Genomic DNA, 115,343 nt, shown 5'->3' with positions numbered 1-115,343 from the left:
TTGAGCAGGTCATAACAATGATTTGTCATCATTTTGCATAAATACGCCTTAGGCTCCTGCAGCCGCTCCGGCTCCACCCGCTGAAGCTTAATAAATACGTCCTGCACAGCGTCCTCGGCGTCAGATACCGAACCGGTGAGCTGGTACGCCAGCCGGAATAGAAGATTTTTGTACCGTTCATATAGCTCAGTCACTTCGCATGCCCCCATCTATGCTTACTGGCATTTCTTGTTACGATCGATCATATCAAGCTTCCTATTAGGCGTCCATATGCTTTATTAAGCAGGCACTTTGTCTCCTTTTGATCCCTTTGACCATAGAACGAGCAGAGGCTGTTTTTTGTGACATTTCGTGTTGATTTGAATTTTTTCAGTAAATCACTTATACTTAGCAATACGTTTAAACAATTAAACCATATAGCGGAGTGAAGCCATGAGCGAATTTATCGGCAATCAGAAGGCGATTCACATTTTTGAAAGTTTAAGCCCTTATTTTCAAGGCCTGGGGGACCCCGTTCGCCAGCAAATTATATCGCTGCTTATCGACAAAGACAGCATGAATGTAACGCAAATTGCCGAGCATATTCCGATGTCGCGGCCTACCGTTTCCCATCATCTGAAAATATTGCGCCAGGCAGGGCTGCTTACCGTTCAGAAAAAAGGAACTGAAATGTACTACCGGCTTGAATTCAATGACGCTATTGCGCTGATGAAACAGCTTGTCCAATTCGTGGAAGAGGAATGCCAATGCTAGTGCCAATATCCAGGCTAGCATGCTGACATTCCTTTTTCAAACGGCTATAGGTCGAAAAACTTAAACGTATAAACATTTAATCGGAGGTCTATTTTATGTATAAAAACAAGGTTCTTATTGTTGGAGGATATGGCGAAGTTGGCAGACAGATCGCCCACATTTTACTTGATCGGCATGCGGATTTGGAAATTGTTTTGGGAGGAAGGTCGCCGGGGAAAGCCGCCGCCTTTGAGTCTGAACGGGTACATACTGCGGTTGTAGATACGAATGTGGAAGATCCGCTGCAGCATGCGGGCGAGCATATCTCGCTCATCATCAGCGCTGTCAACGATTTGCAAGATAAGCTGCTTTTAGCTGCCATGAGAAGAAAAATCCCATTCATCGATGTGACGCGCTGGACGGAGCTATTCGAGCAGTCCTCTGCTAAATTGAGAAAGGTGGAGCTCCATGCTCCTGTCGTGCTGTCTTCAGGCTGGATGGCGGGAACGGCTTCCTTATTCGCTATGCTGCATGCCGATTCGCTCGAGAACGTAGCTGTCGATATCCATGCTCTATACTCCCTAAAGGATAAAGCGGGCCCAGATTCTACCGCCTACATGGATCGGATGACGATCCCGTTTCATATTACGGAAGCGGGAAAAAGCCGCCTAGTACATCCGATGACCGATCCGGTAAAGGTCCAATTTCCCAATGGCTATGAGGCAAAATGCTATCGACTCGACACTCCCGATCATGTGACACTGCTTAAGGCCGGCCATATTGACACTGCCAGCTTCCGCATTACCTTCGATAGCAAGGCAACCACCTCTTTGCTCGTGGGACTCGTTAACAGCGGGATATGGAAAATGATCAGCGGAAAAAGGTTCCGATCGTTCAGGCAGCGCCTGCTCTACAATCCAGGTACCGGCAGCGCCCATCATGTGCTTATTCACCTTAAGGGAAATGACCATAATGGCCGCTCGGTAGAGCGGCGAATCGCCATTTCGGACCCGCTCGGCCAGACTCACCTTACCGCCCTCGGAGCAGCTGTCCAAGCCGAGAAATTGCTGCTAAGGCCTGACAACGAACCGCTCGCTCCCGGCGTTTATTATCCAGAAGAGCTGCCGGATTCGCGGATGGACGCAGCTGCGATTATCGGCTTTTTCAAACAATATGGCGTGCTTGTCTCCTACTAAATTAGAGCGTCATGAAGCCGCTGTACCCGCTAAACCGAACCTATCCCCGTGTTCGCATTCTCAAAATTTCGCTTATTAATCAACAATGCTACCACGCTGCATCCCTGCCACTGGGAAGCTAACGATCGTTAGCTTCCCAGTGGCAAAAAAAAGGCCCTGCCTTAGCGACAGGATGTCAACCTTGGACATAGCCTCGTTGTAATTGAACTAAACATTAAATCGGTTAAGCATCGTTTTTAGCTCATCCGCTGTGCGTGTCAGTTGTTCCACAGAGCTGTTTATTTCCATAATGGAGGCAAGCTGCTCTTCCGACATGGCGGCAATCGTCTCAAAGCTTTGGGATGAGTTTTTGCCGATTTGCACACTTTCTTTAATCTCGGATTCCACACGCTCTGTATTTGCATTTAACCGGTCGGCGGCGGCGGCAATCCTCTCCATATGAATGGATACGTCCGTCGTTGTCGTCACTAGCGTCTGGAATAAAACGCCAACCTTCCCCACTTGCTCCAAACCAAGCGCAACTTCACCTGTGCCTTTGTCCATTGTCCCCACTGCATGGGTAGTGTCAGCTTGTACCTGATGAATGAGATTCGCAATCTGATTGGAGGATTCTGTAGATTTCTCCGCAAGCTTGCGAATTTCTTCCGCCACTACCGCAAACCCTTTTCCATGAACTCCCGCTCTGACAGCCTCGATTGAAGCGTTGAGCGCCAGAATGTTTGTTTGGGAAGCAATTGATGTAATGACGGACGTAATGTCGCCAATCTCCTCCGAACGCTCGCCCAATTGCTTAATGACTGCTGCGGCTTCTTTAACCGTCTGTTGGATGGAGTCCATCTGATTGGCCAAGCCACCAACGGCTTCATTGCCTGTTTTTGCTCCTTGGGAAGCCTCTGCGGCTATGCCGGAGGTTTGATTGGATGTATTCAAAATGCCATATACCCCTTCACCAATTTCACCAATTAACCCCAAATTCCTTTCATATCCCATCATTTGGCCCTGCAATCCGACATTTGCTTGCTGAATATTTGTAGTGGTTTGCTGAACGGTAGATGATATTTGATCCAGATTGCCCAATAGATGCGACGATGAGCTGGCAACAATCTGTCCCTTATCCAAAATAGAAATGATCAGCCCTTGCAGATTTTCAAGCATCCCGTTAAAACTTCTGGAAAGCTCGCCGATTTCATCCTTCGTTTCAAATGTCAGCCTGGAGGACAAGTCGCCTTCGCTGGCGGAGAGCCCTTGCAGCTTTTCGTTCATGACGGAAAGCGGCTTTAACGTTTTGCGCATGACCGTATAGATGATTGCTGCGGAAACCAGAAGGCACACGATTGTTACAAAAATCGAAAACCGCAACAAGGCGTTGGCTTCAGCATAGGCTTCACTTTTGGGAACCAAAATCGCTATGCCCCAATCCATCATGCCAGATTTCCCATAAACGATCATATGCTCCGAGCCGTTAATGACGGCTTCAGCCAAACCCGCGTCGCCATTCGTGCTGTCCGTTACAATTTTATTTAGCGTCTCATTCTCGTAATCGGCCATATTTTTCTGTAGGGTCTCTTCGGGTTTTTCACTGGCCACAACCGTGCCATCCTTTGTATAAACAATCGCATGACCGCTTTGTCCCAATTTCACTTTGGAGATGAGATCAATCAAGTCCTGAATAGGCTGACCTCCATTGCCGACTCCAACAATATTACCTTGGTCGTCCCTTACAGGAGTAGCCGTAAGCACAATTGGAGTTCCCTCCACCCCGGGAGACTTTGAGCCTACCGGATCAATGGTGACGTTCTCACCGTTGATCGCCCTTTGAAAATGCGGGTAATCCTTGACACTAACCGTTGCTCCCGGCAAATAAAGCGTGCCATCAGGTGCAATAAATGCAAATTCGTCCGGGTTATCAGTAATCTCCGTCATTCGGTTGCTGTATGCGAGAATTTCAGGAATATCTCTGTTTCTCACGTCATCGGACTGACTTAATGCCTCGTATTTGGCCTGTGTGCCCTGAATCCAAATATCGATGTAGTTCTGAACAACAGTCAGCTGCTGCTCCGCCTGCTTCTTAAAGTTTGCCTCCAATGTCGTTTTGGCCTTATCATAGCCAAGGAAAGACACACAGCTTAGCGATACTGTCATTAATAGAGTGGTAATCAGGCTGCTTTTGATGGTTAGTTTCATGGTAATCACTCATTTTCCTTCATAAATTTTTGAATACGAAAAAAATCCGGGCCGAATAGACTGGATTTGCGTACACATACCCCTTCCTTATTCGGCGACCCGGCTAGCATCGCGCTTAGCTCATTAGATCCGAAGCTCTGCGTCCCCACCTTTCAGCGAGTTCGCCTTTACAGAAAAGAATATCGGTAAAATGACACTGAACTTTTATAGTTACACATTAATTATTTATTAGAACTCTTTAAAACTTACATATTTATCCAAAAAATACAGTGCTGATGAGCCAATGAAGGTTTTTTTGCAATCAACGGGGAAATTGAAGGATATAGAGGAGCTTGCAAAAGTAAGATTAGAGGGGTAACGATGAAACCAGGTCGGGGGCTGGGGCTGGGGCTGGGGCTGGGGCACCCCAGGCACTTCGGACTCGACAACCATTAGGACGTTCTCTTTGACTGCCCAGCGTTAGAGCGTCATGAAGCCGCCATATCTGGCCAAATACTGTTCTTTTTCTTTATAATCCGGCATAAGACTGCCTACGCGCCGCCAAAAGGATCGGTCATGATTCATATGAAACAGATGGCAAAGCTCATGGATAATGACGTAATCAATCACATCAATTGGAGCCATCGCCAAACGATAGTTAAAGGTTAAATGCTTGCTGGAGCTGCAGCTTCCCCACTTCGTCGAGGACTCTACGATCTCAACCGTTTTGGGCTTTATTTTCAGCTGCGCCTGATAAATAGGTAGACGTTCCCCTATTAATTTTTTGCAGCTTGAAAAATAAAACTTCTTGAGGTTTTTCCGAAGCTCCTCCTCAGTTAATCCATCTGTCTTGATTAATTCATGCAGCAAATGCTCTTTGCCAAGGTAGAGGAATTTCTCTGTATCTTGGTATTGCTTCGTTTGCGGCGCTTTAGTAGCCTCCGCAAGATGCTGCGTTTGCTGCAAAATCCATTTCCCATGCCGCTCGACAGCTCGTTTAATGACCTCTTCACTTGCCGCTTTCGGCGCTTTTACCGTAATGAAGCCTGATGGCTCGATTTGAATCGATATTTTCTTTTCACGATTGCCATATTGAACATGAAACGATATCGTTTGATTTTCAAATTCAATGTTCATCGGCTAGTTATAGGTCATCCAGGCTGTTGTGCCGAGCACTTCAAAGTCTTGCTTAAACCAGAAGTTGCGCGTTTTATCCAGTGTGTACACATACATTCTCTTTTTCGGATATTTCGCTTTAAGCCAGTTGATAAAGGATGCCGCTTGCCCTTTGCCTTCATATTCCTTCAGCACATCCAGCACTTCTATAAAAACAAAATCCTTTTTATTTTTAATGTCGATATAAAAGTCCTTTTCCAAATATTTTTCGTCATCGCTAAAATAATCCTTTTCCGCTTTTTCGATGAGCTGCTTGCCGCTTGCATATTCCCAAATGACGCCATAGCCAACCATCGTCTCTTTGTCTTCAATCACATAAATGTTTTCCGGCAGCTCCGATGGGTCCTTCTTGCTCAATTCGCTTGCATGGTAGGTCGTCGTAATCTCGCCGAGTGTGTTCTGCATTTCTTTATCAAATGGTTTGGCTGTAATGCTAGACATGATTTTAATCTCCTTTTTGTCTGGAAGCTTATCTTCTAGTCGCTCTGACTCGTGACCGTTATCATACCATAATCGATGAATTAAAAAATAATAAAAACGATTTGACAACCGAAATCCATCACGATATATTTAATTAGACATCTAACAATTAGATTTCTAATTCATTTTAACAGAAGGTGATAAGCATGCAGCAAGACCGCAACCTGCAGCATAAATTTCGTATGATCGGACTAATGATGAAGCTCAACGTCAATAAGAAGTTGGAAGCGTACGGGCTAACGGTAGAGCAAGGGCATGCCATTCGGTATATTAATGAACATGAAGAAGGGGGACTTTCCCAGAAGGATCTAGAAATCACCTTTAACCGTAAAGGCTCCTCTATCAGCAGTCTGGTCAACAATTTGGAGAAGAAAGGCCTTATTGTTCGCAGGTCTGATCCGAAGGATGAGCGCCGCAACCTATTGCGTGTAACCCCAGCTGCGAAAGAGCTTCTTGGCTCATTCAATCAATATTTTGAAGATTTTGAACTTACGCTGCTGGAAGGCTTCACCGACGATGAAACCAACTTACTGTTCAGGTTCCTTGCACGCATCGAAGCCAATATCGATGAAGATACAGCGAACTCTTTTGAGCGCAGATAGTAATTTTCACAACTCTCGTAACCCCCTCCTACGCATGAAGGGAAGGGGTTATGATCCTTATATAGTTAGAACTCTAAGTAATTAACTGCAAACCATACATGAGAAAGTGGTGACCCACATGGATGCTGAAAACCTCCATTATTTTGAAAAAGCACCGATTTATAAAGCTATCGCTCATTTCGCCGTTCCTATGATGCTCGGCATGTCGATGAGTGTTATTTACTCCATTCTTAACGCATATTTCCTTGGCACCCTGCACAATACCGAAATGCTAACGGCGCTAGCGCTTACCCTACCATTGTTCGCAGCTTTTATGGCGCTGGGTAATCTGATTGGCATAGGCGCAGGTACATTCATCTCCAGATTATTAGGTGAAAAAAGCTATGATGTGGTGAAGCATGTATCCTCCTTCTCCTTCTACACAAGTTTTGTCCTCGGTTTATTGTTGATGATTGTGGGACTACCACTTATTGACCAAATTGTTCATGGGCTCGGGGCAACGACTAGCTCCTTCGCATTCACAAAAGACTATGTCACCATGATGCTCATTGGTTCGCCGTTTGTCGTCTTATTTTTCTCCTTGGAGAACATTGTCCGCTCCGAAGGGGCCGCAATGACCTCCATGATTGGGATGATTCTAAGCGTTATCGTTAATATTATTCTTGATGCAATCGTTATTTTTGTATTACACGGGGATGTGATGGGAGTTGCAGCAGCAACGGTCATTTCCAACGCAGCAGCAAGTATCTTTTTCGCTATCTATATAGGGAGAAAAAGCAAGTTCCTCAGCATATCGTTGAAATGGTTCAAAGCATCTAAAGAAATTACGAGTAACATTTTCAAAATTGGCACACCCGTATTTATTATGAGCATGTTCCTAGGTGCAATGGGACTGATTTTCAACCACTACCTTATTGAATATGGGAATCAAGCCGTTGCTGGATTTGGCATTTCATCACGACTGCTGCAATTTCCTGAAGTTATCCTGATGGGGCTATGTGAAGGGGTTGTACCACTCATCGCCTTTTCCTTCACGACCAATAAGTTGCGGATGAAAAAAACGATCAGCTTTACGATTAAGATGGTTGCTGCTTTGGCTACGATCTTCGGTGTTATCGTGTATTTAACTTCGGATCATTTGATTGGCTTCTTCACGAACGATTCGCAATTAATTGAGTTAGGCAGCTATATTCTGCATGTCACATTTTTATCCTTGTTCATTTCGGGGACGACAACGCTCTTCACGGGCATTTTCCAAGCGACGGGTCAAGTAAAAGCGGCTTTCGTAATGGCCATCGTGCAAGGTGTGACGCTCATCCCTGTCTTGTATCTCGCTAATCGCATGAATGGCTTCCATGGTGTTGTCTGGTCGCTCGTTATAGCGGATGGTGTTGCCTTCCTCGTCGGGGCGCTCATGCTTTATGTGCTGCGGAATAAACTGCAGCCGGATTTGGAGCAATTGGCGCAATAAATATATTTTCTATACTGAACGGGTTTTCATACACGCCCTAATCAAAAAAAGACACGGAAGTCCCCCTTCCGTATCTTTCTGCATCAAATAAAATAAGCTTCCTTACAAAGTCCCCATCCGCTTCGCCAGCTCCGCCAAATCCTGCCCCTTCAGTGCGCCTTCCACTAGGGTAGGGAGCAACGCAGGCGTGCAGGCAAAACACGGCGTGCCATCGCGGGACAGCTGTTTCGCAAGTCCTTCGTCATAGAACGGCTGGCCTTTGTCCGACAAAGCCAGCAGGCACATCGTGCGCACACCCGATTCCCGCATTTCCCGCATTCGGCGTATAAGCCCGGACTGATTGCCGCCTTCATACAGATCCGAGATGATAATGAACAGCGTTTTCTTCGGCTCTTCAATAAATTGCTCACAATATTTGACCGACTTATGAATATCCGTACCGCCGCCAAGCTGAATGCCGAACAGCATATCAACGGGATCGTTAGCACATTGCTCAGTCAAATCCACAACCTCGGTATCAAACACCACTACTCTAGTATTTAGAGCCGGAATGCTTGCAAAAATCGAGCCTATAACCGAAGCCCAAATAATCGAATCGGCCATCGAGCCGCTCTGATCAATATCGATAATGACCGTCCATTCTCGGCTGCGCTGCGCCCTGTCAAAATAATAAAATTTCTCAGGAATGATTACCCGCCGCTCCGTATCATAATGCTTCAAATTCCGCTGAATGGTCCGCTTCCAGTCCAGCCCGCTAAGGGATGGCAGCGGCGAATGCTGTCTCTTGTTGAGCGCCCCCGTCACCGCGCGGCGAATATCTGTTTCCAGCAGCTTCACCAGCTCATCTACTACAGCTTTCACAAGCAGTCGCGCCGTATCTTTGGTTTTCTCAGGGATTTTCCCCTTAAGCGAAAGCAGCGTGCCTACGAGCTGAATATCCGGCTTGACGGAGGCGAGCAGTTCCGGCTCGAACAGCAGCTGCTTCCAGCCTTTGCGTTCCATCGCATCATTTTGAATGATAGACACGACATCCTCTGGAAAAAACGACCTCACATCGCCGAGCCACTTGGACAGGTTAAGCGACCCGTGGCCCGCGCTTGACCCTCTTCCGGCTCCAGTGCCGGAGCCGCCCTTCGTACTGCCGGCCGCGCCGCTTTCATCATAAATGGCTGCCAGCGCCGCATCCATAATAAGCTCTTCTTCCGTAAGGGCAAGCCGCCCGTCCTCATTGCAGCTAGCCAATTGGCCTTCCGCTTCTTGCCCTAAAATCAGCCGCCAGCGCGATACTGTATTTTCTTTCCGATTGTCCTCCATACGCTAAAGGTCCTCAAAATCAAAATCATTCAGATCGTCCAGCATTTTTATCTCTTCCTCCATTAGCTCACCTGTTATAATTTCCGCAGCCTGCTCGCCGCTGACTCCCCACAGCTCGCCCAGCAGCTCGCCAATCATCGTCTTCTCCCTTGAAGAGAAGGAGCTGAAGGCTCTCCGCAAAAAGACAAGCGCCCGTTTAAACTCATCATCCTGCAGCGAATTAATGTAATGGTTCAGCTGTTCCCACAAGCTTGTCCGTGAGAGCAGGCTGTAGCGATTCCGCATCGACAGCCCTTCAAACCAGCCTGCACCAAGATCAGCCGTAATGCCTGGGGACAAGCGCCGTGAAACTTCCGCAGCACACTGCTCAGCGGTAATCGCACCCCGTTCCATCAAGATAGCACAGGCGAAACCGGACAATTTAGGATTGCGGTCGTCCCGCTCCGATAAATGCAGCAGCTCCTGCACCCACAGCTGGTCATCAATAATTTCACTATGATCCTGCGATATGCGGTTTAGCTCATTTATCGCCGTAATCATGCCGCCAGCTGCTTCATCATTGCAGCCCGAGCCATCCAGCAAATATAAGGAGCCGCGGTGGAACAGCTGCACAAGCAGCGGAATGAGCGGCTCCGTATCTACCTTGCGAATGTCGCCATAACCAATAATCGTCGCTAATTCCCGCGCTGCTGCTGCTATTTTCATGACATCGCGGCTGTTGGCGGCCAGCATCTGCAGCACCCTGCTGCCTTCCTCCATCTGCGAGGTCATGCCACAGCAGCCGGCAATATGAATGAGCGCCGAGGCTTCATCAATAGAGCGGCAGGCAAGAAGCTTCTCACGAAGCATATAAGCACAAGCCACTTCAATGGTTTCCCCAAGCAGCGTCGCTTCTACGACTTGAATTTCAGCTTCCGGCGACCACTGGATAAGCCAATTTTCCGCCCAGGTAGCTCCTTCCTGACCGCTTGGCTGGCTCTTTACAAACGATATGCCCAGCAGGAGCAGCCGGTGAAATAAAATGGAACGGTTTAAGTCCAAAAAAGCAGCTTCCACAGAAGCGACCCTGCGATTTTCTCTGAGATCAAGCGTTAGGGTGCTGGCGACCGTCGTCTTGTACTTTTCCAGCTTTAATCTTTTTAGCTGCCGATTCAAATCATCCTGAATAGGGGTTTGGCTTACGCCTTCTGCCAAGCTGCCTATAGCCGTTCCCACATCAACTCTAGCGAGCGCTTCTGCAACAGCTGACAGCTCCCCATGACCGAGCAGCGTTTGAGCCGCATCATGGAGATCGCGCAAAGTCGGCGCGCTGCCATCATGCAGCGCAGCCAGAGACTCCGCCATCCGTACAGCTTCAATCACCTCAGCGGTAGAGCGGTGAGTGCCGCCGCTCCTTACCAATCTGGCAACCGAGGCGAGATAACGGTGAGGAAGATCGTCCAGCACTCCGCGCTCCATCGCCTCCCACATCATTTGATAATAGTGGGGCGCATCATTTCCGGCACCATACCCCGACATCGTCGACAGCTTATAATAGGAGTAGGGCATTAGCGTATGCTTGGTGCTGCGGGAAGGCAGTCCCGCTGCCGCCTCATCGCTCATCGCCTCGGTCAAATTCGCTAAAGCAGCCGCATGATAGGCGCCGCAGACGACCACGATACGCTGTGGATGATGGCCGGCATCAATCGTTTCCTTGATCTGCCGCCGCATATAGGACTCGCGTAAAGCATTATAGGCATGCTCGGCCGGGCGCTCGCGCTGCTCCTTCTCCTCGCCAAGGGCTCTCATCTCCGCTGAAAATGCGAGAATGGCTTCCCGGTACGCGCCGGGATTGGCATTATGCTCAAAGCTGCGCTCCCAATACATATCATAATCGCTTTCACCGGCAAGCTCGGCAATTCGGTTGTAAATGGAACGTTTCTCTTCCCCTTCAGGTACAGCAGAAGGCTCCTTTTCCTTTGAACTGAGCGCGTCCTGCAGCGCCAGCGTCACCGACGAAGGAAGGTCGATAAATGCCGCAGCCGCGCCATGCTCCTTAGCCCATTTCATCGCCTGGAACTCCGGCGAATAGACAGCAAAGGGCCATAACACCGTACGCACGGGCAGCTCTTCGGTAAAGGCTAATAGGGCTGCGGGCAATTCAGTAGCAGCATGTGTCAAGTGCTTGATCTCGCCAGTAGCATCGGAGGGCCCTTCAATAAGTACCGCCGTCGGCTGAACCTCATTCAGGTACTCCAGTAAATGCTTCGCCCCGCCAGGGGACAAATGACGCACTCCGAAAATAAACACCTGATCCTCAGCATTTACATTCACTCGTTCATCTCCTTGCAGGCTTGATACAAATTCCGCCACTCTGCTCCCCGCTTCTTCATGACGTTGTCCAAATATTCCTTCCAGACGAGCTTGTCCTTATCATCATCCTTGACGATCGCGCCCTGCAGCCCGGCCGCCAAGTCGCTATCGGTCAGCTCCCCGCTGCCGAAGCTCGCGGCCAGCGCCATGCTGTTAGTCAGCAGAGAGATCGCTTCCGCGGTCGAGATGACACCTGCTGGCGATTTCAGCTTCTCTTTCTTGTCGAGCGTCATGCCGCTGCGCAGCTCACGGAAAATCGTAACGACCTTGAGCAGCGCCTCATCTGCTGGAAGAGAAGCCTCAAGCTCATAGGATGCCGCAATTTCACCGACCCGTTTTTTCACTATTTCAAGCTCTGTTTCCAGATCCGATGGTGCCGGCAGCACAATAATGTTAAACCGCCGTTTGAGCGCCGCCGACATTTCGTTGACTCCGCGGTCCCGGGTATTGGCTGTCGCAATAATCGAGAAGCCTTTGCGGGCACTCGTTTCTTTTCCAAGCTCGGGTACCGATATCGTCTTCTCGGAAAGGATCGAAATGAGCGCATCCTGAACCTCCGACGCACAGCGGGAAATTTCTTCAAAGCGGGCAATGCCGCCATCCTCCATCGCCCGCATAATCGGGCTTTTCACAAGTGCCTCCGGCGTAGGCCCATTAGCCAGCAGCATGGCATAGTTCCAAGAATAGCGAACCTGCTCCTCACTCGTTCCGGCGGTTCCCTGCACGACGAGCCCGGAATTGCCATAGATGGCGGCCGCCAAATTTTCCGACAGCCATGATTTAGCGGTGCCCGGCTCGCCAATTAGCAGCAATGCGCGGTCCGTAACAAGCGTTGCAATCGCCATTTCAATTAAACGGGTATTGCCAATGTATTTGGGCGTAATGACCGTCTTTCCGGCTTTGCCGCCAATGATGAAGGTCAGCACCGAGCGGGGCGACATTTGCCAGCCTGCCGGAATTTTCCCTTTGTCTGCTTTGCGCAGCGCCTCCAGCTCGTGGCTGTATAAAACCTCCGCTGGAAGCCGCATCATATCCTGAAGCTGTTCTTGATCTGTACTCATTTGTCCATCTCCTTTAAGTTTCAATAGGCTGTTGAACCTTCAACGTTAAGGCAGCCCTTATTTTCGCAATAAGCCGATTATTTCTTCCAGCTGCCGCGCACAGTCGTATCTATAGCTCGGAAGAATGGCTTCCAAGCGGTCTGCATAGCTCTTAGGGAAATGAAACATCAGATGGAACAGATAAACAGAGAAGCTGTATTGGCTCCTGTCCTTTGAATCCTCCAAAATCTCCATCAACAGCTCGAGGCGCCTAGCTTCTTCCACTCCGGCATGCTCCAAGCCTTTAAAAAGATGCACGCCTATTGTATTTAAGCTGCTTTTCTTCTTCTCCCTCCACTCTTGCAGGCTCTGCAGCAGAAATTCTTCTACCCTCTTGTGCCCAGGCCGTGCAAAAACAGCAATCAGCTCCCAATGCTTACGATCGATGAGCCAATCCAGCCAGCGGTCATCCCAAGCTTCGACCAGCGGCGCTGACGTATTAATCTCCCCATTGTAATAGTCATAGTTGGCTACCATGTACTCCATCGTATCCAGAATCTGACGATCGCGAGCGCTCGATGCTTTGGTGACGGCCGATTTCAGCTCGCTCCCAGTAGAGCCCACATAATGCATGTATAATTCCTCAGCAGGCAATAGACGCTTCGCCATGCGGAATGCATAAGGCAAATAACGATGATTTTTGTTATCCAGCTCCTGCAGCAGCCTTAATACTTCTGTGGAATTCGTTTGTTCCAAATATTGAGCAGCTTTGTCCAGCAGCGGAATCCAGCTTAAAGAGGTGAAGCGGTCCGCAACACGTACGATCTGATAAAAAAGCTCCTCAAGCTGCGGCATGCGCACATATTCGAACGCTCTCAAAAACGGCTCGATCTTTCCCCATGCTTTTTCGCTAGCCTTCTCATCCTTATTGTTCACAGGAGCCTGATCCAGCTCTGCCTTGAGCAGAGGAATAAGCCTTTCCGTCAACGGCTCAGATGGAAAGCGGTTGAGCGCCTCCGCCGCGAGCTCCTTGTCCTTTCCAGAAAATGCCGCAAATATACGCTCAATGCCCTGCGCAGAAGCTCCTGCGGCCAATGCGGCATAAGCCGCTTCCCGAATGGACTTCTTTTTGTCCAGCGTCCAGCCTATTAAGGCATCGGTATATCCCTCATGAATGGCAAGACATTCGATGGCAGCGACCCTAATTTCATCTGTCCCATGCTCGGCCGCCTCATAGATAAGACCGAGCTCCGCTGCACCAGCCGCCTTATAAATAACACGCAGCTTGCGCACATCGCTTTTGCCGCCTGAACGATTAAAGCTCTGGATTAAATACGGAACTACAGCCGCGCCATAGGAGGGCAAAATTTTATCCATAGCAAATTCGGCCATTTCAGAATAGGGATCCTCCAATGCGCGAATCGCAAATGGAAAAAGTCGCAAATCGTTGAACAGCCCTTCAGCAAAAGCAGCGGTCACGATTTCGTATCGGCCGCTGCCTGTCGTCGAAAGCGCCTTTTGCACCTCGGCCAGCTTGCGATAGGAGTAGCTTGTGGATAACGGAACGCCTCCGCCTGCGATATCCAAAACCTCGCCATCCACTGCCGTTTGGCCTTGCGTGTAGAGCACGGAGCCAAGCAGCGTGGCAAGCTCTTGCAGCTTCACGGATGTTTCCGTTCCTTCGCCGGATTCAAGAAGCGCTGTAAGGCCTTCTCCCAATCTTTTAAAAATCGCTGCCCGTTCGCCTAGCTGCTGGAATTGCGGCTGAAGGCGCTTCAGGCGAAAATCTCCCGGAGCCAGATCGCTCCCGGCAATATAAAGCCTTCTTACCTCCTGATGAAGCTCTTGCAATAATGCTGTACTCATGGGCTGTCCCCCTAAAATTATGATAGAAGCTAGTATAAAAGCCGAGTTATGGCTTCACCCTTTATAATAGTCAGCGGCTGAGCAGCAAGCCGCCCTTGGTCCATCCGGTGCTCAAACATGACCAGAACACAGCAGTCAATAAGCTGAGCGTCATTCAGGTAAGGCAGCAGGGATACGGTGCCTTGCGGCAGCGCTGAAATATCCTCGAGCACAAGCTGTCCTCCGGCTTCATCTATTAGCGCAAACTGCCCGCTTTCTGTTGTTCCGACTTTGGCGGCGTGCAGCAGCATAACGGGCGACTTGTCACTGAGCGGGTTTTTCAGCTGGTTCTTAACGCTCTTGACAGCTTCCGGATAAGAAGTGATCGCCTTCGAAGAAACGTTCGCTAAATCAGCTGCTGCTACTGCTCTCGGCAGCATTTCCTCAAAACGCACCCGTACATTCATATCTCCTGGATACTTGTATAAGAAAGGCACCTGGGCGACTTCAAAAAAGCTGTCATCCTCGCGCATATGCTTTGCCGCTTTGTGAGGACGATATTGCACGGTGCGGTGAATTTCGCCGCTGTCCGCTTCAAGCCAATAGCCAATATCCACAAATTCTTGGCGGGCATCATCGTCATAGCTGTAGAAGGCCAGCTGCAGCAGCTCTGCTTTTTCCGAAACAAGGCCAAATTCCTTCAGTTCGGTCAACTGCCAGGCATGGCCCAGCCATTCCTCAATCGTTGACGTATGATCCAGCGCGAGCTCTGGGTCCTCCAGCTTGGAGAGCAAATAAGCTCGGCCTTTCTTAATAAAAGCATGCAGCGTAGTCAGTTGTTCCGCCGCATAGGTATAACTCGCTTCACGGTCACGTTCATCCGCAAGCAGCAGCGCAAACCGCCGCAGCTCAATCTGGGCGCCGGACAAATAATAGTTGCCTAATTGCTTGACGTGTTCCTGGATCGCTTTAAGCATTTTGCTGTCGATGGTGCCAAGACCGCTGCGAATAAGCGAAAGAATCAGCTTTTCCAGCACATCAAGCCCCTCCAGCTGGGCAGCTATTTTTTTCTTCAGCGCCGTCTTGTTCACCTTCTTCGGTTTAGGCGGCTCATCGCTATTTTCCTTTTGCGCTTTATTTTCAACGCGTTTTTCTGCTTTTTCGCGTTTGCTTAAAATATCTTCAGGAATCGGCGCCACTTCGAAGGACAACCCGTCCGTGTAGGCATACAACAAGCCTAAGCCATGCTTGCAGGGAAATTGGCGGCTGGGGCATGTACAGCGAAAGGTCGGCTTCTCTGGGACGATAAAGTCAACCGAGCACTCATAGTTGGACTTGCCGCTGCCTGAGCATTGCCCAAATAATAGCTCCCCTGACTCGGAACGGTATAATTGCACAAAGCTTTTTTTCTTAACAAGTCCTTGTCCATTCTTGATAGCGGCAGCATTCGGAGCAAGTGAATCGACATAGGATGCTGAAATTTCAAGCAAAAAAGATTCCTCCCTACTCATTTCCTATAATTTACTTCACATTCTATTATAAGACATTTGCTATTATTTTTGATAGAGCACTAGAATCTGAATAAATCATCTATTTTAAAATATTTCGTTATAAAAATAGGTCTTTCTACACAGAAAATATTGTAATTAATCTATTTTTACTATTGTTCACGCTTTTCACGTCGGATTAGGCACGCCGCCAGCAAGCCGATGCCGAGCACAAGCGCCAGTAGGAAGAAAGTAATGCGATAACTGCTTATTTTCATGAAAAATAACGAAAGCATCGGTCCAAAGCTGGTTCCCGCGAACAAAATAAACGTATAGACGGATACGGCGATCCCCCGCGATTTCCCGCCTAACTGCCCAATCAGCGACACAAGTGACGGGACAGCGAGTGCTATTCCAGCAACAAATATGACGCTCATTACGATTAATAAGGGCAGGCTGCGCGCGAACCCCAAGGATGCCAGTCCGGCAACCGCGAGCATGAGCCCGCCTTGCAGCACCAAACGGACGCCAAGCCGTTTCGCAAGCGCTCCTGCGAAAGGGGAAACGAGCATGCCGACTACTCCTATGGCACGTACGTAAAGCAGGTCCTGTTTGCCTAGTCCAAAAGCCGGTCCGCTTAAATAGCTACCCAGCACCGTATACATGCTCACGAAGGACATAAGCAGCACAAAAGCGACGATGTAGCTTAGCACCAAATAAGGCTGCTTCCACACGATTCCCATTTCCCGCAGCGGTGCCCAAACACTCGCATGCGCTGGCTGCGCATTCCCCTTCGGCAACAGCGACTGTACGAGCAGTGCTGTCACGGTATAGACAACCGCAAGCAGCATAAAGACGGCATTCCAGCCATAATGATCACTTATTAGACTGCTCATGACTTGACCAGCGATTCCCGCGACCAGAAAGCCGGTGCTAATAAAACCAATCGTCGTTACCCGTTTCTCTATCGGAAACATTTCCACAGCATATGCAAGTGCCACAGGCGAGAAGGTTGCAGCCGCAGCTCCCTGCAAACCTCTAAGCACAAGGAGCCATGGAAATTGGTCAACTAAACCAATCGCCAATGATAGCACCGTTAAAGCGGCCAGCCCGATAACAATAATCTTTTTGCGGCCATACTTTTCAGATATTGCCCCATATAGCAGACAGCCTATCGCAAAGCCGAGCGAAAAAATGCTGCCTGCGGCGGCAGCTTGGGTCAGCGTTACGCTAAAATGCTCCGCGAATAGAGACAACAGCGGCAAGGTAACATAGAGACTAGACATAACTGCCATACCGGACCAGCACAAAATCAAGGTCATTACGGAATAGTTCGCAGATCGAGCGGGTAGAGTGACAGATGAAGCATCTTTTTGTAACATACAGCACCTCTTTCAAAAAAATGATTTGATCCTTTATATGGGTTCGCTAATTTAATTAGATTATCTAACTATTATCATAAAAAAATTATCTTCCCACCCCCAGTCTCTTTTCGATGCTCGCATTCAGCTTTACCATTACCTTGTCAAAAACCTGCTGTTCTTCCGGCTCAAGCTCGATTAGCAAAGATGAACAGGTCGACCAAAACACCGGCAATATTCGGCTCACTAATGCGCGGCCCTCCGATGTAATGCTCACATGAATCATGCGGCGATCAATAGCGCTTTGTTCGCGGGCAATCCAGCTGCGCTTCTCCAGCCAATCCAGCAGAGCCGTTACCGAGGCTCTGCGAATGCCAAGCCGCTCAGCAAGCGCGGATGGCGTCACAAGCTCCCGGCCTTCATGCAGCGTTAGCAGCAGCAGCAGATCGAATTTGCTTTCGGTAATGCCAAATTCGGCTAAGTGGTTATCCATGACGTCCAAAATATGATCGCCCAGCCACAGCATAAGCAGTCCAATTGAAGCCGATTTCCGGTCCGTTTCCTGTGCAGCCGTAGCCTGCATGAGCTCCAGGTAGGGACTTGCTCCGAGCTTTGGCAGTTGCTCAGCCGTAAGATCCTTATTATTTTTTCTGGCCATTGCGTACCTCCGCCTTTGCGGCTGCCCTGGTATCTAGTTTTTGCAAGGCAACGATTATAGTTAGATAATCTAATTAAATTTAATTTACGCTATTTTTTGCAAAAAGGCAAGTCGTCTATAAAAAAATAAGCCTTGCCCCGCGGCAAGACTTACAAATCCAATTTATTACAGAAAAATATTAGATTCCCTTGCTACCTGAAGCGCTTGGACGCGATTGCTCACACCGAGCTTTCTGTATATGCTCTTAATGTGCCACTTTATCGTTTCGTTCGCATTGCCGAGCCTCGCGGCAATTTCCTTATTGGCTAAGCCGTCAGCAATGAGTCGCAGCACCCGTATTTCCTGCTCCGTCAAACTTACTTTCGACTGCTGCTCTTCTGGTTCTACATTCAAAGCAAGGAGCAGCATCTGTACATATTCCATCGTTACAACGGGCACCCGCTGCTCTATAGTCTCCTTAGCTGTATGCCTAGTCTGCGTATAAGCGGTGAGCAGTGCAGCCATCCTTTCGCCTTCATCGATGAAGCTGCGAACATAGCCTTGCGGCTCGGCAAGCCTCAGCGCATCCTCCAGATGGGCAAGCGCGGCATCCATTTTGCCTGTTTGCTCAACGATCAAGCTTTGCAAAATGATGCTTTTTATGCGGTCGCGCAGCCGATCCTCCTTGCTTAATAGATGGCTAAGCCGCTTCAGCAAATGCAGCGCATCCTCCGGCCTGCCGCAGGCGGCAAGCACTCTGGCCAATATGAGGTGCTCAGGCACACGGCTTAGCGACACCTCGTCTGTATGCAGCATGCCGCAATGATCGAGCCAGTTTTGCGCTTCTTGGATGAAGCCTTGCCGCAGAGCGAGACGAGCTTGCTCCGCCTCAATTCGCAAATGGAACAATACCGCATCGGGAGAATCGATATGCGACTTCAGCTGCACAAGCAGCCCCGTCGCCCTCTCGTTATTTCCCTTGGCCTGCTCGATTTGCGAAGCGCCCACCGCTAAATGAATCATAATTCGGGCAAAAGGCTTAATATCGGCGCGTGCAAGTGCCTGATTCGCATAAAACGAAGCTTCCTCCAGCCGATTCCATTCATAAAGCAGTTTGCTGTACGACACATTGAGGAAGCCGATGAACGGATATTGTTTTTTATGCTGCCACGCTGTAATCCATCTCCGCAAAAAGGCATCCGCCGCATGGAGGTCGTTAATAAACGCCAAATGGTCGTCAAAAGCATCATAGCCTTGATAGCGATTGCGTCCCATCGTTTGAAAAAAGCTGCCCTCGGGCATGTACTGCTCCACTCGCTCCAAATAATCCGACGTCAAATTTAAATCTTTATGTAAATAGGAAACGATCGAGCAAAAGAAATAAATATTGCCCATCGCCCGCTTCCAATCCGCTTCGTTTAATTGCTCTTTCAGCGCTGCAAATCGAATTAGGGCTTGCTCTATTTTGCGAAAAGCAGCTTGCCATTCACCTACCCCAAGCAGGACTGAAATGTAAAACATTTCGACCATCGGCTTGTCTGCAAATGCGCTCTCCGGCATGACGGACAGCCATCTATTTAATACAACGCTTTTGGTTTGCATAAAGGCTATCAGATTTTTTTCTATTAAACGTACGGCATCGTTATACTGCTGCCCTTGCAGAAAATGCTCAACCGCCTCCTGCTCAAGCCCCCGGCTCTCCAGCCACTGGGCGGCACGAATATGTGATTGCCGTTTTTTAACCGGAGCGTTCCTCAACAGCTGCTGCTGCAAAAAATCCGAAAGCAAATGATGATACCGATACCAGCCGCGCTGATCGTCCAGCGGAATTATAAATAAATTCAAACGTTCGATTTTTTCCAATTGCTCCTGGCTGTTGGCAAAGCCGGTTACCGCCTCGCATATCGAAGCATTTAATCGTTGTAAAATAGACGTTTCAAGCAAAAAATCACGCAGCTGAATCGGCAGTTGACTAAATACTTCCTCCAGCAAATAGTCGGAAATATGGTGATGCCCCTTAAACTGCTCAATCGATTCCGATATGTTGCGGCTCTGCTTCAAGGAAATGGCAGCCAGCTGCAATCCGCTGATCCAGCCCTCTGTCTGAAGATACAGCAATGCCACCTGTTCTTTCGTTAAATGCAGCTCAGTCATATCCCGAAAAAAAACAAACCCTTCCTCCAGCTCGAACCGCAAATCATGCATCTTGATTTGATGATATTCGCCTTTCGCCCGCAGCCTTGCTGTAGGAATGGACAGCTCATTTCGGCTAGCGATATATATATGAATGTGAGCAGGAAGATGCTCCAGCAAATAAATGAAAGAATGCTGAATGGCAGGCAGTTCAATAGAATGGAAATCATCAAGAACGATGACTAGCTCGCCTTCCAGTGCAGCCAGCTCATCCAGCAGCATGCCCATCGCAGGCTCTGCAGACACCGCTGGCCCTTTGTCGATTAAGGATCGAAGCAAAGGAGCAAAGCCAGCCATACGGGCCTGAATGGAAGCTGCCACATAGCTCCAAAATGTAATCCAGTCATTGTCATGCACATCCAATGAAACCCATGCCACTGGCGAGCTGCATCCTTTTGCCCAACCGCTTAAGGCTGTCGTTTTCCCATAGCCAGCTTGGGCTGAAACGACGGTCAGCTTCGCTTTCATTCCCTCGTCAAGCTTGCTCATCAGCCTCGGCCGAAAGACCAAAGAGCTGCGAATGGGAGGAACATGAAGTTTAATGCTTGCCATTACTGATGGACACCTCCGAAAATGCCTATGTATCTATACTCATTATTTCAGACCACCCCCTAGTATAGCAGAAAATCGGGCAATAAAAATACGGCCCATACTGTTTGACCAGTATCCACCGTATTTGAATGGTTAACCTATGAAATAACAAGTGTTGAGGTTTCCCACAGATGGGCAGCGCCTCCCAGCGGAAGCGTTGCCAACATCTGTAGTATAGGCTGGCACCATTGGAGCTTGGCAGCTCGGCTGATGCCTTGAGAGGCAAATTGCGTCTTTTTGTGTCACTGAAAAAAACAGTGCTGTATGCTTGTTTAGCATAATATGAAGCAAGCAATAAGAAAATCCCCCATTTGGGGGGGTCAGCTTTTTTCTTGAAACAGCTGCTTCGCTACTTGTATTGCAGCTGCGGCACGCGGCCAGCCCGCGTAAAAGGCAAGATGGGTTAATGCCTCCACGATCTGCTCCTCCGTCAAGCCATGCTGCTGCCCTAGACGAATATGGAAGGGCAGCTGCTCCGTCGATCCGCCCGCCACTAATGCGGATATCGTGAGCAGGCTGCGATCCCGAAGCGACAGCTGCTCTCTTTTCCAAACCTCTCCGAAGAGCACTTCCTCCGAATACTGGACAAATGCGGGCGCGATATCTCCGAACGTCTGCCGAACATTTGAAGCGATCGCTCCTTGAGGCGCAATCATTTGTGCAATTCCACTGCCGAATGTCCAATCCTCAAGCTCCGTCCCGACGAGCACTATGAATACGTCTTCCTCTCGAATGGCTAGCTCGCTTGCCAAACGCTGCGCTACCCTTTTATAAAAATGCTGCTTCTGCTCCGTGCTTCTTCCCGATTTCAAAGTAATTTGGATATAAAGCAATCCATCGGTTCGCCTTATATTTAAATAATGGGGACTATAATAAAACTCGCCCGCTCGATGCCCATGGAATACTTGAAAAAAATCGTCCTCCGGCACATGGAAATGCTCCATCAGTGCGTGCATAATGACTTGGCTAATAGCCGACAATTGCGGCTCATCATATTTATTTTCCAAATAACTGACTCTGACGAATGGCATGCTGGCTTCCTCCTTTAATCGAATGTCCTCATTGTACTCCTCCCTAATTTATTTGTATAATTGAATATAATCATGTTCTTGTTCAATTTTATCGAACGATATGATGAGCGATAAACAAGGAGCTGTTCAGCATGGATTTGAAGGAATTAACGACGTTTCAAACGATTGTTCAAGAAGGCAACTTTTCCAAAGCCGCCCTCAAGCTGCATTATGCCCAGTCTACTGTCACGAGTCAGGTGCAGCGGCTGGAGAAGGAGCTTGGCATTCAGCTGTTCAATCGGGGCTGGGATGCCGAGCTTACGGCCGCAGGGCAGCTGTTCGCCGCCGAGGTAGACAAGCTGATTGGACATTGGCATTATGTAGCGGAGCAGGCGAAGGCTTTGCAGCAGGAGGAGATTGGGACGGTCAGCATAGGAGCGTTAGAATCGCTTGCAAAGCAGGTACTGCCTGCTTCACTCCGGCGGTTTCAGGTGCTTAAGCCCCGTGTTTCCTACCATTTTGTTATAGGCAATACCGATACTTTGTCTCGCGCAGTGCTGCAAGGCAGGCTCGACTTTGCCATTTGCGGGGAACCTGCTGATTCGGCTGCCTTTCGCTTTGAGCCCTTATTTGAAGAGAGAATCGCTTTTGTGGCAGCTAACGACCATCCGCTTGCGAGCAGGAAAGGCATAGATTTTGCCGAGCTGCTTGCTTATCCTCTCCTTATTGGAGGAGCTACATGCCTATATTATTTGCGATTATCCAAGCAGTTTTCACGCTATGACAATGCTCCCCTCCTGCATACGATCAGCCAAATTTCTGCCATTCCGGCATTTCTCCAGCAGACAGCCGCTATAGGCGTTGTTCTTGCTTCGACACAGCTGGCACCGAATCTTGTTGCCCTTGATGTACAGCTCAAGGATGCTTCCATTACCATTGGCCTGCTGCAGCTGCGCAATGAGGCCTATGCGTCTACATCGAAGCATCAATTGATGCAGTTTATTAAAGAGGAGCTGTTACTTGCTTAAAGTAAGCTTATAGGTTTATGATAGTCGTATTAATGGCTTAATCACCTATAATTATTAGGAAAAAAATTTATAATACTTATAAATTAATTGCTTACATTAGTTGAAACTTTTAATTTAAAGGAGGCATTTTTCATGGATCATGTGGACAAACAAATTTTATTCCATTTGCAAAATCAAGCGAGAATTTCCATGACGGAGCTTGGCAAAAGTGTGGGCCTGTCTCAACCCGCTGTAACGGAAAGAGTCAGACGGCTGGAGGAAAAAGGCATTATCGAGGAATATCGTACGATCATTTCTCCGGAAAAAATCGGCAAGCAATCCATCGCCTATATGCTGTTTCAGACGCGGGATTGCCATGCCTTTCTTGATTTTGTCCATTCCTCTTCCGATGTTATGGAGTGCCACCGCATCAGCGGCCAGCACAATTACTTATTGAAAGTGCTGACCGACTCCACCCACTCCCTTGAAGAGTTCGGCAATCAATGTGATAAATATGGTACGTATACGATTTTAATTGTGATGTCGTCACCCATTGACCATAGGCAGCTTATCCCCTCCCTTGCGGAAGCACCTTACCTCACTGATTTAGGCTGATGCTCATACAGCTTTAGCTTCTGTTCGCACGAAAACCATGCTCCTTGGCAAGCCACGCGATGAGCAGAGCAGCGATTACCAACAGGAACAGTACCCATGGAAAGGAAATTACACCAAGCGTTTCGAGCAAAATCGCACCGATTAATCCACCCCCTCCAATCGCCAAATTCCAGGCCGTCACCAGCATCGATTGCGCCACATCTGCATGATCGCCAGCGGCTTCGGCCACCGCTGTCTGCAGCAGCGTCGCCGCCCCGCCAAAGGTCAACCCCCACAAAGCAATGGCTGCATAGACGAGCATAGGCTGGCTGCTGCCTATGCCCAGCAGGACGGAGGCGATGGCGAAACCCGCGAGGCTTATGATGACCAAAGCCCGCTGCATGCGGTCAATTAACAGGCCAATGAATAGGATGCCCGCAACCGATGTCACTCCAAAAACCAGCAAAACGACATCTACGCGTTCCACAAGCCCGATCACAGCCAAAAAAGGCGCTATATACGTATAAAGAATGTTGTGTGCAAGCACCCAGGCCAGGACAACGGCTAAGACGGGCCTTACTCCTGGGATAATAAATACGTTGTAGAGGGAGCGTCTCTTGGCTGAAGCTTGTCCTGCAAAATCCGGCATCTTCCACATGATCCATAAGATGAGCAGCACAGCAAGCAGCGACATTATTCCAAAAACAAATCGCCAGCCCGCAAACACACCAAGGAAAGTACCCGCAGGAACACCAAGTGCAAGCGCGATCGGTGCCCCAAGCATCGCTATAGCCATTGCGCGGCCCTTCAGCGCATCAGGCACCATGCGGCGAGCATAGCCAGCTGACATGCCCCATAATATGCCGGAGCTTACTCCCGCCATAAAACGGGCAATTATCGTCAGCCCATAACTGGAGGAAAACGCCGTTACGCTGTTGAACAACAGAAAGCCGACCATACATAGCAGCAGCAGAGGACGCCTGCGCCAGCTGCTCGTAGCCGCAGTCAAAGGAATGGCTGTCAATAATGTCCCCAGTGCATACGCAGTGACCAGTTGACCCGCTAGCGCCTCTGAAATGTGCAGCCCCTCCCCAATTTGCGGCAGCAGGCCCGCCGGAATCGTCTCCGTCAAAATACATATAAACCCTGCCATAGCGAGCGCTAATAATGCGGCCCAAGGCAGACGATCAGATGCTCGGGCAATGGCTTCTGCACTGCGAGCAGAAGCATGATGATGCTTATTCAATGTAAAACCACTCCCTAAATAAAATGTGAACTTGTCGGCAAAGCCATCCATCGTTTTGCTGCTTTAAGTTTACATAAATACGAACGCGGTTTACATGAGTTGAACAAGGCAGATAAGTCGTTTTTCAATGGAATTGCATGTAGATGTTCATTTCTACCGTTAATTTAAAAGTTCAATGCTTCCACAGTGGTAGACGAGCTAAGAGTTAAGCGGATCCACGACTTTCGTCGGGCTCCGCCACCTGCTGCAGTCTGTTCCAAATCACGGCAACCTCCTGTACAATATAGCCAAATCTGTTGTAGGAGCGAATGACAATGAATTACGAACATAACGTGCACAAAGAAATCGCCGCTTGGGAGCGCCATTTTTTCAAACCGCCCGGATGGCTGGAGAAAACATCAAAGACGATCGGAAAGCGAATTAACGACTTAATTCCACCCAAGGTGCACAATGTCATTACAGCCACTATAAAGTCGATCGTGCGAACAGCGCTGTTCGGCGCGGAATATACTCCTAAGAGATCGGTGCAGCAAGGCCTTTCTCTAGAGCTCGCTGATCAAGAAGCGAAACAATTGTTTTCCTTATATCAAAAAATTGCGACCGCCGAAGGAGCAGGCACCGGAGCGGGTGGTATTGCGCTTAGCATTGTGGACTTCCCTGCGTTAATTGCAATCAAGATGAAATTTTTGTTTGAACTGGCACATGTCTATGGGTATGATACGAAGCAGTTTTCCGAGCGAGTTTTCATTCTTAAAGTATTCCAAATGGCATTCTCCGGAGCCGAGCAACGTGCCAAGCTGTTACACTCGATTAAATGCTGGGATACTGAAAAAGAATTGTTCTTCTGGGAAACCGAGTACTCCAAAAACATGGACTGGGAGACGTTCCAGAAGGAATACCGCGACTCCATCGACTTTCGGAAAATGCTGCAAATGGTGCCGGGGATTGGAGCAGTGGCGGGCGCTTGGGCGAATTACACCATTCTCGAGGAGCTAGGAGAAGCCGCAATGAATGCTTATCGGTTGCGAAGATTGAACGAGGGCTCTTGAAGCTTCGGGCTAATCGCCACCGTCGCAGCCGATCATATTGATCGGCTGCAATCCTGCTTTTTACATAAAAATTAATTTAGGCTCCTCTCTTTTTGCTCATAAATTTCCTTCAGTCGCTTTATATCCGCCTTAGGGGGAAGACCAAACATACGAGAATATTCACGACTAAACTGGGATGCACTTTCATAACCAACCCTATAAGCAACCTCAGTGGCATCTGCTGACTCCATTAGCAATAGGTTCCGAGCCTCTTGCAGCCGAAGCTGTTTTTGAAATTGAAGAGGGCTCATGGCTGTGATTTCTTTAAAGAGTCTGTGGAACGAAGAAATGCTCATGCAAGCGACATCAGCCAGTTTCTCAATTGTTAAAGGTTGATCATAATGTCGGATGATTTGGTCGATTGCCCCCTTGATGCGGTAGGTGTTGCTTCCTTCCAATGCAATTTGTGCCAGTGTTGCTCCATATTGCCCTTGAAGGAGTCTATAAATGATCTCTTTCTTATGAATAGGGGCAAGAAACGGAATATCTTGAGGGGAATCGAGCAATTGAACCAATCGCAGCACAGCATCCAATATAGAAGATTCGATCTGAGCGACAAACATAGCTCGTGAAGCATTATCCTTTAAATTTGCATGAATCTTGGCGTCTTTCAAAACCTCTAGAATTTCATTCTGGCTAAAATCAAGTTTTAAGCTCAAATATGGAGCATCAGGTGATGCCTTAACAACCTGTCCGATCACTGGAAGGTTCATGGATGTTATGAGGTAATTGGATGGGCCATATTCTAGACGTTCTTCAGCTAGGTAGACTTCCTTAAGCCCATGAGTAACGAAACAAAAGGAAGGATTAAATACTTTGTATGCTGGCTCATCGACCTTGTCTGAACGAATAAGAAATAGAGAAGGAATCGTTGTCTGCCATACACCTGATTGTTTGCAATGACGCTTTATGAGTCCTGTGAGGTTATCCTGTTGGGTCATTATTTCTTCAACCATAGGCCACTCCTTGATGTTTTAATTTGTTTTATTATACGTTATTCGTTTGCAAATATCGATTGGCAGTGAGAGGAATAGGCAACCATTTAAGACTATTTCGATATCAGCTATATGTTCAGAAATGCATAATAAAGTTATGCCGAAGAGTACTACGGTTAAATCTCCACTTATTTTTTCGGGAAAGATACAGCTGTATGAAATAGATGTCTAATTATAAAAAACTGGAGGGTTTTAAATGCAAAAGGTCATTTTGAACAATGGTGTTGAGATGCCTATATTGGGCTTTGGTGTATTTCAAATTGCAGATCAAACGGAGTGTGAACAAAGCGTTTATGATGCTATTACGGCAGGCTATCGACTGATTGATACAGCTGCCTCTTATTTAAATGAAGAAGCTGTTGGCAGAGCGATTAAACGGAGTGGCGTAGCAAGAGAGGAATTGTTTATTACTACAAAGCTTTGGGTTCAGGATGCTGGTTATGATCGTACAAAACGAGCTTTCGAAAAATCACTGGAAAGATTGCAATTGGATTATTTGGACTTGTATTTAATTCATCAGCCATTTGGCGATGTGCATGGCTCATGGCGTGCGATGGAGGAATTAAATCGTGAAGGTAAAATTAGGGCGATTGGCGTAAGCAATTTCCACCCGGACCGTCTGATCGATCTCATTATTCATAATGAAGTAGCTCCTGCCGTCAACCAGGTTGAAACGCACCCGTTCAACCAGCAAATCGAAAGTGCAGCATTCATGAAAGAGAACCATGTACAGATTCAATCCTGGGCCCCATTTGCTGAAGGAAAAAATAATCTGTTCCAAAATGAGGTATTGGTATCTATAGCTGAAAAATATAATAAATCCGTTGCTCAGGTGGTTTTACGTTGGTTGACACAAAGAGACGTTGTTGTGATTCCAAAGTCTGTTCGCAAAGAAAGATTGATCGAAAACTTCAACTGCTTTGATTTCGAATTAACACAAGAGGATATGGAAGCGATAAGTAGGTTGGATACGAAACAGAGCCTGTTCTTTTCACATCGCGATCCTGAGATGGTGAAATGGCTCGGCACCCGTAACCTTGATATTTAATGGATACGAACATGGGGGCTGCAGCAGCGAACTAGCTGCAGCCTTTTTGCCATTCAATTAGCTTATAATCACAGTTGCTTTAATCTCAGCCATTACAATATTTCGATATACCCTTCTGTTCCATGCACGCGAATTCGCTGCCCGTCCTTTATCAGTTTGGTAGCATTCTCCACGCCTACAACTGCTGGCAAGCCATATTCACGTGCGATAACTGCCCCATGAGTCATCAGTCCACCAACCTCGGTAACTAGTCCTTTAATGGATACAAACAATGGTGTCCAGCCAGGGTCGGTAAAGGCGGTGACTAAAATATCTCCCTCTTCTAGATCAGCATCTTCCATTCGTAAGATGACACGCGCTCTCCCTTCAATCACACCGGAGGAAACCGGCAGGCCTACCATGGCTTCGGCTGGAAGATTTTCTCGTTCGTACTTGCCCGAAATGATTTCACCATTAGACGTAATCACACGTGGAGGAGTCAGTTTTCCATATAAGCGGTACTCGTCTTTTCGTTTGCTGATGATCGGGTAATACAGTTTATTGGTGCGTACGACATTGCGAAGCTCTTCAAAAGTGAGATAGTATACATCTTCTTTTTCTTGAATAACGCCCGCTTGTACGAGCTGTTCGGCTTCTTTCAGTAAAGCTTGCTTATATACGAAGTAGCGATTAATCATGCCGTATTTTGGATATTCACGATAGCCGATAAAATTCCGGATGAGACTGATCATTCGTTTTGTCTCTGTGGCTTTTCGTTCACCATCCGGCAATGGCTTCAATCGGTCTAATAACTCTTGTTCTTTTTCTAAAGCCTCCTGCCGCCCTTGCTCAAATTTCCGCTTGCCAGCATCAGGCTCAAAGTTTTTGATGTTACCCAAAATCATCGGGACAAGTGTAATTGGTTTTTCACTCCAACGCGTTGTAGTCATATCGATTTCTCCAGCACATCTCATTCCGTATTTATGGAGATAAGCGTAGATAGCATCTCGCGTTTCCCGTCCACCATTTAACTTAACGAGTTCATCCAAAAAGTTATCCTCTTTTACATGCTGTAAATAATCAATTACTTCTGGGTAAGGACGAATGATATCTGCGACATTCATTAGCTCCAGACCCATTTCCGAAGTAATATTGCCGGTCACAGATTGCGAAAGCGTGTCTGCTGCGTTTATTTCACCTAACCACTCGTTCATTTTTTCATTGATCCATGATGAAGCTTCCATAGCAGCCATAAACACACTCGAGCTTTTGGGATCAAATAAAATCTTCTTTAATTGCTGGAAATCTTCCAGAATAAAATCCATTAAATTCGATCCCGATTTTGTTTGGATATTTTGTTTTAACTCTTCTACCGATGTCTGATTACTCTTAATCAAATCAGAAACGATTGTAGGGTCATTCTCGAATGGTGCCAGCATATCTGTATGACTTCTGCCCAGAATCGGTGCTGTTTGATCATTTGGCAACAATTTTACAAAATCGCGCTCTATTAGGGTCATGAGTGCGCCTTTTATTAGCGGATCGGATCCCAAGGCATTTAATAAAGCTTCCCGGCCGACAGATGTAGCCATCCTAGGTGCAATATCAACAAACAACCTTCCTCCAGCTGTACGCATGGGTGCAGGAGTCGTTAACAGATAAAAAGACAAGCCCAATGGTCTTATCGGATCAGTCATCATTTGTTGATGACCGACCGATACATAGACGTGATTTTCTTGATCATTCGCTTCAGGGATCGGGTATAAAGTAGTGATTGGTCGGCTCTGGACAATATAGAAGGTATCCTGGTCCAAGCACCATTCGATGTCCTGAGGACAGCCGAAATGTTGTTCAATCTTTCTTCCTATGCGTGCGAGTTGTAGAATTTGTTGTTCAGTAAGGGTTTGAGTCGTTTGCTGATCAGGATCAATCTGCCGTGTCTCTGTTCCGCCTTCTTTAAGTCCATAGATAGCTATTTTTTTGGTTGCTATCCTCTTATCGACGATTTCATCTTCCTGTACTTGATAACAATCGGCGGATACCAAGCCAGAGACCAATGCTTCTCCAAGTCCAAAACCGGCATCAATGGATAGAAGCTTTCGATTGGAAGTAATCGGATCAGCGGTGAATAAAATGCCTGAAGCCTGTGGGAAAACCATCCTTTGAACGATAACGGATAAATACACTTGGCTGTGGTCAAATTTGTTTTGCATGCGGTAGATTACCGCACGATCTGTAAATAAGGATGCCCAGCATTTGCTGATATGCTGCAAAATGGCTTCTTTGCCGATGATATTTAAATAGGTGTCATGCTGACCAGCAAAGGAGGCATGTGGCAAATCTTCTGCAGTCGCGCTAGAACGCACTGCATAAGCATGCCCATCACCAAACTGGGAGAGATAGTGAGTAACTGCTTGCACAACATCGGAAGGAATTTCTATTTCAATAATGATTTTCCGAATTTCCCTGCTGATTTCACCAATTTGATCTCGATCTTCTACCTGTAGCATGGCTAGTCGACTGAGCAAAGCATGATATGTTTCGTGTTGTTCGATGGCTTTTTGATACCCCACTGTTGTAACACAAAATCCTTCGGGTACTTGTATGCCTTCCATTTTTGATAATTCCCCTAAATTCAACCCTTTTCCGCCAACGACCAACAGCTGCGTTTTTTCCATTTCCTGAAAACCCAGAACGAAAGAACTCATACTCTATCTCTCCTAACCCTTATATGGAGTAAAAAATGTGACAAGCGTTTCAAGCTTTCTCGTACAAATTCGCAGGCAATGCTTGAACGAACGGCGACCAATCGCCCGTCGTGTAAAGATGAAGCCGGTGCATGGCCCGCGTACAAGCCGTATAAAGAAGCTTGCGTTCGTTGTCCCGGCCGTAAGCTTCAGGCGAAGCATCGTAGACCAAGACTGCATCGAACTCGACACCCTTGGCGAGATACACAGGAATGACCATCACCGTTTTTTCAAAGCCCAACGTCTCCTTTGTAATGAGCTGCAGAGCCTCGCCTCCTTGAATCCGCAACGCTTCATGGGCCAACCGGCATTCGGCTGCGGTCTTCGTAATGACGGCAATGGAATCGAAGCCTTCCGCCTTGAGCGCCGCAATGTCCGCCACAATTTGCGCAGCACGCTTCTCCCTGCTGCCGAGTGTCGTCAGGAGAGGCTTTTGACCTCCCCTTTCAAAAGGAGCAATCTCTTCTCCGCCCGGAAGCATCAATTTCGTGAATTCAACAATCTCCCTCGTTGAACGATAACTGCGTACAAGACAGACAAGGCTTGTTTCGGCTTCGCCGAAAAGGCGGACCAGCGGCGAGTCGGATGCAGCCAAGCTTGTAGCCTGCATGAAGATCGCTTGCCCGTAATCGCCTAGCACCGTCATCCGGGCACGGGGAAACAGCTTTTTTAAATATTCATATTGAAACATCGAATAATCCTGACCTTCATCAACGAAGACATAGCGGATTTCTGTGTTCGTCCGGACGCCTTCGATCAGTTCTTTTACATACAAATATGGAGTCGAATCCTCATGAAACAACTCGCTTCGAAGCAGCCTTTCCTTGGTTTGGCTGCATATTTCAGACCATAGCGGGGGTATATCCGTCCCATTGGTTTGCTCCCGATAAGCCGCTTCATCAACAAACAATTGGGCGTATATGCCTTTGACATCTACAAACGAGAATTTTTTCACACTTTTTCTTAGCGGCTTAAAGCTTTCTTTCACGATCCTTCGGCGAAGCAGCTCTTCCTCCCTATGCGCGAAGTCAAATTCTCCTTCATCTTCCTGGAGCTTGTTATTTATTTTCTCGGGAACTGCCGCGAATTGTCCCGTAATATCTAATACTTCCTCCTCTTTATGCAGCATTCTGTAAACTTCCGCATAATCCTCGTTGTCCAGATAATTCAACTCTTCCTGTACCCAATCAGCTTGCCATTCCATGCGTTCCAACGAAGCCAGTTCGTTTAGCAGCCAATCCTGCAAGAGAATGATACGATTGGGCAACGGCAGGGAACGGTCATACCCATAAAATTTCACGCTCATCTGCTCCGCGGTAATCAAATTGCGGTCCCGCATCCGAATATCGTTGAATTGCATGCCTTCCCGTCCCAACCACTTTCCATAGTTATTCAGGGCTTTCAGGAAAGCCTCGGAAGTTTTATATTCGATCCCCTGAAGACGAGCCTTATACCCCGGCGCTCCTTGCGAGGTCAGTACAAATTCGATCTGATCAAAGGCATCCTCCGGCCGTAACGAGGAACCTAGCCAATAGTCGAGATATTCTTGAAAAGTCGTCTGCTGCATATTCTCTTCACCTAGCTCCGGAAGGACGGTGGAGATATAACTGGTAAACATCGGATTTGGTGAGAAAAGCACGATTTGATCAGCCCTGATCGTCTGGCGGTGTTTGTACAGCAAGTACGCCACTCGCTGCAATGCCGCGGAAGTCTTACCGCTGCCGGCCGCCCCCTGTACGATAAGCATCCGGCTTTTGTCATTGCGGATAATGGTGTTTTGCTCCTTCTGGATGGTTGCCACGATACTCTTCATTTGCGAGTCAGCAGCTTTACCGAGCACTTGCTGCAGCAATTCGTCTCCAATCGTTTCGCTTGTGTCAAACATGCTCTGAATTTGCCCATTTTGAATCTGAAACTGCCGTTTAAGCTCCATCGTCCCTTCGACTCGTCCGATTGGCGTGACATAAGATGCTCGTCCGGGGGAGTGGTCGTAGTATAAGCTTGCGATTGGCGTACGCCAGTCATAAACCAGGAAGGTTAATCCGTCATTGTCGACGAAGGAAGTTACGCCGATATAGATTTGCTCGCTGAGGCTCAGGCCGTCCTCTTGAAAGTCGATGCGTCCAAAATAAGGAGACGGAAGCAGACGGTTCATGCTGTTCCATTGCTTCGTCAACAGCTTGTATCCTCGCTCCCGTTCGGCCAATAGCGCCGACTGCTGATTAATCGTGTAGAAGGTCTCTTCGAAATCTTCATACGTGCTTGTATTGATCGTAACCTCCTCCCAAAATCGCTTTCGGATGTCCACAGCCTGATCGTGCAGCCCGGCAACCTCTGGCTCCAATTCATCAATTCTCGCCTGCAGCTTATTCCTGACCTGTTCTATCCGCTCCTGTTCCTGCTGCCAATCCTTCGTATCCATCATTGGTGAACACACTCCTTTTTCCTTTTTTCGGGAATAAAAAGAGCATTGACAAATCAAATTTTCAGATGTACAATTAAAGTAGGAATAAAAATGAATACATACATTAATTGAATTTGTCAATAACGCTATAGAGTATATCATAGTGTTGTTTTGTGTTCAATTATTTTTTTGTTGCCCTCGGGCAATGTTGGACACAAACTGTTGTTTCAACGCAAAGCAGCCGATCATTTCGACCGGCTGCTTTCTTGTTCCCTTATGGTTCAATTTCCCTCTAAACTTTTAGCTTCAGTCGCTTTTATATTCTAAAATATCTCCAGGCTGACATTCTAAAGCCTTACAAATCCCCTCTAAAGTGGATAATCTTATCGCTTTTGCCTTTCCATTCTTCAATATAGAAAGGTTAGCCATCGTTATTCCAACCCTCTCCGAAAGCTCTGTTACGCTCATTTTCCTCTTAGCCAACATTACATCAATATTAATGATTATCGCCATCTCATTCACCTCAGACTGTCAAATCATTTTCTGATTTTAAATCAATAGCCTCTTGTAAAAGCCTCTGGAGAACTGCAGCAAACACAGCAATCACCAACGAGGCAAAAATCATGATCAATCCGATTACCATGATGCCTGGGGCATCGACTTTCTGCGCTATCAGATAGAAGAGCGGCATTCCTACCACATACAGGCTGCTGATTATGATTGCACAAAATTTTATGTTCTTTAAAACACGTACAGATAATTCCGAGAAAGCTTTATTGTGGTCGATATAGCTTAAAAGTTTTAAAGCCTGATACAGGGCAAAGTAAAAAGGGATCGCTGCTGCATATAAATCGATGAAAACGAGATATTTCAAATAAGCATGATCTGGATATGACTCTACTATAAAATTCGCAACTTCCGGCACCAAAAATATACACAAAGCAAGAACTGGGATGCCCATAACAATAACCGCTGCCTTTAAAAAGAGTGTTGTTCCTCGTTCCATAAAAAGCCCCTCACTTAGGATTAAATTTAATTCGACTTTAACACAATATTTATCGTTTTACAATAAAAATTTAATTCTAATTAATATATTATTGTTGTTTTACAAGTTCACATTTTCAAACAAAAAAAGAGCATTCCTCTTTGCAGAGAACTGCTCTCTCAAAAATACCGTTGGAGACTAAGCCGCCTCGGACACTTCCTGCCGCTCACGCCTGCCGCCAAATTTCAATACAAAAATACCACCGATAATGACCAGCACGCCAAGCAGCTTGTTGATTGTAAACGGTACCTGGGCAAGCCCCATCCAGCCAAGTGAATCCCATAATAGAGCAAATAAAACCTCAGAAGTCATAACAATGGCAATCGTTATTGTCGGGCTAAGCCGCTTCATTGCCTGCATCAGGCTCATGACAACCCCAACCCCGATTAAACCGCTAAACCAAAACCAAGTCTGCATATCCTGCCATGCAAACAGCTGTCTCCCTTCCGAAATAAAACCAATGGTCAAAGAGGCCAGAAACCCGAGTCCCAATACGAGCGTCGTGGTTGCCCACGTTCCAGCCCGTTCGTTTACCTTGCTGTTAAAAATCGCTTGTATGCTGACGAGCGCGCCCGCCATAAGCGAAAACAATATGCCTGTCATCATTGGCCCTGCTCTCCCTTCTGATCCGTTAATGTATAATTATGATGATTGGCCCGTTTGCTTAAGGCATCCTTATTTTTAATGACAATCCATTGCTTCGTACGCTCGACAAGGCCTTCCTCACAAAATTGCCGAATGACTCGGTTCAGGTGCCGATAGCTTGTGCCAATCAAATTAGCGACATCCTTCAAATTGTCCGTGCTGAGCTCCCCTTTAAATTGTTCATCGGATTCGTCGTAGGAAATCGACAGCAAATAGCTTGCCAGACGTACATCCACTGGCTGCATGACATTCAAGCTCATGGAATTGGATTTAAAATAAAACTTCCGCGTAATTTTCTCCAATAAAAATCGCAGCAGCGGCGCATAATTCCTTCCATGCTTATCTAGCCAGCGATGCTGAACCCCTATCATAATAACGGGAGAAACGGCCTCCACTGTATTTAGAAATTCAGTGCCGCGAATATATTCCACATCGCCAATGACCTCAAGCGGCGTCTTAAAGGAAATAAGGAGCGTCTTTCCCTCCGGCGAGTTCGTGTATACTTTAATTTTCCCCTTCACCAGCACATACATATGCTGAGGCGTTTCCCCTTGGCCGCATATGAGCTCCTCCTGTTCAAAGCTGTACAAGGTCAAATAAGAACGCAGCGGCTCATTAAATACAGACTCCAGCTGGTGCAGCTGCAAATAATGACCGAGCAGCTCGCGGTCTTTGATTTCAATCATTTTCCCACTTCTTTCATAGCGTAGCTCGCTTTCGGCATCAGCCTTTTAATAAAAACACACCGCTTATCATCATGCCAATGCCGATCAATTGCGCCCCATTTATTTTTTGCTTCTTCAAGCCAAAAAAGCCATTCGTCTCAATTATAAAGGTCATGCCGAGCTGGGCGATCAGCAGCATCGATACCATCAGCGTTACGCCAATCTGTTGAATGGCCGTTACATTACTGAAAATAATAATAGCTGCAAAAGAGCCTCCTGCCAAATATAAAGGCTTTACCTGTCGTAATTCACGCCATTTTCCAGCACCTACGCACATTAAAATAATAAAAGCCACGATAAAGCCTGTAAATTGGGTAAGTGTAGCGGCTTGCCACGTTCCGATGCTTCCGCTAATTCTGGTATTTGCTATACCCTGCAGCGTAATACATGCCCCTCCTAATATCGCAAACAAAATCCCTTTCATGATCGCTCTCCCCGTCCTCTTTGTTTCCTTAATTAAACGGCAGAACGCTGCATATTGGAAAGGACATATGTCCCGAATAAGATAATAGCCTTTTTATTACTTAATGGAGCTAGCTATATTCCAAGTAAATTGTTTAATTCGGTACGCCATTTTCCCAGTAATCATCATATCCATTCCCCATTTGTGTACCCATGTTAATCCCCTTTCTGGTCCTAGTCCGATGCTGAAGCTATCCATATAGCCTGTATGCCTAGGAGCAGTCTTCCCTTCAAGATCAGCTGCTATTACCTTGCCAAGTCTAGCCGCTTGCGGAATGGCCTCCTTGCAGGTCAGGCCGTCTGAACGGCCCGTCTCCGGATCGATCACTTTTGCGCAATCCCCAATACTGTATATACCGCTGGCAGCCTTAACCCGATAGCTTGCATCTATTTTTACAAACCCGTCTTCTGTTGTCGGCAAGCCCAGCTGTCTTAAAGCCGGGTTTGGCATAAGTCCTAATGTCCAAATGAGCAAGCCAGCGGGCAGCTCTTCACCACTGGACAAATGTAGGCGCCCGGCTGCTTCCAACAGCACTCGGCTTCCATGAACGACTGTTACTCCGTTATCCGTTAGCAGCTGCTCTAATTTCGAGGCCACTTTGCCTGGCCCATCCAAAAATAATCTTTCATGCGCATTAAACAAGCGAATGTGTACTTGATTCGGCTCCAATCCCAGCTGCTTTGCATCTGCCCTAACATAATGGGCTAATTCGGCCGCTGTTTCAATGCCGCTTATGCCAGCTCCCGCTACAGCAATCGTCATTAGGCGCTCTCGCTCGGCCGGATTGGCTTCGATAGCAGCCTTCTGTAAATTAGCTCGCCATGCTGTCCGAATGTTCTTCGCATGTTCCAGAGTAGCAAGCGGCAATCCGCCTTTTTCCTCGTCAAGCTGCCGAATGATGCTGCCAATAGCCACTACCAGCACATCGTAATATATCGTCTGCTCTTCCCCATTCCCATTGCGCAGCAGCAGCTTTTTTTCTGCTTTTTTAATCTCTGTGACGGTTGCCTCAATATGCTCCACACCTTCTGGGAACATTTCGGCAAGAGGTATGCAAATATTTTCATCTGTTACTGCTGGCTTAAATAGGATGACCTTGCGCAAGTGATAGCTATTTTTGTCAATTAATACAAATCGGATAGACTGGCTTCTTTTACCGTTAATTAAATTTTTGCGTAATTCCTTCATCGCATGAATACCAGCATATCCCGCTCCAATTACAATACAGGTCAATGTTTCCATTACAACCACTCCCTTAAGTTCATTTGGTTATTTGTCTGTATAACGATAAGAGAGCGTTTTTTGTGACAATGCCTTACTTTCCTGCGATTAAAGTCCGCTGATGGTATTGCTTATTGCTGAAGGCCAAGTAAAAGAAGGGATTCACTTTTGTAGAGCTGGGCCTTTTTGTTATATTATTATTTCCAACCATCTTGCGCGGAGTGACTGTTCTATGTATAATAATAAAAGTGTCACTCGGGGCCTTAGCTCAGCTGGGAGAGCGCATCGCTGGCAGCGATGAGGTCAGGGGTTCGATCCCCCTAGGCTCCATATAAAAGAAGCGCCATCACATTTTTCATGTGGTGGCGCTTCTTTTATATGGAGAGCCAGGGGGCGAACCCCGGGGTTCAGTCCGCGCGCACGGAGCGAATGCGGAGGAGCACGGCGTCTGAATCTACCTCTAAAAGTCCTCACCGAATACGCTTCGTCAGCCCTTTAATCAAAGATTCGGACATCCCATGATGGATTGGCGAGGTAAACGAGGCAATTCCCAATAGGCTCCATATAAAAGAAGCGCCATCACATTTTTCATGTGGTGGCGTTTCTTTTATATGGAGAGCCAGGGGGCGAACCCAGGGGTTCAGTCCGCGCGCACGGAGCGAATGCGGAGGAGCACGGCGTCTGAATCCACCTCTGAAAGCTCTATCCGGATACGTTCCGTCGGCCTCCAAATCAAGATTCATGCATCCCCCTCAATTCCACGATAATAAAACATCGCAACCGTAAAGTCTGCTTTTTTATTTAATAGATGTTGGGTATTTCTGATCTATTGTCAATTCTCCAGCGCACGGTGTTAATTACTTTGGACCCAGACTTACTGGTAGTTTGGCACAATTCCAGCAACTGAAGGAGTCAATGCGAGTTTTTCTTTTTATCGGAACACATTCTTTTTTCTAATCGATTTGCGTCAGAAATTAGTTATCCAATCTGAAATAACCAAATGCTTTCGTATCGGCATCCCTTCTGCTTGGCATTAGTCAACTACCCGTGCAGCTTCGAGAGAAGGAATGAGAAGTCTATGATCGATCGGTGAAGACATCACAATCAGGATCGTGTAGGTTCCATACTTATCGCACTTATTGCCAAACTCTTCGAGAGTGCGTGTGGATTCGGTCACTACTTTTAATAAATAACTGTGTTCTCCGCTTATGCGGTGGCACTCGGCAACATGTGGAGATGCATGGACAAAATCAAGAAATGCCAGGCAGTCTCTAGTACGAAATAACATATAGGCTGTCGCCTGTTTCCCAATTTTTTCAGGAGAAATGACAGTACGATATTCCTCGATAACTCCATTTTCTTCCATTTTTCTAACTCGTTCCGTTACAGCAGGTTGAGATAACCTCACGCTTTTCCCCAACTCTGTCATTGAAATCCTTGCCTGATTCTGAAGATAGAAGAGAATTTGTTTGTCTACATGATCCATTTTGAATACCCTCCTTTAAATTTAAGGTGATTCAGATAAAATTCATTAAATTAATTTGCACGATCATCATAATTGATTAATTTTAATATGTAAAATGAATGATTTAATTTATATAATAATTTCACACCATTAATATGATCCATATATGAAAAGTTAGAGAGGATGGCTACCATTGAGCAAATACAAATTAAATAAGGTAGGTACAGAAAACTTTCAGGCACGAATTGATGAGGTCATTAATTTTACTATTGACGAAGGAAGGATGGTTGATGCTGTTGTCCGAGTTACGCTTAATGGAACGCAATGTTATAGTCGCGCTGCCGGATATGCAAACCGCAGACGACGCAATAGCACGGCTCGCTGGCCGCTATGGTGCGGACCAATTACCAAATCTAAGTCTGGAGGGAACTCTCAATGAGCCTCTCCCACTCCAGCAAAAATATAATCGCATTGGCCGCTATCTGTTTGTCCGCGCTAATGTTCGGCCTCGAAATTTCCAGTGTGCCAGTGATACTCCCAACCCTGGAAAAGATATTGCATGGCAATCTCAAGGATATGCAATGGATTATGAACGCCTACACCATTGCTAGTACGACAGTTCTGATGGCTGTTGGAACTCTGGCTGACCGATATGGAAGGAAGCGTATTTTTATTATCAGCCTCGTCTTGTTCGGCATTACATCTTTGATTTGTGGATTGGCACAAAGCACGTCCATTCTGATCGTCAGCCGGTTTCTTCAAGGTGTGGGTGCTGGCGCGATGTTGATTTGCCAGATAGCCATTCTTTCGCAACAGTTTCAAGAAGGAAAAGAACGCAGTAAAGCCTTTGGCGCATGGGGGATAGTGTTCGGTATCGGCCTCGGTTTTGGACCCATCATAGGCGGCATGATCGTGGCCGTTTCGAACTGGCATTGGGTTTTCCTAGTCCACGTCCCGCTGACAATCCTCACTTTGATCTTTGTCTTAGGTAGCGTGGAGGAGTCCAGCGATCCGCAGGCGAAAAAGCTGGACATTATCGGCATCGTCACGCTTTCGTTGACGGTTTTTGGGTTGGCATACTTTATCACGCAAGGGCCGGAACTCGGCTTTACCAGCATAGCCGCCATCAGTACCCTTGTTGCAACTGCAGCATGTTTCATTATTTTTCTGTTTGCGGAAAAGCTCAACACCCATCCGATGTTCGACTTTTCCGTATTCAGGATACGTAAATTTTCCGGAGCTTTATTTGGCTCCGTCGGCATGAATTTCAGCTTCTGGCCGTTCATGATCTATCTGCCAATCTATTTCCAGAGCGGCCTTGGTTACGGCATCGTGGCAGCTGGGCTATCTCTCTTGGCTTATACGCTGCCCACCTTGGTAATCCCACCTCTGGCAGAGCGCCTTTCGCTCCGCTATCAGCCGCGCATAGTCATCCCATCGGGTCTGTTCATCATCGGCATAGGCTTCATTTTGATGAAATTTGGCATCGGTGGCAATCATGCCAGCTGGTTGACCATGCTCCCCGGTTCTCTGTTGGCTGGTATTGGGCTTGGCTTAACCAACACGCCTGTGACCAACACCACCACCGGATCGGTTCCGAGTACTCGTGCAGGCATGGCTTCCGGCATAGATACGAGTGCCAGATTAATCAGTCTAGCCATCAACATCGCCGTAATGGGCTTCATCTTGCAGCAAGGCATCCTTTCTTATTTAAAGAGTACCCTTTCTGGGACTCTCGATGCATTACAATTGCAATCTTTGGCCGAAAAAATAGCAGTCGGAAACACTTCATCTCTCAAGCAGGATTTTCCAGAACTATCCTCTCTGGATGCATCTGGAGCCGTTGTCCATGCAGCGCTTGTGCACGGCTTTGGCTTGGTGATGCTCTATGGCGGTATAGGCGTCTGGGCTTTGGCCGCGATCAGCTTTATGATATTTGGACCCAAGAAAGCATTGTTGCATAAGTAGAGCGTGAATTAAAAGGATGCCGGTCACTTTCATTAATTAGCCTGCAGCGATTAGGTCAGGGGCTCAGTCCACGCACACAGAGCCCCTCTTCCCTATTGCCTCGACAATTTTTGAACCATCTGATTCAAAAATAAATCCATCTCCGAACTATTTTCTAAGTTAATGAATTCCAATTTCATGATTTGGTGTCTCATGACTTCGTAATAATCGGACAATGCTTGCTTCAGCGACAAGTGATGGAGCATCAGCAGCTTGGGATCAATCATTTTCCTGAGCATCGTGTCCATTTGAATGAGGAGGATCACCGGATTCAAACGCTGAAACACATCATTTTTCATCCCCCTGTCAAAAAACTCCCTCACCTGCTCATTGCGTACCTCAACCTCACTTGAAAGCGTCTCATACAAGTCTGGATAGATGCTGCCTAACTCCTGCAAGAAAATATCGGACAAGTACACCGCCATCAGCAAAGACTGCTGAAACACTTTATCAAAGGATTTGACATAGGACCTATTATCGGTCAGGGGCCAAGCCTGAACCATTTCCGAAATATATTCCACGTATCGACCTACAACCGCTTCAATGATCTCATCCTTGGAAGCAAAATACTTGTACATGGTCGCCTTGCTGATATCCATATATTTAGCCGCATCATCCATTTTCAGCGTAGAAAATCCGTTTTTTTGAATCACGGGTATAATCTTTATAATAAGCTTTTGGATAGTTTTATTTCTCTTCTCCAATGCCTGGGATTTCGTAATCATCGGGTAAAGCCTCCTAATTCTTCATACCTAAAATTATAACTCAATCGTTCAAAAAAATGAACACTTTATACTTTTTAAACTTTTTTAGACTTTTTAGTTTACTTTTTAGCAATGTGCGTGATATTGTTATTTTCATGAAATGCAAAATAAAAAGGAGGCTTGAACACCATGGAAAAGTTGGCATTGGGTAATCAAGGACTGCAAGTATCCCGTTTAGGATTAGGATGTATGGGCATGTCCGAATTTTATGGGGAAACGGATGAGTCTGAGTCTTTAATCACGTTGAATCATGCTCTGGAGTTAGGCATTACGTTTTTTGATACGGCGGATATTTACGGTTATGACGAGGACGGCATAGGGGTAAATGAAAAGCTGGTTGGTAAAGGATTAAGACCGCACCGTCATTCCGTGCAGATCGCAACAAAATTTGGATTACTACGCAATAAAACACAGAATCTCGGATACAATGGGAAGCCGCAATATGTGAAGCAAGCCTGTGAAGCTAGCTTGCAGCGTTTGGGCACAGACTATATCGATCTGTATTACTTGCATAGGGCCGATCCTGATGTGCCAATTACAGAGACGGTTGGAGCCATGGCTGAGCTCGTGAAAGAAGGAAAAGTCCGCTATTTGGGCCTTTCAGAAGTGACTCCTCAACAATTGGCCGATGCTCATGCTGTCTTTCCCATTTCAGCCGTTCAAACCGAATATTCCTTATGGTCCAGAGATCCTGAGCTTGGTCTATTGCATGCTTGCAGAGAATTAGGGGTCGGTTTTGTACCCTATAGTCCACTTGGAAGAGGATTTTTGACAGGCACTCTCTCAAGTCGAAGCCAGCTGGCGCAGGATGACTGGCGCATGTATAATCCCCGCTTTTCGGAAGAGGCCTTCGAACAAAATAGCAATATCGTCCATGGAATACAACTGCTCGCCCAGCAAAAAGAAGTGACACCAGCCCAAATCGCGCTGGCATGGGTAACTGCACAAGGAAACGATATCGTTCCGATTCCGGGTACAAAGAGAGTGAAGTATTTGCAACAAAATGCAGAGGCTTTATCCATCCACTTAACACCGGAAGAGCTATCCCGATTGAATGAAATTGCCCCTGCTGGCAGCACCTTCGGAAGCCGTTATTAAGAATTAATAAATAAAGGAGAAAAAAACATTGCAGCAACCATTTCAGGAAACCGCAAAAGCACATGCTGCTCGCGCTATTGCTCATCGCTGGTATGCGTTTTATGAAAACAATCATCAAAAAGCAGAGGATTTAAAAGAAATTTTAACCGAAGATATTAGCTTAGTAAACAAGGGACGCAACAAAACGATAGCGGGATGGCAAGAGGCTTTGCTCCGACTTAACGCTCTCCCCATGGATGAAGGAAATTCACATCGCATAGAAAATTTCTTTATTGAAGCTACTGGAAACAGCACCGCCCAAGCGAAGCTGGATATTATTTATCAGAATCAAAAATCGGATGGAACGTTAGCCAGCTATCATCTGCATTACGATGCCGCCCTTATTTTTGAAAACACTACGACCGCCAAATTCAGTGAAATTGTTATTACACCGATGTCTGTCATAGAGGAGCCCACATTTATAAATGTTTACCGAGAAAATCGTGTGAGTGCATTATTTTATCGGTGGCTCTCTTTGTTTGAAACCTTCCAAGCGGACGGTTTTGAGGAGCTTTTGGCGGATAACGTACAGCTACACGGCACCGCAAGCAAAGAAGCTATGACCACTTTTTCTGCCTGGAAGCAGTATATCCAGCAGTTTGCCGAACAAATTAAGCAAAGCAGCCATATCGTTGAAAGTTTAACCATAACACCGATTGACGAAGCCCATTCCAGCGTAACAGCTTATTTAAATTGGCAAGGCGTTCTAACGAATGGTACCCGAATGATTTCGAAAACACGCCATGAATGGACGGTCATCGATACGGGAAAACGCTATCCGCAAATGGTAGAATATCGGGTTCATCAAGTTGAGGCTCCGAGCGTGATTTAGGATAACTCGTGAAACGATTAAAATTGTTCAATGAACACCGAGCATATACAACTAATACCCCGCATCTCAAGAAGAGAGCGGGGTACTGATTGCATAGAGATCGGATGAAGTTCCTCTAGAGGTCTGAATAATAGTAAGCTGGCCTCTTCTATACTGTGAATTTGTAGGCACAGTTATAATTATAAATTGTGATCTTTCCTAGTGATTATAAGGACTGACCCGAGTTATTTCGCATCTGGTTGCATAACTTGGGCAAGCAGTTCAAACGACCGGAGGCGCGACTGATGATCATACAACTGAGAGGTCGTCATCAGCTCATTAGCCCTCGTTTGCTTGACAATTGAATCAAGCTTTGTCTTGACCGTATCAGGGCTGCCGATTGCGGAATACCGCATCATTTTATCACGAACCGTCACCTTCTCCTGCTCCGTCCAAAGCTCGTTCATATCGTCTACAGGCGGCATTAATTTGCTGTCACGCCCGCGTATCAAATTAAGCATCTGCTGCTCTTGTGACGTGAAGAGCCTTTTTGCTTCCTCATCGGTATCGGCAACAACCACATTCACACTGACTATTACATACGGATTGTCAAGTTCCTTCGACGGACGGAAGCTGCGATGATACAGCTCAAGAGCCGGCAGTAAATAGTCTGGGGCAAAATGGCTGGCGAACACAAAAGGCAACCCCAGCTTTCCCGCCAGCTCTGCGCTGAATCCGCTTGATCCCAGCAGCCAGATCGGGATATCCAAATCCACTCCCGGATATGCTTTCACACCTGGCACTGCTCCGTTCAGCGCGGGATTAAAATAGGATCGAAGTTCATGCAATAGCTCTGGAAATTGACTTCCATCACTGTGCAGTCCTCTTCGGAGTGCCCTAACCGCAGGCTGGTCCGATCCCGAAGCTCGACCAAGCCCCAGATCAATCCGCCCCGGAAAGAGCGATTCCAAAGTTCCGAACTGCTCCGCAACCGCAAGCGGTGCATGATTAGGCAGCATGATGCCGCCTGAACCTACTCGAATTTTGTTCGTATGCGAGGCTATATGGCCGATAATAAGTGAAGTAGCCGAGCTGGCAATCCCCTGCATATTGTGATGCTCGGTAACCCAGTAGCGTCGATAACCCCATTGCTCCGCTTGCACAGCAAGATCAACAGCTTCGCGGAAGGAACGGGCAGCAGTTCCTCCTTCAATAACAAGTGTATAGTCTAATATGGATAATGCTACATCCTGAATAGCCATGTTTAAATAAGCCTCCTTCTGATTTAGCAAAACGTTTATTTATGTTATTTGAGATTGCTCGAGATGCGTTCTATAAACGAAGTCATTTCCTTTACTTCCTCATCTGAAAAATTCCTCGTCATCTTATCCAGAAATAGTTCTTTTCTCCGCGTCAGCTCTATTAATTCGGACTCTCCTAGAGGAGTCAAAGCAACAAGCGTATTTCGTTTGTCGTTCTCATATTTGCGGCTAAAGATCAGTTGATGTTCCTTTAAATCTCTGAGATGTCTGGTTACAGCTGCAGCATCAACACGGAGCAAAGTCTGCAGCTCCAGCTGATTCATCTCCGTGCGCCTATGGATATGACACAAGATTTCCAGCTTCGTGCAGCTCGTTTTCACAGAAGAAGAAAAAACTTGTCCCATCTCCTTAGCCAATATATGTAGCCCGTATAATAGCTGGTCTTTGTCAGGACACTGCTTATCGATTCCAATCCTCTCCCTCGCAAATAGTTGATGCATCAATTGATATATCAACTATTATAAAATAAGCCTGAGCGAAACTCAAATATTTTTTCACCGACTGAAGATTTTAAACATAAAAAGGCCGGGGTCAGAAGCATCATCTGCTCCTAATCCCAGCCTATTTTGACTCTAAAGCTGCTATTTCCACACGACTTCCTCGCCGTAGTTTTTGCCCCAATCATACATCATGCGCAGCACCGGCATCAGGCTTTCGCCGTAAGCCGTTAATGTATATTCCACTCGCGGCGGAACCTCTGCATACACTTTGCGTTCAACCAGCAAATCTTCCTCCAGCTCGCGGAGCTGATTCGTCAGCATTTTCTGGGTGATATGGGGAATCATTTTCTTCAGCTCACTGAAACGTTTCGTTCCTTCAAGACCAAGATGCCATAATATAATCAGCTTCCACTTGCCCCCAATGACGGCCAGCGTAAGCTCCTTCTCGCAGTTGATTTCACGTAAATTAATACGTTCCTTTAATTCCTGAGCCATAACCATTCCCCCTCCTTCCCAGTATACATGATGAAACAGCTTCCAGCTATGCTGCCCGCCACCTGCTACTCCAGATTCGCGTGATTGCTGTACATGGTGTTGCCGCTGAGGCCCTTCTTCTCCATCAAGCTAAGAATAACTGCATCATAGAAAATTAGGAGGCCCTGCTCAAAAAGGGAAGCCATCGGCTGCACGGTCTGCTTCGCACCATCCTGCTCTTCCTTCGCCGCAGCCTGCAGCGGTACGACGATATGCGCCGCCCGTCCAAGCTCCGACTCTGGATTCGTCGTAATGACGGCCAGCTTGCCGCCGAGCTTCTCCGCCTTTTGTGCCATCGCAATGAGGCTGCTCGTCCCGCCAGAGCCCGAACCCAGCACAAGTACGTCGTCTTTGCCCAGTGCACGCGTCACCGTCTCGCCAGCGACATAAGCATCAAAGCCCATGTGGACAAGCCGCATGGCAAAAGCTTTACCCATCAGGCCCGAGCGCCCAGCGCCTGATACGAAAACACGCGGCGCGCGCATAATCGCATCTGCCAGCTCGCCTGCGGCCTCATCCGGAATGAGCTGCGTCAGCCGCTCCAGCTCTTGAACGATTTCTCCTGCAAGCTGACTAATACGCATCAGCTTTAGGCCTGTTTGATCCACTGCTGCATTTGCGATGCAGTTGCGGATTTATTTTCAGCACCCGTAATACCGCCGCCTACGATAACAAGATCAGGATTAGCCGAAATAACCTCTTGCAGCGTATCGATTTTGATGCCGCCTGCGATTGCGGTTTTGGCTTGTTTTACAACACGCTTGATCGCTGCCAGCTCTTCGAAGGAGTTTTTGCCTTCAGCCTGGTGATCATAGCCGGAATGGACACAAATATAATCTACCCCAAGCGCATCAATTTCCGCTGCACGAGTTTCAATGTCTTTCACATTGATCATATCGACCATAATTTTGTTGCCCTGCTTGCGTGCTTCCTCAACCGCTCCTCTAATCGTGGAGTCGTCGGAAACACCAAGAACGGTAATGATATCCGCACCCGCTTCGGAAGCTTTCATCACTTCGTAGCCGCCTGCGTCCATAATTTTAAGATCGGCCAGTACTTTCAGATGAGGGAAAGCTTCTTTAATCGCTTTAACCGCATGCAGTCCCTCGTTAATAACGATAGGTGTTCCGATTTCAACGATATCGATAAATGACTCAACCTCTTTAACCAAAACCTTTGCTTCCTCAATGTTCACCAAATCAAGCGCCAATTGCAATTCCATGTATACGCACACTCCTTCATCAAATGTTGGAAAAGGTTACTCTTGCTACAGGTTTTAGTCTAGCCCCTTTCCGCCATTTGAGGAAGTACGCACTTGAAAGTGGTGTAGTTACTTGAAGGATACTATTGTGGTATATCAGGCTTTCTAGACAATTGTATAGTTCATCCAGCTGCCTTGAACCGCATCCATTTTATCAAAAAAATGTTGAGCCCGCTTATTTTGCGGGGACGTTGTTATCCAGAACATATGAGCAAAGCCATGCTCCTGTGTGTACGATCTGCATTTCAAAAATAGCTCGGCTTCCACTTCCGTATCCCGGTACGGCTCCAGCAGAAAAAAATCATTCATCAGTGTAATCCGAGCTGCTTAATAAAAAGCCTCCCTTTCAACAATGAATAATTATACATAAAAATGATATTATATTCAATCCGATTTTGCTATTGTTAAACTCATTCTAACGCAAAAAAACAACGCCTTGATCGGCGCTGTTTCATCTAATTTATTCATGCCACTGATTTGGAAGCTAAGCCGCCTCAGATTTAATCCTTCATTCCATTCGGTGAGCTGTCCTTTGACAGCAGGCTGCTGAGCTCCTTCATGAACATATCAATGTCCTTGAACTGCCGATATACAGATGCAAAACGAACATAAGCTACTTCATCGACCGGATAAAGCTGACCCATCACCAGCTCGCCAATGACACGGCTTTCCACTTCAGCATGTGCAGTAGTGCGCAGCTCCTTCTCCACCTCCGAAACGACTACCTCCAGCCTTTCAGCGGGAACTGGGCGCTTCTCGCAAGCGCGGATTAAACCACGCAAAATTTTATCACGGCTGAACTCTTCGCGGCTGCCATCCTTTTTGATGACGACCAGCGGCGTTTCCTCAATCATCTCAAACGTCGTGAAGCGGCTTTTGCATTTCTCACATTCCCGGCGGCGACGGATGGACTTGTTCTCGTTAGCGGGACGCGAGTCCAGCACCTTCGTTCCGGAGTAGTCGCAATATGGACATTTCATTCTCTTTTCCTCCCTTCTAAGCCATTCCTAAAAATTACCAAACAATTCCTGTAATGAAGTTCGGATTTTCGCACATAATACTTTTACCAACCGCGAGGAGGTGAACACACATGAGCGCAAACCGCAGCAGCAACCAACTGGTTGTACCACAAGCGACAGCAGCACTCGACCAAATGAAATTCGAGGTTGCTCAAGAGCTTGGAATCGCGATTCCACAAGACGGTTACTACGGTAACATGGCTACAAAGGACGCTGGTTCCATCGGAGGGTACATTACCCGCCGCCTGGTACAAATCGCTGAGCAATCCCTTGCAGGGGGCTCCCATTAATAAATAGCTCTTGTAATAACAGACAGCTTTGGCTGCTTAAGTCCTGAAGTGACGGGCAGCCAAAGCTTCTTCCTGTTTACGGCTCAAGTTCCGGGTACAAGTCTTTGTACTTATTATAATACTTCACGACCTTTTGTACATAATCGCGTGTTTCTTTATATGGAATTTTACCAGCATCTTCGAACGTGCCGTCCCATTCCCCCGAATCGAGCCATTGCCGGACTTTACCTGGACCTGCATTATAAGCAGCAATGACAACGATATTATTTTCATCAAATTGTTTGTGCAGCGAGGCCAGATACCATACCCCCAGCTCGATGCTCACATCAGCGCGATTGCGCAGCGTCTCCTCAGTAACCTGCTCGAAGCCCGCCTTCTCGACGATCCATTCGGCGGTGGTCGGCATAATTTGCATCAGTCCGAGCGCACCCTTCTTCGAAACCTTTCCCGTCTGAAAATTCGTCTCTGCCCTTATAATCGCCGCCACCAAATGCGGATCTACCTGGTAGCTAATGGCACTTGCCCGAATGTCAGCCTTATAATCAATGGGATAGAGCTTTTTGAGCAGCCATGCCGGTTGGGCGACAATAATGACAACTATGATAATAAATAATAACAAAAACAGCCTTCTCCGAGCGACCTTTCTTCTCTTGGCCCTCAGCATGTAAGAACCTTGCTCTGCCAAAACTCTAGAACCTGCTGCCTCGTCTGCGCGAGTGTTCCGCTGTTGTCGATGACCCAAGTCGCTCTGCGCTTCTTCTCTTCCAAACCCATTTGCAGCCCCATGCGCCGCCTTGCTTCCTGCTCATCTACGTTGTTTCGCGCCATCAGGCGCTCCAGTTGGATGTGCTCCGGCACGTACACAACGAGTACGCCTTCATACAAATGCTCTTGCTCCGTCTCATACAGCAGCGGAATATCCGCAACGACCAGCGCATCCTGATGCTGACTTTCATAATCAGCCATTCGCTGCTGCATCGTAGCCCTAATCGCCGGATGCAAAATCCCTTCAAGCTTCCCTAGCTTCGCTTTGTTATTAAATACGATTTGGCCGAGCGCTGCCCGATCAAGTGTACCGTCCTTATGTAACACAGCTTGTCCGAACGCAGAGGCGACCGCCGCTAGAGCGGGCTCCCCTGGCAAAACGACTTCTCTTGCTACCTGATCGGCATCCACCAGCAGCGCTCCGAGCTCCACTAATAGGTGGGCAACGGTGCTTTTTCCAGTAGCAATGCCGCCGGTTAATCCGATCCTCATGCCCTTCCACCTCATCTTTACAGCAGCTTTGATATTCCAATCATAATAAGCAGAATGCCTGGCAGTACCGCAAGCGCCTGCATGCCCTTCCAATGCGAGAAGCGGAAGCCGAAGCTGATGCCCCCTAGCAAAAATAATGCGCTAGCCGCAGCGATAACAATCGCCGTCAGCAAGGCGGGCAAACCAATCATCGCGGCCCCAATTCCCGCACCGAAGGCATCAAGCGACAGCGCTACGCCGAGCATAATCGCCTCAGAGGCGGATATTGTGCCCGACTTATCGACGTCCGCCGCCTGCGGTGTCCGTAAAATCTGAATGACAAGCCCAATGCGCCTCAGCTCAACAATCACAACAAGCACCGGATGGCTTGCCTCCGCCGCTGCTGCGGAGAGCCCCGAAGCTGTGGAGGCTGCTTCTGCTGCCTTCTCAGCGGTCGCAGCGTTCGTCTCTACACCAGTCAGACCTGAGCGCTCCTCTGGCAACAGGGTGCTATTACGAGAAGCTGCGGATGCATTCTCCGCATCCACCTTCTTGCTTTCATGGCGATTACGCCGCAGCTGGAGCAGCGCCCAGCAGCCAATACCCATCAGCACGATGGCGCCAATCAAGCTCGCCGTGTCTGGCGACAAATATTTTGCGATAACACTGCCTAGCTGCATCGACAATAAAATGATCAAGCCTGAGCAGCAGGCGATAATTAACACAGACAGCAACGGAATGCGAATGCGGCGCAAACCATACGTCATGCCAACGCCGAAGCCGTCCACGCTCACAGCAAAAGCGAGCACGATCAACGAAACCAGATGCAAAGCCAACCCTCGTCACTCCCTGCACATGCAGGTGCCCCGATTTCACCCTACAGGGCATCTGCCTATTGTTCATCACAATAAACAGCATATGCAGCTGTATGCCTGGGGTGAATGGCTTCATCATCGATAGCCTGGCTTTAGTTTTCGCGATTAGCCTGCGCTTTGCCCGCCCGCTTGCTCCGGCGCCTTCTGGCAGCTAGGGCAAATATGCGTGCCTCTGCCGCCAACGACAAACTTCTCAATAGCTTCTCCGCAAGTATGGCAGGGCTCGTCCTTCCGGCCGTAAACGAGCAATTGATGCTGAAACATGCCCATCTCGCCTTGCCCGTTCACGTAAGATTTAATGGATGAGCCGCCCGCTTCCACTGCTTTGCCAAGCGTAGAGCAAATAGCTGCATGCAGCTTATCCCACTCTCCGGAAGCAAGCGAGCTGGCGGTGCGCTCGGGATGAATGCCCGCTTGAAACAGCGCCTCATCTACATAAATATTTCCGAGTCCGACCACATATTCCTGATTGAGCAGCAGCGGCTTGATTTTCGTAGAGCGCCGTGCCAGCTTGGTTTGCAGCACATCGCGCGTAAACGCAGGCTCCAGCGGCTCAAGGCCCAGCTTATTCAGCGGCGGCAGCTCGAACTCCGTTCCCGGCGTGAACAAATGCATCGTGCCAAACTGCCTGACATCTTTATATCTTAAATCCGTTCCATCCTCAAAATGGAACAGGACATGCGTATGAAGCTCGATTGGTGCATCGCTTTGGAATACTCCATAGCGGCCTTCCATGCGCAAATGCGACACGAGCACAAGCCCGTCCATCACGATGCGCAGAAACTTTCCGCGCCGCTCGACCGTCTCGATCGTCATTCCGACAAGCGCATCCTCGAATTGCTCCGGCACAGCCGGACGCTGAATGATGCGGGGCAGCCGCACCGTAACCGATTTAATCTTTTTTCCTGCAACAAGCTCAATTAATGTTCGTCTAACCGTTTCTACCTCTGGAAGTTCCGGCATATCCTTTCACCTCAACGTCTATTATACCTGATTTCCGCTCCCAGCGGGTTATTTCGCTTCATACCAGTTCGCTCCAAAACTAACGTCCGCCTTAAGCGGAACATCGAGCTTAATTGCGGCTTCCATCACCTCGGGAAGGAGCTTTTTCATCTGTTCCAGCTCATCCTCCGGCACCTCAAATACCAATTCATCGTGTACTTGGAGCAGCATGCGGCTTTTGAGCTTCAGCTCTTGCAGCTTCTGATTCATATGCACCATCGCCAGCTTAATAATATCCGCCGCTGTGCCTTGAATCGGGGAATTCATTGCTGTTCGCTCAGCGAATGAACGTTTATTGAAGTTCGAATGGTTAATATCCGGCAAATACCGTCTGCGATCCAGCAAGGTCGTCACGTAGCCTTGCTTCGCCGCTTCGACTTTAATTCGATCCATGAACGACTTCACGCCTTTAAAGACGCCGAGATATTGCTCAATAAACCGTCCGGCTTCATTTCGCGTAATGTTCAGGTTGTTGGAAAGGCCAAAGTCGCTGATGCCGTACACAATGCCGAAATTGACCGCCTTTGCCGAACGGCGCATGTTTGAATCCACCTGATCCTCGGTTACCCCAAATACATCCATTGCCGTTTTCGTATGAATGTCCATGTCCTGAATGAACGCTTCCTTCATATTCTCATCGCCGGAAATATGGGCGAGCACGCGCAGCTCAATTTGCGAATAATCCGCTGCGAGAATGGTCCAGCCCGGTTCGGACGGGACGAATGCTTTGCGAATTTTGCGGCCCTCTTCCAAGCGGATCGGAATGTTTTGCAAATTCGGAAACTGACTGCTCAGACGGCCCGTTGCCGCAATGGTCTGGCGGAAATACGTATGAATTTTGCCTGTCTGCTCGCGAATTTCCTTGAGCAGCCCTTCCACATAGGTGGATTGCAGCTTCGCAAGCGTCCGATAATGCAAAATCAGCGGCACAATTTCACTGTATGGCGCCAGCTCTTCGAGTACCTCGGCATCTGTCGAGTAGCCCGTCTTGGTCTTTTTCCTTGCGGGCAGGCCCAGCTTCTCGAACAGCACCTCGCCCAATTGCTTCGGCGAATTCAAATTAAATTCCATACCCGCCTGCTTGTAAATTTCCGTTACCAGCGTCGCAAGCTGGCGCTCCAACTCGCTGCCCAATGTTTCCAGCTCCGCCTTCTCGACGCTAATGCCCTGGTGCTCCATTCTCGCCAAAATAACGGAGAGCGGCAGCTCCAGCTCTTCATACAAGCTGAGCATGTCTGTTTCCTTCAGCTCGTCACGCTGCAAAGGCGCTACTCTGCGCACCGCATCGGCCTTCGTTGCCAAATGCTGATACAGCACAGCCGCAGCTGGAACTTTAAGCTTCGCTCCTTTGCCGTACACTGTCTCATCATTAGGAACAGCTGGCTGGTCGTAACGATGTACAATGCCGGAGAGCAGTAGACTCGATTCCGTCGGATCAATGACATAAGCGGCTAGCTGGACATCAAAGCTCACGCCGCTCAAAGATAGGCCAGCCCACTTCAAAGCCAGCTCGACTTTATGCGTATCAAAGCCAATCTTCTTCTTGCCTGGATCAGCGAGCCAGCTTCGCAGCGGCTCTGTGAACGCTTCCTTCATCGCAGCGAAAGGCAGCGCATATGCCGCTTCGGCGTTTGCCAGCGCCAATCCGACCAGCTCAGCCTGATGCGGATTTTCACCAATCGCCTCCACATACAGACCGAAGCCGCTCTCATCCGCTTCAAGCGCCTTCATCAGCTCATCGAGCTTCGGCGCATCCTCAGCCGACTCGATCGCGATCAGGTTCAGCTCGGCAGCTTCGCCTGCTGAACCACTTCCTTCGCCGTTCAGTCCGAGCCGTTCCTGAACGGATCGAAACTCCAGCCGGCGCAGCATATCCGCAAGCACCGGCCCATTAAAGCCGCTGTAGCGAATCGCCTCCGGCTCCTGCTCAGGGGCAAGCGGCACCTCGCGGTGAATCGTCGCGAGCTTCTTGCTCATTACCGCATCCTCTTTATGCTGCTCGACCTTTTCCTTCATCTTGCCTTTCAGGCTGGCTGTGTTCGCCAGCACTTCTTCAACCGTGCCGAATTCATGCAGCATCTTCAGCGCTGTTTTCTCGCCAACGCCCGGAATGCCCGGAATATTATCGGACACATCGCCCATCAGCCCTTTCAAATCAATGATTTGATTAGGCGTCAGTCCATATTTCTCCTTAATAGCATCAGGCGAATATCGCTCCTGCTCGCTTACTCCTTTACGCGTTAGCGCTACGGTCACATGCTCCGATACGAGCTGGAGCATATCCTTGTCGCCCGTGACGACAAGCGTCTCGACCTTCTGCTCGTCCGCAAGCCGGGTGAGCGTGCCAATAATATCGTCAGCTTCAAATCCGTTCAGCTCAAACTGCGCAATTTGAAAAGCCTGCAGCAGCTCCTTGAGCACCGGGAACTGTTCCGACAGCTCCGGCGGCGTTTTTTCCCGTCCGCCTTTATATTCCGCATAACCCTCATGGCGAAAGGTTGCCTTGCCTGCATCAAATGCAACGAGCACATGCGTCGGTTTTTCATCTTCAAGCAGCTTAAGCAGCATCGTCGTAAAGCCATATATTGCATTCGTATGTAAACCAGCCGAATTCGTAAGCGGAGGCATTGCAAAAAATGCCCGGTACGCAATACTATTGCCATCTAATAACATCCATTTATCCATTATTGACACCTCATTTATCGGTTCTAATGGTTATCATACCATAACTGCAAATGCCTTTGCTTCCTTCTCGCGCCCCGCTGGCAACATTCCTAAAAACCCGCAGCCGCAGCTTGCATAAGCGAGGTTGCCATGCATATAAGACATTACCTGTTCGTGAAAAAAAAGCTCTCTCCAAGCTCCATATGGATCGCTCAGAAACAGCTTTTCTCATCCCGTCACCGCTGCTGAACTAGGTCGGCAATTTCGCCCGGCCGCCCTAGCAAGTAGCCTTGGGCATAATGCACGCCCATTGCCTTTACTTTGTCCAGCTCCGCTTGATGCTCAATGCCTTCGGCGATGATGCCAATGGCCATTTTGTCAGCCAGCTGGACAAGCGTATGCACAATATGCTCCTTCATTTCGTGCTCATGTATGCCCATAATGAGGGAGCGGTCTACTTTAATATAATCCGGCTGCAGCTCAATAATGGCCTGCAGCGAGGAGTAACCAGCGCCTACGTCGTCGATTGCAATTTGAAAGCCTTGGCTGCGGTACTGCGCAAGTATAGCAAGCACCGAGCCATAATCCTCAATACCCGAACGCTCGGTAATTTCAAATACGATATGATGGGGCGACAAGCCTCGCTGCTCCATCATTTTGTCGAGCTGATCAGGATAAAAGCTTCCTTCATTTAGCAATTGCGCCGTCATATTTAGAAACAGCTTCTGGTGCGACTGAAGGCCGGTACTGCCCTCCACTGCCTGCTCGCGCGCCGTTTGGTCCAGCCGTGCAACTTCTCCCAGCTCTTCTGCGAAAGAAAACAGGTCAATCGGACTGGAAAACCATTTATTTTTAGGGAACCGTGTAAGTGCCTCATATCCGAATGTCGTCAGCTCGCCGCCGCTTTCTTGAATCGACATAATTGGCTGATAAACGGGAATCAGTAGCTTGCCGCGAATAAGACCGTTCATATATTGAAGCCGCTTGGCGCGTGATAAGGATTCCTTTTGCTGGCCATATAGCAGCGCTCGCTTAGAGGCTTCGTACAGGCGGGAGACCGGGCTTCCAGTGTCGCTTCGCTCAACCAAGCCTACGCCCGCATGCAGACGCATATCCGCAATAAGCCCAAGCTCGGCTCCATTGAACCCCCGCTCGGCTTCCTCCTGCCATTTGCCTGCGGCCTGCAGCAAATTCTCCTGCAGCTCCTGCTGCTGCAAGTCTGGCAAAGCCATCACAATATACAAATCATCGCCCATCCAGAACTTGTCCCGCACATGAGCAGCCGTCTCCTGATTCGCATAAAGCATCATCTCTATGTATAGCTTCCATCTCTTCATAAAGGAGGGTGGCAGTAGCTGAAAGGTGTCTGCCGACTGCTCACTGTGCCAGGACAAATAAATAACGCCAATATTTTCCGGCTTATCATCCATTATAAGGTTGCTTCGCTGCAATATCGCTTGATGATGTCCCACGTCTCACTTCGATCCCCTCTGTAGCATTACGTTCTTGTGTGCAAAAAGCCATATCTTGCATGACATACACACTGCCTTTTTGCATCTTGGCACGCTTCTTGAGCTTCGCTGTTAGAGTGGATATGTGGCTAGGCGTCGTCCCGCCGGCAGCAAGCATTAAAGATAGGGACAAGGTAACCCCTTCCTGCTCCACTGTGTTGCCGTGACGATCCTCCACCATGCTGACTTCCACTCCACCGTAATACCTTTTTACCCCGCCGTCGAAACGCTCAATCAGCCTGGTGCAAACTTTCTCAGCATAAGAGGCCTCCGTTACCATAATGAAATCATCACCACCGATATGCCCGATAAAATCGCCCGCCATCCCGTAATCTTCCTTAATCCCAACTAGCGTATCAGCCAAAAAACGAATAAGCGCGTCGCCTTGGCTAAATCCAAAGCAATCATTAAACCATTTGAAATAATCCAGGTCCGCATAAATGACGGCGAACGGCTTGTCGCCACTGCTCCTGCGAGCCAGCTCCAGCTGAATGCCCTCATTGCCGGGCAGACCCGTCAGCGGGTTGGCTGATCTTGCCGCCTCCATACGCAGCGTCGTAATCCGCTCCAAAATATCGCGAACCGTCGTTGCGCCAAGCAGTTGGCCTCCCGCTGTAATGATAACGACATCATACAAATGGGAAATATCCCGCGCCATCGCCAGCTGAGACACCTGCTCTATCGGCATGTCCGCGTCCACAATTAACGGCGATGCATTCATAATTTTTTCAACAGGACGAGTAGAATAAAGCGGCAGCCCATATTTCCCCGCTAGCAGCTCATGCAGCTTCTGCTTCATCAGCAAGCCGACGGGGCGCCCCTCCTCCTGTAAAATAACGCATTGCTCCTTGCCGTTCATATTGAAAAAATCGGAAATTTCCGCCACGCGTGCCTGCGCTGAGAAGACGGGAAACGGCGCTGCCTGCTCACCAATGCTCATGCCAGGGGCTGCATAATAAGCGATCGCCGATTCGTCCTTACCTGCTTGCCCTTCCGGTTCAAGCGCAACAGCTATCTCCTGCTGAGTTTGCCCATCTGCAAATGCCAGCACAGCTGTTGTTTCCCGCTGCATCTCAAGGCTCGGGCTTATCGCCACTTCATCAGCCTGACGGCTTGAACCCCCTATGCTGCTGTACACCGGTTCCGCTCGCCGACAGGCCTCCCTTATAGCTTTCCATGCGGCTTGTTCAGCCGCAGCAGTACTCTGCCCAGTCGGCGGATAAGCGATCACATGGCCTACTAAAACATTTTGCTCCCGGCTTAAGAGTGTATACAGCTCCGCTGCACTGTCATTCAGCGCCTGTTCAGGCGCAAGCTTCGAGCCATTGCTGCCGAGCATAAAATAATACTCCTGTTCAAAGCCGTGCTTCCAGATCAGCCTGAACGACCTTAGCTTCCGCTCCCATATCCGCAACCATTTTACGGGCAAGGCTCGTTCCTCTGTCAGCCTGATATATATGACGCCAATTCCCCCAAGCCGCCAGCTTTCCCTCATCACTTGGAGCAGTTCTATATGGATCAGACCAATTGCCATATCGTCCATGCCAGGTCTCCCTTTAGTCTTGGTTGTTCTGCTTCTACCTTACCAGCCAAATGTGAGCAGAGTAACATATTCATGTAAACTATCTGTAAAGCACAAGACTTTTGCCCTAGATGCAGTCAGCACGCTAGCTATCGTGCCTGTCTGTTACACATACCTTTTAAAGTACAAAAAAACAACTCCATACCAGCTTGCTTAGCAGGCAGAAGTTGTTGCTGGGGCATACAGGGCCCGATTGAAGCTATACAGAAAGCAAGCATGCAAGGGGATCACCCGAAACGACCTGAAATATAGTCGCTCGTTTCTTTTTTGCTGGGATTCGTAAACATTTTCTCTGTATTTTCGAATTCCACCAGCTCACCGGACAGGAAAAACGCCGTTTTGGCCGAAATCCGCGCCGCCTGATGCATATTGTGCGTGACAATAACGATGCAATAGTCCTGCTTCAGCTCCGTAATCAGTTCCTCTACCTTTGAGGTCGAAATAGGATCAAGCGCCGAGGCTGGTTCATCCATCAAAATAATGTCCGGCTTGACCGCAATAGAGCGGGCAATACATAGCCGCTGCTGCTGTCCGCCAGACAGCCTAAGCGCCGACGTATGCAAGCGGTCCTTCGTCTCTTCCCAAAGCGCCGCTTTGCGCAGCGATTCCTCGACCAGCTCATCGAGCTCACTTTTATTTTTGATGCCGTGGTAGCGTGGGCCAAAAGCAATATTTTCATAAATCGACTTATGAAAAGGGTTCGGCCGCTGCCATACCATCCCGATGCGTCTGCGCAGCAGCACCACATCGGTTTTTGGATTGTTGATATCCTCATCGCCAATCCAGATTTCTCCGGTCATTTTAGCGTTCGGAATCAAATCATTCATCCGGTTCAGCGTCCGCAAAAAAGTCGATTTCCCGCAGCCGGACGGTCCGATGAGCGCCGTAACCTGTTTATTTTCAAAATCGATCGATACATTTTTAACAGCCTTATTGCTGCCATAATAAACGCTTAAATCGCGTACGGATATGCCATTTTCAGCCATATGCTGCCATCCTCCTATTTCGTAGCGGTAAACTTGCGGTACATGAAGCGGCCTAGCCAGCGTGCGATCAAATTAAACAGCAGCACGGTGATGACCAGTACAGCCGAAGCTCCAGCAGCAATTTCCGCAGCATCGGGAGCAAGTCCCTCGGAATTGATTTTCCAAATATGAACCGCAAGCGTTTCAGCCGGACGCAAAGGGTTAAGCGGCGATACCGGGCTGAACGGGTTCCAATCCGAAAAATCGAGTCTAGGCGAGCTCATGCCAGCCGTAAAGAGCAGTGCCGCCGCTTCGCCGAATACGCGGCCCGCAGCCAAAATCGTGCCCGATACAATAATCGGCAATGCGATGGGCAGCATGGTGGACGTAATCGTCTTCCACTTCGTCAAGCCCAGTGCCAGGCTCGCTTCCTTCTGCTCTCTTGGCACGCTTTTGAGGCCTTGCTCCGTAATCCGCACCATCAGCGGCAAATTGAACACGGTGAGCGCAAGCGCACCGGCCAGCAAGGAAAAGCCAAGACCGAAATAATTGACAAGCATAAGCAAACCGAACAAACCAACAATAATGGAAGGAAACGAAGATAATACCTCAACGACAAGCCGGATAAAATCAGTCAGCTTGCTCGGCTTCGCATATTCACTCATATAAATGCCTGCGCCAATCCCAATCGGAACGGTGATAATCATCGTAAGCACGAGCAGGAACAAGGAGTTGAACAGCTGCGGCCCAATGCCTCCGCCTGCTCTGAACGATTCAGGAGCCGAGGTCAGGAAGCTGAAGCTGATATGGCCTAGCCCGCGCACAAGAATGAAGCCGAGCAAGCCGATTAGCAGCAGCACGATGAATGCAGCTACGCAAATAATGACGGCTGTGGCAATTTTATCTACTGTTTTTGGTTTCATAGTTTAGACCTGCCTTCCAGCCAGCGTACGATAAATACGAAAACGAATGTCATGAGCATCAAAATCATCGCAAGCGACCACAAAGCATTGTTATGCGTGGAGCCAGCAGCCGTGTTGCCCATGCTGAGCGTAATAGCGCTTGTCAGCGTCGAAGCCGACTCAAACAGGGAGCGCGGTACAAAGGGCGCGTTGCCGATAACCATCTGTACAGCGAGCGCCTCGCCGAATGCCCGTGCAATACCGAGCACGACACCCGTCATGAGCGCAGGAAGCGTGGTAGGAATGACGACGCGATAAATCGTTTGCCAGCGTGTGGCACCTAGTGCGTAAGAGCCTTCCTTAAGTCCAGCAGGCAAGGAAGCGAGCGCATCTGTCGCAACCGTCGTCATCGTTGGCAAAATCATAATGGACAATACAAGTGCACCCGCAGCTACACCCAAACCTTGTCCAGGAAAAATATCACGGAATAAAGGCACGATGACGCTAAGACCGATAAAGCCGTATACGACGGATGGAATGCCCGCCAGCAGCTCAATAACGGGCTGCAAAAACTTGCGTCCAAATTTCGGCGTAATTTCAATCATAAAGATGGAAGCGCAAATGCTGAGCGGTGCCGCAAGCAATGCCGCAAGCAGCGACGTGCTGAAGGAGCCGAAAATGAACGGGAATGCACCGAAGGATGGGGGGGATCCTTCCGGGCTCCATTTTAAACCGCCTAAAAGCTCAAATACGTTTACATGATCTTTAAAAAAGGTGCTCAGTCCACGGGAAGCGACAAAATACACCATGGCAATAATCGTCGCAACCAAAAACAGGACACATAAGGTTGTATATACTTTACCGACCCATTCTTCTACAAAATGGTTATTGCCCGCAGAACGGCCATTGCCCGCTGTTTTTTTCGGTATCGTTTGCGCCATAATGATCTCCTCTATACAGCCAGAAAGAGGCAGATTGCGAATCCGCCTCTTGTGCTGGCCTATGAATGATTAGCTACTACTTCTTAGTAATGTTGCCGTCGATATCGCGAACAACCTGCATTTGGCTAGTTGGGATGTAACCCAGCTCTACAACCAAGCCTTTTTCGTTTTGGATTTCATCGCTCATCATGTATTCCAGGAAAGCTTTTGCTGCTGCATCAGGCTCGCCTTTTGTATACATATGCTCATAAGCCCATACTGGATAAGTGCCGTTTGCTACGTTCTCTACGTTAGCTGCAACGCCTTCATAGCTAATTGTTTTGATGGAATCATCCAGGTATGAAAGTGCAAGGTAACCGATAGCGCCTGGAGTTTCGCCAATAATTTTCTTAACCGTACCGGACGAATCCTCTTGGATCGAGCCTTGAAGATCTTCGGACTTCTGACCAAGTGCATATTTTTCAAAAGTAGCGCGAGTACCGGAGCTTGCTGGACGGTTTACGATAACGATTGCTGCATCGTCGCCGCCAAGGTCTTTCCAGTTCGTTACTTTGCCTGTGAAAATATCAATCAGCTGTTGCTTCGTAAGGTTGTCTACTTTTACTTCTTTATTCACAACTGCTGCCATAGCGACTACTGCCACTTGGTGGTCAACCAATTCTTTTGCTTTATCTGCATCCAGCTTCTCTTCTGCATAAACGTCGGAGTTGCCGATATTTGCTTGTCCTTCGGATACTTGCGTCAGGCCCGTACCGCTGCCGCCGCCTTGTACTTGAATCGTAACGCCGCTGTTTTTTTCCATAAACATTTTCGATGCTTGGTCAACCAATGGTTGAAGTGCAGAGGATCCTGTTGCAAGAAGCGAGCCTGTTAGACCAGATGCTTCAGCTGACGGTTCAGCGGATGGCTCTGTGGATGGGCTGCTTGAGCTTGTTGTGTTGCCAGCTGTTGTACCTCCATTGTTTGCTTGGCCGCATGCAGCCAGTGTAAATGTCAGTACCATTGCCATAATCAACATCAAAGACTTCTTCATTTCTTATTTTCCCCTCTCAATACCTTGTTTGCTTCACAAGACCTATTGTAGATCGGGGGCATTAACCTAATGTTTTCTGTTTGTAAAATTATCAATTAAATCTCATAGATTTTTTCTATGAATGCGGATATTATATAGATAAAATGAAAGATTTCAGGAGGCAGCTCATGAGTTTGTTAAAAATGAAGTTAATGGTCCTCATCGATCGCTATAAACAGATCACCGCGGTGGCCAATGCCCTGCAAATTAAGCAGCCCACCGTCAGCTTTCATATGAAGAAAATGGAGGAGGAATGGGGCGTCAAACTGTTCGAAATGCGAACGGGGAAGGTGCTGCTCACGAAAAATGGAAAGCTGCTGCTTCATTATGCTTCGCAAATTGACCAATTATATAGCGAGGCGGAGTCGAGGCTTGGTGCCATTCATGCGGCAGAGAAAAATCGTTTTGTAATCGGCTGTACGACCAGCACCGCTGCTTACCTGACGAGCAGTGCCGCAATGGGAAAGCTGCGGTCACTCTCAGGCAGCCATGCCGCCGTTATCTCCATCGCCGTTCATGATGAGGAGGAGCTTTATCAGAAGCTGCATCTGGGAACGATCGACTTTATTTTGTATGGAGCAGGAAAGCAGCAGGCAGAGGGTGGCGAATTCCGCTATCAGACGATGGGTGCCTCGCCGCTCCGGCTTATTATTCCTCAGCAGCATCCTTTATATGAATGGTCAGGAGAACAATCACTCTTTTCGCAGCTCGAAAAATATGAGTTTGCCGAGCTTGCTGACAGCTCCGTCGTTCAGCGCATTCATGAGTGGAGCCGCAAATTCCAGTATTCTTTAACCTCGCATGCCTCCTTCGGATCGGTAGAGCTGCTTATAAATACCGCTGCGGCCTGTGGAGCGCTTGCTATTTTGCCCGAATGCTTATTGCCGCAAGCGGCTAAACTAGAGGAGCTTGGGTTAAAGCTTGCCGTGCTGGACGATGAAGCAGCGCGGTGGGCCATGATGGCAAGCTGGCGAAGCCAACACTGGGATCAAGCTTTTATGCAGCAGGTGCTGGAAATAATCAGCTTATAAAACAAAAAAAGCCCCATTTCCACAGCAGCGTGGAAATGGAACCTTTTTCACTAGATTACTAGATTATTGGGCTAAACGTTCAAATCTGGTCTTGTGCCTGTCACAATGTAGACGACGCTCTCACCGATGTTCGTGGCGTGGTCGCCGAAGCGCTCCAAGTAACGTCCAACAAAGCTAAGCAGCGAGGACTGCGTAATATTGCGGGGATTTTCCATCATTAGGGAGTAAAGCTCGCGGGTAATTTGCCCGTACAGCGCATCGACCTGATCGTCATCCTTTGCCATTTTGTAAGCGAGATCGACATTTTCTTGGATGAAGGATTGGATAGATTCCGTTGTCATCATTTGTACAATTTCAGCCATGCGGGGAAGATCGATAAGCGGCTTAATTAGTTCCTGCCCATCCATACGCAATACGACCTTGGCAATATCAACCGAAAGATCACCCATCCGCTCCAGATCGCTGGCAATGCGGAAGGCAGATAATATACGGCGCAAATCCTTCGCTACCGGCTGCTGCGTCGCAATGAGCTTTGCTCCAAGCTCCGTTACTTTCTCCTCCAGCTGATTGAGCGAAGGATCAGCGGCGATAACCTGCTGCGCGCGCTCCACATCAACAGCTTTTAAAGCTTCGATGGCTTCGACCAATGCATGTTCAACAAAATTCCCCATCTCTATTACAAAATCATGAAGCTGCTCGAGACCGTGGTCGAACTCCTTGCGTGTTGTCATCATTTTAACTTTCCTCCCAAATGATCAATCTTTACATGGAAAACGCATGAGCCCGCGTGTTCGGCATTAGCCGAAGCGTCCAGAAATATAATCCTCGGTGCGCTGGTCGGTCGGATTGGAGAACAGCTTTTCCGTATCCGCATATTCAACAACCTCGCCGTTCAGGAAAAATACCGTTTGATTGGATACCCTAGCCGCCTGATGCATATTGTGCGTAACCATGACAATCGTATATTTATCCTTCAGCTCCTGGGTCAGCTCCTCGATTTTCAAGGTGGAAATCGGATCAAGCGCCGATGTCGCTTCGTCCATCAGCAAAATATCCGGATTTACCGCAATCGCTCTTGCGATACACAGCCTTTGCTGCTGACCGCCCGATAAGCCGAGTGCCGAGCGCTTCAAGGAATCCTTCACTTCGCCCCACAGCACCGCGGATTTCAAGCTCGTTTCTACAATTTCATCAAGCTCTTTTTTGTTTGTAATGCCGTGCAGGCGCGGACCATAAGCCACATTATCATAAATGGACTTTGGAAAAGGATTCGGCTGCTGGAATACCATGCCGATTTTACGGCGCAGCGCCTCTACCTCTACTTCGTTAGAATAAATATTTTGTCCGTCAATCATGATGCTGCCTTCAATCTTCGTCCCTTGAATCATGTCATTCATCCGGTTAAGCGTCCGCAGCAAGGTCGATTTGCCACAGCCGGAAGGCCCGATAAAGGCGGTAATCGCCTTAGCCGGAATTGTAAGCGATACGTTCTTCAGTGCGTGGAACGCTCCGTAGTACAGGTTCAGCTTGTCTATGTTAATTAGCGCTTCCAAACGTTCTCCTCCTTATTGCTTTCCATTGCCCGTTTAGCCCTTATTCATGGGTTGTATGTGATTCATTACGAAACTAATCTGTTCCGTTCTAGAAGTGTGGTGAAAGGAGGCTTCACTGCATGAAAAGCTTGGCTTACGATCGCCATTACCCTTGAATTACTTTGAATAAGCCACTAAATGGAGAAATTCAAGGGTAAAAGCGAACGCTAACGCTTCTCCAGCTCAAGCTTTTCATTCCGTTACGCCTTTTCCACCACGCTTCTATATGTTACAGACTGTTTGTAAATCTTATATTGCATTTATGTTAACGTAGTGTTAAAAGTAGACCAATTAGGAGAACCGGCTTTTTTGCAGGCTGCTCATCTCGTCTGCAACATGCTGCACTTGCAAATAAGCCCGCTCGGACAATGTTCCAATTTGCCCGGCATTGCTGCGATTGTTAGCCGCCGCATGAAATAGGCTATTGAACGCGCCTTCTACCTCATGCACATGTGCTTCGCTTGATGCCGTCTCCAATCTACCGCTTTGCGCGAGCTGCGCCGTTTGTTCGATTTCCTGGATAATCGTCTGAATAAGCGATGTAATCGTAGAAGCCGATGTTTTCGTCTGGTTCGCCAGCTTCATCACTTCTCCAGCCACGACCGCAAAGCCCCGCCCATGCTCGCCAGCCCGCGCCGCTTCAATCGAAGCATTAATCGCAAGCAAATTGCTTTGCTCTGCAAGGTCCTTTATAAGCCCTGACACCTTGCTAATAGAGCCAGCCTCCGCTTGCAACGCACGCATCCGCTCCTCCTGAAGCTGTGAATTGGCCGCGATAGAGACGAATGCTTGCGTTACTTTATCCAGCTCGTTCTTCCCCTTTAGCGTCAAATCCACCATCAGGACCGAAAGCTCCTCTCCTTCCTCCGTGGAGCCACGCACGCTTTGAATCGCTGATTCGATCTCCTTTACTCGCTCTTCGGCAGATTGAATCGTCCTGCGCTGGGCCTGCTCCGCTTCCTCCTGCAGCCTTTTGGAAAGCTTCAGCAAATCGGCAACCGTCAAGATGCCTGTAAACTTATCATCCTCTGTTACAAGCACGCAATCATAGAGCACTTTTTCCTGACGATTAAGCGCCCGCTCAATGAGATGCTCCGGTGCACTGTCCATATCTATAATGAGCGGGGCTGCATCCATCATGACGGTAATAGGCTTTTCATAATATAAGTCCGCACTAAAACGATGGCCCAGCTTTAGAAAAAAACGATTCCGCATCATGAGTCCCTTCACTCTGCCTGCGGCGTCGCAAATGACGACACATTCCGATTCGGGATGCTGCTTGAAGACAGCTATCGTCTCTTTGCAGGTCCGCTCCTCCCGTACAAACGGCGCCTGACGAATAAAATCAGCAAGCTGGGCGGCCTGCTGCAATGGAGCGTCTGCCTGCTGCCACATAGCGGCTGCCTCTGCAGTTAAGATATTTTCTGCCTGCTGCTCTGGAAGACAGGCTTCTAATTCGTCCATATCCAGCTTTATATCCATCGGATGCGCTAGCTCAGCAGTCGTCATTTGTCATCATCCTTCCGTGAGTCCTTCTTCCTTTACTATAGGTCTTTAGCATCAACGGAAATACTTTGCTATGTTAACGCAATGTCAAATTAGACCAAGCCCGCCAATCGGAAATTCCACTTTAAGGAAAATGGACAAAAAACCGCTATTCACGCTGCTGAATCAGCAGGGGAATAACGGTTTTTGGAGAAAATTTAAATTTTAAACTGCGACAGTTTTCCCAGCAGCTCCTGAACCATATGGTCCAGCGATTCAGCCGCCGCCGATATTTCCTGCATCGACGCGAGCTGCTCCTCGGAGGCCGCCGCGACATTATGGGAATTCGATGCGGTATCGCCAGCTATAACCGCCATTTGCTCAACACTTGCGGTCATTTGCTGCGAGCTTGCATTCATTTGTCCAGCCGCTGCCGAAACCTCTTGAATTTGACCGCTCACCGCGCTCATTTCATTCATAATGGCATTGAAGAGCTCGCCGCTTCCTTCTACGGTTTGCGCGCCGCTGGCCACTTCTTTGGACCCTCTTTGCATCGTTTGCGCCACATGCTCCGTATCGCTGCGGATGCCATTCACAAGCTGTGATACTTGATCCGCAGCCTGCTTCGTTTGCTCCGCCAGCTTGCGCACCTCCTGCGCTACAATTGCAAAGCCCCGGCCATGCTCGCCTACACGCGCAGCCTCAATGCCAGCATTCAGCGCCAGCAGATTTGTTTGTACGCTGATCGCTGTAATCAGGCCTGTCATTTGTCCGATTTGGGCCGAGCGTTCATTAAGCCGTTCAATCGCTGCTTCCGTCTCGGAAACCGAATGCTGGATTTGTCCCATTTGCCGGACAGCTTGCTGCATCAGTTGATAACCATCCGCCGTCTGGAGCGCGACGCCATTGGCAGAGGCTGCTACCTGATCGCTCGATTCAGCTATCCGCTGAACATGGCTGGACATCGCATACATCGCCTCGGCGGTGCCGCCTGCATGCTGATTTTGCGACTCGGCATCCATCGCCACCGTCTGAATGGATTCGGCAATCGTCTCGGACGCTTTGCTCGTCTGGTCAGCGCTAGCCGTCAGCTGCTCCGACGTTTCACTAACGGCTACTCCAAGATTCGTCACGAGTTGGAACATGCTCCTCAGCTTCTCGGTCATGCTATTGAAGGAGGCAGCCATTTTGCCCAGTTCATCCTGCTGTTTAATAGCAATCGACTGGGTCAGGTCGCCCTCGGCCATTTTTTCAAGGCCCTTATTAAACAATTGCAGCTTGCGAATGACCATAAAGCGAATCAGGAGAGAAATAATAACACCTAATAAAAGCATGGAACTTATCGCAACGATAAGCAGGCTCGTTTGGCTCTCCGTAAATTCTGCAAAAATCGCTGTTTTCGGAATGACGCTTTGGCTGTACCAGAACTGGGTGCTTCCTGGCAGTGCGATCGGCTCGAACAGCCGCAGCACTTCGTCTCCGTCTGCATTCGGGGTATAGTCCGATAGGCGCGTTCCTTTCATCACATCATCCAGCAAAGCCTGTTTTTCGGCATTATCGCCAAAAGGCTGATTTAAAGTGGCTGGATCGTTGGGATTAGCCAAATACATCCCCTTTTCACTTATGAGCGATACATGCCCGCCCATCGGAGCATATTCAGCTGCTGCTTTTTGAAAGCTTTCAATCGATATATCAGCCCCTACGATGCCAAGAAAGGTGCCGCTTTGATCCATTATCGGAACGACGATCGATGTAATAAGCGTCTGCTGGCCTGCTACTTCATAAAAATACGGATCAACATATGTCGTTTTTTTCGACTGCTTGGGCAATAAATAATAGTCTCCTGCACCTTCCACTGTATAATCCGTTAGTGGCGTAATCGCTGTTCCACTGCCATTGCGGAAAACATAAGGAATAAACCGGCCTGTTTTATCATCGTATGTCGTGTAATTAATGTTGTCTTCATCGCTCTGGTCAAAAGCATTTGGCTCCCAGAGCGTATAATAGGCGAGCGCTCGCGGATCATTTTCGACCATTGTCTTCAACAGCTCGACGACGGTTTGCCGCGACAGCTGCTGCTTACTGCGTGTTTCCTGAAGAGTGAGCTTCAAGGTCTCTAGCTTCGATTCTACTGCTGTCATTTCCCGCTGAATCGACATCATAAAATCCGTTCCAGCAATTTGCCCCTCCTGCTCGCCTTTCGTAACGGCAAGCGTCCGCAGCTGATTCAAGTTCAGTGTAATCATGACACTGAAGATGGCAAGCAAGCACACGATGACACTGGATACCAATTTAACCGTCAAAGATAAATGTAGATGTTTCTTTCTCATGCTACCCGCTCCCCTCCAAAACAACATGAATCGTTAATCGACAATAAATCCACAATTGTTTATAGGCATATAGAACCATATCGTTAATTCTTCGTACCTAATGTATAATTTAAAGCATTTTTCAATGCAAATAACCGCGAATGAAATTCGCGGTTATTGCACAAACGTTAGAATGATTAACGAGATTTACGTTTTAAAATCCGAACATCATACGCAGCAAGTGCCAGTGCAGCCCCCACTTGACCACCATTCAAAACATCCTCATAAGAGTGGTCATCGAGCACCACTTGCTGCTCTTGCGGTGTGAAATTGGATACGAATACATAGTCCGACTCCCCATCGCCGCGCAGCTGCGCGGTCACGCCTTCAGGCAGCTCGGTATCCAGCACTTTGCGAATGCCTTCCTGCTCCACTAGCGTCTTGAAGAAATCTGTGAAAAATGGTTCTTTATTGCGGGAAGCTACATAATACGCTTTCCCCTTGCCCAAGCGGTTTACCGTCAATGCCGGACGGCCAGCATAGAAATCTTCGCCGTATACGGCCAGCGCCTCGGCGCCTTCAAGATGGATAAGGTCGCAAAGCTCATGCGCTTCGTACTCACCGGACAAGCCAAGAGCATTGCCTTCCGACATGACTACGCGATTCGTCTCGCCGTCATGAAGGGAATCAATCTCCTCTGACCAAATGCCGAGCGTTTTGCGAAGCGGCCCTGGGAAGCCCGTCAAGAAGCAAAGATCGCTTTCGTTAACGATGCCTGTCCAGTAAGTCGCAATAAACGTGCCGCCATTTTCAACAAACTTCTCAATAGCCTCGCCAACACCTGGACGCACCATGTACAGCATAGGAGCGATCACGATTTTATATGAATCCAATGCGCATTCGGAATCAATAATGTCTACCGGTATGCCGAGCTCCCAGAATGGACGGTAATGCTTGCGCGCTGTTTCCTCGTAATGAATGCCGCAGTTGCGCGGGCCTTGCGAATCTTTGACCGCCCAGCGGTTTTCCCAATCGTAAATGATCGCGACTTCCGGCTTAACCGTTGTGCCGACCACATCTTCAAGCTTCGTAAGCGCATGGCCTACGTCGGTCACATCTTTAAATACGCGGGTATGCTCATGTCCAACATGGTCAACGACCGAGCCATGCAGCTTTTCGCTGGAGCCGCGGCTTTTGCGCCATTGGAAATATTGCACAGTATCCGAGCCATGGGCTACGGCCTGCATGGAAGACAGCAAATGCATGCCCGGCTTCTTCAGCTTACTGACCGGCTGCCAGTTCGTCATGCTTGGCGTGCTTTCCATCAGCATAAATGGCTTGCCGCCTTTGAGTGAGCGGAAAATATCATGGTTGAAGCCGATCCAAGCCGCGAGCTCGCTATCGCTTTCCAAGCTGTGCCAAGTTGGGTAAGCATCCCACGAAATCATATCGAGCATATCCGCAAACTTCCAATAATTCAGCCCTTCGAAGTCGAGCATAAAATTAGTTGTAATCGGCAGCTCCGGATTAATGGCACGAAGCGGCTCCATTTCCTTACGGCAGAAGTCCACCGTCTGATCAGTGACAAAACGCATCCAGTCCACATTCATGCCGTGAACAGCTCTTTCTCCGCGGCGCGTTGGTGTATCGACTTGGCTCCAATCGGTATAGGTGTGACTCCAGAACGTCGTCCACCAAGCGTCATTCAATGCATCAAGTGTGCCATAACGCTGCTGCAGCCAGCCGCGGAACGCCTCGGCGCACAGGTCACAGTGACATTCGCCGCCGAACTCATTGGAAATATGCCAGCCAATAACAGCTGGATGGCTCGAATAACGCTCCGCAAGCTTCGTATTCATAATTTTCACTTTCTCGCGGTACACCGGAGAGGAGAAGCAATGATTATGACGTGCGCCATGCAGATTGCGAATGCCATTTTCATCTACACGGAGCACTTCCGGGTATTTGGAGGACATCCATGCCGGTCTTGCTCCGCTCGGCGTTGCAAGCAGTGCATAAATGCCATTAGCCGCAAAGCGGTCGAGTAATTGATCCATCCATTCAAAGGTGAAGACGCCTTCCTCTGGCTCAAGGGCAACCCAGCCAAAAATACCCACTGACATGACATTGCTGTGCGATAATTTCATTAAACGAATATCTTCCTCTAAAATATGAGGATATTTAAGCCACTGGTCCGGATTATAATCCGCGCCATGAAGCATTTGGGGAATTTTCGAGCTGATTGGTGGAAATTTGCTGCTCATCTGTTTAACCTCCTGTAATTGCGGCCCTCGTTTGACGAATGCCCATTCTTTAACTATATTCATATTATATAATTCGGTTTATCGAAACTAAATCTCACAATATTCTTATCTCTATAAAAATATGAAACAGGATGTGCAGCAAATGGATACAATTGCATTCCCGCTTGTAACAGATACCGAGCTTGCGCTGCCGCTTTTCGTCGACATTATCGGACATTGGGGCAATCAGGAGACAATCGATCGCATGAACGGCTTTCCCCATTATCAATGGCTGCAGGTTGCTTCAGGGGAAGGCGAGCTTATTATCGGGGAAAAAAGCTATTCAGTGAAAAATGGCCAAGGCTTCTGCCTGTTCCCCGGGGTGCCCCATCGGTATTATGCGACCCGCGAGCCGTGGGATGTGCATTTTGTAAGCTTTGGCGGCAGCCTGTGCGAAACGTTGTTCGGGCAGGCCGGCATTACCGAATCCGGCGTATATGCAACTGCAGATGGAGAGGTATTAATTTCACATATGCGCAGCATCTACGCCATGTCGCAGTCGGACCGCCCTTTCCTCGGGCTGGAATGCTCGAAGCTGCTCTATGCGATGCTGCTCGATCTGATGAAGGTCGTTCGTGTCAGCTCTCATTCGGCGCATCAAAGCTTATCGCGGCTCCATCCCGTCATTCAGTACATTGAAGCACATGCTGGCAGCCTCATTACGATTGAGGATTTAGCAGGTGCGATTAATGTGACGCCGCAATACTTGTGCCTTCTATTCAAGAAAGCGATGCGCATGCGGCCGATGGAATACGTCAACCGCGAGCGTATCAGCCGCAGCAAGCAGCTGATGTTCCGTGAGAGCACGCTGAAAATGCAGGAAATTGCCAAGCTGTCCGGCTTCGACAGCGCCAGCTATTTCAGCTCCGTCTTCAAACGGCTGGAAGGCGTCGGTCCCGAACAGTTTAAAAAAATGCACGGCATGCGTTAAGCCAGCTATTCGTATAACGCTCGCTGAGACTAGATGTTTAATAAATGTTTAATAGACGTTCATTAGACAATTTCCAGAATTTGGTGTCCCTTATAAATTGGTTTATACGCCTTGCATTCCCACGCAGGCGGCTGGCTATCAAGTAGGCTGCACGGCATGTTATAATGCCAGCATCTGCTTTATTTAATAAGTCGTGACAAGTGGTTGTTTAGAAAGGAATGAAGAGAATGTTGAATAAACCTGCGATTTTTGAGGAAATCGATCGTCATAGCGAGGAATTCAAGGCAATTTCCCGTTCGATTTTTGCAAATCCGGAGCTTGGGCATGAGGAATTTAAAGCCTCAGCAGCGCTGTGTGCGGAGCTTGAGCGTCAAGGCTTCAGCGTTGAGCGGGGCACGCTTGGGCTGGCTACTGCTTTCATCGCTACCTATGATACAGGAAAGCCTGGCCCTGTCGCCGCTTTTCTTTGTGAATACGACGCTTTGCCGGAAATCGGCCATGCCTGCGGCCATCATCTTATCTGCATGATGAGCATTGGAGCCGCGGTTGGGTTGAAATCGGTTTTAGAGGCGGGAAGCATTCGCGTCTATGGTACGCCTGCGGAAGAAACGAAGGGCGCCAAGGTGCCGATGGCAGAAGCCGGCTTGTTCGATGATTGTGATTTCGCCCTGATGGCGCATCCTTATCATACGTTTGAAAAATCCGGCGAATCGCTGGCGATGGACGCTGTGCAGTTCGAATTTACTGGAGCGGCTGCACATGCGGCAGCAAGCCCCTATGAGGGCATTAATGCGCTCGATGCGGTTATCCAGCTGTTCAACAGCGTCAATGCCTTGCGCCAGCAAACCCGCAGCGATACGCGCATTCACGGCATTATCGACAATGGGGGCAAGGCGCCCAACATTATCCCTGACTATGCCTCGGCGAAATTTTATATTCGCTCGGCTTCGCGCACGTATACGAACGAGCTGACGGAGAAGGTGCTTCGCTGCGCCGAAGGTGCAGCCCTGCAGACAGGCTGTACGCTGCGGACGAACAACTATGAGCTGTCATACGATGAGCTGCGCACGAATGAGGCGCTGTCGGAGCAATTTTCCGCGAACCTAATAGAAGCAGGCATTCGGCAAGATGAAATACAAATCGGCAAGGATCACGGCTCGGTTGATCTCGGCAATGTGTCCACGCGCTGCCCAGCCATTCATCCCTATGTGAAAATCGTCGAGGAGCGTCTGCTGCTGCATACGGAAGGGTTCCGTGATGCAGCCATTACGGAGCGGGCGCTGGAGCGCATGATTTTCGGCGCGAAAATGCTTGCCGGAACGGCTGCGGATGTGTTCAATGACCCGGCCTTGCTAGCACGGATTAGAACGGAATTTGAGCAGCAATCGTTAAATTTGAATTAAGTTGGTCATATAAGCAGCGGCAAGCCAAGACTTGAAAAGTAAGTCTTAGACTGCCGCTGCTGTCATTTCATTTTCGTTCTCTGATAGCCAAATAATTGAAACCGCCTACTCAGGCTTGCCACCGAAATGCTGTTGAACCTTCGCATAATCAGATAACTTGGTTAGAACTCGTACTGAAGCGAAAGATTAGCTTATCGCCATCTTCAGGATGATGTCCAAGCTCCTCGGAGTAATTCCCATTGGTACAAGTGTTAAGGGTGTTGCGCCAGAAATGTTTGGCGCGTTCGTTTCGGTCGGTGCAATTCGTTTGCAGCTCCCAATTTCCTGGCATTTTTTTAATAATCTGCCGAAATGCTTCTTCTCCGATGCCCTTGCCTCGATAATTGCGTAATAGGAAAAATTCATTCATGTAATAATGGATAGAGGGAGGACATGGTATGAAAGGCGGAGTCGCCACAAAGGCAAGACCGGCAGGCAGATCATCTACTATGATGAGATACGGGAATAATACGTTTGGGTGCTCCCACCAAATATCAAATACGCGATTTTGTTCAGTCAAGGTACGGGTATCATCATTTTCAAACACTCCATAACGATTAATTTTGTGTTTCCACACTTCGGATAAATCATGCAAATATAGAGGGTAAATGTTATTAATAATAAACTTCTCCTCTACACCGCATAGTCGAACGGTAACCTTTAATTGATTGATTTCATGATTAACGTGATCCATTTTGCAACTCCTCCGGTTTCGATACTCTCAATGATTGATGTTAGTAATATCACTGGTATGACTAATACCATGATTCTTTCCTAGCCTCAGTATAGAGTGGCTATCGAAACCTTTATAGGCAGAGTATTCGTCCAATCATTTCTTACCTAACAAAAGGCTCGTGTTGGTGTTATCCAACGCGAGCCTTTTGTTAGGCTTTCGTATTATAAACAATCTTCTTAATGCTCTCATGGGATAGACAATAGGAACTCGCGAGCTCATCCACCGTTATGCGCTGTTGGAAAAGCTTCCGAATCTCTGCGTTGCGGTTCATAAGAAATTCACGATGTCCTGAATCATGTCCCCACTTTTTTCTACTTCCTTTGGGTGCGGGGATATACAGCGTCTTGCCTTGTATATATTTTTGAATTTCACGAAGTAAATTTTCTGGTAAAACCTCACTTGCTGAAACATAGTTTTTCATTGGCTTCGCCCCTTCATCATATTAGTGATGGAAAGTTGCAAAGCCTACATGACTTACGATGTTTTAGCAGCCTTTTGTCGTTAACGTCTTGTTATACGGTAATAATAGGCTCCATGCAAACAACCGCGTCACTGTCATATAGACTTTGCATGGAGCGAGTCTCGAAACTTCGCATCGGTAAGCCTTCACGAAGCATGGTTTGACTAACATCCTTCATAACGATATCCCTCTTTTCCAATAAAATATGCTTTGTTATAATTATTTCTTCATGATGAGGATGAATTCCTTTTACATTTCGGCATATAAATCCTTCACTAGAACGACTACTTCAGCTCCGGAATTACATATTTCGGCTCGCGTCCATATAGGCCGTCCACCAGATTGCGGGCAGCAAGCATCGCCATATTGAATCTCGTCTGATGGGTAGCCGAACCAATATGCGGCAGCAGCACCGCATTGTCGAGCTGGAGCAGCGGATTATCCGGCGTAACCGGCTCTTTTTCAAAAACATCCAGCCCTGCGGCGCGTATCGTGCCACTTCGCAGTGCCTGGACGAGCGCCGCCTCATCAACCGTCTCCCCTCGCGAGCAGTTAATAAAGATGGCACTGCGCTTCATCCTTGCAAACTGCTCCTGACCGATCATATGCTTTGTTTCCGGCGTTAGCGGCGTCATCAGGACGATGAAATCAGACTCTTGGAGCAGTTGATCAAGCGGGCTGTACTGAACGCCAAGCTGCTGCTCAACGTCTGGCTTGCGCGAACGATTATAATAGCTGACTTCCATATCAAACCCGAATTTTGCGCGTCTGGCAATGGTTTCGCCAATGCGGCCCATGCCAATGATGCCAAGCTTGGCGTGATGAACATCTATGCCAAATGTGGATGTGCCAATGCCGCGCTTCCACTGGCCGGCGCGAACGAGCTTATCCAGCTCCGCCACCCGGCGGGCAGCAGCGAGCATAAGCGCCATCGTCAAATCTGCCACCGTATCATCGAGTACGTAGGGCGTGTGCGTACCGATAATGCCGCGTTTTTTCATCGCATCCAGATCATTATTATTGTAGCCAACGGAAATGTTGCTGACTATTTTCAGCTTCGGTGCCGCCGACAGCAGACGCTCGCTGATCGCATTGCCCGCAGCAAGCAGACCTTCCACTTCGCTAATTTCTTCCGCCAGCTGCGCGCCCGTAATCCCCTGCTCGCCCTCCCACATCCGGGTATCGCAATGCTCATCGAGGTAGTTTTTCACCTCTGGGGGTATTTTGCTCGAAATAAATACTTTTGGTTTCATGTTATAATCCTCCATTTTCCAGATTTCATGATGTTCCTGCTTTCCTGCTCTTGCCTTTAAGCCCTATCCACTCTACAATAAATCATATTGCCTCCCGGTACCAACAATCGATTTCGTTCCCTGAAGGAGGAGCAGCCTTGGAAGCCTTTAACGAGCAGGTTCCCTACGAGAACCCGTTGCTTTCTATCCGAATTTTTCGAACACAGCGCTCGACCAGCGAATTGATCAAATGGCATTATCACAAACAGCTGGAGCTCATCTATATTATAAAAGGCAGTCTCAAGATCGATATTGAGGATGACAGCTTTGATCTTGAAAGCGGAGACATCGTTGTCCTCGGCTCAAGCCAGCTGCATCGCGACCGTAATGTTGGCAAGCTGGACTATATTGTGCTGCAATTTAATCTCGAGGATTTTTTCGACAACAGCACCATTCCTTATATCCGCTATTTTTCCGAGACGGAAAATCCGCTGAGCCGCGCCAACTATATTTTTCGTGAAAATCAAGCAATTCGGCAGCAGGCAAGCCAAGCTATTACTGAGCTGCTGCATGAAGCAACCCACAAGGAAACCGGCTATGAAATTGCCGTCAGCATCCAGATCAAGCAGCTGCTGCTGCTCATGCTGCGCGGCGACAGCCAGCGCATCCTGGCTAGGCAGGATGATTTTGACCATATCCGGCTAAAGCCTGTCCTTGATTATGTCGAGAACAATCTAGGCGAACGCATTCAGGTGGAGGACATGTGCCGAATTGTGAATATGAGCTACTATTATTTCGTTAAGTTTTTCAAAAAAACGATTGGCCTTTCCTTTACCGAATACGTTAATTATCGCAAAATCAAATGGGCGGAGCGGATTTTGCTCACGAAGGACTTAAGCATTGCCGACGTAGGCGAGCGGATTGGCATGCCGAATATGGCCCATTTTTATAAAACCTTCAAAAAATACAACGACTGTTCCCCCAAGCAATTCCAGCGCAAAATGCTGGAATGGGACCGCAGCTAAAGCTAATAGCTTCTCTGATTTAGGTTCCCATTTTCGTCTTCGGTTGTTAAGCTCTTAATCTTTGTTCTTTGTCTTTTGTACTTTTGCTCTTCCTGCTCTACGGACTTTGCTTTTTTTATTGTGTTTTTAGGAGGAGCGAGGAGAGGAGGGGCTGGTGTGGAGCGGAGTGAAAGGTTTGAGCTGGAGAAGCGAAGCGTTCGCTTTTGCTGCCCAATTTCTACGATGCGGAGCATAGTTTAGAGAAATTGGGCAGCAATGGCGATCGTAGGCCAAACCTTTCACGCAGCGCAGCACAGCCCTTCCTCACCGAGCCGCCGCGCGCGCACCCTAACAAACGATAAAAAAAACTTGTCCACCTTAACTTTTAGGTGTGACAAGCTTTTTGTGCATAACGAGCTTATAGCCGACGCCGCGAATCGATTCGATTTGCACCGACTGCTGTCCCAGCTCCAGCTTTTTGCGAAGCGAGCTGACATGCACATCTACGGTACGCTGACCGCCGATGTAATCGAAGCCCCACACGACATTCATGAGATCGTCGCGCGTAATAACCATGCCTGGCCGCTGCACAAGATACAACAGCACTTCAAATTCCTTCGGACGCAGCGGGATCGATTCCCCATCCAGCACGACCTCATATTTATCCGGATAGATCGACAGCTCGCCCGCTGTAATGATCTTCTCTGTCGTTTCAGGCATCATGTTATCGTCCTGAAGCTGAGTCCGGCGCAGCACCGCAGATACGCGCGCCAGCAGCTCGGCAACGCCGAACGGCTTAGTAATATAGTCATCCGCACCATGCTTCAGACCTTGCACGACTTCTTCCTCGGCATTGCGGGCTGTCAAAATAATGACCGGCGTCCGCAGGCCATTTTGACGCAGGCGATTTAAAATGTCGAAGCCGTTCATTCCCGGCAGCATAATATCCAAAATAATGAGATCAAAGCTGCGCTGCAGCGCAGTTTGCAAACCTTCTCCACCATGATCGGCGACCGTTATTTCGTAGCCTTCCTGCGTCAAATTGTATGACAGAAGTCTAGCGAGTGTCGGTTCGTCTTCAATGACAAGCACTTTATGCGACATGGTAACCTCCAGCATTATTGCATTTATTCATCCCTATTCTAACATGAAATTATATAGAAGTGGTAAACCTTTTGCGCTAAGCGTGAAACCGCTACTGCTGAAGCACCGGAAGTTCAATAATAAATGTCGTTCCACGGCCCACTTCGCTCGTTACCGATATCGTTCCTTTGTGCAGCTCAATCAAATGCTTAACGATCGACAAGCCAAGCCCCGTGCCGCCTGAACTGCGCGAACGCGCCTTGTCCACCCGGTAGAAGCGCTCAAAGATGCGCGGCAAATCCTTCTTTGGAATGCCGATTCCCGTGTCGCTGATACGTATGCGGATATGGTCCTCGTTTATGCCTTCCATTTTCACGGTCACCCGCCCGCCCTCTGGCGTATAGTTGATGCCGTTCGAAAGCAAATTCATCACAATTTGCCGCAGCCGATCCTCATCCGCTTCCATATATAGGCCTGCTTCCAGATCCATCTTCAGCTCAATTACCTTGCGCGATGCCTCCGCCTCCAGCAGCTTGAGCGTTTTATCCATAAATATATCCATATTGACCGGTGAAAAATAGAGCGGAACCCGCCGCGACTCGATTTTCGACAGCTCCAGTATATCCCCGATCAACCGATTCAACCGATCGCTCTCATCAAAAATAATTTGCAAAAACGAGCGCGAAGTTTCCGCATCATCCACGGCACCTGCAATCAGCGTCTCCGCGAAGCCTTTAATCGCCGTAATCGGCGTTTTCAGCTCATGCGATACATTCGCAACGAATTCGCTGCGCATCCGCTCCAGGCGGCGAATAGCTGTCACATCCTGCAGCACGAGCAGCATACCCTCATATTCTTCTCCCTCTTGCTCGATCGGCACCAAATTCAGCTCCAGCAGCCGCTCCTCGGGAAAATAGAACGTAACCTCCTCGCGGATATGCTCGCGAGTTTCCAGCCCCTCTTGAATCATTTGAGCCAGCTCAAATTGCTGTTTGCCTTCGGCGTAATGGCGCCCAACGAGCTCGCGTGCCGAGAAGCCGAGCAATTCCTCTGCGTGCCTGTTCATCAGCACGAAGCGGCCGGTACGATCAATCATGACGACGCCGTTGATCATGTTGTCCAGCACGCTTTCCAGCTGGCTTTCATTTTGGCGGATCTGCGTCATTTGCACCTGCAGGCTGTCTGCCATGGCGTTAATCGCATTGCCAAGCTCGCCAATCTCATCCTGCTTGGCTACCACCACGCGCGCCTGATAATCCATATTTTTAATCCGCTTCGCGACGCTTGTAATTTGCTCAAGCGGCCGCGTCAGACTGAGCGCAATACGGTAGCTGACAACGGCAGCAGCCAAAAACAGCAGCAGCAGTCCGCCGCCAATAACCGTCCATACGTTGCGGATGCTCTGCTCTACATCACTTAGGCTCATCGCCAATCGGATAACATTGGAGTTCGGGTTGCTGCTATCGGTCAATATCGCCACATACAGCAGATTCTGGTGCAACGTATCGCTTTCCCTGATCGTGCGGCCAACGCCGTCCTCGCGCGCTTCGGCTACCTCCGAGCGGCTGTTGTGATTGTCCATCGTGGACACTTCATGATCCGAGTCGCCCACTACGATACCATCACCGGAAATAAAGGTGACCCGGGCGCCAGTGAAGCCTTTCAGACTTTTTGCTTCCTCGGTAAAATAGGGCTCCACCTCGCTCAGCGTGCCCTGCTTCCATTCCATTTTCGCCAAAATGATGTGCATTTCCCGTACCATATTGTCTTCCAATGCACTAATATGATTTTGCTTGAACGTATTTGCCATAATAAGTCCGGCCGCCGTAACGGATAAAGCAATCATTAAAATCATAATAATCGTCAGCCGATTTCGAAAGCTGTTCACGCCACCCACTCCTCGTGTTCATTGCACTCGTTTATTAGATTAAAGGTGGAACAGGTGCTTCGCTGCGCGAAAGATTGGTCTTCCGATCGCCATTGGTATTGATTTTCCTGAACAATAAATACTCTATCGGAAGAAAATCAACACCAAAAGCGAACACTCCGTTTCTCCAGACCAACCCTTCACTCCACTCGCACCATCCACCCGTTTTCTAAAAAAACCTCGTCCATCCTGAACATTTTATCATACAGATATAGAAAAATGGCATATGCATTTTTCATAAAAAAATCCCCATAGGGGCGCGGTAGGAAGCTTATCTTGAAAGATAAGCTTCCTACCGCAAGCCCTATAGGGATTATGCCCCGCTTTTCAAAGAGGGCAATGGCTATTTTAAAGAAAATATTTTATTATTGTAAATCCGCTTCACAAAGCCATTTCATCCTTTTAATAACCAATTAATATCCAAATACCTTCCAAGATTGGAGACCAATTAGCACCGACTCATCACCAGGGATAAGAACGCGAATTTTATTCGTTTTCACAGGCGTAAAGCTCGTTTCATTGTCTTCATTCGCCTTCAAGCCAAGACCCGAAACCTCCGCAACATCAAGCCATTGCTCGCCATCCCAATATTGAACCGAATATTGCTCCGGCAGCTTAACAGCTCCTTCGCCATCGTTCCAATGAACACGAATGCTGCTAATCGTGTAATCTTGGGCAAACTCGTATTGCGCCCATTGAACAGGCGCTTCAACAGCCTCCGTAGCAGAAGAAGGAGTATTCGGCGCCTCGGTTGCTGGCGGAGCATCCGCATTTAGAGCTAGCCGCAGTACATGCAGGCCAACCGCCGCTGCTGGTGTCACTGCCCCCGTATCAGGCTGGCCAACTGCCTGTTCACCGCTGGACTGTGTTCCTGCCTCCACACCTTGAGGCTCATCCTGCGAGGTCGAAAGCGTACCTTGCTCTGAAATATCCGCAGCCAGTGAGGAACCGCTGAATATGGAGCCGATCTCCGCCCCGCTTAACGCACGGCTGTAAATTTTAAAGTCATCCAAAGCTCCGTCCAAATACGGATCGCCATATTGGGATTTGCCAAGGTAATTCAAATTCGTATTGCCAAGGCTTGATGGCTTTAAGGTCATCGCTGTATTAATCGCAACCTGTACCCCATCAACGTACATTCTGCCCGTCGTGCCCGAAAGCGTCACGGCGACATGCTTCCAGACGCCAGTAGGCAATACCGGTGCATTAAGCTGCTGCTCCGCGCCGTTGCCGCTGGACGTAATGGCAAAGCGCAGCCCGCTGCCGCCAGCACGCGGCGTCAGGAACATATTGGCATTCGTTCCTGTGCCAAAATCGAAGATGCGCGACCAATCGCTAATGGTGTCTAATTTGACCCATGTCGAAATCGTAAAATCATTTACAGCGCTGACGATGCCCGTTGGCAAGGACGCATAGCCGCTCGTGCCGTTAAGGTCGAGCGCATTGCCCGAACGTCCCGCTACCCATGCCGTCGTGCCGGATAGCGTTGCATTTTTCCCATTGCCTGAGGAATCTGTCGCTGTCGTGCCATTTGTCTGATTGAACAAGTAGTTCGCAATGACCTCTGGCAAAGGAGCCGCCGGGTTAACCGTATGCGTAACCGTTGCATTCGCAGTCAGGCTGCCATCATTTGCCGTAAGCCTGAATACATAAGTTCCCGCCGTCGACACCGTCGCCGTCGTGTTTACATCTGCTGCGTTTGCGAATACAGCCGTTCCTGGACCGCTAACAAGCGTCCAGACGCTCGTCAAAGTGCCAGAAGGCAAACCATCATCCGTTGCAGTTCCTGCCAGAGCAACTGGCGAAGGAAGCGTGAATATACCTGCTGTGCCCGCGCTTACAACCGGTGCTGTATTCGTTGGCGCTGTTCCTTGTGCAAGCTCAATGTCATACGTTGCAGCCGTACCAATGTTTAGGGTAACTACAGCCGCTCCGCTGCTCGAAACATTGATTCCGCCAGCTACAGCGTTGTTAACCAAAATATTATAATAGCCAGCAGCCAAGCCTTTGAAGGTTACTTTCGTTGTGTGCGCCGTTCCCGCTGTCGAGTTTTTCAAATTGAATTTCACATTGTTTTTGGCCTTCGTAATCGTTGCTGTTGCAATTTTGTCACGCTCCAGCTCCATGCCGAATTTCTCGGTTATGAGGTTAAGACGCTGGAATACGCCATCCTTCGGCACAACCGTGTAGCTGGTGCTATTGTCGGTTGCATCGCAGCCATAACAGTAGACGCCGAAAATAGGATCAACGGCTACGTCAGAGCTCAAAATTTTAATGGCGCCGAACAAGCCCAGATCTGCTTCTCCTGCCATGCCACGCCAGCCGTTTTGCAAGGCGCCGCCGCCTACTCCCAGTGCAGGATAGTTGCCTTTTTCCGCCTGATACGTCCAGGCTACAGCACCAAGATCTGCCGGGTCTGCGCTGATTTGACCGGAGTTAATCGCGCCGACGTTGGCGATTTTGGCTGCATAGGACATACGCTGCTCCACTTCCGCATTGGTCGAGTTATTGCGAACCCAATCGTCCATCGCATAGCCCGCCAGCGACACCGTGTACTGGAAGTTCCACCAGTTCTCGCCGGTAATCGTGACCGGATCAGCATAGTAGTACCAGACTGGCATATGGCCGCGTGCTGCCCGCGTTTTCAAATTGATTTTGCTTTTCATCGTATTGTTGTTGTTCATCTTGGCAAGCGTGTAAACCGCTTCTTCGCCTGTATTATCGTAGTTATACTCCGAGCCGTAAGGGTATGTCGTATTTGCGAAATTATTGTATTTGGTCGCCATTTTGGCGATCAAATTATTCGCTTCCGCCGTGTAGCCCTCGTCCTGCAGCGCCTTAATAATGTCCGGCGTTGTCAATTCGCCCATGAGGCCCGTGTTCCAGTTGTAAGCGATACCTGGTCCGTACAGGGCATTGAAAATGTTATAAGCCCGCAGCAGATAGGTGTTTTTCGGATTGTCATACGTAATCAAATTCGGATACAGCTTAGCGATTTTGTACATGCTGAAATACGTGTTGTAAATATGAGGATATGCGTAGCCCCGATAGGTTGGCGTGTCATTTGGCTCTGGCATCAGGAAGTCGTGGATCAAATAATCCGTCTGATGCTGCGCCATCAGCCTGCCCCAAATGGCGACCGTCAAATAATCGTCAAGCGCCGTAACCTCGGAGGCAACGGGGGTTTGAACATTTTTCTCCGCTAGGAACTGTGCATGAGTGTAACCCCAATCATCGCCCCAGCCCCAATAGCCGTTGAAAATATTGCGTTTGGAGTTGGTATCCATCATCCAGTCGTCAAACACCTTGTCGCGAATATCGCCCGGAACGTTCCACTGCGTGCTGTTCACCATGAAGGTCGAATGCCGCTGGAGCGCTGCATCAACGGGTTCAATCGCATAAAACTGCAGAACCGTCTTTTCCCCGTTTCCATAGTTGACCGTTATCAAATTCTGGCCCAGCTTGTTCATCGTAATTGAATACAGCTTATGGTTCGTGCCCGTTGTACCGAGTGACGTAATCGTCGTGTCGGACGGGTATTGTGGTGTAATCGAATTAATGGTTTTCGTCGTGTGCAGATCGAATTTAGCCGTTTGGTTCGTTGGCACGATCATGCCCGGAACGACCGTAACATCGATATGGCCCTCGTTGTAAAGACGATCCTTTACATCATTTTCGTTAGCGACTTTGAAAAATTTAAACGCATACGTTTTGCTTGCGCCCGGTGCGAGCGTCAGGCTCGTATTCGGCAAATAGCCGCGATTCGTGCTTTTGATCACATTGGAGTGGATATAGAAGACGTTGAGGCCTTCAATCCAGCCGCCTTGATCCATTGCCCATTTGCTGCCCGGATGCTCCTCGACTCTCCAGCGATCCTGGTATTCAAAGCCTGCTCCTGTGCTCGCATCAGGAACCATCAGCAAATAAGGGCCGATGCCGCTTGGCCGTGCTGCTGTAATATAGGAGCTGTTGTTGCCAACAAAGGAGTGGGTTAGCACGCGTGTTTCATAAATTTGCTCGTTGCTGCCGCCCGTCCAAAATTCATTGAACGGCAATGGCAAACCAACGTCGCCAAATTCAATCGTTTGCGTGCTCGTATTCGTCAGCTCGATTTTCCATAAAAAATAATCGTTTACGAGCGAATACGTATTAACCAGCTTGAAATTTTTGACGCCATTGGCATTCGTCGAGTTCTGGTAAGTAATCGTTACGTTGTTGCCCGTCTGGCTTTGCGTTCTGCCGTCGGAGGAGCTTTGCGTCAATGCCGTCTGCCAAGCTCCTGTACCGAAGCGGTACTTGAACATGAGCTCGCCCAGCCACTGGTGATCAGCCGTGTTCTGATTAGGCGTTACCGTCGGATTCATCACATATTGCGTGTTGAAGGTGTCTCCCGTCAGGCGCAGTGAGTTGATTTCTCCGTTTGTGCCGGTGGAAATGTTGAAATTGCTGTCGGAAAGCGTGTAAGCGGAAGCGATGTGAGGAATTAAAATTACCATTAAAGCGGTTACAAAAACAGATGTTGCCAGCTTAAGCATTTGCCTTGAACGAGGTAGCCATTGCATGGTCATGCGGTTTAGCCTCCCTGAACCTATTTTTATGTTGCATCTGTCCTCCCCAGGATGTAAAAACCATTTTTTTGAAATATAGGAAAGTATATGATTTCGCCATACTTTCTCTATATTTCTCGGACTGAAACGCGCCGCGCCACCAAACCACGGCTTTCGGCCGTTTCACCTTGGGGCAGCGTCTTGCATTTCCGGTATGCCCGTATGCCGCTGTGCCGCCTTGCCGCTTTGTAATCCTCACACCACCTCCTCTCAGCGCTTTTTTCCATTAAAAAAGACCCTATTACTCAGAGCTGCGACTCCGTTAGCCTGCTGCTGGCAATAGGGAAGATGGGGGAGTAATCATTACTCCCTCATCCGGCAAACCATTTCATGCTGTGAACGCTATGGGATGGATCAACTCGTACTCTATTAGTTACACTTCTATTCAACATACTCCCATTTGGGACTATGTCGTTTCTCTCACCCAAACAGCCATTTCCCCTGCACCGCGATTCGCCCAAGCAAAATACGGAATAAACTTCAGCTCGGCAGCTTCCTGCTGCCAATCCGCATTATGACGATACAGCTGTCCTTGCCAGCCGTCCGAAACCTGCCGCTGTCCGAGCACCGAAATCGTCTGCATGCCTCCTAGCAAAGCAGGCTCAAAAGCGGTACTAAGCTCACTTCCCGCAGGCAGCGCCAATTGGTAAAGCTGCTCGCCATTGTCCGTTTCCTCCAAGCAATAAACGAAGGGGCCGCGCTGCAAAGCTACTTTTCCGGCATTCTCGCGGACTAGCGGATGGCTTTTCATCCGGTGAATCGGCATCGTAAATACGAGCTCCACCGTATCGCCGCTCTGCCATACACGATCGATTTGGGCATAGCCATTGTCAATTTCACTTCCACTAATTTGCTGTGGCTCGCCACCATTAACTGCCCACGTTGCCTCCCCGCACCAATCCGGAACACGCAGCTTTAGCGCAAACGCAATCGGACGCGCGGTGCTGATTGTAAAGCTGACTTCACCGTCCCAAGTATAGGCCGACTTCTGTTCGAGCTGTACTTCTGTATCCGCTATTTCAAGCTTCGCCGCGCCCCCTACATACAAATGCACATAAATAGCCGACTTCTGGACCGTATACACATATTGACCGAGCGAAGCCAGCAAGCGCGCGATATTCGGCGGACAGCAGGCACAGCCGAACCAGCCCTGCCTTTGCCCGCATACATGATGCGTATTTTTATTCCCGGCGAGCTGTGAAGGATTAACCTCCAGCGGATTGACGTAGAAAAAGGTTTTGCCATCCCGTGCCATCCCGCTAACGACCGTATTGTAAAGCGCCCGCTCCATCACATCCGCATAGCGGCTGTCCGGCTCGATTTGCAGCATGCGGTGGGCGAAGAAAATCAGTCCGATAGAGGCACATGTTTCGGCATAAGCCGTATCGTTTGGCAGATCATAATCGGATGTAAAAGCTTCCCCCTCCGCCATCGAGCCAATGCCGCCAGTAATGTACATACGCTTGGCTACTATGTTATCCCATAGCTTTTGGCACGCTTGCAGCAAGGCTTCATCTCCCGTTTCAGCGGCCAAATCGGCCATGGCTGTACACATATAGACGACACGCACCGCATGGCCAACCGCTTGCTCCTGCTCCTGAACCGGAAGATGAGCCTGGCTGTAGGGCAAATCATGGGCGATGTCCAGCTGTGGAAAATGAACCTTCCGCCCGCGCTTCTCCCACTCTTGCTCATAGAAGGACGGCTTAGCGCCCCTTTGCTCTATAAAATAACGGCTTAGCGCCAAATAATGGTCTTTTCCCGTCGCATGGTAAAGCTTCACAAGTGCCAGTTCAATTTCCTGATGACCGTCATAGCCGTTCAGCTTGCCGGGTTCCCGTCCAAATACACGATCGATATAATCTGCAAAACGGCAGGCTACCTGCAAAATCATCTCATTACCCGTCGCCTTGTTATAGGCGACTGCCGCTTCTATTAAGTGACCTGCGCAATAAAGCTCATGGCATTCCGCCAAATTCGTCCACCGGTTTTCAGGTTCCTTCACTGTAAAATACGTATTTACATAGCCGTCAGGCTGCTGGGCTTTCGCAATTAGCTCTACGACGCTGTCTGCTACCTGCTGAAGCGCCGGATCTGGCTCCGTCTCCAGCAAATAGCTGACGGCTTCCAGCCACTTCGCCACATCGCTGTCTTGAAATACCATGCCGTGGAAAGCGCCTTCCGCTTCACCAGCGGCGATTTTAAAGTTTTGAATCGCATGGCTTGGCTCGGCTTCAGGCACCCGGTCGTTCAGCGCCTCCCATTGATAAGGGACAACCACCTCGCGCACGAGCCGAATATAGTCCGACCAGAACGGGTCGCTAATTCTCACCTTGTCCAAGGTTAGCGGTTTTGAGCGGTCCGTCGGCTTAATTCCTTCCTGCAGCTGTTCATTCAATTGGTTATTCATTCTCTTCCTCTCCTCTTCTATCTATGGTCAGCCTTTAACGCCGCCTACTGTGAGCCCTGCTATAAAAAAGCGTTGAAAAAACAGGAACAGCACCAAAATCGGAATAATCGTCATAATCGAGCCTGCAAGCAGCACCTCATAATTATTGCTCGTCGGCGACAGCAAGCCGGACAAGCCAATCGGCAATGTGAATTTCTCAGTTGAACGCAGTACGATGACCGGCCATAAAAAGTTGTTCCAGCTGAACAAGGCTTGCAAAATTGTCATCGCACCAAAAGCAGGAAGCATCAGCGGAACCATAATACGGAAGAAAATACCGAATTCCGTACAGCCATCTATGCGGCCCGCATCCATAAAATCCTTCGGAAGCCCAATCGCAAATTGGCGAAAAAAGAAAATCGGCAGCGGCGCTACGACAAATGGCAATATAACGCCCCAAATCGAGTTGATGATCAGCAGATCAATCGACAGCTTATACAGCGGAAGAATAATAATTTCCACCGGAATCATCATGACGGCAAGCACGAGTGTAAATACGAGCGCCCTTCCTTTGAAGCGGTACATCGCCAGTCCATAACCGACCATCGAGGAAAGCAGCAAGCACAGGAAAGTAAATAAGAGCGTAATGACCAAACTGTTGCGATACCAGTGAAAATAGTTCTGCGAGCCCCCCTTTCCCGAAAAAATCATTTTGTAGTTGGCCAGCGTCATCACATCAAAGTCCAGCCTCACATTCAGTCCGTAACGAAACAGCTCTGACGCTGGTTTAAACGAAGCAAGCAGCAGTGCAAACAGCGGGAACAGCGCGAGCACTGCAAACGCCCCGAACAACAGCACCAGCAGGAGGGAGAACCCTTTATTCCCCGTTTTTTCAGCCATCTCCCTAATCCTCCTTTTTGAAAAATCCGAGCAAATTCAGCTGAATGACGCTAACGACCAAGGTGATGCCGAGGAGCGTAATCCCAATCGTTGAACCAAAGCCCAGATCAAAATATTGAAAGCCTTGCTGATAAATGTAGCCCACCATCGTCAGGCCGATATTTTGCGGTGACCCCCGGCTCCCCCACAGCATAAAGCTTTCGGTAAACATCGCATAACCGCCATAGATGGTAATCGTGAATACATAAATAGTGATCGGCTTCAACAGCGGAATCGTAATTTTGAAAAATTTGCTCAGCGTGCCCGCACCGTCCATATCCGCCGATTCATACAGCTCACGCGGAATGCCCTGCAGCGCCGACAGAAAATACAGCATATTAATGCCTGCCCAACGCCAGGTAGCGAGCACGACTAGCGCGAACATGCTCAGGGAGGGGCTAAGCAGCCATTTTTGACTGGATAGGCCAAACAGCGAAATGAAGGAATTCATAATGGCACCATCCAGCTCGCTAAAAATAAGCCTGAAAATAATGCCCGCGACTACTATGGAGGTCAAAGCCGGTATAAACAAGCTGGCTCTGAAAAAGTTTTTCGCCCGCATAATGCTGGAGTTCAGCAGTGCTGCAAGCGTGAGCGGCAGCGGAATGAGCACCAGCAGCGTCCAAAATACATAACGCGAATTGTTCCATAAAGCCTGATAGAAGTCGCTGTTCCATAATTTGCGATAGTTGGCTAAGCCAATAAATTTCACATCTCCCGGCAGCACCTGCTGAAAGCTCATAATGACCGCATGAATGAGCGGATAGGAGAAAAACAACAGAAATGAGACGATAAACGGCATAATAAACAAATAGGGAGCGAGCTTCTGGGAATTCATGCGCCTGGGCGCTGTTTTTTGCTTCTTAAGGGCGAGCCTGCCCATGTTGGCATTCATGCTGATTTCACCTCCGACTTACGCATACTTAGGAGCTGCGAGGAAATTAGCGGTACTTTATTTCGCCGCAGTCTCTTATAGTTAACGTTTTCTGTATAGACGCAGCGCTTGCGCAGGCTGCCCATGCTAACCAGGCCGAGTTGCAGCATTTCGGCTAGACCGCTGGCAGCCATGCGAGCGCAGGCGTCTTGCTTAAACCGGTGTCCCTCTCGAATTGCTCTTTAGCTCTGTGGTTAATTGATTAATTGATTATTTCCCTGTATCCTTGCGAAGCTTGGCTGCGACTTCTGCAATTACGGTTGCTGGATCTTCATTGAATTGAAAGATTTTAGGAACGATTTCGTTACGGACAGCATCGAACACAACTGGCGACGTCTCGCGAATGTTAACCGGATAAATTTCATTCTTGATTTCAGTCAGTGTCTTGAAAATATCTGTGCCAAAGTAGTCGGTGAATTTATTCGGCTCCTCCATCGCTGGATCGCTCCATACTTCGGTACGAATTGGGTCCATGCCAAGCTGCTTCCATACTTGAATGTTGCCGTCTTTGGACAGCTTCGCATAAGCAAGGAATTTTTTGGACAGCTCCAGATTTTTCGTCTGAACAGTAATCGACAAGCCGGTTCCACCCATGCCTGCTGAACGATTGCCTCCTTCTTCCCATGCCGGCATTGGACGAATGATCATTTTGCCTTTCAAATCAGGCATTTCATCCGTGAAGCGATTCATAAACCAAAATGGCATAAATACCGATACTGCGCCGCCGCCATTCATAAAGGCTTTGTACTCTGGCGTATCGTGTCCAACACCTGGAGAGACCGCTGCGATTTTTTCATCCACCAGCTTTTTAAAGAAGGTCATCGCTTCGATATTGCGCGGATCATCAACCGTAATTTCACCGTCCGGGCCCACCTGATCAGATTTCAGCTGATTAATTGCCGGCCACCATGACCAGTTGCCCGCGCCTTCAAACGTGATGAATGGCACGCCTGTTTTTTCCACTACCGTCTTCCCGTATTTCTCAACATCGGACCACAGCTTAATATCATCTGGGTTTACGCCTGCCTTATCCATCAGCTCCTTGTTGTAATACATGACCGTTGCGCCAACGTGCATATCTACGCCATAATACTTGCCGTCCTTGCTGTAAATATCGACGCGGGATTTCACAATATTCGGAATTTCCGGATCAACGATGTCATTAAGCTCCGCAAGCTGAACCTCTCCCTTCATAAAATTCGGGAATTTGCTTTGCTCAATATCGACCAAGTCCGGTGCCCCTTCATTCGATTGCAGAGCAAGCAGCAGACGAGTATGCATGTCATCATAAGGAATCGTTTGTGCATCCAGTGTTATTGGCTGATCCGGATTGTTTTTATTCCATTCTTCGGCCATAAACGTATAGAAGTCTGCATGCTGCTGGACAAACGTCCACAGCGTCAGCTTGACCGGGTCCGCCGCTGGCGCCCCCGCCTCTGCGGATGCTGCTGCTGTCGGCTCGGAAGTACCGCTGTTTGTAGCTGATGCCCCACCATTCCCATTTCCACCGCTGTTGCTGCAAGCCGCCATCAGCATTGTGACTGCTAAAATGCTTGCGGTTATACCCAATCTCCCTTTTTGCATTCCATCATCCCCCGTGAACGTTTTTTATGCTTAATCCTTGCGGATTATAGCCACACATAGGTAAGCGCTTACACCAAAAAGTTAAACGTTTAGATTTATATTGAAAAGTAACGGATGGTACCTTTGTTCACCATTCGCTTCCCTATTGCAAGTAGTGGACGACCATCCGTTATTGTTATACTCCTTTTTAAAAACCAATGCACCTATTCAAGTTGCCAGCTCGGCTACCGAATCCCGTTCAATCAGCTTGCAGACAGGCTTCTCGCCCGTTTCGACCTGCTCTCCATGCAAAATACGCGACAGTGCCTCCATTGCCTTATATCCCATTTCATGAAGCGGAAGATCCATCGTCGTAATACTTGGACTCACATATTCGCTGAATTCACGGTTGTCAAAGCCGATAATCGACAGCTGCTCAGGAATTTGGATGCCCAGTTCCTTCGCGGCCCGCATGACACCGACAGCCATGACATCATTCATCGCCACAATAGCTGTTGGCGGCTCGGGTGTCTCCAGCAGCTCTTTCGCCAGCCGGTAGCCGGATTCCGCCTCCCAGTCGCCCATTTTAATCCACTGTGGATTGAATGGCAGCTCGAATGCCGTAATCGCTTTATAAAAACCGCCCAATCGCAGCCGCGATGGCATGGAATCCACCGCCCCGCTGATGATTGCAATGCGGGAATGCCCTTTACTCGTTAAATAGCTGATGGCTTCAAAAGAAGCCTGCTCATCGTCGTATTGAATGGACACATCGTTTTGCGTATAGCAGTAGGTATAGACGATTGGCTTGCCTTCCGTATCGAAGAGCCCCGTCAAATCGCGGGGATGAGCGCCGATATAAATCATGCCATCCACTTGCTTGCCAAGCAGCTCTGACACGGCATCCTCCGCATATTTGCGGTAAGCGTCCACCTGATCGAACTGGCGGCCAATCCGCTTATCCAGCCGCAGGTTTGTCAGCAAAATATGCATATCGAGGCGATCTGCGCAGTCGTTGATGCCGTCGATAATCTCCGGCACATTAAACACCGTCACGTCCTCTGCAATGACTCCAATCGTATTCGTCCGCTTGCGCTTCAAGCTCTGAGCCGCATTGTTAGGCTTGTAGTTCATCTCCTCAATGACCTGCTCGACTCTTTCGCGCGTCTTTCGGCTGACATTTCGCGTGCCATTTATGACATAAGAGACTGTGGCGGTTGAAACTTGGGCTTTGGCAGCGATGTCTTTAATGCTAATAGTCGACAAACCGTCACTCCTTTATGTTAAACGATTAGATTTTGTTCTAAATTGGTTATAACACATGAAATCATTTTTATGCAAGCGCTTTTTTGTTAGGCCATGCATTTTAAAAAAAGCCAAGGTCTCAAAATCACCTTAGGCTTGGAAACTCCCTTTTCCTATAAGCATTACAAGAAATGAGTTATCAACGGTTTTACCATACCGACAGCCTCGTTCTTGTGTCATTTTCACTAGTCACATACTCGATATTTTTGAAATCATTAGAAAATGCTTGGCAATTTTCCCTTTTGGAAAAGCTTTTAAATCTGCAAAGATGACATAATACCGCGTATTATGTCAAAGGGCCTTAATAGCTCGCCAATAATGCTTCCAAATGTACCAGGAATCTGAAAAGCTATTCCTATTTTCAATGATAAAACTCCTTAACGTATAATCATTGATTTCTCTAAATGCTCTTTCCTTTTTTGCATCTTTTGCAAAATAAAATGATGGAGCGTCGCCAGCGGCTGCTGCACCATAATAGACAGAACAACGGGTACAGCAGCCAGCGGGCTGAAATAGCCGAGCGCCAGCACCATACCTAAGGAAATGTTGCGCATGCCTGTCGCAAACGATACCGTAATTTGCACTTCTTTGCTGGCTGCACGCATCGTTCCGATAAAGCCGACAGCGTAGCATAGCGAGACGAGCAGCACAACGAGCGGCAAAAGCTTGAATAGGTCGCCCTTAAGCTGCTCGGTATACGGGGCAATTGCCGCTGCATTCAGCGCGACTACCGCCACAAAGCACAGCTTTGAAAGGGGCGCTGCGACAGGCTTAACCTGCTCCAGCAGCCGCCCACGGCTCAATTGATGGAGCAGCACGCCGAGCAGCGTTGGCAGCACAATGATGAGCAGCAAATCCAGCATGAGCGGTGCGCTCTCGATCTCTACTGCCGTTTGGAAAAATAAATGGAGCCCCGCAGGCACGACGAACGGGCATAATGCCGAATCGATAACGACCATCGCGAGCATGAGCGGCACGCTGCCGCCTGACATGCCTACCCACAGAACCGTAGACACGCCCAGCGGAATAATGGTAAACAGCACAAGCCCCACCACATAGGGCGACGATGCGCCGAACAGCAACGTGCCAAGGCCATAGGCGATTATTGGACAGAGCACATGCGCGAGCAGAAACGTCCAGGCAAGCACGCCCGGCCTCTTCATAACCGCTCCAAGCTCCTTCACCCCGCAGCCAAGCGCCATTGTCAGCGTCACATAAGCGAACAAATAAGGCACGGCAGCCACCATGCTGCTAAGCCTATCGGCGAATATAAAGCCAGCTATTAACGAAAAGGGAATAATAACAAACATCCATTGCTCAAAATAACGGTTAAAAGCTAGTCCAAATGCTTTCGTAAGCCATCCCTCTTTTGTTAGGTTCTAGAAGTCTATACAAGCCGTGTTTTCAATAAAAATAAAATCAAGATGCTGAGGGCAGCCTAGCTGCACTTGCATTCAGCCTTTATAATAGCATAGAACAGCAAGCGTCTCTTGCTTTCATCTCCATTTTATCGCACAAAGGAGTCCGCATCTTATGGATAGTCATTTTTTTGCTTACATGTACCGCCTCAACTATATTGAGCGCTGGAGCCTCATGCGCAATACGACCAAGGAAAACGTCGCCGAGCATTCCTTCCATGTTGCCCTGCTCGTGCATATGCTTTGCGAAATCGGCAATTCGCTTTTTGAAAAGCAATATAATGCTGATCGCGCGGTGACGCTCGCTTTGTTCCACGATGCGACGGAGGTGTTTACCGGCGACATTCCTACGCCGGTCAAGCATCATAATCCTAAAATGCTCGCCAGCTTTCGCGAGCTTGAAGCGCTCGCCGCTGAGCGGCTGCTTGCCATGGTTCCTGAGCCGATGCAGAAAACCTATACCCCGCTGCTGGGCAAGCACCACGGCAGCCTTTCTCCTGAGGAACAGACGCTTCAATCGATGGTGAAAGCCGCTGATTTGCTTGACGCTTACTTGAAATGCCTCTATGAACTATCGGCAGGCAATCGCGAATTTCTCGTGGCACGGGGTCAAACTGAGCAAGCGCTGGCTGCATTAAATATGCCCGAGGTTGAATGGTTTCTCACCCATATGGCGCCAAGCCTCGGCATGACGCTTGATGAGCTGTCTGACTGAAGCTAAGCAGGGCTAGGCTAGGCTGTGTCGTGCTGGATACACTTATCCAAGCGTATTCATCCTGGCTGCTCCATACCTGAAATGGAAGAAAGGACGGAATAAATCCCGTCCTTTCTTCCATTTTTCTTTTCCGCTAAACAACCTTAGCTCAGTCACGCATCTTTGAAACATAAGTACTAACGGCTTCATAGAAAGCTTTCCATTCTTCACTCGGTTGTTCAGCTGAACTAGCCTCAGGCAATGGCGTTAGCTGATCGGCTAATGGCTGCATAGGGCTAAGCTCCTCATGCTCCTTGGCACGTAGCGCTCCGTTTGGCGCGTCTCCTCCAACTGCATTTGAAGCTGTATCCCATGCTTCGCTAGCTGCCGCCCCCAGCACCTGAGCCGTTGCCTGACCCTGGCCTTCTTCGGTCTCGACTGTCCCTTCGCCGCTTCGTTTGCGGCGCTGGGCCATTACTTTCGTTAGCTGGTCTCTCAGCTTCTCTTCTGCCATCTGGCACTCACCCTTTCAGCCAGTTTTTCCGCAGCTCAAACAGCTCTTTCAGCTCGTCTGTCGACAGCTCGGTAATCCACTGCTCAGACTGGCCGACGACTTGGTCATTCAATGACTGCTTGCGTTCAATCATCTCATCGATTTTCTCCTCAAGCGTGCCTAGCGTAATGAACTTATGAACCTGCACCTCGCGCGTCTGCCCAATTCGGAAGGCACGGTCCGTCGCTTGATTTTCCACTGCCGGATTCCACCAACGGTCAAAATGAAACACATGATTGGCCGCTGTAAGATTAAGTCCCGTTCCGCCTGCTTTAAGCGATAGAACGAAAGCGCTGCAAGGCTGCTCGGGATTTTGAAAGCCTTCGATCATCTCGTCGCGCTTTGTTTTCGGCACTCCGCCGTGCAAATAAGGAACGCTCGTGCCCAGCCGCTCTTCCAGCAGCTTCTTGAGCTGATGGCCCATCTCAACGAATTGGGTAAAAATCAGGCAGCGCTCCCCTTCGGCAGCGACCTCCTCCACCATATCCATCAGGCGGGCGACCTTGTTCGAACGTACTTCCTCCCACTGCTTCGCTCCGCCATTATCCCCTTCCATCAAGCCGGGATGATTGCAAAGCTGCTTAAGCCGGGTCAAGGAAGCCAGAATAAGACCGCGCCGCTGCATCGCTCCTAACGTATCGAGCTTCTCCAGCAGGTCCGAGACAATATTTTCATACATCGCGCCCTGCTCTGCCGTAAGTGTAATATACGTCTTGCCTTCGAATTTCTCTGGCAACGATAACTGAATGGCCGGGTCTTTCTTAATGCGGCGAAGCATGAACGGCTTCACCCAGCGCTGCAAGCCTGCAATCATTTTCTCATCCCGCGTCCGCTCGATTGGAGCGACTACCTCCTTGCGGAACTCGTTCACCCCGCCCAAATAGCCGGGATTGATAAAATCATAGATGGACCACAGCTCCGTCAACCGGTTTTCCATCGGTGTGCCTGTCAGCGCCACTCGGTGGCGGGCAGGCAGCTTGCGAATGGCCGCCGACTGCTTCGTGTAAATATTTTTTATATTTTGCGCCTCATCCAAGCATAATGCATCCCAGGCTACTACACCTAAGTCTTCTTCATCCAATTGGGCCAGTGAATACGAGGTAATAACCAGATCCATGTCACGGACTGCGTCCTCGAATGCTTCCCCCTTCTCCCGCTTAGGGCCGTAATGAAGATGAACCTTAAGCTGCGGAGCAAATTTCTCCAGCTCCTTCTCCCAGTTGCCGATAACGGAAGTCGGGCATACAAGCAGCGAAGGCGCATGAGCGAGCGCCGGGGAATTTCCCAGCTTAAGCTGCTCCTCGCGCTGTTCCTTCACGTAAACGAGATAGGCCATGAACTGAATCGTCTTTCCCAGACCCATATCGTCTGCCAGACAGCCGCCAAAGCCGAACCTCCGCAAAAACAACAGCCAAGAAACCCCTTGCAGCTGGTAAGGACGAAGCTCCCCAAGGAAAGCCTTCGGCTTTTCGATAAGCGGAATTTCCGACGTATGCTGAAGCTGCTCCAGCCATCTGGTCAGATGCTCATTGAGCTCTACTTCGGCCCGCAGGTCGTGTGCCTGCTCCTCCTCATCCTCCAGTACAGCTCCGCCCAACAGGTGCATTTCCATCACATCGCGGAAGGACAAGCCGCTCTTCTTGCCAATTTTCGAAACCCAGCTGCGGATCTGCGCCACATCCTGCGGATCTAGATGCACCCATTCGCCGCCAATCTTCATTAGGCGCCGGTTTTCCTCGGCCAGGCGCATAAACTCCGCCTCCGACAAATCGACATTGCCGAGCGCCATTTTCCAATCGAATTGCACGATTTGGTCGAGACCGAACATTGGCTGCGCATCCGAGCCAACCGATGATTTCACCTTCGCCTTCAAACGCAGCTTGCGCGATCTAACAGCTTCCCACCAGCTCGGCAGCAGCACGGGACAGCCTGCTTCCAGCAGCGTCAAGCTTGCCGATTCCATGAAGCTCCATGCTTCATTGTCCGACAGCTGAAGCTTAATTTGGCCAGCCGTCTCAGGCTCCTGCCAATCTGGCAAAGCGCTAACCCACTTCGCTTCCTCTTTCGCAAGCTTCGCTGGCAGCAAGGGCAGCCACTCTTCGGGCAGTCTCGCCTCAGTGGGCACCGAACTATCCAGCTCCGCCTTCCACGGCGGCTGCCTTTCAGGCTCTCCGTCCGCAGCCAGCTCCCACTCTCCTGCAGCGCTGCGCACGAGCGGCAGCCACTCTCCGCCTCCGCTGCGGCTTTGCAGAGCCGGCCGCAGCGTCCACTGCGGCTGCTCGCCCGGCTCAACGAGCTGCAAAGCCACCCTGAACGGCAGCGAATCTTTCCGCAGCCCAAGCGCAATCAGCCAATCTTCCTCCTCGGCTGCTTTGCGCAGAACGACGATTTCGCCTCCAGCAGCTGTGCCGACCTTCTGCCATGCTTCCGCAGCCAAGCTTTCCGGCTGCTGCAAAACCTCCTCTACCGCGAGGCTTAGCCAGTGCTGCAGCTCAACATCTCCCGCAGCTCCCGCTTCCTGAATAAGCCGCTCCCACAGCGCGCCTGCCTTGACGCCTGCTTCTGTATCCGGCACATTCAGCTTCCACGCTCGCTGCTCCTCCGACCAGCCGCCCCAATCTGGCATAAACCAGCCTTGCAGAAGCACCTCCCGGATCAGGGAAGCTAGCTCTCTCAGCCGCTGCGCCCTTTCCGTCCACTCCACCTGCAGCAACCGTGCATATTTAGGCTGCGACAAATAATCAACTGCCAGCAGCGGCGACAGCAGCAAGGCTTTGCGATCGCCATGCTGGGCGTCCTCCACTTCCGTGCCGTACCAGGATGCTTTGTGCCAAGCGAATAGCACGGAACGCAGACGCGTCGCCGACTCCTGCTGGTCGCCAGCAAGCAGAGCAATCCGGTATTCGCCGCTCTCCGCCTTCAACCAACAGGCGTCCATCGTTAAAATTCCAGTGCCAATAGATGCTCTCATGTCACAATTTTTCCTTTCCACAGCTCCTCTTGGAACGCGCGCAGCCGCTGGTATTTACGACCGATGCCCGTAATATAAACCTGCCATCTGTCCATTTCCTTCTCGGCTTTATAAATACGCTCCAGCTTTTTAAGCTGCTTCACCGCCATCCGGTAGCCTTGGCGATTGCGCGAGCTGATCCAGCTGTCGATCGCCTGATGATAGAGCGGCATCATGACGCGCGGATTCACCTTTGACACCTCGCGTACATCCTGAATCGGCAAATCATCGGGCAAGGCGCCAATCAGCATTTGCAGCTCAGCCCATTCCTCGTATTTTTTCTGCGCAAACCAGTGATCCGTAAGCTCCGAATAAGAATGCGGCAGCAGTGACGTCATATAGGACGTCCATTTCAAATTATCCGGTTGATCCGTATCTGCACGGCGGCATAAGGTCAGGAACGGTCCCACCGTCCTTCCGCTTCGAATCGCATAAATATGCTTGTAAAGATAGGTCATCCAAGCCTCAAACGGCTCCCAAGCTCCTTCTTCCAGCCGCTGAGCAGCGCATGTATAGACCATTTTTTGCGAACCGCGAAAATCCGTTTCTCCGAAATGGGCCAAAGCTTCCTCATCCTGCCCATCAAAAAAATACATCATTGCAATCGCCGTATGAATAAACGTGTCATTTATTTGCTCATCAGCAGTTTCTGTCTGCTCACCTGCCGATGCAAGCATTGAGGCCAGCTCGCGCTGCTGCCATTCCCGATTTTCCGACATCTTCCCGCACAGCGCCAAATAAATATAAGGCCAGTCGAATAGCTGCTGCTCCTTCCGCAGAGCCCGGTTATAGGCATATCCAACAACCGCATCCGCCCAGTCACGTTCGTCCTCCAGCATTTCGGCAGGGGCCAGCTCCAGTACGAGCGTATAATAATGCTCCAGCCATGGCTCAGCCATACGGACGAACGACATTTCGTGATAATAGCGGCTGAATGAATCTACCGCTTTAATTGCTTGCTCTGCCTGATCCAGCACGAATAAAATGACATTCATCCAGTGCAGCCGCTGCTTTTTTTTATCCCATTCCTTGGATGTGCCTTTAAGTGCAGACAGCACGGGCTGCAAGGAATGCAGCGAGTGGCGGCATACGCGCCATGAATCGCCATACTCCTGCTCCATCCACGCCTGCCAATCTGCTGGAGACGCATCCATGCCTGGGGTGGAGGCTGTTTTTCCCCGCTGCTCCACAACGACAGCCGCCCGCGGCGCAGGCTCCGGCTGAAGCCCAGTCAGGCGGCGATACGCAGACTCCGGCGTACCATGCAGCGCCTGGTTATGGTCGCAAAAAGCAAAAAATACAGCTGCCATATGCTTACAGAAACCGCCATATGGACACGTACATCTGCTATAGGCATAATCCATCACATCAATGCTTACCGCATATAGCTCCGACCCTGCAACGACGCCTGTCAGCAAATGCTGATCGTGCACCTCTACTTTTCGAACATTGCCTTTACGAAAATATTCCCAGCCGCGCTCGACAATAACCTGCTGCATATGCTCCCTGATATTGCCCTCTAACAGCTTCAATAGCTGACCGTCATTTCTAGTCAAAGCTTTGTTCACCCGCTTCCTTCCGCTCAAGTAACATTCTTTCCATTATAACACATGAGAAGACGACTTTCCGAGAAGTCTATAGCCCTAGCGCGAAGAGACAACCAACATCTGTGAAAAGCTGCAAGCCCTCATCAGCTTCAGTTAGCCATTTAATCTCATTTAGACAAGGCAGCTATTCCAATCGAGGATGCTGAGAGTAGGAATTTGCCGAACAGAAAAAAACAAGGCAACACCCCGAATTCAATGCCGGAGAATTGCCTTGTTTTAATTTATATAGCTGTTTCAATCAGCGTATATTTTCCAATCCCTATTTTGAAGAAGCTTCCAGCAAGCTCAGTTCCAGCCCTTCTGCCCAATTTAACAGAGCACTCTTTGACGTTTTTAGAGGGAAAAGCTGACCCTGATATTCAAAAATCAACAAATAGCAGTCTGTAGCCCGTTCATACACCCATCGCAGAAAAAAATCTTCCTCAATATGCAGAAAATAACTGTTATATTTCTCTTCTGGAAAATGTTTTAGCAAATGTATAAATGCATGTACGACTCTATTCGTCCAGCCAAAACGACTTTCTCGCTCCGTTTTGCCATGACGACCAAACGCAACAAATAGCCAGCTTCCCTCGTCAGGCTCGGCATCATGACTCAAAAAACGAAGCTCAATCCATGTCCCTTGTTCTTGTTCATCCCTAAGTACATCTTTCATCCACGGATTCCTCCTTACTTAAACAACCATGTTGCCTTTTTCAATCTCCCGTTAGAGATCCTTGTTTCGATGGCATTACCTGTTTCAGTGTACGTTGAAATGACTGTATTACTATTTTTTTCTAAAATAACAACCAGTTTGTTGTTAGGATCGTACATGACACGAGAGTCAAAATCAAGATCGTCATATTTCTGTACAAATTTAATACCTGAGGAAATTTCACTTAGTAAATTATCCAGTGCGGCACTAGTAACGTTGCGTTCGACAGCTCTTACCATGGAATGTTAGGTTAATTTGGTCGTAATATTTTTAGCAGTTGTTTTGACCGTAACAGATGCTGTTGTCTTAATTGCATCTTTAAACACCAGTTTAAGCAGATTCATCAATTACAATTTTATAAATGTTTCGATTTTGCGAACGAATTTTCAGAAAGCTGCTTATAAAAAAAACCTCCAGCCGAGCTGCTTAATCAGCAGTCGTGCCAGAGGCCTTTAGGTAATACTCACTACCATTCATTAACCCTGAAATACCGTTTTAACCGTCTGCTCCACTTGCTGCAGGTTCGCCTTCAGCTCAGCTTCGCCGATTTGGCCAATGCTGCCAAAGAACAAATGTCCAACGGACTCAATGCCGACAAAATCAAAAATGCCTGTATCGGAAGTGATTTTCATGCCAGCGGTCATACCGATTTGATCATAAATTTCACTTGGCGTGCCGTGCGTGTTAATGATGAAGCCTTTTTTGCCGGTAAGCAGCTTGTCAATGCCAGTTTCTCCGTAAGCATAAGCGTAGCCGTATGCAAATACGCGATCAACATAGCCTTTCAAAATAGCAGGAAGACCCGTCCACCAAATCGGATAAATAAAAGTAACCGCATCAGCTTCAGTAAGGTACTTCTGCTCTGTCAAAATATCTTCCGGCGTCTGGCCAGCACGCATGGCTGCTGTGTCTTCCGACGTCAGCACCGGCTGAAACTTCAGCTCATACAGGTCACGCACCGTTACTTCATGGCCTTCTGCCTTCAAGCTTTGCACCGCTGTGTTCAAAATGGCACGGTTGTAGCTATCTTCATTCGGATGGGCAAATACGATAAGATGTTTCATGGGGAAATCCTCCTAAATAATCATTATATTTTTTTAAAACTGGGTGTGTACTTGCTCCAACAGCTGCTCTAGCTGCAAGCTCTGTTCTTCGCTTAAGCTGCCATAAATCGTGTCATTAACCTGCTGGGAAATAGCTACAAAAATCGGTTCCAGTCCCCGGCCCTTCTCGGTCAAATGGATCAGCGATACGCGGCTGTCTTTCTCGTCCTTTGTCCGATCTACAAAGCCAAGCTGCTCCAGCTTGTTGATGAGCACGGTGGTCGTCGGCTGCGTGCGATGGATTTTCTCCGCTAATGCCTTGACAGACAGCGGCTGCTTCTCCCGATAGAGAAACATGAGTATATCACCATGGGAAGGCACAATTCCTGTAATCTGATTTGCTTCCAGCTCACTGACAATCAGCTTATTCGCTTTATCTCGAATTTTAGCAACTAATGATAAGGCGTTATGTTTTATCATAATACGATTATACATAGATATCTATGTATTTTCAAGCGCTTATTTTTCACTGTTAGCATATCCCCCGTTTCGCTCCAAATACTCTTATAAGTGGCTTATTTATAAAATAAAGCAGCTCCCGGCTTTCATAAAGAAAGCAGGAGCTGCTGCGCCGCAAAACGATTATATTTTATGAGGAATCGTGATAAAAAAGGTCAGACGGTCAGGTCCATCAGCATAAATGTGTATGGTACCTTTATATTTGTCTACAATCGACTTCACAATGGACAAGCCCAGCCCTTGGTGATCCTGCTGATCCTTCGTGGAATAGCCCGATTGGAAGAGCGGCATCGCCGCCACCTTCTCGGCGTCCTCGCAAGTATTCGTAATCGTGAACTCAAGCATGCCATTTCGCTGCAAGCCTTGCAGTTCCACTACTCGCATGCTCTCCGGATATCTCATCGTCTCATCAAAAGCATTGTCAATGAGATTGCCAAGTATACGATTCAAATCGAGCGTCTTGACGCCCATTTCCAGCTTGTCAAAGCTCGTAAAGGTGCACTCAAACATAATGCGGTAGCTTTCAGCCTGCGATGTTTTCGAGCGAATGAGCGCGGCAATCGCGGGATTGCCAATATTAATAATGTCGTTCATTTGCCGAATTTCACCCGTCAGCTCCTTCGTATAGGCAATGAGCTCCTGGTGCTTGTTTAATTCCGCAAGCGAATGAATGGTCTGCACATGATTAAGAAAATCATGTCGCTGAGCCCGAATCGATTGAAACATCTGATTGATTTCATCGACGTACGTTTGCTGGGTGACCTGCACCGCATTTTCGCGGGAACGGCGGTAATAGTTCATCACGACACCTGCCGTCACCAGACTTAGTGCTGTTACAAGAACAATGATGATGGCAATATTCAACAGCTGCGTAGACATCTGGTCGCGAATAACCTGATAATCGGATACCAGCGTCAGCACATAGCTGTCCATAGGCACGCCGTTCTCATCTACAATATTCAGTCCTTTGTCTTCGGTAAAGACGGGAATGAACATTTTGAAAACATGCTTGCCACCCACTACTTCATCCACAGTTACTCTTTGTTTCGTATTGAAGGCCTTCGATACGTTAGCTACGTCGCCGTCCGCAACATAATTGTAGCTGCCATACAAGATCGGCTGCTGCAAAATATGCTCCTGCACGTCGCCGTTCGGGTGAACCGTCTCGAAGGGCCCTTTCGCAAACGTCTCCGGATTAAGCACCGTGACCTCAAGCAGCGCCTTATTGCTTTCAATGGTCTTCTTAATCAACGAATCTACACCCGTCAGCTCCTCATATTCCGCCAGCTTCGTGTAGCTGACATAAGGATCGGTTATGTAATTCGTCGTCCCGTCAAAATAATAGCCCCATTTATAAATGCTGCCTGGGTCGGTAGAAGCCACCTCGAAGGGACCGCTCCAAAAGTTGGGCAGCGATTTGCCTAGCCAGTCGATTTTCACATTTCGCTGATCGAACAGCTGGTTAAACACGACAAACCAAGGATCCCATGATTTCGTGCTTTTGCCAAGCTGCGTCTCATCGGACGATTTATACAGTAAAATATCGTCCTTCACGCGCTTGAGCAGCGTAATATGATTGACGCCAAGCTTCTCGCTTAGCTCCACAAGCTGCTCGTTCGTGACTTTATCAACGTCGGGATCAAGGGCATATTGGGCAGCAATCGATACGACCCGAAGCTCATCGCCGATTAAATCCTGATAACGCTCCGCCCCTAACCGCGATTGCTCCACTGAAAATTCAATTTGCCTGGCTACGGCGGCAACTTCCCGATTCAGTGCATCCTCCAAGGATTCTTTCGTTAAAAAATAATAAGCTGTGTTGTTCAATAAAATAATGACTACAATAAGTGAAATCGCCATAAACCATATATTCCGCTGCATGTATTGCTCCTCTATCTTCTACGCTATTAACTAGATTATGTACGATTTTTAGGCAAACGACAATAAACGTTTTTCATACGCTGCCTTGTAATCTTTTCCATTACTTGCTCCATCTTCTGAACCATAGGCGAAGCGCCCATTTACGCTCTCCGCGTTTTTTGTATTTCGGCAGCGTTCGATAAATGCGCAATCCTTCCTCGATTGCCTCTTTCGCATCCTGTTCCTTGCCCATCGCCTTATATATGCCCGCCAGACGTTCATAGGCCTCACAGGAAGACGATTGAATGCGCTGAAACGCTTCAATATAGTAAATAGCCTGGGTTGCATCTTTGCCTGCATACAGCGCAGCCAAACGCAAATACGGTGCGCCGTATTTCACCCGTTCGTTTAGCGCAAGCGCCCGTTTAATGGCCTCTTCGCCGCGCTCCATCTGCCTCGCCTGCAGCAAGCAAAGGCCTAGATCATCCCAATATTCAGCGGAATCCTCAAGCGTATGCTCCATTGGAGAAAGCCAGCCTAGCGCTTCGTTATATTTTTTCTTCTCGATTAAAATTCTCGCGATTTCCTGTTTGGAGGACACATCGTTAGGCGCCATATCAACATGACGTCTTAGCTTCCTAAGCTGGCTCGATCTGCGCAAAGGCCGTACAAAGCTTGGCGTCAAGCCGACAAATCGGCGATCCAGCGCATACAAAATAAGCAGCAGTACGATAATCGCAATAAACGGATTTCCCGTAAGCCAAGTCAAGAAGAAAAATAAAAAGATTTTACTCATTCGTTCCTCCCATGCCTGAATAACACCGCAAGCGTTCAGTGGAACAGCTCCGGCGTCAATTGGTTAATTTTTTCATCTATCATACCATAAAATTCGCCGATTGCGCCCATTTTCTCCGCCAACAGCACCATTGGCACCCGTCATTCATACTATATTTTGACTGTATCCCTTAACCTTGTTAAACCATAAAAACCCAAGCAAGGAGGGGTGACTGAAAAGGTGAAAGGTAGCGACCATAAGAGCAAGTTTTTACTGACACATCGTGAACGCGAGGTATTCGAGCTTCTAGTCCAAGACAAAACAACACGAGATATTGCGCAACAGCTGTTCATTAGCGAGAAGACCGTCCGCAACCATATCTCTAATGTGATGCAAAAATTAAACGTTAAAGGTCGTTCGCAAGCGGTTGTCGAGCTAATCAAGCTCGGGGAGCTGCAGATTTAATTCACGGCTCTCCCTTCTTCATTGCTTTGGCAAAAGCCATTTGCTAATAGGTTGTTACCATTTATGGTATTTCGCGAGGCAGCATAGTGCGCTATGCTGTCTTTATTTTTTTGTGATTAAAAAAACAGCAGCAAGCAGCTTGTCCTTATGACTTCTGCTTGTTGCTGTTCATCCAATTGTAGTAGTAATAGCTCAAGCTTAATGATGAATCTGCATCGTTCCAAAGTCAGCTTTGAGCTTTGCTTTTATCATAAAATCAATTCCTAAGATGCCATCAAAACCGTACGTTTCCTGAATCGACCCAAGCTGGACAGGAAATGAATCCAAGGGAATATGCTCTATTTTCAAATCAGGAATGGTCTGCTCGTAGCAGATTTCGCTTGTTCCGCCCACCCCATACATCCGCTTGGCTTTCCCATTCATAAAATCAATGTGAATTCCAATTTGAGAAAGCACATCCGTATCAAATACAGTTGCAGCACATCCTGAATCGAATAAAACATTAGACAAGGTGATAGATTGATCTTGATGCTTCAAAGCCAAGGATACAATGGGCAGACCATTTATAAGTTGAATCTTCATGAACGCTGCCTTATTCCTGTGAAAAACTCTTCAACCTCTTCCACATCAGTCCGGCTAGTATGAAATACATATAATTCACGCATTGGATATTGTTTGTGAAAATGTTTATAACCGTCCCACGCTTCCTTGGGGTTATCATAATCCTGAATGATCGCCATATCTTGAAGTTTGCGAATTCGGTTGTTAGAGCTAGCTTTAATCGCTTCCACCAAAACAAAACGTTCCGGAAGTGAATCAGCAATCTCTTCCCATTTCATTGGCATCACCTCGCTTTGGTATGTTGTGATTATTATACCATATTGCTGAGATTGGTAGGAAATTGGAATTGAAAAACAGGTTCATCATATTGCTTTAAAAACCATTATCAATGAATATCTGCCACTTGAAATATAAGCGATAAACGTTTACTAAACTACCAACAATACTTCGATATCAAGTCATCTAGAAAATTAATGATGTGCGCGTGTGAAACCACATCACATTGGAGATGCAAAAATCAAACATTAAGTTCAGCACCTTAAAAAGAGATTGCCCTACACTCAAGGCAACCTCTACTCCACTTTCAATCTATCCTACTCTCTTAGCTGCTTCTTTCTAAATTCCTCTCTCCCCCTCCGAAACCTCCGGCAATTCCGCCTTCATGCGCTGGAACAAAGCAAATATAACAATACTAGCCAAAATAATGACTATACCCGACCAAAAAAACCACACCTGTACACCATACTTATCGACAATAGGTCCTGCTAATGCTAGCCCAATCGGGGATGAGAGCATCATCACGCTTGTGACGAGCGAAATAACGCGTCCCAGCATTGAAGGCTCAAACGCCCTTTGAATCATGGCCATATAAGGCCCATTGAAGAAAGGTGCTGCCGCTCCCATAAAGAAAGATACGATCACGAACAGCACAAAAGCCTCCTTGCTGATCACACCGCTCAGCACACAGGTCAGACCAATCATGGCCAAGCTCAGACTCATATACGTAATGTCCTTCCATTTTGAAGCGACTACCGAAAGCAGTACACCACCCGCAATCATGCCAATGCCAAAAATCGCTTCAACGAGGCTTGCACTGTATCCCCCACGCCCGAAATGAGACAACGTCATGAAAGGAAACAATGTCGCCAAAGGCATAAATACGATGCTGAAAATAGCTGTAGCTATCGTAATCACGACAATTGGCTTTACTTTAATGAAAGCATCCCAGCCCAGCTTAAACTCCTTGAAAAAGGATGGCGCTTGTGTTGTCTCGGGCTTTGGCTGATGAATCCTAACAAACAATAGCATGACATTGGCAATTAATGCCCCTGCCACATCAAGGAACAGCACCGCTCCCAGCGATGTTGCTGAATAAACAGCTATGCCAAGCGCCGGTCCGATTACACTGGAAAAGGAATAAACCATCTGCTGCCAGCCCGCCACACGCGTCAACTGATCCTCAGGTGCCATTAATGGGATCGCAGCTTGAAAAGCAGGCGCATGGAATGCAGAGGCAGCAGAGCGAACCATTAAAATAACGTATACAAACGCTAGACTCGGCTCGCCAAAAAAGAAATACAAGCCTAAAATCAAACTAAAAAAGGCAATTGCACTATCGGCTATAATCATCGTCAATTTACGGTTCCAGCGATCCAGCCATACGCCAATAAAAGGCCCTAAAATTGCCTGTGGCAAAAATCCAGCCAAGCCCGCAATCATTAAAACCGAAGCGGACCCGGTCGTTTGCGTCAGATGCCAAATAACCGAAAATTGTACCATCGAACTCGTCAATATGGAAAAGATTTGTCCGCTGAAAATAATCGCGAACGTTTTTTGCCATTTAAGCTGCATGGATATAGTCTCCTTCATTCATTTTGACTATGACATATGCACCTTAAATTAACGTAAACGCATGGAATGGGTCAAGAAAGACACCTCCTAAAATTTAGAATTATTATAGCAAATAATAGTGATGCAGAAAAGACAAATTAACTGAACACAAACAAAAGCAGCCGGCTCTAATGCGCCGGCTGCTGCTATCATTTAAATGCTTTAGCGTGAATCACGCTGAATGCTTCATGCCCTATTTTTCACTAAACGTTAGTCGTAAATCATCGGACTGCTTCTGTGCGCATTCGTGTAATTATCGCGGTCTGTACGGTCGGTCATGCTGCGATAGTTCATGTTGCCATCATAACTACGCGTTTCAATTTTGTTAGCGTTGGCCGGGAACAGACGCTCCGCCATGGCATTAAATTCAACCAAGAAGCCTTGGATCGGATGGCCATTGCGGACATCTGTCATATAGCTGGTCATTCGGCCGACAAAATCCGGGTTTGCCGATACGTACACATTGTCCACACCTGGCTTCACCTTTCTGACTTCCTTGGCGATGTCGGCTTTAATTTGTGAGGTCAGCGCGTTTTCGCCTGTGCTCATCGTATTCATGCGGCGTTGGTAATTGGAGCCGTCTCGGCCCATATAGCTGGAGTTTGTGCGGCTCATCAGCTTTTTATCGCCATTATTTAGGTTGTCCTCAAAGGATACGGCCACATAGGCATTGTTATCGGTCAACAATACATTTGCTGATCTAACATTATGCTTATTGGCAATGCGCTTCGCAATTTCTTCGCTCATTTCCATTTTATAATTTTTATGACTCCCTACAATATTGTTGCCACGAATGCTTTTGCCGTTTACGTAGTTTTTCTCATTCATATGATCGTTGGCAAAACGATCCTTTAACATTTTGTTTCCATTTGCATCTTCCCTTACCATTTTGGTGCGAATGTTCTTATTACCTAAATCCCCTTGATTGGCTGCACAGCCTGTCAGCATAGCACTAAGCAAGGCGCCTGCGGACAAGACAGCAAGAAAATTCGTTTTACGCATGTGCCGTATTCCTCCCTTGTTGTTGTTTACAGGCCTCATGACCCGCTATTAGGATGGGCGTCCGGGATTCAGACTATGCACGAATGGGACTTGACAAATTGTATGGGGAGGAGTAATTTATTATCAGGTATTAGCATCTGGTACTAAATTGTGAAGGAGTTGTTTTCAATGACTATTTCCACTCTCGTTCATTCCCATGCAGCAGTAACGGCTATCGGCACTTATGTACCTGAACGCATTTTAAGCAATCAAGATTTGGAGAAGCTCGTAGATACTTCGGATGAATGGATTTTTCAACGCACAGGCATTCGCGAACGCCGTATTGCGGGAGAAAGGCAATATGCAAGCGATTTGGCCATTGAAGCCGTTCGCGATTTGATCCATAGATATGAAAAAAACGTTCATGATGTCGACTACATCATTGTCGCGACCTCTACACCGGATACTTTCGTCCCTAGTGTAGCCTCACGAGTGCAGGCCGCATTCGGGATGAAAGGCTGCGGAAATGCTGATTTGCAAGCCGCATGCGCCGGCTTCACTTCCGCCCTGCAAATGGCAAACGGCCTATTGCTCTCCAAGCTATGCCGCAAAATTTTAATTATTGGCACCGAAACCCTCTCACGTGCTACTGATTATACAGACCGGACGACCTGCATTTTATTCGGCGATGGCGCAGGTGCCATGCTCGTTGAAACGACCGATACGGGAGTAGGAGTAGATATTAGCACGACTAACTCTGATTCAACACTTTCTGCTGGCGACATACTTGCTTCGAATGCAAGCACCGATGGCGAGCAGGGCCATCATGTATACCGCAGCAGCCTGGCGCCGCACATCGGCAGCTTCGAGCTTTCCCAGAACAGCATGCTCGTCCAAAACGGCCGGGAAGTGTACCGCTGGGCATTAAGCCGCGTAGCAGCAGGCGTTCAAGAGCTGCTAGACGGCAGCGGCTACACCGCTCAGACGATTGATTGGTTCGTTCCGCACAATGCTAATCAGCGTATAATTGATGCTTTATGCGAGCGTATCGGATTTGAAGCGCAGCAGGCGCTGTCCAGCATTGAGCATTATGGCAACACCTCTGCCGCTTCCATTCCGCTTGCGCTTGATGCAGCCGTCAAAGACGGCAGAGTGCAGCCCGGTCATCTGCTGCTGTTGTACGGCTTTGGCGGCGGACTTACGCAATCTGGCGTTATTATGCGCTGGTCCATTTAAGCCGCCGCAGCCAAAGCAGCTTGCCCCAAGCCTCATTAAGCAAATAATATGGACAGCATCGCATGCAGCCTATGGGCATAAGTATGCTCGCTCAGCGTGCGATGCATGCCGCGAATCGCAATTTCCTTGCGTTCATTTTCATGATTCAAATAATAGTCCAGCTTTTCCACCATTTCCTGCGGAGATTCATACGTAACAATTTCCACACCAGGTGTGTAAAAGGAAGCCAAATCCTCCCGCACATCCGTTAGCTGGAGCACGGCGCAGGCCGAAATTTCAAACGTTCGAGGATTTGGAGAGGAAGCTGCTACGCCAAGACTGTTGCTATTGAATAAGGCATCATCGTGAGCTCGATGCATGTTGATGACAATTTTTGAAGCATTATAAGCAAGCGCCGTATCCTGCGGGCTCAGCCAGTCTCCCAGATTGATTTTAGATTTAAGCATATCGAACTTTTCCAGCCGATCCCACCATATTCCCGATATGAGTGTATCCTTGGAAGCTAAATAAGAGGCTACCTCATTAAAATAGTGCACTCTATTCATGTAGCCTGAGCCGATGAAGCTGATTTCCTTGCGTTTGCTGCGCTGCGGGTTCATCGGCCTGAATTGGGCAGGCATAACGCAGAACGGCAAATGATGCACATTGGCACAGCCTAGCTGCTGATAAAGCGCCACGCTATTTCGATCAAGCGTAAACACGGTGTCATAGTGCGGGGCAAGCGTTGTTGTAATATCCGCATAATAAGGATCATCTGTAAACCATATGGCAGTCCGAATATCCAAAGCCCGCATAGCATCAATCTGCGCTACATCAAACTGCAGCCCATCCAGTACAATCACGTAATCCGGCCGCAACCGCGCAGCGACTTCTGCTACAGGCTCCCCCGTTTGCACGACAGTTAGCTGGGCTACCATTCCCGTTAACGTGGCGGCAACCGCTTCATCAAGCGGCGAATAAGGAAATCCCTTTCCCGTAGACACATACATGACATGTACAGGCCATACTCCTGCTACTGGGGGAATACGGCTAATAACCGACTCGCATTGGCCAAACCAATAACCGTCCCCCCAACCAGCATGGTAGCCTGCGGCTCTCCCTAGTTCCACTTCAGTAGGCGGCCGCTCTCTTTTTCGCAAAACCGATCGTTTAGCCATTGGGCTCCTCCTCCTTCATAATAAGCTGCAATAGCTGCACAGCACGCGATCTGAATGTATGGTCCCGCAGCGTGCGGCGCAGCCCATTCACTGCGATCCGGCTGCGCGCTTCCTCATTTTCCAAATAAAAATCGATTTTTTCCGCAAGCTCCTCCGCATGCTGAAATGTTTCAATTTCCTGACCTAAGATGTAATAATGCGGCAAATCCTCACGAATATCCGTTAGCTGAAAGGCGCCGCAAGCGGCGATTTCATAGGTTCGCGGATTAATAGAAAGCCCTGGGCTTTGAAAAGTATTAAAATTGTCTGAGCCTATCTCTGTTGTGCGATGCATGTTAATGACGATTTTGGCGCTGTTATAATAGGGGATTGTCTGCTTTGCGCTTAACCAGTCGGTATGGATAAACGGCTGCAGCCGCTTATAGGCCGATAAACGCTCCCATAGCCCTCCGGACAAAAAGATTTTGCGCCTCTTAGCCAGCAGCCGCTCGCTAATGGCATCAAGGAGACCAATCCGGTTCCAAAATCCTTGCCCTATGAAGCAAACATCGCTGGCAAAAGCTGAATCCGTTCGCTGCGGCCGATACAAGCCGGTATGCACCGCCAGTGGCAAATAATGCACATTTGCGCACCCTGCACTGCGATACAACTCAAGTGTCCCAAGCTCATGCGTTAGCACCACATCATAATGCGGCGCCGCTATAGCCGTCTTCTCCGTCATGTAAGGATCATCTACAAACCATACCGCTGTGCGGATGCCCTGCTGCCTGACCGCGGCGATCTGCTGCAGATGATTGGCTGGAAAAGTATGCAGCCCATTCATCACAAGCACGATGTCGGGGGAAATGGCTGCCGCTTGCTCGGCAAGCTGTTCTGCGCTTCCGACATGAAGCTCGCTTACACTCGTCTGCAGCGCCTCAATAAGGCCTGCGTCAATTGCCTCAAAACCTTGCGGAATATAGAGCATTCGCAGCGGAACGGGCGTCAGCTCCGGCGGGGGCAAAAGTCCGCTTACCGCTTCGCAAGCCCCGTCTCGCCAGCCGGTATGAAAGCCGGTTTCATACCCACTTTGCCTGACTTGCTTGCGGGAATTATCTTTTCTGGCCATCATTTGCTGCACCGCCTTGCTTCGTTTTCAATCGCTGCACAACACGCTTTCATTATGTATATGACAATAAGCAGCAAGGCTAAGCGGCACTTATCCCTGCATCGCAAAAATTGGCGTTTAACCTGCTGTTTCCGCCAAGATTTTTGCCATATCGTGATACGAACACAGCTTGTCCTCTCTATTTTAAAAATAGCCCTGGCCTGCCTGGTGGCTGAATAAACCATCAAGCAGGCCGAGCTAATTTAAAATAATAGCCGCATTTTTCACTAAAGCATGACGAAGATGACCGCTACGGCGTTTGCTCATACGCGAGCTGATGTCCATCTTCAAAGCCTTTCGCAAAACCTGCATTATAGCCGGTATTATACGTCTGGTTGAAGCCCTCATTAAAGGTCTCCGTCCCGATCACACGCTTCCTGATCACCTTCCTGCGGCGGCGCAGCGATGAGCTGCTTCCTCTTTTTTTCCCTGTTGCCTTGCGTGTTCGCGTGCTTTTTGAGCGGCGCGATACAGCTTTGCTGGCGGAGCGTTTCGTCGCCCGCTTGCGGACGGACACGCGTTTTTTTATACTCAATTCCAATTCCTCCTGTTCACTTGCGGGTGCCACCGCACCTGCTTTCGTCCCAGCTCGTTACGGAGCCAAGGCTCGGGCGGCTTGCCCGTCCTTACCCGGTAACTGCGCACAGGCCAGCCTGTCACGCTCTCAGCTAACTGCTCCTGCATGCTCGTCAATAGTCGTACATTTTCGCCAATTCGCTTGGCAGTTTGAGGCGCGAGCTCGGCAACATCAGCCACGCTGTTCAAAATGCGGGCAAGCGCGAGCTGGCTGCGCGCAATCGAAGCCAGCACCTCCAATTTAACCTCGCGCTCGCGGCGCACCATTTCCCTCAATTCCCGCCTCCGAATCCACCGCCAAAGTGGAAATCCGAGCCGGAGGAATGGCCTTCCTCCCCATCTTTCTGCAATACGGCTTTGAGCACGGATACGATGCCTTGGCTCATTTTGTTAATGCCTTCAATCGTCTCGACCATCTGGTCATGTACACCTAGCGTCTGCTTAAGCTGCGTCTGATCGCCTGAGAAAGTGCCCGTATGAATATGATTGCATATCCAGTTGCGGGCCTTCTCCGCTTCCTCCGCCTTCGCCTCCAGAATTAGCGCCACGTTCCACTGCATATTGGCTGTAGCGCCCAACATGCGCATATAGGCTTGCTCTCGGTCCATGACATGCGCTCCCCTTTTCGCTTCGTCATTCTTCCTCGCCTGGGTTCAGCTCTTTTATCGTATAAGACAGCTGAGATGCCAGCGTCTCCTGCAGCTCAGCCATGCTGTTTAAATAAGCAATTACGCTGCCCAGCAGCGCTTGCGATTCCCCAAGCAGATCGTCCACGCCGCCCAAATTCGGCCCATGATCAGGGAGGCTTTTCACAATTTCGGCCATTCGTACCGTGACATGGCGCTTTGCTTCCAGCACACGTGCCATCTGGCTGTTGGAATGGGATAAATGCTCAATAATTTCGGTTACGATATGCTGCATGGCCAACAATCCTCCTTCGGGCTATGGCTTGGCCCTGTGCCGCCACTTGAATAGGTGCAGCTATTTACAGCATATGCACGGCGATACATAGTGATACTTGGCGCCGAACAGTGGCTTGATAACCATTCTAAAGCTGTTGGCGGAGCTTGACAGCGGGAATAATCGGCAAGCCTTCCGGAATGGCTTGCAGCTGCTCCATTGTGAGCTGGACTGACGGTCTTGCCGTAAGCGCCCAGCCTTCATAAGCAGCTTCCGTTATCATTTTCCGCTTAAAGCCCTGCTGCATATAATAATGAAAACCATCAAGTCCGCTAACGATTTTGCCATGAAGCTCGCTGCCTTCCATCACCAGCATTTGCTGCCGCCTTGCATGAACTTCCTCGCTTGAAATCGGCGGTCCGATTGCCCATCTTCTGATATCAATCTGCCCGATGTGACTGGCTTCTCCAGCAAATTCGCCTTCAACAGGGCGCCTGACGCCGCCTTCAATCCAATACACTGAACCTTTTATTGAAGTAACAGCAATGCTGTCTGGGTAATAGGCTGCTTCCCCAAGCACAGCGATCTCAGCCTTTAGTGCAGGCTGCTCGGCGAAGCGATGCTTCATGACGCTGACCAGCTCATGCGGATTGCCCCATTTATTCATATAATGCTGCAGGTTTCGGTTATTAACTTCCTCAAGCTGCGCACCTAGCGCTTTGATGCTGACGCTGCCAAAATGGTGAATAAACGAATCGCGGGCAATGACAAGCGAATACCCTAGCAGCTTCACCCGAATGTTATAGTCATCATCTTCAAAATTACCGATCTCAAAGCCTTCATCAAAATAACCGATTTTCTCCCACAGCTCCCGCCTCAGCAGAAGGCAGAAGCCCGTCAGCCGATCAACCTGCTGCCAGCGTCTAGGATCCGGCACATTATTCAGCCTTGCAAAGTCTGGCATATCCGCAACATTCGTATAAGGAACCTCTATCAGCTGCTCGCCGCCGATATAATTCGTGACAGGCCCAACCATGCCAATTTGCGGATTGCTGTTCAAGCAGGTCATCATATTGTCCAGCCAATTGTCGGTTACGAGCGTATCATTGTTCAAAATAAGCATCATCGTGCCTTTAGCCATCATCATGCCTCTGTTGACCGCTCCAGCGAAGCCAAAGTTTTCGCTTAAAATCCGGTAGCGCACCTGACCATCAAGCTGGGCCAAATAGCTCCCCGTCCCATCGGTCGAAGCGTTGTCAATGACGATAATTTCATAGGCAAGATCCGTATGGTCCATAATGCTTTCAATGCACATCTTCAAATACTGGAGCTGATTATAGCTAGGAATAATGATGCTCGTTCCTTGAAACTTCTCATTATAGCTAGTAAATCCCGCTTGCCGCCCATCCTGATAGCCTTGCTCGACACCCTGCGCATACGATGCCTGCTGCCGTACGCGGGATTGCCTAGTATTGCGGGGTCGTTTTCTTGCCGCTATTCTCCTCATTCTCCCGTCTCCTTCAACAGCCTCGCTGCGGCTTCATGCAAGGATTCGAACGTTCCCGCATCCGTCCACCATCCTGCAAGCGTATGGGAAGCAAGCGTTCCCGCCCGCGCATACATATTGTTCAGGTCGGTAATTTCCAGTTCCCCACGCCCTGATGGCTCCAGCCGATCAATCGCTGCAAAAACGCTGGAATCGTACATATAAATGCCCGTTACGCATAAATCCGATTGCGGCTCTGCCGGTTTTTCATCTATATAAGCGATTTGTCCCGCTTCCTGAAACACGGCTATGCCATAGCGATGGGGGTCTGGCACCTGCTTGAGCAGTACCATCGCACCCTCCTGCTGCCGGGCAAATTTCCTTACATACGGAGCCAAATTATCCTCGAACAAATTATCGCCAAGCAGCACGATAAACTTCTCATCATTTCGAATAAAATCGCGTGCCAGCTCCAGCGCTTCCGCAATGCCGCCTGCTTCCTCCTGAATGCGGTAAGTCAGCGAGACACCTAGCTCACGGCCGCTTCCTAAATACTCTGCAAACAAACCTATCGACTGCCGTCCTGTCACGAGCAGCATTTCTTGAATGCCTGCCTGATGCAGCTTATCGATGCCATAAAAGATCATGGGATGCTTGCCTACTGGAAGCATATGCTTGTTCATTAAAGTGGTCAGCGGCCTTAGCCGCGTCCCTGTTCCTCCTGCCAATATGACTGCTTTCACGGTTCAACCTCCATGCCGCTTAAGCCTTAGCTTAAAGCGCAAACTCGCGGCAGCGACGGTAATCCTCAAAGCCGCCACGTTCATTCGATTGTGTAATCAGCCAGTGGATCGCTTCCAAATGATCCCCAACAATAAGATGCTCAAGCGGGCTTCGCCGTTCGCGCTGTGGCCTGCGCCGGTTCATTTTGCCAACATTGACCGTATGCACCGCCTCAACCTTCAGTCCAAGCCGAATCGCTCTCGCATGGGCAAGCGGTGGAACGCACAGCGCCTCCGCTCCGATTAAAGATAGACCCTGTCTGCTTATCGCATGGGGGACCGCTGTGAAGGAAGCCCCTTTCAGCTCCGGTCGCTCCAGCACAATATTGAGCGCATGCTTCGCGAGCACGACGCTGTGCACAGCGTTTTTGTCTACCGGGCCGGTATAATCATTTAAAGCGGCATCTACACCTCGATGCAGCACGGCATAGACAAAATGCCGCAACTGCGCAGTGCTTATGATCATATCTCCATCTACAAACAGCAGCACTTGACCTAAAGCAGCCCGCGCTCCAATGCTTCGTCCAACATCATGACCTAGCGCCTTCTCATAGCGGAGCACTCGCGCTCCCGCACGCCTGGCGATTTCGGCTGAACCATCCGTCGAGCCGTTTGCAACGACGATAACCTCAGTCCGAGGATGGACGCCTGCTGCTTCCCTAATGATCCTTCGAATGGTAGCCCGTTCATTCATAACGGGAATAATAACGGAGACGACTGGAGACTGCAGCGGCTGCGCTTCTCCGGCATAATCGTCTGCGGCCATGCCGCCCTGGGCATAACGCGGCTTTTTCGCAGCACGGAAATTCCGGGCTTTTTTTCCCTTCGCACCCTTCGCTTTCTTCATCCGCTTTGTTCACCTCGGTATACGCCTATAGTTCAAAATCGTGCTGCTTAGTAATTACACCTCATTGTATGTACCTCCATCATCTGCGCAACGGCAAATGTACAACTCCCATGATGTCTGTCCCGCACCCATATCAAAAGCAGTAGGCCGCTAACCGAGCAAAAACGACTTCGTCGTCCTTCTGGCACGTGCGAAGAGCTTTGCCCTAGAATTCTAAGCGGATATAAGGATGAAACTTATAAATTCTTAGAATTCAAGGTGAAACGGCCGAAAGCCGTCCTCTGGCGGCGCAGCACGTTTCAGTCCGAGAAATAAAGAAGCTCCCCTCGCGACCTGCGCAAGAGGAACTCTTTCCATGTTGAATTATTGACTCTAATCAGCAATCGTTAATAGCATTTCGAAGCAACCATTATTGCCCGATTGCAATCCAGTTGATGGCACCGGTGAAAGCTTCGCTGAAAAAGCGGCGATTAATGGATAGGATGACATGCCCCGGCTCCTTCACTTGAATGCATACATAGCAGGCAGGATGATCGCTCGTTGCTGTCAACACATATTGATTGCTTGCGAACGGTTCATCAAAAAGTATAACCTGCTCTAACTGCTGTTTCTCAGGCGGAAAGCTGTACGGGCATAACCCAAATTGCTGCTTGCTGATGCTGCCGCTCCGTCCAACGATTGGCGAAAAAGCAAGAGCCGACAGCTTTACGCTGGCAGGTGCGAGATGCTCGGCGGTGACAGCACCATCTGTAATTTTGTCACTCGTTACGCTGTTGGTGGACAGATGCTCCGACTTCACGGCTCCTTCTACCAGCGCCTCACTGCTTACGCTCGCAAAGGCCAGCTTCGATGACGTTACACTCGCTTCGCCCAGCTTTTCCGTTGTGAAGCAGCCATCCGCTAGCTTATCGCTCGTTACGCTTTCTGCCGATAGATGCTCTGCTTTCACAGCTCCTTCCGCCAGCGCCTCACTTCCTACGCTCGCAAAGGCCAGCTTCGATGCTGTTATGCTCGCTTCGCCCAGCTTTTCCGTTGTGAAGCAGCCATCCGCTAGCTTATCGCTCGTTACGCTTTCTGCCGATAGATGCTCTGCTTTCACAGTTCCTTCCGCCAGCGCCTCACTTCCTACGCTCGCAAAGGCCAGCTTCGATGCTGTTATGCTCGCTTCGCCCAGCTTTTCCGTTGTGAAGCAGCCATCCGCTAGCTTATCGCT

101 protein-coding genes, 1 tRNA gene and 1 riboswitch (1 of these 103 running past the window's edge) are annotated in these 115,343 nt (G+C 48.7%); of the genes, 20 read left to right on the top strand and 82 right to left on the bottom strand.

Features of this window, described 5'->3' with window-relative positions:
* Positions 1 to 194, bottom strand: partial view of an RNA polymerase sigma-70 factor gene (locus AC50YG_RS13235; RefSeq protein ID WP_494827322.1) — the 5' portion only. Its footprint begins 706 nt before the window's first position; 194 of the gene's 900 nt are visible here — the first part of the coding sequence; the start codon lies at positions 192 to 194; the stop codon falls past the left edge of the window.
* A 238-nt stretch (positions 195 to 432) separates the two neighbouring features.
* Between AC50YG_RS13235 and AC50YG_RS13230 the strand changes: the two genes are divergently transcribed.
* Complete coding sequence (locus AC50YG_RS13230) at positions 433 to 753, top strand: ArsR/SmtB family transcription factor (protein WP_473755227.1); 321 nt, start codon at positions 433 to 435, stop codon at positions 751 to 753.
* 95 nt (positions 754 to 848) lie between these two features.
* The gene (locus AC50YG_RS13225; protein ID WP_494827320.1) at positions 849 to 1,928 is read left to right on the top strand and encodes a saccharopine dehydrogenase NADP-binding domain-containing protein; all 1,080 of its coding nucleotides are present in this window, start codon (positions 849 to 851) and stop codon (positions 1,926 to 1,928) included.
* A gap of 207 nt (positions 1,929 to 2,135) precedes the next feature.
* On the opposite strand, the gene AC50YG_RS13220 is transcribed toward AC50YG_RS13225, so the two are convergent.
* The 3 genes from AC50YG_RS13220 to AC50YG_RS13210 all read right to left on the bottom strand — a co-directional run bounded on the left by AC50YG_RS13220 (position 2,136) and on the right by AC50YG_RS13210 (position 5,708).
* Entirely contained in the window at positions 2,136 to 4,112 is a 1,977-nt protein-coding gene (locus tag AC50YG_RS13220; protein WP_494827775.1) for a methyl-accepting chemotaxis protein, read from the bottom strand.
* Between the two features lie 90 nt (positions 4,113 to 4,202).
* Positions 4,203 to 4,288: riboswitch (cyclic di-GMP riboswitch) on the bottom strand.
* 283 nt (positions 4,289 to 4,571) lie between these two features.
* Entirely contained in the window at positions 4,572 to 5,228 is a 657-nt protein-coding gene (locus AC50YG_RS13215) for a M48 family metallopeptidase (protein ID WP_494827318.1), read from the bottom strand.
* A gap of 3 nt (positions 5,229 to 5,231) precedes the next feature.
* Positions 5,232 to 5,708: a GNAT family N-acetyltransferase gene (locus AC50YG_RS13210; RefSeq protein ID WP_494827316.1), complete on the bottom strand. Its 477-nt coding sequence runs from the start codon at positions 5,706 to 5,708 to the stop codon at positions 5,232 to 5,234.
* A 185-nt stretch (positions 5,709 to 5,893) separates the two neighbouring features.
* Here AC50YG_RS13210 and AC50YG_RS13205 point away from each other — a divergent pair, with 185 nt between their 5' ends.
* Together AC50YG_RS13205 and AC50YG_RS13200 are read left to right on the top strand one after the other, a co-directional pair.
* Complete coding sequence (locus tag AC50YG_RS13205; protein ID WP_494827314.1) at positions 5,894 to 6,349, top strand: MarR family winged helix-turn-helix transcriptional regulator; 456 nt, start codon at positions 5,894 to 5,896, stop codon at positions 6,347 to 6,349.
* Between the two features lie 118 nt (positions 6,350 to 6,467).
* Complete coding sequence (locus AC50YG_RS13200) at positions 6,468 to 7,820, top strand: MATE family efflux transporter (RefSeq protein ID WP_494827313.1); 1,353 nt, start codon at positions 6,468 to 6,470, stop codon at positions 7,818 to 7,820.
* A 102-nt stretch (positions 7,821 to 7,922) separates the two neighbouring features.
* On the opposite strand, the gene AC50YG_RS13195 is transcribed toward AC50YG_RS13200, so the two are convergent.
* The 9 genes from AC50YG_RS13195 to AC50YG_RS13155 form a co-directional block, all read right to left on the bottom strand.
* A complete protein-coding gene (locus AC50YG_RS13195) occupies positions 7,923 to 9,134 on the bottom strand; it encodes a VWA domain-containing protein (protein WP_341278676.1) in 1,212 nt (403 codons plus the stop codon).
* A gap of 3 nt (positions 9,135 to 9,137) precedes the next feature.
* Positions 9,138 to 11,447, bottom strand: a complete 2,310-nt coding sequence (locus tag AC50YG_RS13190; protein WP_494827310.1) for a DUF5682 family protein — start codon at positions 11,445 to 11,447, stop codon at positions 9,138 to 9,140.
* Positions 11,444 to 12,547 carry an ATP-binding protein gene (locus AC50YG_RS13185; protein WP_473755235.1) on the bottom strand — a complete coding sequence of 368 codons (1,104 nt, stop codon included), beginning with the start codon at positions 12,545 to 12,547 and terminating at the stop codon, positions 11,444 to 11,446. The genes AC50YG_RS13190 and AC50YG_RS13185 overlap by 4 nt, the downstream gene beginning before the upstream one ends.
* A gap of 57 nt (positions 12,548 to 12,604) precedes the next feature.
* Positions 12,605 to 14,392: a HEAT repeat domain-containing protein gene (locus tag AC50YG_RS13180; protein ID WP_494827308.1), complete on the bottom strand. Its 1,788-nt coding sequence runs from the start codon at positions 14,390 to 14,392 to the stop codon at positions 12,605 to 12,607.
* Between the two features lie 29 nt (positions 14,393 to 14,421).
* On the bottom strand, positions 14,422 to 15,861 hold the full coding sequence (locus AC50YG_RS13175; RefSeq protein WP_494827306.1) for an SWIM zinc finger family protein: 1,440 nt from the start codon (positions 15,859 to 15,861) through the stop codon (positions 14,422 to 14,424).
* 170 nt (positions 15,862 to 16,031) lie between these two features.
* Complete coding sequence (locus tag AC50YG_RS13170; RefSeq protein WP_494827304.1) at positions 16,032 to 17,240, bottom strand: MFS transporter; 1,209 nt, start codon at positions 17,238 to 17,240, stop codon at positions 16,032 to 16,034.
* 85 nt (positions 17,241 to 17,325) lie between these two features.
* Positions 17,326 to 17,877 (bottom strand): MarR family winged helix-turn-helix transcriptional regulator, encoded by a 552-nt coding sequence (locus AC50YG_RS13165; protein ID WP_494827302.1) that lies wholly within the window; start codon positions 17,875 to 17,877, stop codon positions 17,326 to 17,328.
* Between the two features lie 165 nt (positions 17,878 to 18,042).
* The gene (locus tag AC50YG_RS13160) at positions 18,043 to 20,601 is read right to left on the bottom strand and encodes a winged helix-turn-helix domain-containing protein (protein ID WP_494827300.1); all 2,559 of its coding nucleotides are present in this window, start codon (positions 20,599 to 20,601) and stop codon (positions 18,043 to 18,045) included.
* Between the two features lie 359 nt (positions 20,602 to 20,960).
* Positions 20,961 to 21,671, bottom strand: a complete 711-nt coding sequence (locus AC50YG_RS13155) for a tautomerase family protein (protein ID WP_494827298.1) — start codon at positions 21,669 to 21,671, stop codon at positions 20,961 to 20,963.
* Between the two features lie 131 nt (positions 21,672 to 21,802).
* On the opposite strand from AC50YG_RS13155, the gene AC50YG_RS13150 reads away from it, so the two are divergent.
* Together AC50YG_RS13150 and AC50YG_RS13145 are read left to right on the top strand one after the other, a co-directional pair.
* Positions 21,803 to 22,678, top strand: coding sequence for a LysR family transcriptional regulator (locus tag AC50YG_RS13150; RefSeq protein ID WP_494827296.1), 876 nt, complete (start codon positions 21,803 to 21,805; stop codon positions 22,676 to 22,678).
* A gap of 132 nt (positions 22,679 to 22,810) precedes the next feature.
* Entirely contained in the window at positions 22,811 to 23,272 is a 462-nt protein-coding gene (locus AC50YG_RS13145) for an Lrp/AsnC family transcriptional regulator (RefSeq protein ID WP_473755243.1), read from the top strand.
* A gap of 13 nt (positions 23,273 to 23,285) precedes the next feature.
* Here the strand turns inward: AC50YG_RS13145 and AC50YG_RS13140 are convergent, their stop codons facing one another.
* Positions 23,286 to 24,497 (bottom strand): MFS transporter, encoded by a 1,212-nt coding sequence (locus AC50YG_RS13140; protein ID WP_494827294.1) that lies wholly within the window; start codon positions 24,495 to 24,497, stop codon positions 23,286 to 23,288.
* A 314-nt stretch (positions 24,498 to 24,811) separates the two neighbouring features.
* Between AC50YG_RS13140 and AC50YG_RS13135 the strand changes: the two genes are divergently transcribed.
* On the top strand, positions 24,812 to 25,546 hold the full coding sequence (locus AC50YG_RS13135; RefSeq protein WP_494827292.1) for an EcsC family protein: 735 nt from the start codon (positions 24,812 to 24,814) through the stop codon (positions 25,544 to 25,546).
* A 71-nt stretch (positions 25,547 to 25,617) separates the two neighbouring features.
* Here AC50YG_RS13135 and AC50YG_RS13130 read toward each other — a convergent pair whose 3' ends face one another.
* Positions 25,618 to 26,541, bottom strand: a complete 924-nt coding sequence (locus AC50YG_RS13130; RefSeq protein ID WP_494827288.1) for an AraC family transcriptional regulator — start codon at positions 26,539 to 26,541, stop codon at positions 25,618 to 25,620.
* Positions 26,542 to 26,776: 235 nt separating this feature from the next.
* Here AC50YG_RS13130 and AC50YG_RS13125 point away from each other — a divergent pair, with 235 nt between their 5' ends.
* Positions 26,777 to 27,628, top strand: a complete 852-nt coding sequence (locus AC50YG_RS13125; protein WP_494827286.1) for an aldo/keto reductase — start codon at positions 26,777 to 26,779, stop codon at positions 27,626 to 27,628.
* Positions 27,629 to 27,720: 92 nt separating this feature from the next.
* Here AC50YG_RS13125 and ppsA read toward each other — a convergent pair whose 3' ends face one another.
* The 8 genes from ppsA to AC50YG_RS13085 form a co-directional block, all read right to left on the bottom strand.
* Positions 27,721 to 30,315 carry a phosphoenolpyruvate synthase gene (ppsA, locus tag AC50YG_RS13120; RefSeq protein WP_494827285.1) on the bottom strand — a complete coding sequence of 865 codons (2,595 nt, stop codon included), beginning with the start codon at positions 30,313 to 30,315 and terminating at the stop codon, positions 27,721 to 27,723.
* A 49-nt stretch (positions 30,316 to 30,364) separates the two neighbouring features.
* A complete protein-coding gene (helD, locus tag AC50YG_RS13115; RefSeq protein WP_494827774.1) occupies positions 30,365 to 32,776 on the bottom strand; it encodes an RNA polymerase recycling motor HelD in 2,412 nt (803 codons plus the stop codon).
* A 288-nt stretch (positions 32,777 to 33,064) separates the two neighbouring features.
* Entirely contained in the window at positions 33,065 to 33,271 is a 207-nt protein-coding gene (locus AC50YG_RS13110) for a helix-turn-helix domain-containing protein (RefSeq protein ID WP_430157845.1), read from the bottom strand.
* 10 nt (positions 33,272 to 33,281) lie between these two features.
* Positions 33,282 to 33,764 carry a DUF2975 domain-containing protein gene (locus AC50YG_RS13105; protein WP_494827283.1) on the bottom strand — a complete coding sequence of 161 codons (483 nt, stop codon included), beginning with the start codon at positions 33,762 to 33,764 and terminating at the stop codon, positions 33,282 to 33,284.
* A gap of 177 nt (positions 33,765 to 33,941) precedes the next feature.
* The gene (locus AC50YG_RS13100) at positions 33,942 to 34,409 is read right to left on the bottom strand and encodes a DMT family transporter (RefSeq protein WP_341278691.1); all 468 of its coding nucleotides are present in this window, start codon (positions 34,407 to 34,409) and stop codon (positions 33,942 to 33,944) included.
* A complete protein-coding gene (locus tag AC50YG_RS13095; protein ID WP_494827282.1) occupies positions 34,406 to 35,134 on the bottom strand; it encodes a Crp/Fnr family transcriptional regulator in 729 nt (242 codons plus the stop codon). The genes AC50YG_RS13100 and AC50YG_RS13095 overlap by 4 nt, the downstream gene beginning before the upstream one ends.
* A gap of 37 nt (positions 35,135 to 35,171) precedes the next feature.
* The gene (locus tag AC50YG_RS13090) at positions 35,172 to 35,597 is read right to left on the bottom strand and encodes a DMT family transporter (protein ID WP_494827280.1); all 426 of its coding nucleotides are present in this window, start codon (positions 35,595 to 35,597) and stop codon (positions 35,172 to 35,174) included.
* 96 nt (positions 35,598 to 35,693) lie between these two features.
* On the bottom strand, positions 35,694 to 36,878 hold the full coding sequence (locus AC50YG_RS13085; protein WP_494827278.1) for an NAD(P)/FAD-dependent oxidoreductase: 1,185 nt from the start codon (positions 36,876 to 36,878) through the stop codon (positions 35,694 to 35,696).
* Positions 36,879 to 37,114: 236 nt separating this feature from the next.
* On the opposite strand from AC50YG_RS13085, the gene AC50YG_RS13080 reads away from it, so the two are divergent.
* A tRNA-Ala gene (locus AC50YG_RS13080) sits at positions 37,115 to 37,187 on the top strand.
* A 703-nt stretch (positions 37,188 to 37,890) separates the two neighbouring features.
* On the opposite strand, the gene AC50YG_RS13075 is transcribed toward AC50YG_RS13080, so the two are convergent.
* Entirely contained in the window at positions 37,891 to 38,343 is a 453-nt protein-coding gene (locus tag AC50YG_RS13075; RefSeq protein ID WP_494827277.1) for an Lrp/AsnC family transcriptional regulator, read from the bottom strand.
* Positions 38,344 to 38,757: 414 nt separating this feature from the next.
* On the opposite strand from AC50YG_RS13075, the gene AC50YG_RS13070 reads away from it, so the two are divergent.
* On the top strand, positions 38,758 to 40,290 hold the full coding sequence (locus AC50YG_RS13070; RefSeq protein WP_494827276.1) for an MFS transporter: 1,533 nt from the start codon (positions 38,758 to 38,760) through the stop codon (positions 40,288 to 40,290).
* 92 nt (positions 40,291 to 40,382) lie between these two features.
* On the opposite strand, the gene AC50YG_RS13065 is transcribed toward AC50YG_RS13070, so the two are convergent.
* Entirely contained in the window at positions 40,383 to 41,054 is a 672-nt protein-coding gene (locus AC50YG_RS13065; protein ID WP_494827274.1) for a TetR/AcrR family transcriptional regulator, read from the bottom strand.
* 168 nt (positions 41,055 to 41,222) lie between these two features.
* On the opposite strand from AC50YG_RS13065, the gene AC50YG_RS13060 reads away from it, so the two are divergent.
* Complete coding sequence (locus tag AC50YG_RS13060) at positions 41,223 to 42,191, top strand: aldo/keto reductase (protein ID WP_494827273.1); 969 nt, start codon at positions 41,223 to 41,225, stop codon at positions 42,189 to 42,191.
* A 28-nt stretch (positions 42,192 to 42,219) separates the two neighbouring features.
* Complete coding sequence (locus tag AC50YG_RS13055) at positions 42,220 to 43,062, top strand: nuclear transport factor 2 family protein (protein ID WP_494827271.1); 843 nt, start codon at positions 42,220 to 42,222, stop codon at positions 43,060 to 43,062.
* Positions 43,063 to 43,286: 224 nt separating this feature from the next.
* Here the strand turns inward: AC50YG_RS13055 and AC50YG_RS13050 are convergent, their stop codons facing one another.
* The 7 genes from AC50YG_RS13050 to nrdR form a co-directional block, all read right to left on the bottom strand.
* Complete coding sequence (locus AC50YG_RS13050) at positions 43,287 to 44,303, bottom strand: LLM class flavin-dependent oxidoreductase (protein WP_494827270.1); 1,017 nt, start codon at positions 44,301 to 44,303, stop codon at positions 43,287 to 43,289.
* 44 nt (positions 44,304 to 44,347) lie between these two features.
* Positions 44,348 to 44,707 (bottom strand): MarR family winged helix-turn-helix transcriptional regulator, encoded by a 360-nt coding sequence (locus tag AC50YG_RS13045; protein WP_494827773.1) that lies wholly within the window; start codon positions 44,705 to 44,707, stop codon positions 44,348 to 44,350.
* A gap of 237 nt (positions 44,708 to 44,944) precedes the next feature.
* Positions 44,945 to 45,298 carry a winged helix-turn-helix transcriptional regulator gene (locus AC50YG_RS13040; RefSeq protein WP_046230239.1) on the bottom strand — a complete coding sequence of 118 codons (354 nt, stop codon included), beginning with the start codon at positions 45,296 to 45,298 and terminating at the stop codon, positions 44,945 to 44,947.
* A 65-nt stretch (positions 45,299 to 45,363) separates the two neighbouring features.
* Entirely contained in the window at positions 45,364 to 45,921 is a 558-nt protein-coding gene (hxlB, locus tag AC50YG_RS13035; RefSeq protein WP_494827269.1) for a 6-phospho-3-hexuloisomerase, read from the bottom strand.
* Positions 45,922 to 45,926: 5 nt separating this feature from the next.
* Entirely contained in the window at positions 45,927 to 46,559 is a 633-nt protein-coding gene (hxlA, locus tag AC50YG_RS13030; protein WP_473755264.1) for a 3-hexulose-6-phosphate synthase, read from the bottom strand.
* A 144-nt stretch (positions 46,560 to 46,703) separates the two neighbouring features.
* Positions 46,704 to 46,907, bottom strand: coding sequence for a hypothetical protein (locus tag AC50YG_RS13025; protein ID WP_494827267.1), 204 nt, complete (start codon positions 46,905 to 46,907; stop codon positions 46,704 to 46,706).
* A 191-nt stretch (positions 46,908 to 47,098) separates the two neighbouring features.
* The gene (gene nrdR / locus AC50YG_RS13020) at positions 47,099 to 47,578 is read right to left on the bottom strand and encodes a transcriptional regulator NrdR (RefSeq protein WP_046230243.1); all 480 of its coding nucleotides are present in this window, start codon (positions 47,576 to 47,578) and stop codon (positions 47,099 to 47,101) included.
* 110 nt (positions 47,579 to 47,688) lie between these two features.
* On the opposite strand from nrdR, the gene AC50YG_RS13015 reads away from it, so the two are divergent.
* Positions 47,689 to 47,907: an alpha/beta-type small acid-soluble spore protein gene (locus tag AC50YG_RS13015; protein ID WP_046230244.1), complete on the top strand. Its 219-nt coding sequence runs from the start codon at positions 47,689 to 47,691 to the stop codon at positions 47,905 to 47,907.
* Between the two features lie 76 nt (positions 47,908 to 47,983).
* Here the strand turns inward: AC50YG_RS13015 and AC50YG_RS13010 are convergent, their stop codons facing one another.
* From AC50YG_RS13010 to AC50YG_RS12960, 11 genes are all read right to left on the bottom strand, one after another.
* Positions 47,984 to 48,526: a lytic transglycosylase domain-containing protein gene (locus AC50YG_RS13010; RefSeq protein WP_473755269.1), complete on the bottom strand. Its 543-nt coding sequence runs from the start codon at positions 48,524 to 48,526 to the stop codon at positions 47,984 to 47,986.
* A gap of 38 nt (positions 48,527 to 48,564) precedes the next feature.
* Positions 48,565 to 49,164 carry a dephospho-CoA kinase gene (coaE, locus tag AC50YG_RS13005; RefSeq protein WP_494827265.1) on the bottom strand — a complete coding sequence of 200 codons (600 nt, stop codon included), beginning with the start codon at positions 49,162 to 49,164 and terminating at the stop codon, positions 48,565 to 48,567.
* 17 nt (positions 49,165 to 49,181) lie between these two features.
* On the bottom strand, positions 49,182 to 49,979 hold the full coding sequence (locus AC50YG_RS13000; RefSeq protein WP_494827264.1) for an MntP/YtaF family protein: 798 nt from the start codon (positions 49,977 to 49,979) through the stop codon (positions 49,182 to 49,184).
* A gap of 144 nt (positions 49,980 to 50,123) precedes the next feature.
* A complete protein-coding gene (gene mutM, locus AC50YG_RS12995; protein WP_494827263.1) occupies positions 50,124 to 50,981 on the bottom strand; it encodes a DNA-formamidopyrimidine glycosylase in 858 nt (285 codons plus the stop codon).
* A gap of 48 nt (positions 50,982 to 51,029) precedes the next feature.
* Positions 51,030 to 53,705: a DNA polymerase I gene (polA, locus tag AC50YG_RS12990; protein ID WP_494827261.1), complete on the bottom strand. Its 2,676-nt coding sequence runs from the start codon at positions 53,703 to 53,705 to the stop codon at positions 51,030 to 51,032.
* A gap of 215 nt (positions 53,706 to 53,920) precedes the next feature.
* Positions 53,921 to 55,156 carry an EAL domain-containing protein gene (locus AC50YG_RS12985; RefSeq protein WP_494827259.1) on the bottom strand — a complete coding sequence of 412 codons (1,236 nt, stop codon included), beginning with the start codon at positions 55,154 to 55,156 and terminating at the stop codon, positions 53,921 to 53,923.
* Positions 55,107 to 56,738, bottom strand: coding sequence for a GGDEF domain-containing protein (locus tag AC50YG_RS12980; RefSeq protein ID WP_494827257.1), 1,632 nt, complete (start codon positions 56,736 to 56,738; stop codon positions 55,107 to 55,109). Before AC50YG_RS12980 ends, AC50YG_RS12985 begins: the two co-directional genes overlap by 50 nt.
* Positions 56,739 to 57,004: 266 nt before the next feature.
* Complete coding sequence (gene pstB / locus AC50YG_RS12975; protein WP_056030197.1) at positions 57,005 to 57,763, bottom strand: phosphate ABC transporter ATP-binding protein PstB; 759 nt, start codon at positions 57,761 to 57,763, stop codon at positions 57,005 to 57,007.
* A 14-nt stretch (positions 57,764 to 57,777) separates the two neighbouring features.
* Positions 57,778 to 58,665, bottom strand: a complete 888-nt coding sequence (pstA, locus tag AC50YG_RS12970; protein ID WP_473755278.1) for a phosphate ABC transporter permease PstA — start codon at positions 58,663 to 58,665, stop codon at positions 57,778 to 57,780.
* On the bottom strand, positions 58,662 to 59,585 hold the full coding sequence (gene pstC, locus AC50YG_RS12965) for a phosphate ABC transporter permease subunit PstC (RefSeq protein ID WP_494827254.1): 924 nt from the start codon (positions 59,583 to 59,585) through the stop codon (positions 58,662 to 58,664). Before pstC ends, pstA begins: the two co-directional genes overlap by 4 nt.
* A gap of 76 nt (positions 59,586 to 59,661) precedes the next feature.
* Positions 59,662 to 60,618, bottom strand: a complete 957-nt coding sequence (locus tag AC50YG_RS12960; RefSeq protein ID WP_473755280.1) for a phosphate ABC transporter substrate-binding protein PstS family protein — start codon at positions 60,616 to 60,618, stop codon at positions 59,662 to 59,664.
* Between the two features lie 167 nt (positions 60,619 to 60,785).
* On the opposite strand from AC50YG_RS12960, the gene AC50YG_RS12955 reads away from it, so the two are divergent.
* A complete protein-coding gene (locus AC50YG_RS12955) occupies positions 60,786 to 61,688 on the top strand; it encodes a LysR family transcriptional regulator (RefSeq protein ID WP_494827252.1) in 903 nt (300 codons plus the stop codon).
* Between the two features lie 71 nt (positions 61,689 to 61,759).
* On the opposite strand, the gene phoU is transcribed toward AC50YG_RS12955, so the two are convergent.
* The 5 genes from phoU to AC50YG_RS12930 form a co-directional block, all read right to left on the bottom strand.
* Positions 61,760 to 62,419 (bottom strand): phosphate signaling complex protein PhoU, encoded by a 660-nt coding sequence (gene phoU / locus AC50YG_RS12950; protein WP_473755344.1) that lies wholly within the window; start codon positions 62,417 to 62,419, stop codon positions 61,760 to 61,762.
* 66 nt (positions 62,420 to 62,485) lie between these two features.
* Positions 62,486 to 63,241, bottom strand: a complete 756-nt coding sequence (gene pstB, locus AC50YG_RS12945; RefSeq protein WP_473755282.1) for a phosphate ABC transporter ATP-binding protein PstB — start codon at positions 63,239 to 63,241, stop codon at positions 62,486 to 62,488.
* Between the two features lie 330 nt (positions 63,242 to 63,571).
* Positions 63,572 to 64,789: a methyl-accepting chemotaxis protein gene (locus AC50YG_RS12940; RefSeq protein ID WP_494827249.1), complete on the bottom strand. Its 1,218-nt coding sequence runs from the start codon at positions 64,787 to 64,789 to the stop codon at positions 63,572 to 63,574.
* A gap of 194 nt (positions 64,790 to 64,983) precedes the next feature.
* Positions 64,984 to 67,095 (bottom strand): methyl-accepting chemotaxis protein, encoded by a 2,112-nt coding sequence (locus AC50YG_RS12935; protein WP_494827248.1) that lies wholly within the window; start codon positions 67,093 to 67,095, stop codon positions 64,984 to 64,986.
* A gap of 176 nt (positions 67,096 to 67,271) precedes the next feature.
* Positions 67,272 to 69,338 (bottom strand): beta-galactosidase, encoded by a 2,067-nt coding sequence (locus tag AC50YG_RS12930; protein WP_494827246.1) that lies wholly within the window; start codon positions 69,336 to 69,338, stop codon positions 67,272 to 67,274.
* A 142-nt stretch (positions 69,339 to 69,480) separates the two neighbouring features.
* On the opposite strand from AC50YG_RS12930, the gene AC50YG_RS12925 reads away from it, so the two are divergent.
* The gene (locus AC50YG_RS12925) at positions 69,481 to 70,308 is read left to right on the top strand and encodes an AraC family transcriptional regulator (RefSeq protein WP_473755288.1); all 828 of its coding nucleotides are present in this window, start codon (positions 69,481 to 69,483) and stop codon (positions 70,306 to 70,308) included.
* A gap of 227 nt (positions 70,309 to 70,535) precedes the next feature.
* Entirely contained in the window at positions 70,536 to 71,711 is a 1,176-nt protein-coding gene (locus AC50YG_RS12920; protein ID WP_494827244.1) for a M20 family metallopeptidase, read from the top strand.
* Between the two features lie 148 nt (positions 71,712 to 71,859).
* Here the strand turns inward: AC50YG_RS12920 and AC50YG_RS12915 are convergent, their stop codons facing one another.
* From AC50YG_RS12915 to AC50YG_RS12905, 3 genes are all read right to left on the bottom strand, one after another.
* On the bottom strand, positions 71,860 to 72,444 hold the full coding sequence (locus tag AC50YG_RS12915; protein ID WP_494827242.1) for a GNAT family N-acetyltransferase: 585 nt from the start codon (positions 72,442 to 72,444) through the stop codon (positions 71,860 to 71,862).
* A 190-nt stretch (positions 72,445 to 72,634) separates the two neighbouring features.
* Positions 72,635 to 72,907 carry a CD3324 family protein gene (locus tag AC50YG_RS12910; protein WP_494827241.1) on the bottom strand — a complete coding sequence of 91 codons (273 nt, stop codon included), beginning with the start codon at positions 72,905 to 72,907 and terminating at the stop codon, positions 72,635 to 72,637.
* A gap of 323 nt (positions 72,908 to 73,230) precedes the next feature.
* The gene (locus AC50YG_RS12905) at positions 73,231 to 74,199 is read right to left on the bottom strand and encodes a 2-hydroxyacid dehydrogenase (protein ID WP_494827240.1); all 969 of its coding nucleotides are present in this window, start codon (positions 74,197 to 74,199) and stop codon (positions 73,231 to 73,233) included.
* Between the two features lie 137 nt (positions 74,200 to 74,336).
* Here AC50YG_RS12905 and AC50YG_RS12900 point away from each other — a divergent pair, with 137 nt between their 5' ends.
* The gene (locus AC50YG_RS12900) at positions 74,337 to 75,203 is read left to right on the top strand and encodes a helix-turn-helix domain-containing protein (protein ID WP_494827238.1); all 867 of its coding nucleotides are present in this window, start codon (positions 74,337 to 74,339) and stop codon (positions 75,201 to 75,203) included.
* A gap of 357 nt (positions 75,204 to 75,560) precedes the next feature.
* Here the strand turns inward: AC50YG_RS12900 and AC50YG_RS12895 are convergent, their stop codons facing one another.
* The 9 genes from AC50YG_RS12895 to AC50YG_RS12855 form a co-directional block, all read right to left on the bottom strand.
* On the bottom strand, positions 75,561 to 76,286 hold the full coding sequence (locus tag AC50YG_RS12895; protein WP_056030237.1) for a response regulator transcription factor: 726 nt from the start codon (positions 76,284 to 76,286) through the stop codon (positions 75,561 to 75,563).
* A gap of 91 nt (positions 76,287 to 76,377) precedes the next feature.
* The gene (pnpS, locus tag AC50YG_RS12890; RefSeq protein WP_473755307.1) at positions 76,378 to 78,153 is read right to left on the bottom strand and encodes a two-component system histidine kinase PnpS; all 1,776 of its coding nucleotides are present in this window, start codon (positions 78,151 to 78,153) and stop codon (positions 76,378 to 76,380) included.
* 452 nt (positions 78,154 to 78,605) lie between these two features.
* Entirely contained in the window at positions 78,606 to 82,760 is a 4,155-nt protein-coding gene (locus AC50YG_RS12885; protein WP_494827236.1) for a DUF5695 domain-containing protein, read from the bottom strand.
* Between the two features lie 445 nt (positions 82,761 to 83,205).
* Entirely contained in the window at positions 83,206 to 85,209 is a 2,004-nt protein-coding gene (locus tag AC50YG_RS12880; RefSeq protein WP_494827234.1) for a glycoside hydrolase family 127 protein, read from the bottom strand.
* A gap of 27 nt (positions 85,210 to 85,236) precedes the next feature.
* Positions 85,237 to 86,088 carry a carbohydrate ABC transporter permease gene (locus AC50YG_RS12875; protein WP_494827233.1) on the bottom strand — a complete coding sequence of 284 codons (852 nt, stop codon included), beginning with the start codon at positions 86,086 to 86,088 and terminating at the stop codon, positions 85,237 to 85,239.
* 4 nt (positions 86,089 to 86,092) lie between these two features.
* A complete protein-coding gene (locus AC50YG_RS12870; RefSeq protein WP_473755313.1) occupies positions 86,093 to 87,022 on the bottom strand; it encodes a carbohydrate ABC transporter permease in 930 nt (309 codons plus the stop codon).
* A 249-nt stretch (positions 87,023 to 87,271) separates the two neighbouring features.
* The gene (locus AC50YG_RS12865) at positions 87,272 to 88,645 is read right to left on the bottom strand and encodes an ABC transporter substrate-binding protein (RefSeq protein WP_494827230.1); all 1,374 of its coding nucleotides are present in this window, start codon (positions 88,643 to 88,645) and stop codon (positions 87,272 to 87,274) included.
* A gap of 207 nt (positions 88,646 to 88,852) precedes the next feature.
* Positions 88,853 to 89,890 (bottom strand): LacI family DNA-binding transcriptional regulator, encoded by a 1,038-nt coding sequence (locus AC50YG_RS12860; RefSeq protein ID WP_494827228.1) that lies wholly within the window; start codon positions 89,888 to 89,890, stop codon positions 88,853 to 88,855.
* A gap of 416 nt (positions 89,891 to 90,306) precedes the next feature.
* Entirely contained in the window at positions 90,307 to 91,239 is a 933-nt protein-coding gene (locus AC50YG_RS12855; protein ID WP_494827227.1) for a bile acid:sodium symporter family protein, read from the bottom strand.
* Positions 91,240 to 91,462: 223 nt separating this feature from the next.
* Between AC50YG_RS12855 and yfbR the strand changes: the two genes are divergently transcribed.
* Complete coding sequence (yfbR, locus tag AC50YG_RS12850; protein ID WP_494827226.1) at positions 91,463 to 92,062, top strand: 5'-deoxynucleotidase; 600 nt, start codon at positions 91,463 to 91,465, stop codon at positions 92,060 to 92,062.
* 148 nt (positions 92,063 to 92,210) lie between these two features.
* On the opposite strand, the gene AC50YG_RS12845 is transcribed toward yfbR, so the two are convergent.
* The 8 genes from AC50YG_RS12845 to AC50YG_RS12810 form a co-directional block, all read right to left on the bottom strand.
* Positions 92,211 to 92,555 (bottom strand): hypothetical protein, encoded by a 345-nt coding sequence (locus AC50YG_RS12845; protein WP_494827224.1) that lies wholly within the window; start codon positions 92,553 to 92,555, stop codon positions 92,211 to 92,213.
* A gap of 7 nt (positions 92,556 to 92,562) precedes the next feature.
* Complete coding sequence (locus AC50YG_RS12840) at positions 92,563 to 95,565, bottom strand: SNF2-related protein (RefSeq protein ID WP_494827222.1); 3,003 nt, start codon at positions 95,563 to 95,565, stop codon at positions 92,563 to 92,565.
* Entirely contained in the window at positions 95,562 to 97,172 is a 1,611-nt protein-coding gene (locus AC50YG_RS12835; protein ID WP_494827220.1) for an SWIM zinc finger family protein, read from the bottom strand. Before AC50YG_RS12835 ends, AC50YG_RS12840 begins: the two co-directional genes overlap by 4 nt.
* 298 nt (positions 97,173 to 97,470) lie before the next feature.
* The gene (locus tag AC50YG_RS12830) at positions 97,471 to 97,866 is read right to left on the bottom strand and encodes a hypothetical protein (RefSeq protein ID WP_494827219.1); all 396 of its coding nucleotides are present in this window, start codon (positions 97,864 to 97,866) and stop codon (positions 97,471 to 97,473) included.
* Positions 97,867 to 98,381: 515 nt separating this feature from the next.
* Positions 98,382 to 98,969, bottom strand: coding sequence for an NAD(P)H-dependent oxidoreductase (locus AC50YG_RS12825; RefSeq protein WP_494827217.1), 588 nt, complete (start codon positions 98,967 to 98,969; stop codon positions 98,382 to 98,384).
* A 33-nt stretch (positions 98,970 to 99,002) separates the two neighbouring features.
* Positions 99,003 to 99,428 (bottom strand): MarR family winged helix-turn-helix transcriptional regulator, encoded by a 426-nt coding sequence (locus AC50YG_RS12820; RefSeq protein ID WP_494827215.1) that lies wholly within the window; start codon positions 99,426 to 99,428, stop codon positions 99,003 to 99,005.
* A 162-nt stretch (positions 99,429 to 99,590) separates the two neighbouring features.
* Positions 99,591 to 101,348 carry a sensor histidine kinase gene (locus AC50YG_RS12815; RefSeq protein WP_494827213.1) on the bottom strand — a complete coding sequence of 586 codons (1,758 nt, stop codon included), beginning with the start codon at positions 101,346 to 101,348 and terminating at the stop codon, positions 99,591 to 99,593.
* A 100-nt stretch (positions 101,349 to 101,448) separates the two neighbouring features.
* Positions 101,449 to 102,123 carry a tetratricopeptide repeat protein gene (locus tag AC50YG_RS12810; protein ID WP_494827211.1) on the bottom strand — a complete coding sequence of 225 codons (675 nt, stop codon included), beginning with the start codon at positions 102,121 to 102,123 and terminating at the stop codon, positions 101,449 to 101,451.
* A 219-nt stretch (positions 102,124 to 102,342) separates the two neighbouring features.
* On the opposite strand from AC50YG_RS12810, the gene AC50YG_RS12805 reads away from it, so the two are divergent.
* Positions 102,343 to 102,567 (top strand): helix-turn-helix domain-containing protein, encoded by a 225-nt coding sequence (locus AC50YG_RS12805; protein ID WP_006040330.1) that lies wholly within the window; start codon positions 102,343 to 102,345, stop codon positions 102,565 to 102,567.
* Positions 102,568 to 102,765: 198 nt separating this feature from the next.
* Here the strand turns inward: AC50YG_RS12805 and AC50YG_RS12800 are convergent, their stop codons facing one another.
* The 4 genes from AC50YG_RS12800 to AC50YG_RS12785 form a co-directional block, all read right to left on the bottom strand.
* Positions 102,766 to 103,149, bottom strand: a complete 384-nt coding sequence (locus AC50YG_RS12800; RefSeq protein ID WP_494827208.1) for an aspartyl protease family protein — start codon at positions 103,147 to 103,149, stop codon at positions 102,766 to 102,768.
* Positions 103,146 to 103,406 (bottom strand): hypothetical protein, encoded by a 261-nt coding sequence (locus tag AC50YG_RS12795; protein WP_494827207.1) that lies wholly within the window; start codon positions 103,404 to 103,406, stop codon positions 103,146 to 103,148. The genes AC50YG_RS12800 and AC50YG_RS12795 overlap by 4 nt, the downstream gene beginning before the upstream one ends.
* A 337-nt stretch (positions 103,407 to 103,743) precedes the next feature.
* Positions 103,744 to 104,979 carry an MFS transporter gene (locus AC50YG_RS12790; protein WP_494827205.1) on the bottom strand — a complete coding sequence of 412 codons (1,236 nt, stop codon included), beginning with the start codon at positions 104,977 to 104,979 and terminating at the stop codon, positions 103,744 to 103,746.
* A gap of 249 nt (positions 104,980 to 105,228) precedes the next feature.
* Entirely contained in the window at positions 105,229 to 106,020 is a 792-nt protein-coding gene (locus tag AC50YG_RS12785) for a YhcN/YlaJ family sporulation lipoprotein (protein WP_494827203.1), read from the bottom strand.
* A gap of 168 nt (positions 106,021 to 106,188) precedes the next feature.
* On the opposite strand from AC50YG_RS12785, the gene AC50YG_RS12780 reads away from it, so the two are divergent.
* The gene (locus AC50YG_RS12780) at positions 106,189 to 107,235 is read left to right on the top strand and encodes a ketoacyl-ACP synthase III (protein WP_473755328.1); all 1,047 of its coding nucleotides are present in this window, start codon (positions 106,189 to 106,191) and stop codon (positions 107,233 to 107,235) included.
* A 35-nt stretch (positions 107,236 to 107,270) separates the two neighbouring features.
* Here the strand turns inward: AC50YG_RS12780 and AC50YG_RS12775 are convergent, their stop codons facing one another.
* The 10 genes from AC50YG_RS12775 to AC50YG_RS12730 form a co-directional block, all read right to left on the bottom strand.
* Complete coding sequence (locus tag AC50YG_RS12775; protein ID WP_494827201.1) at positions 107,271 to 108,392, bottom strand: CgeB family protein; 1,122 nt, start codon at positions 108,390 to 108,392, stop codon at positions 107,271 to 107,273.
* On the bottom strand, positions 108,385 to 109,503 hold the full coding sequence (locus AC50YG_RS12770; RefSeq protein WP_494827200.1) for a CgeB family protein: 1,119 nt from the start codon (positions 109,501 to 109,503) through the stop codon (positions 108,385 to 108,387). Before AC50YG_RS12770 ends, AC50YG_RS12775 begins: the two co-directional genes overlap by 8 nt.
* Before the next feature lie 286 nt (positions 109,504 to 109,789).
* Positions 109,790 to 110,074, bottom strand: a complete 285-nt coding sequence (locus AC50YG_RS12765) for a hypothetical protein (RefSeq protein WP_473755331.1) — start codon at positions 110,072 to 110,074, stop codon at positions 109,790 to 109,792.
* Complete coding sequence (locus AC50YG_RS12760) at positions 110,071 to 110,391, bottom strand: hypothetical protein (protein ID WP_494827199.1); 321 nt, start codon at positions 110,389 to 110,391, stop codon at positions 110,071 to 110,073. Before AC50YG_RS12760 ends, AC50YG_RS12765 begins: the two co-directional genes overlap by 4 nt.
* A complete protein-coding gene (locus AC50YG_RS12755; protein WP_473755334.1) occupies positions 110,388 to 110,723 on the bottom strand; it encodes an alpha-helical endospore appendage domain-containing protein in 336 nt (111 codons plus the stop codon). The genes AC50YG_RS12760 and AC50YG_RS12755 overlap by 4 nt, the downstream gene beginning before the upstream one ends.
* Before the next feature lie 25 nt (positions 110,724 to 110,748).
* Positions 110,749 to 111,036, bottom strand: a complete 288-nt coding sequence (locus AC50YG_RS12750) for a nucleoside-diphosphate sugar epimerase (protein ID WP_338552280.1) — start codon at positions 111,034 to 111,036, stop codon at positions 110,749 to 110,751.
* Between the two features lie 127 nt (positions 111,037 to 111,163).
* A complete protein-coding gene (locus AC50YG_RS12745; RefSeq protein WP_494827197.1) occupies positions 111,164 to 112,522 on the bottom strand; it encodes a glycosyltransferase family 2 protein in 1,359 nt (452 codons plus the stop codon).
* A complete protein-coding gene (locus AC50YG_RS12740; RefSeq protein ID WP_473755336.1) occupies positions 112,519 to 113,244 on the bottom strand; it encodes a sugar phosphate nucleotidyltransferase in 726 nt (241 codons plus the stop codon). Before AC50YG_RS12740 ends, AC50YG_RS12745 begins: the two co-directional genes overlap by 4 nt.
* Before the next feature lie 31 nt (positions 113,245 to 113,275).
* Positions 113,276 to 114,130, bottom strand: coding sequence for a glycosyltransferase family 2 protein (locus tag AC50YG_RS12735; RefSeq protein WP_473755337.1), 855 nt, complete (start codon positions 114,128 to 114,130; stop codon positions 113,276 to 113,278).
* A 409-nt stretch (positions 114,131 to 114,539) separates the two neighbouring features.
* Positions 114,540 to 115,343 (bottom strand): WIAG-tail domain (locus AC50YG_RS12730; RefSeq protein WP_494827195.1); only part of this gene is annotated, 804 nt, incomplete at its 5' end.

This window comes from Paenibacillus sp. J31R34, assembly GCF_059383715.1.
The sequence above is the reverse complement of the archived record's forward strand: the minus strand, read 5'-3'. Positions and strand labels throughout refer to the sequence as shown.

Bases quoted from the DNA above. Each gene is read 5' to 3' on its own strand.
- AC50YG_RS12790 (WP_494827205.1), bottom strand. From the start codon at position 104,979: ATGCAGCTTAAATGGCAAAAAACGTTCGCGATTATTTTCAGCGGACAA.
- helD (WP_494827774.1), bottom strand. From the start codon at position 32,776: ATGGATACGAAGGATTGGCAGCAGGAACAGGAGCGGATAGAACAGGTC.
- AC50YG_RS13220 (WP_494827775.1), bottom strand. From the start codon at position 4,112: ATGAAACTAACCATCAAAAGCAGCCTGATTACCACTCTATTAATGACA.
- AC50YG_RS13065 (WP_494827274.1), bottom strand. From the start codon at position 41,054: ATGATTACGAAATCCCAGGCATTGGAGAAGAGAAATAAAACTATCCAA.
- AC50YG_RS13095 (WP_494827282.1), bottom strand. From the start codon at position 35,134: ATGATTGAAATCAAAGACCGCGAGCTGCTCGGTCATTATTTGCAGCTG.
- AC50YG_RS13135 (WP_494827292.1), top strand. From the start codon at position 24,812: ATGAATTACGAACATAACGTGCACAAAGAAATCGCCGCTTGGGAGCGC.
- AC50YG_RS12895 (WP_056030237.1), bottom strand. From the start codon at position 76,286: ATGTCGCATAAAGTGCTTGTCATTGAAGACGAACCGACACTCGCTAGA.
- AC50YG_RS12865 (WP_494827230.1), bottom strand. From the start codon at position 88,645: ATGCAAAAAGGGAGATTGGGTATAACCGCAAGCATTTTAGCAGTCACA.
- AC50YG_RS12885 (WP_494827236.1), bottom strand. From the start codon at position 82,760: ATGACCATGCAATGGCTACCTCGTTCAAGGCAAATGCTTAAGCTGGCA.
- AC50YG_RS13155 (WP_494827298.1), bottom strand. From the start codon at position 21,671: ATGCCATTCGTCAGAGTCAGTTATTTGGAAAATAAATATGATGAGCCG.
- AC50YG_RS12825 (WP_494827217.1), bottom strand. From the start codon at position 98,969: ATGAAACATCTTATCGTATTTGCCCATCCGAATGAAGATAGCTACAAC.
- AC50YG_RS13165 (WP_494827302.1), bottom strand. From the start codon at position 17,877: ATGGCCAGAAAAAATAATAAGGATCTTACGGCTGAGCAACTGCCAAAG.
- AC50YG_RS12915 (WP_494827242.1), bottom strand. From the start codon at position 72,444: ATGGATCACGTTAATCATGAAATCAATCAATTAAAGGTTACCGTTCGA.
- AC50YG_RS13060 (WP_494827273.1), top strand. From the start codon at position 41,223: ATGGAAAAGTTGGCATTGGGTAATCAAGGACTGCAAGTATCCCGTTTA.
- AC50YG_RS12875 (WP_494827233.1), bottom strand. From the start codon at position 86,088: ATGGCTGAAAAAACGGGGAATAAAGGGTTCTCCCTCCTGCTGGTGCTG.
- AC50YG_RS12940 (WP_494827249.1), bottom strand. From the start codon at position 64,789: ATGACGACTGCTGAGCTAGCGCATCCGATGGATATAAAGCTGGATATG.
- AC50YG_RS12735 (WP_473755337.1), bottom strand. From the start codon at position 114,130: ATGAAGAAAGCGAAGGGTGCGAAGGGAAAAAAAGCCCGGAATTTCCGT.
- AC50YG_RS12810 (WP_494827211.1), bottom strand. From the start codon at position 102,123: ATGAGTAAAATCTTTTTATTTTTCTTCTTGACTTGGCTTACGGGAAAT.
- AC50YG_RS13210 (WP_494827316.1), bottom strand. From the start codon at position 5,708: ATGTCTAGCATTACAGCCAAACCATTTGATAAAGAAATGCAGAACACA.
- AC50YG_RS12855 (WP_494827227.1), bottom strand. From the start codon at position 91,239: ATGTTTGTTATTATTCCCTTTTCGTTAATAGCTGGCTTTATATTCGCC.
- AC50YG_RS13015 (WP_046230244.1), top strand. From the start codon at position 47,689: ATGAGCGCAAACCGCAGCAGCAACCAACTGGTTGTACCACAAGCGACA.
- AC50YG_RS12905 (WP_494827240.1), bottom strand. From the start codon at position 74,199: ATGAAACCAAAAGTATTTATTTCGAGCAAAATACCCCCAGAGGTGAAA.
- AC50YG_RS12840 (WP_494827222.1), bottom strand. From the start codon at position 95,565: ATGAGAGCATCTATTGGCACTGGAATTTTAACGATGGACGCCTGTTGG.
- hxlB (WP_494827269.1), bottom strand. From the start codon at position 45,921: ATGCGTATTAGTCAGCTTGCAGGAGAAATCGTTCAAGAGCTGGAGCGG.
- AC50YG_RS12910 (WP_494827241.1), bottom strand. From the start codon at position 72,907: ATGAAAAACTATGTTTCAGCAAGTGAGGTTTTACCAGAAAATTTACTT.
- AC50YG_RS13070 (WP_494827276.1), top strand. From the start codon at position 38,758: ATGAGCCTCTCCCACTCCAGCAAAAATATAATCGCATTGGCCGCTATC.
- AC50YG_RS13185 (WP_473755235.1), bottom strand. From the start codon at position 12,547: ATGAGTACAGATCAAGAACAGCTTCAGGATATGATGCGGCTTCCAGCG.
- AC50YG_RS12800 (WP_494827208.1), bottom strand. From the start codon at position 103,149: ATGAAGATTCAACTTATAAATGGTCTGCCCATTGTATCCTTGGCTTTG.
- AC50YG_RS13050 (WP_494827270.1), bottom strand. From the start codon at position 44,303: ATGGCTATTCAGGATGTAGCATTATCCATATTAGACTATACACTTGTT.
- AC50YG_RS13205 (WP_494827314.1), top strand. From the start codon at position 5,894: ATGCAGCAAGACCGCAACCTGCAGCATAAATTTCGTATGATCGGACTA.
- AC50YG_RS12870 (WP_473755313.1), bottom strand. From the start codon at position 87,022: ATGAATGCCAACATGGGCAGGCTCGCCCTTAAGAAGCAAAAAACAGCG.
- yfbR (WP_494827226.1), top strand. From the start codon at position 91,463: ATGGATAGTCATTTTTTTGCTTACATGTACCGCCTCAACTATATTGAG.
- AC50YG_RS12780 (WP_473755328.1), top strand. From the start codon at position 106,189: ATGACTATTTCCACTCTCGTTCATTCCCATGCAGCAGTAACGGCTATC.
- AC50YG_RS12845 (WP_494827224.1), bottom strand. From the start codon at position 92,555: ATGGCAGAAGAGAAGCTGAGAGACCAGCTAACGAAAGTAATGGCCCAG.
- mutM (WP_494827263.1), bottom strand. From the start codon at position 50,981: ATGCCGGAACTTCCAGAGGTAGAAACGGTTAGACGAACATTAATTGAG.
- polA (WP_494827261.1), bottom strand. From the start codon at position 53,705: ATGGATAAATGGATGTTATTAGATGGCAATAGTATTGCGTACCGGGCA.
- AC50YG_RS12785 (WP_494827203.1), bottom strand. From the start codon at position 106,020: ATGCGTAAAACGAATTTTCTTGCTGTCTTGTCCGCAGGCGCCTTGCTT.
- AC50YG_RS12755 (WP_473755334.1), bottom strand. From the start codon at position 110,723: ATGGACCGAGAGCAAGCCTATATGCGCATGTTGGGCGCTACAGCCAAT.
- AC50YG_RS12795 (WP_494827207.1), bottom strand. From the start codon at position 103,406: ATGAAATGGGAAGAGATTGCTGATTCACTTCCGGAACGTTTTGTTTTG.
- AC50YG_RS12935 (WP_494827248.1), bottom strand. From the start codon at position 67,095: ATGAGAAAGAAACATCTACATTTATCTTTGACGGTTAAATTGGTATCC.
- AC50YG_RS13100 (WP_341278691.1), bottom strand. From the start codon at position 34,409: ATGATGACAGGCATATTGTTTTCGCTTATGGCGGGCGCGCTCGTCAGC.
- AC50YG_RS12930 (WP_494827246.1), bottom strand. From the start codon at position 69,338: ATGAGCAGCAAATTTCCACCAATCAGCTCGAAAATTCCCCAAATGCTT.
- AC50YG_RS13160 (WP_494827300.1), bottom strand. From the start codon at position 20,601: ATGGCAAGCATTAAACTTCATGTTCCTCCCATTCGCAGCTCTTTGGTC.
- AC50YG_RS12815 (WP_494827213.1), bottom strand. From the start codon at position 101,348: ATGCAGCGGAATATATGGTTTATGGCGATTTCACTTATTGTAGTCATT.
- AC50YG_RS13145 (WP_473755243.1), top strand. From the start codon at position 22,811: ATGGATCATGTGGACAAACAAATTTTATTCCATTTGCAAAATCAAGCG.
- AC50YG_RS12920 (WP_494827244.1), top strand. From the start codon at position 70,536: ATGTTGAATAAACCTGCGATTTTTGAGGAAATCGATCGTCATAGCGAG.
- phoU (WP_473755344.1), bottom strand. From the start codon at position 62,419: ATGACAACACGCAAGGAGTTCGACCACGGTCTCGAGCAGCTTCATGAT.
- AC50YG_RS12955 (WP_494827252.1), top strand. From the start codon at position 60,786: ATGAGTTTGTTAAAAATGAAGTTAATGGTCCTCATCGATCGCTATAAA.
- pstA (WP_473755278.1), bottom strand. From the start codon at position 58,665: ATGAAACCAAAAACAGTAGATAAAATTGCCACAGCCGTCATTATTTGC.
- pstB (WP_056030197.1), bottom strand. From the start codon at position 57,763: ATGGCTGAAAATGGCATATCCGTACGCGATTTAAGCGTTTATTATGGC.
- AC50YG_RS13200 (WP_494827313.1), top strand. From the start codon at position 6,468: ATGGATGCTGAAAACCTCCATTATTTTGAAAAAGCACCGATTTATAAA.
- AC50YG_RS13025 (WP_494827267.1), bottom strand. From the start codon at position 46,907: ATGAATGATTTTTTTCTGCTGGAGCCGTACCGGGATACGGAAGTGGAA.
- AC50YG_RS13075 (WP_494827277.1), bottom strand. From the start codon at position 38,343: ATGGATCATGTAGACAAACAAATTCTCTTCTATCTTCAGAATCAGGCA.
- AC50YG_RS12745 (WP_494827197.1), bottom strand. From the start codon at position 112,522: ATGAGGAGAATAGCGGCAAGAAAACGACCCCGCAATACTAGGCAATCC.
- AC50YG_RS13110 (WP_430157845.1), bottom strand. From the start codon at position 33,271: ATGGCGATAATCATTAATATTGATGTAATGTTGGCTAAGAGGAAAATG.
- AC50YG_RS13215 (WP_494827318.1), bottom strand. From the start codon at position 5,228: ATGAACATTGAATTTGAAAATCAAACGATATCGTTTCATGTTCAATAT.
- AC50YG_RS13090 (WP_494827280.1), bottom strand. From the start codon at position 35,597: ATGAAAGGGATTTTGTTTGCGATATTAGGAGGGGCATGTATTACGCTG.
- AC50YG_RS12775 (WP_494827201.1), bottom strand. From the start codon at position 108,392: ATGGCTAAACGATCGGTTTTGCGAAAAAGAGAGCGGCCGCCTACTGAA.
- AC50YG_RS13125 (WP_494827286.1), top strand. From the start codon at position 26,777: ATGCAAAAGGTCATTTTGAACAATGGTGTTGAGATGCCTATATTGGGC.
- AC50YG_RS13170 (WP_494827304.1), bottom strand. From the start codon at position 17,240: ATGTTACAAAAAGATGCTTCATCTGTCACTCTACCCGCTCGATCTGCG.
- AC50YG_RS12820 (WP_494827215.1), bottom strand. From the start codon at position 99,428: ATGATAAAACATAACGCCTTATCATTAGTTGCTAAAATTCGAGATAAA.
- AC50YG_RS13040 (WP_046230239.1), bottom strand. From the start codon at position 45,298: ATGGCTCAGGAATTAAAGGAACGTATTAATTTACGTGAAATCAACTGC.
- AC50YG_RS12830 (WP_494827219.1), bottom strand. From the start codon at position 97,866: ATGAAAGATGTACTTAGGGATGAACAAGAACAAGGGACATGGATTGAG.
- AC50YG_RS13230 (WP_473755227.1), top strand. From the start codon at position 433: ATGAGCGAATTTATCGGCAATCAGAAGGCGATTCACATTTTTGAAAGT.
- AC50YG_RS12980 (WP_494827257.1), bottom strand. From the start codon at position 56,738: ATGGACGATATGGCAATTGGTCTGATCCATATAGAACTGCTCCAAGTG.
- pstC (WP_494827254.1), bottom strand. From the start codon at position 59,585: ATGGCGCAAACGATACCGAAAAAAACAGCGGGCAATGGCCGTTCTGCG.
- AC50YG_RS13180 (WP_494827308.1), bottom strand. From the start codon at position 14,392: ATGAGTACAGCATTATTGCAAGAGCTTCATCAGGAGGTAAGAAGGCTT.
- ppsA (WP_494827285.1), bottom strand. From the start codon at position 30,315: ATGAGTTCTTTCGTTCTGGGTTTTCAGGAAATGGAAAAAACGCAGCTG.
- AC50YG_RS13195 (WP_341278676.1), bottom strand. From the start codon at position 9,134: ATGGAGGACAATCGGAAAGAAAATACAGTATCGCGCTGGCGGCTGATT.
- AC50YG_RS12880 (WP_494827234.1), bottom strand. From the start codon at position 85,209: ATGAATAACCAATTGAATGAACAGCTGCAGGAAGGAATTAAGCCGACG.
- AC50YG_RS12770 (WP_494827200.1), bottom strand. From the start codon at position 109,503: ATGATGGCCAGAAAAGATAATTCCCGCAAGCAAGTCAGGCAAAGTGGG.
- hxlA (WP_473755264.1), bottom strand. From the start codon at position 46,559: ATGGAATTGCAATTGGCGCTTGATTTGGTGAACATTGAGGAAGCAAAG.
- AC50YG_RS13105 (WP_494827283.1), bottom strand. From the start codon at position 33,764: ATGGAACGAGGAACAACACTCTTTTTAAAGGCAGCGGTTATTGTTATG.
- AC50YG_RS13045 (WP_494827773.1), bottom strand. From the start codon at position 44,707: ATGGGACAAGTTTTTTCTTCTTCTGTGAAAACGAGCTGCACGAAGCTG.
- AC50YG_RS13085 (WP_494827278.1), bottom strand. From the start codon at position 36,878: ATGGAAACATTGACCTGTATTGTAATTGGAGCGGGATATGCTGGTATT.
- AC50YG_RS12750 (WP_338552280.1), bottom strand. From the start codon at position 111,036: ATGCAGCATATCGTAACCGAAATTATTGAGCATTTATCCCATTCCAAC.
- nrdR (WP_046230243.1), bottom strand. From the start codon at position 47,578: ATGAAATGTCCATATTGCGACTACTCCGGAACGAAGGTGCTGGACTCG.
- AC50YG_RS13130 (WP_494827288.1), bottom strand. From the start codon at position 26,541: ATGGTTGAAGAAATAATGACCCAACAGGATAACCTCACAGGACTCATA.
- coaE (WP_494827265.1), bottom strand. From the start codon at position 49,164: ATGAGGATCGGATTAACCGGCGGCATTGCTACTGGAAAAAGCACCGTT.
- AC50YG_RS13225 (WP_494827320.1), top strand. From the start codon at position 849: ATGTATAAAAACAAGGTTCTTATTGTTGGAGGATATGGCGAAGTTGGC.
- AC50YG_RS12925 (WP_473755288.1), top strand. From the start codon at position 69,481: ATGGATACAATTGCATTCCCGCTTGTAACAGATACCGAGCTTGCGCTG.
- AC50YG_RS13150 (WP_494827296.1), top strand. From the start codon at position 21,803: ATGGATTTGAAGGAATTAACGACGTTTCAAACGATTGTTCAAGAAGGC.
- AC50YG_RS12960 (WP_473755280.1), bottom strand. From the start codon at position 60,618: ATGAAGAAGTCTTTGATGTTGATTATGGCAATGGTACTGACATTTACA.